Raw genomic sequence first — 85,086 nt, forward strand, 5'->3', positions numbered from 1 at the left:
CGACGTTCATGCTGAATTTGATCGAGGGCGGCGAGGTGATCCGGGATATGACGGCACGGGGGACGGACAGGGCCAGCCTGGACTTGTTGGATTGTTTGAACCAGACGGTGCGGGTGGAGCGGGGCGGTCAAGAGGTGGAAATTTCCGTGCGGGCGGTGGTGCCGGGGGACCATGTGCTGGTCTATCCGGGGGATCAGATTCCGGTGGATGGCTATCTCCTGCGGGGGACGGTGGTGGTGGACCAGTGCAAGCTCACTGGGGAATCGGTGCCGGTGCGCCGGGAGGTGGGGGATGAGGTGTTTGCCTCAACGATGGTGGTGGACGGGACGGCCTGTATTTTGACGGAGCGGACGGGGAATGAAACCCGGGCGGGGATGATTGTGTCCCTGATGGAATCGGCACCGGTGCATGACACCCGGGTGGAAAATTATGCGGCCTTGGTAGCGAATCAGGCGGTGGTGCCCACGTTGCTGATCGGCGGGGCGGTGTGGGGGTTCACCGGGGATACCCAGCGGGCGATTGCCTTGATTACCTTGGATTTTGGGACGGGGATTCGGGTGTCGGTGCCGACGGCGATTCTTTCGGCCTTGACCTATGCGGCACGCAATGGGGTCTTTATCCGCAGTGGGCGGGCGATTGAGATGTTGGCTCGGGTGGATGCGGTGGTGTTTGACAAAACCGGTACCTTGACCCGGGGACAGGCAACGGTGACGGAGGTACGGCTGGCTGACGGCTGTATGGACACGGTGGCGGGGGTGTTGGAGTTGGCGGCGACGGCGGAGCAGGGGTTGACCCATCCGGTGGCGGAAGCGATTGTGCGTCATGCCCGGGAAAAAGGCATTGAACCGGGGAGTTGCGAAAGTTGGGAATACCGGGTGGGCATGGGGGTGGTGGCGGTGATCCGGGAACGGGAAATCCTGGTGGGCAGTCACCGGCTGATGGCGCAGATGGGGGTGGCGGTGCAGAGTTTTGAGGAGGCACACCCGGAGATTAAAACCGGCAGTTATTCCCCCGTGTATGTAGCCGCTGATGGCATCCTGCTGGGGGTGATTTTGTACCGTGACCCCCTGCGCTCGGAAACCCCCTCGGTGATTCGGGAATTGAAAGCCCTGGGGATCACGCCCTATATGCTCAGCGGCGATGTGAAACGGGTCGCCTATGCGGTGGCGGCGGAGGTGGGGATTGCGCCAGGGCAGGTGTATGGGGAGGCGTTCCCGGAGCGGAAGGTGGAGGTGGTGAAAGACATCCATGACCAGGGACGGGTGGTGGCGTTCTGCGGGGATGGGATCAACGATTCGGCGGCTTTGGCCTATGCGGATGCGTCCATTTCCTTTGGGGGGGCGACGGATATTGCCCGGGAAACGGCGGATGTGGTCTTGATGGAAAATGACCTGCGGGGTTTGATCCAGGCGATCAAGGTGGCGCGGTACACGATGGAGGTGATCTGGCAAAATACCCTGATCGTGGCGGTTCCCAACCTGGGGGCATTGTTGGCGGGGATTTTCTTCGCCCTCGACCCGATTCTCGCCATCGTGATCAACAATGGTTCGGCGATCTTGGCGGAACTGAACGGTCTGCGCCCATTACTCGGGCCGGGGGAAGCATTGCCGGTGCTGTACAGCCACTTGGATCAAGAAGCCCTGATGATTGAGGAAGAGCATTTGCATCACCAACAGGAGTTGCACAGTTAAACCATACATAGCAGTCCTATTTGATTAGCGTTAGCTGGTGTGCCATAGGCATACAAAAACTCCGCAAATGAAGAGGCTTGCCTGTCTTGATGTTTTCCCTTTCCGGGTAGCGTCCCTCCACCAGGACGCAAGGGCAGTCAAGCTATAGCAATCCTACTTGATTTGCAAACAGAAATTCTCCAGAACCAAATACGGGGGCTACGCCCCTGCGACCCATTTTTAGAAGTGCCCTTAATTTGGTTGGCAATCTGGGAGATAGTTTCAATATAAAATTGACTCTAATTGTGATGATTTGCTAAGGTGATCGGGGGGATACACTGGTTCGGGAATCAGCATGACCCGCACTTTTGGTAAGGATGTTGTCAAATTTATGCCTGATTTTGCAAATGCTTTTAGCACTAATTCTGTACAGTACAATTCATCATCGCCGTTCCATAAAAACCTATAGTCAAATCCTTTGCCAATTTGCTGAAGGCTATACTCACGAATAACACGCCTAGCCTTATCATTAATGTTCTTTGCTCGATAAAATCCAACATCTTTTGCATTATCTTTGGCGGTAAATGTATCCAGTGGTTCAACAATTACCCCCCCAGCAGATTTACCATTTTGTGGCACTGCATGCACCACGACCAATTCCGATTTATTTCTAAGAATTATGCCAACGTGGGAAAATCTGGGTAAGTCTCCTTGCGAAAGCACCAAACGGCTAATCATATCTCGCCCAGTTCTAAATACGAGATCACCATCAGAAAGTTCCCCGGCAATCACTTTCCAATCAATAGTTTCCTGTTCAAAAGAACTACGGTAGGAATGCTGAACATAGTAAATTCCAAGAGTACAAAGAGTTAAACATACTATACTACTTCCAAGTATTTTACTTGCCTGCGGTAATTTTCCATTCACCATCTTCTTTTATTAGTTTTGTATTTTGAAAACTTGGTTCACAATCTCCATTAAAAGTTACCTTTGTAGTCCCAGAACGAATCTCTCCACTGCCTTCTAAGTTAACTTCAATTTTTTTAATTCCCCCACATTTTCTGATATTTTCTGACTCTTTCGATAAGGCAAGAGATAGCTTTCTGTCCCCCAATAAGCCCACTACCTGAACAGATACATATCCTTTTGCTTCAGATATTTTGCCTTTCTCGAGAGAACGGTAAAATTTCTCGACGGTTGACTCCTCAGAACGCCCACAACTAGCTAATAAAAAAACAGAAACCAGAAAAGCTACTGCCGTCAACCCCTTTTTATGCTTCATGGTATTCTTTCTCTTAATTCCATAAAAGAATCTTGCCTAGATTACTCACCAACTTTTACCTATTCTTTAGCACTACAAGTATAGCATAATTGCTCTCCTGAGTATTTAGTGATAAGCAGAGTTTATATGTAAGCCCGATGAGGGTCTCAACTTCCTTGGAGACCAAGAAGTGTGTTCTCCCATACAGTTGCAACTGTAAATCGAGGAGAGCCGGATGCTGTCAAATTTATACCTGTTTTTGCAAATGCCTTTAGTAAAATTTTTCTCACAAATTAAGTGGGATGACTATGGTAAGGCGATGAAAACTAAGGTGAGGTGGTATCCTACAACCCTTGACTTTCTGAGTATAAAATTTTTCCTCACAATTCAGGGCAAATCTATAAATTCAAAGTTAACGTTCGCAGGAGGGCACCCCGCCCTTGGTTCTGGGTAAGATGAGCATTCCCAGGATGGGATTGATGATTGGTTCAAAAAATAAATAGAGGTTCCCTTCAGATGTGATTGCTATATTCGGTTTAATGTTGTATTTATTATTGATTAGGTTAGGATTTACGTTTTCATGGGTTGATGGGTGGGTTGAGGAGATGGATAGGGTTGCTTTTGGTTGTGGGATGGGTTATGCCCGCCCAGGCGACCGTCATCATGCGGGTTTTTTTGACCCAGACCGGGGGAACATTACCACTGGGCAGTTCCACCCCAGCGCAGGTGGTTGACCCCCAGGGGCGTTTGGTGGCCAGTCTTGCGCCTATGGAGCGGGTACAGAGCCAAGCCAGCGGCGGACAGGTGACTTTGGGGGGGTACAAAGCCCCTTTTTTGTGGCTCCAACCCAGTGCCGGGGGCTATGTTTATGTGGGCGATGGCTGGTATCGGGGGCGGGTGCTACTGTTGGCACGCAACGGGTTGAGTGTGATCAATTATGTGGACTTGGAGGAGTATCTGTACAGCGTCGTGGGGGCGGAAATGTACGCCCACTGGCCCGCATCGGCACTCCAGGCGCAGGCGGTGGCGGCTCGTTCCTATGCGGTGACCAAACGGATTCGGCCGGTGGATAGGTATTACGATCTGGGGACGACCGAACGGCATCAGGTTTACAAAGGGGTGCGTTCCGAACAGCCCACCACCCGAGCGGCGGTCAATGCGACCCGGGGGCAAATACTCACCTACAAGGGCGGCGTGGTCTTGACCCAGTATGCGGCGAATGACAATATCGTTCGGGATGTATTTGGCGGGCGGGGGATGAGTCAGCAGAGGGCGTATGAACTGGCAAAACAGCAGTACAATTACCTGCAAATTTTGGGGTATTTTTATCCCGGCACCCGGTTGGGGCGGATTCATGGGTATTAGGGGGGAACTTTTCGCTATGATCAAAGGTGATGTTATGAGGATGAAAGCTGATGGCCGCAGAAATTTTTAGCCATGCGGGGGTAATCTTTGGCATGGTATTGGTGGGGGTCGCTACGGGGTTTGTATTGATTAAACTCACCGGGGAATCCTCGGCGGGACGGTTGTTCAAAATTACCGGTAAGGAAGAATAATTGTCGCTAAAGGAGGGGAGTGAAAGCTCGCAGTTTCTTCCTGATTGGAAAATGCTAATTTGGGAATATAGCAATCCTCCCTGAATTTTCAACAACGGTTGCAGAGGTAGCGGGCGTAGTTTTTCTGAAAGTTCACGCATCCAGCGGGTAGGATGGTTATCGGTAACGGCGAAATTACGTCATTTCACGGAAGCTTCATCGCTTCCTGGTGTTTAAGGTAAGAATCAAGCCATATGATTTGATTGACCTATTCCCACAGTTCCTATGACTGACCTATCCCCGGATGAAATTACGGCCTACTTTCGGGCAGAAGTGCCGGGATTATTGGCGGAATTGGAAACTGGGTTACGCAGGTTGCGACAGGATCATTCCGTCCCAGCCTACTATCGGTTACTGCGGGCGGCGCATTCTCTCAAGGGCGGGGCGGCCAGTGTTTCCATGTACGGGATTCAAACCTTGGCGCAATGTTTAGAGGATGTGTTTCAAACCCTATTAACTCAGCCGGATCGGGATATTGAGTCCATCGAAGATTTGTTATTGCAAGGATTTGATTGTTTACGTCTGCCCTTGTCCCAATGGTTAAAAACGGGGGTGTGTGACTCAGATTTTGCCCTGCGGCGAGCGAAGACCATTTATAAGCAATTGACAGATATATTAGGGCCGGTGCCAGCCACAATTAAGCCAGTAACTTCCACAGATTTAGAAGTGAATGTCGAGCAGGCTATTTTTGATAATGATATTGCCCCCAAAATTGCAGAAATTGAAGGGTTATTATCCCAATCTGACCCCGCTTTGTTGTGTGGAGAATTGCGGGCACAGTTTGATGTATTAGTTGGCTTGGGGGAGATGTTAAATTTCCCAGGATTAACCCGGATTGGTCAGGTGGTGGTGCAGGCATTGATTCATCATCCCAGCCATGCCGCTGAGATTGCCCGGTTGGCGATCCGGGATTTACAAGCAGTGATGGGCGGTCAGCATCAGGGGGGAGAACCCAGTCCCGAATTACTGGCTTGGACAAAACCATCTGAGGATGGGGAAAATCAATTGATTACGCAGGAAGAAGCCATCCCTAATTGGGGGGAAATGGGGATGGAAACGTTTGATGACCCAGTAGGGAATGAAAGCTCTGTAGCGAATGATTTGTTCTGGGATGAAATCGGTGAAGTGAACCAGCCCCAGGTTGATTCTCTGACAGCCGATAATTTAGAAAAATCCAACGAGATGTCCATACCAGATGAGTCTAATTTTTGGGGAGACGCAGGTGCAGATGTCCAACCACTAGAACCACCAACATTATCATTTTGGGAGGAGGTTAACAATGCTATTACCCCCCCATCAAACGAAACAGAACCAGCAAATTCTACTAATTCTTTGTGGGAAGAAATAGGTGAACTTAGCCAAACGGAACCCCAAGATTTGCCAGAATCTAGTTCGTTTTGGGAGGAGCTTAACAATGCTATTACCCCGCAAGTAAATGAAACAGAACCAGTAAATTCTACGGATTCATTTTGGGAAGAAATAGGGGAACTTAGCCAAACGGAACCCCAAGATTTGCCAGAATCTAGCTCGTTTTGGGAGGAGGTTAACAATGCTATTACCCCGCAAGTAAATGAAACAGAACCAGCAAATTCTACGGATTCATTTTGGGAAGAAATAGGGGAACTTAGCCAAACGGAACCCCAAGATTTGCCAGAATCTAGTTCGTTTTGGGAGGAGGTTAACAATATAGAAACAACTCAAGTAAACGGTGCAGAACCAGCAAATCCTACCAATTCATTTTGGGAAGAAATAGGAGAGCTTAGCCAAACCGAACCTCAAAATTTACCAGAATCTAGCTCATTTTGGGAAGAAAACTATCCAGAATCAGAACAAAACCCATCTACTCCCCTGTGGACGGGGCCAGCGTTACCCCCTACCACTGAAATCAATTCAGAAGCTCTGGAATTTTTTGCCCAGGAAGCCCAGGATTTATTACAGGAATTGGAATCGGGACTCTTAACCCTCCGACAAAACCATGACATTCCCCATATCCATGCCCTGATGCGGGCGGCACATTCCCTCAAAGGGGGAGCGGCTACCGTCGGGTTGGCGGTGATTCAGGTGATCGCCCATCGCTTGGAAAATGCCCTGCAAAAACTTTACCAATGGCCCGGGACGCTGGATGTTCCCCTGGAAGAAGCCCTTTTGCGTGCTTTTGACACCCTGCGCCAGCCCCTGCAATCCCAGTTGACCAACGGGCATCTTGACCCCGACACCGTACTGCATAATGCCGAACAAGCCTTTTTACTTTTAGAGGAAATCCTCGGACCCACCGAACCCACCGGGGCGGATGCCTATATGCCCTCAGCGCAGGATTTGGGGGTGGATATGACTGCCACCATTTTTGGGGGGGATATTCAGCAGGGGTTGACCCAGTTGAGCGGTCTGCTGGCGCACCCGACGGGGGATTGGGTTGCCGAGGTCATCAGTCAGTTGGAAATTTTTACTAATTTGGGGGAATTGCTGAATCTACCGGGCTGGCGGGCAATTTGTCAGGCTGGCTTAACCGCTTTGACCCAACACCCGGATCAGGCAACTGCCATTGCCCAGGTACTCCTGCGGGATTTGCGCCAGGGTTACGACCAGGTGATGGCGGGCGACCGGGAACATGGGGGCAGGGTTAGCCCAGAATTGCAAGCCTTTTTAGTAGAAAATTTGCAACAGGTGTCATTGCCTGTGGAATCCCCGGTGCCAGAGCCGCAAACCGAGATTTTAACCGCAGATAATATCAATACATTATTTACACAATTGCCCCCGGCGATGGATGTGGCTGAACCCCCAGCGGCTACCCCCAAGGTTCCTTCTGCTCAACCCCAACCAACCCGGGGTGCGGTGGTGCGGGTGGAAGTCAGTCGGCTGGAGCGGTTGAATAATTTGATTGGGGAATTGGTGATTCAGGAAAACGGTTCCCTATTGCATCAACAACAGTTGCAAAACCTGGTGCAGACCTTTGGGCAACGGTTAAATAAATTTGAAATGCTCAGTCGGATGTTGCAAGATGCCGCCGACCAACTCACCGTAACTGCCCATGCAGAAACTACGCCTAAGAGTGAAGCACATAGTGAATTTGACCCCCTGCAAATGGATTCCTACAATCAAATTTACACCTGGGTACAAACGGTGATTGAAGAAATTGCCCAGGTAGGGGAAGTCCTGCGGGATATGGGTTTGATTACCCAGCAATCCCAGGAAAGTTTGCGGAAAAAACAACAAACCCTCAAGCAAATTCGGGGGGATTTACTCTGGATTCGGATGGTGCCTTTGCAGGAAATTTTACAGCGATTTCCCCGCATGGTACGGGATTTGTGTGTTCAGCACCATAAGCAAGTGGAAGTTAAGTTAATCGGAGCCAATACCCTCGTAGATAAAGCGGTTTTAGAAAAACTCACTGACCCCTTGGTGCATTTAGTCCGTAATGCTTTTGATCATGGGATTGAACCCCCCCAAACCCGCATTCAACGGGGTAAAAATCCTCAGGGTACGATTGAAATTCAAGCCTACTACCGGGGGAATCAAACCTATATTACCGTTGGGGATGATGGGCAGGGGATTGATTTAGAACGGGTGCGCCAAAAAGCCATTGAAAAGCAAATTTTCACCCCAGAACAGGCGGCGAATGCCAGTAAAGCTGACCTTTTGAATTGTCTATTTGCACCGGGATTTTCAACGGCGGCGACGGTGAGTGACCTGTCCGGGCGGGGGGTCGGTTTAGACGTGGTGCGCTTGCAAATTCAAGAACTCAAAGGCTCGATTCAAATTCATACGGAACCGGGGCAGGGAACCACGTTTACCATTCGTTTACCCTTGACGTTAACCATTACTAAGCTCCTGGTTTTCAGTTTAGACCAGCGGCGGTTTGCCCTAGCGGTGGACAGTTTGGCGGCGATTGTGACCGTGACGGATGCGGCGTTGGTGACCATGCAGGGGCGGCAGTTGTACCGGTGGCAGGGGCGGTTGGTCCCCCTGATTCCCCCCTCGGTGTTGGAGTATCGTTACCCGGTGCGGTGGGGGGCTGGGGAAGGAGCCGGGTTCACCTTACCCGCTGGGCAGGGACGACCCCTCCTGCTGTTGAGTGTGGACAATGAGGTTTACGGTCTGGAAATTGACCAGATTTTGTTAGAACAAGACCTGGTGATTAAGCCCTTCAGTGGTCTGTTGCGCCTCCCCGCCTATGTGTATGGCTGTACGATTTTGGGGGATGGGCGGTTGGTGCCGGTGCTGGATGGGGCAGGGTTGGTCAACCATTGGTTACGCACGCCGGACGTGGGAGTGGTGGTGCCCAAGACCCCGGTGCGTACCCTCGCGCAAACGGAAATTTTGGTGGTAGATGATTCCCTGACGATTCGGGGAACTTTGAGCAAAATGCTGACCAAACATGGCTATCGGGTACATACCGCCGCCGATGGTCGGGAAGCCCTGGAATTATTAGCCCAAAATCCCCACATCCAAGCGGTATTTTCTGATGTGGAAATGCCCCGTATGAATGGGTTTGAATTTCTCAGTGCCTGCCGCCAAGACGAGCGTTATCAAACCTTGCCGATTATTATGCTCACGTCCCGGGCGGGGGAAAAACATCGAAAACTGGCACAGAAGTTAGGTTGTAATGCCTATTTGACCAAGCCCTATTTGGAACCGGATGTGCTGAAAACCCTGAAGGAACTTTTGCCTTCCTCCGAAGTTAGTTAGCCAGCCCCAATAGTCTAGGGGTCGCAGGGGCACCGCCCCCGTTTTTGGTTCTAGGTAACCTGGGCATTCCAACGATGAGATTTATGGTTAGCTCAAATAAATAGAGATGCCCACCAAGTGATCCCAAACGATTATGAATAAATTTACGTCACCGCATAGGGCAAAGGGTCGGGAATCCCCGCTTGCCGAAACCCCTCCCGGCGCAAAATACAGCTATCACACACCCCACAGGCGAGTTCTTCCCCCCGGTAGCACGACCAAGTGAGTTCCCAGGGCACCCCCAATTCCTGCCCCAACTGGATAATTTCTTTCTTATGCAAATGCAGTAACGGTGCCGTCAACGTAATCAGTTGACCCTCCCGCCCCCGTTTGGTGCCCAGGGTATAGACCGTCTGCATCGCCGCCAGATAATCCTCCCGGCAGTCTGGATACCCCGAATAATCCAGGGCATTGGCACCCAGGTAAACCCGGTCTGCTCCCAACACCTCCGCCCACGCCAGCGCCACACTCAGGAAAATCGTATTCCGAGCCGGAACATAGGTCACGGGAATCCCCTGCGCCATTTCCGCCGGGAGCCGGTGACCGGGCACCTCCATATCCCGTTGGGTCAACGCCGACCCCCCCCAACGCCCCAAATCCAGGGGAATGACCTCATGCCCGTGAACCGCCGCACTTTGGGCCACCGCCTGAGCCGAGCGCAGTTCCCGCCGGTGCCGTTGGTGATAATCAAACGAGAGGGCATAGCAGGCATAACCCAGCGACTGAGCGTAATACAAAACCGTCGCCGAATCCAACCCCCCAGATAAAAGGACAACCGCCCGCTGATTCATGGTTCACTGGTGCAAAACTATTGTTAGAATGATCACCATGTTAGAAAATATGAAAAACCTGTGGGCAGTCAACCAGGTTTTTTGTTCGTAGCTGTTTCGCGTAAGGAGACCGCCGATGCTACACCGCAAGCTTTACCAAATCTGTTGCGACGGTCGGGAAGTGTGGATTTACCTCAAGGATCAACAGCGGATGATCGAGCGGGCGCGCATCATAGACATTGAGGGGGACTTGGTGACCTTGCGTTACGAAACGGAAGAGGAAGACGAAACCTGCGCCTGGGAAGAATTGATCCGCATGGAAAGCATTGGTGCCATCACCCAAAAACTAGCCTCCGTGCCCCGGGGCGACCTGGAGCCATTGGTGTCCGACGACTGCCCCGAAGCGGAGCAAATTCGGGACGATTAAGCCCGCAGTGCCCGCAGTAACCGCCCCAAGCCCCGCCAAAAATTTTCACCTGTGGGTTGGGGGTTGAGGGTTGCCGTGACCGTCTCCCCATCGGGATGCTGGGGAAATTCCCCCGCCAAAACGTACATCCCCGTCGGTTCTTCCCGCCAAACTTGCCAGGGCTGGGGGTAGATTCTCAGCACCGCCCCCCCCTCCACCGGGCGCAAATGGTACGCCGTCACCAGGGTTTGCAAAAATTCCTGCCGCAGTCGCCGTCCCGCATAGCCAATCCCCACCGTGCCCGCATCCTCCAAGCGGGGGTTGAGCAGAATCACCGGACAAACCGCCGTTTCCACCAACGCCCGTACCTGAGCCACCTCCGCCGGGTCAGGGGCAACCAGCACCACTCCCTGATCCCCCGATTGATGGGGTTCCCGCAGGGTTTCCACCCGCCAGGGCACCACCCCCCAGTCCCGCCGCGCCAGCGCCGCCCCCCCCGCATCACTAAACACCACCCGTCCCGCCGTTCCCCACCCCACAAAGGCTTGCAAAAATTCCCGCACCAGGGGCATGGGTTTCACCTCCGGCAACCACAACTCCACCAGCAGACGGGTTTCCCCCTGGGCAATTGCCTCTTGGGTCGCATTTTGGGCCTGGGCAATCGCTTCCGGCAGGGTTTGGGGTAAAGACATAACTGGCAAAACAATTGGAGATTATTTATATTATGGGAAAATTATTGTCCCCAAAAATGATGCCCTTCCTTTTGGGTCTATTGGTGGGGCTGGTTGCACTCTGGTTGTACCGCCGCCGCCAACGGCATTCCCTAGCTTATTGGAAAAAACGTCTATCCCAAGCGCAAGAAAATTATCACGAGCTTGACCAACGACATGAACAGATTACCCAAGAGTATCAAAAAATACAGCAACAATTGCGGGAATTAGCACAAGAAAATCAACACCTGCACCAGCAACTAATCACCTTACAGCAGGAGAATGCGGTTTTAATCCAGCAACAGACCGAATCCACCCAGGAACAATTGCGGGAATTAGAACGAGAAAATCAACACCTGCACCAGCAATTAGCTAACCTACAGCAGGAGAATACTACTTTACTTGAACAGCAGACAGAACCTACGCAAACCCATCAGGAAAAAGCACAAGAATTACAACAACAAATAGCAAAATTACAACAAGAAAATCAAACCCTAACATCATTTTGTAACTATTTTGAAAAATGCGCTATTTCCACCGAAGAAAAACATATCTCGCTTCAAGAACAATACGATTCGCTCCAGCAAGCGTATCTTCACTTGCAAGCCCAGTTGAATCATAGTAGATATAACAACTACACCACTTCAGCACCTACACCCGGAACCAATAACCACCATGCCATCACGTTTTATAGCAATGAAACTGACTTTTACCAGGATGAAACTTATGAATTAATTTTGCGTCTCATCGAGGAAGAATTGAATCGTCTCCCTAATAATTGTTACAAACGCCGCCGTGACTTATTAAGATCGCTTTTAGAGTGTAACCCTTCCCAGGAGTATTCCAAGCAAATCCGCACCCAAATCAAAGAGTTATTCTCTGATTATAAGGGCATGACGAGACGCTTGGAAACAAGACTTAAGCAACTAGGTTTTTCTCTTACTGAAGGGAATCACTATAAAATTACTTGGCAAGATGATAATCGGTACACATTTTCTTTTGCTAAAACCCCCAGTGACTACCGAGCGGATAATAACATTGCCCGTGACCTGATTCATTTGTTATTTTAATTTAAGGGCACCTCTATTTATTGCCACCACTGGAAGATTATTTTGCTAAAATGCCCATATTACCGAGAACCAAAAACGGGGGCGGTGCCCCTGCGACCCATTTTTAGAAGTGCCCTTAAATATAAAATATATTAATAGTTAATGAACGAACTCTTTTGTACCAGTACGGGGTTACCCATCCCCACCTTGACCCCGGAGCAAGTGACCCTCTGGTGGGAAGGGGTGGCTACAGCCGGTTTGCCACCGGAAGTCTGGGTAGAAACTGCCGGTCGCAGTAGTGCCATGCTCACCCTCGGCTGGCTAGGGCAGGACTGGCAAGTGGGACGGGTGGTGGTGCTGGTGGGCAGTGGGACGGTTGGGGCGGTGGCATTGAGTGCCGCTCGTCATTTGGCAAACCGTTGTATGAATGTGCGGGTCTGGTTGAATCCCGAAATTGCCCCCAATTTATGCTTACAAAATCAATATAATTTGTATCAAAAAACCGGTGCCCAAACCGTTGATCTTAGTGAATTAACTGGCGAAAAAGTGGCGGTGGTTTTGGTAGGCAGTGATACCCCCCTCCTCCCGGAAATATGGGCATGGGTGGCGCAGTCGGGGGCAGAAGTATTGCGGATTGGGGCAACGGTGGACGGGGTGGCGGTGGCGACCTTGGTTTTGGGTTTGCCGGTGATGGGAGCACCCTATGCGGGTCAGCTTTACCTGGCGGATGTGGGCATTCCCCTGGCGGTGTATGAGCAGTTGGGCTTGTACCATCGGTTTGTGTTTGGCAATCAATATATTATTCCGATTTATCAACGGGTGGCGGCTTTGGATATGGAAATATAACAATCCTAACTAAGTTTAGAACAGGGGTCGCAGGGGCATCGCCCCCGTATTTGGTTCTGGAGAATTTTTATATGCTTACGGTACGCAAGCTAATGTAAATCAAGTAGGATTGCTATAGTAATCCTAACTAAGTTTAGAACAGGGGTCGCAGGGGCATCGCCCCCGTACTTGGTTCTGAAGAATTTTTGTATGCTTACGGCACGCAAGCTAATGTAAATCAAGTAGGATTGCTATAGTTATTTTGGATAGGGATGAGACAACTTTTAGGTATTCTTAATAGTGCTCCGGTAATCGCTGGTAATCGCTCATTATGTAATTTATAAAAGTGCCCTATATCCCTACAAATCCATGCCATTTTACTGGCAAAATTGTTGGTAAGTAGTCCGAGCTTCTGCACTGCCTAAATTAGCCGCAGTTCGTAAATCGCCACAGCCCCCCACCCCATCGCCCAAACCTATTTTTGCCACCCCCCGCACAAAATAATTATCGGAATTGGTGGGATTGATTTGCATCGCCCGATTCGCATCTTCTAATGCGCCCCGAAAATCCTGAGTAAAGACCCTGGCGGTACTGCGAGCCGTGTAGGCAATCGCATTATTCCCATCTAACGTGACCGCCTGGTTGGCATCAACAATCGCACCCGCAAAGTCCTGTAAGGCGGTTTTTGCCAGGGCACGGATAGCATAACTACTCGCTTCTTTAGGATTAAGTTGAATCGCTCGGGTGACATCTTCTAACGCCCCTTTGGGATTATCCAAATACACCTTCGCTGTCGCTCGCATCAACCAGGCATCCGCCAAATTGGGATTTAGTTCTACCGCTCGACTCGCATCCGCCAAAGCCCCGGGATAATCATTCATTTGACTTCTGACAAATCCCCGTAAAACGTAGGCTTTATCATAATTTGCCCGCAGGCGAATCGCTTGATCCGCATCCGCAGTTGCCCCAGGAAAATCCCGCAATAGGGTTTTCAAAAAGGCACGATTGCCGTAAATATCGGCATTTTTGGGGTCAAGTTGGAGGGCTTGATTGTAATCCGCTAATGCCCCCTGATAATCCTGTTGATTTAGGGCTTTCAAAATGCCACGGCTCATGTATGCTAAAGCCGAATTGGGTTCGAGTTTAATCAATTGATTGAGGTCATTTAACGCCCCCTGAATATCCCCCGCTTCGTACTTCCGTTCCGCCAAAATATATAATTCTTGAGCGGTGGTGCCGGTGTTATTAACTCTAATTGGTTGCCGATTCACCCAAGCGGTGTAGGTGCGAATGGGAACGGCTAAATTGAAGCCGGATTTCAGGGCAATGGTTCCCTGTTTGGTGGATTGATAACTCCCTTCCGCTCGCCCATGAATCCCCACCAATTCCGCCCGTTCATTCAATACCGGTCCCCCACTCATCCCTGGCAAGGTGTTGTTCGTATAAGTGAGGGAATACCCATCCTGTAAAATGTTTTCTGAACTTGCCGTCACATCCCCACTGGTGAATTGTAAGACTGGTTTGGTAATTGCTTGCCCCGGTAAAGGAAAGCCCGCCACATACACACTCATCCCCCGTTTAACAGCCAGATCATTCCCCAATTTCACCTGGGGATAATTTCCTGAACTGCGAAATTCCACCACCGCCAAATCCACCTGGGGTAGGTTTTGAATCCGACGGAAATCTAAGGGATAAACCTTACCATCGTGGGTGGTAATATCCGCCTCTTCGCCGGGTTTAATACTCTCAATCACGTGTTTGGCGGTTAAGACCTGATAGACCTCCCCATTCCTAGCAATAATCGTGCCAGAACCATGCCCCGCCGGGGTTTGGATCAAAACCGTGATTTTTTCTGCGACTTCGGCAATTTGACGTTTACTCAAGGTTGCCTGTGCGATTACTGGTTTCATAAGGAAGGGTACGGGGGCGAGCCTAATTCCCCCACCACTCAACCCCAAAACTAGCAATGCCACAAAGGTTTTGACCCGCATTTGACTTGTTACCCATTCACCCGTGATGCCAAGCCAATTCTAACAAAGCCCGGGGGCGAATTTGTCCCTGTACCAACTGCCACAACCGCCCGACTTCCGCAAAATGTAAACGGTCATCTTCGGTTAAAGCCAAAATTAATTGGTTGCGTAAAAACTGTCCTTCTGAGGAGAATAAATAGCTCAACGCTGGCCCCAAAACCGGTTGTAAATCCACCCCATCCCCGCCTTGGGTCACGGACAACAAACTTTCTAGGCGTTGCCACTGGAACCGATTGTCTTTGAATAAAACCTCCAGCAGGCGTTGGCGAAATTGTGGGGTTTCTCCGGTTAATAATCGCTGTGCTACATAGGGATAAGCCGCATCCACAATCTTGAAATTTGGGTCTAAACTCATGGCAATCCCTTCCTGGGTCACTAGGGAGCGGATAATTAAGGCAAAATGGGCGGGGACTCGAAATGGATAGCGATACATCAAATCGGAAAATTGATCCGTCGCCTGTTTGAATCGAAAATCCCGTAACTGGCTCCCCACCGCCTCCTGCCAGAGTAATTCCAGTGCCGGGACAATCGGCTCAATATCTGTGTTCGGTGGTAAAAAACCCAACCGGATAAAGTCCCGTGCCAATTCCCGATAATCCTTATTCACCAAATGCACCAGGGCATCTACCAATTGTTCCTTGGCTTCTTGGGTGAGTTGGTCCATCATGCCAAAATCAATATAAGCCAGCCGCCCATCGGTGGTTAAAAATAGGTTGCCAGGGTGGGGATCGGCGTGGAAAAAGCCAAACTCCAGAAGCTGTTTTAGCCCAGCCCGCACCCCAATTTGCACAAATTCGTGCATGGCAATCCCGGCTTTTTGCACCGCTTCAGCATCGGTTAATTTGTAACCATTGATCCATTCTAAAGTCAGCACCCGATGACTGGTGAATGCCCAATAAATTTTAGGGACTTTTACCGTTGGGTCATTGCGAAAATTGTCAGCGAATTTTTCCGCATTGCAGGCTTCGTTTAAGTAGTCAATTTCCTCAAACAATTTGCGCCCAAATTCATCCACAATCAACCGCAAATCGTCCTGCATCTGGATGGGCAACCAGGGTTGGAGAAAATGCAACATCCCCCGCAGAATATACAAATCCAAGGTTAATACCGGAATTAGTCCCGGACGCTGTACCTTGACCGCCACCTCTTCCCCGGTCTGCAAACGCCCCCGATACACCTGCCCCAAACTGGCCGCCGCCACCGGTTCCGGGGACAATTCCCGATACAAGACATCCACCGGTTGCCCCAATTCCTGCCTAATTAAGTCATAGGCCACCGCATTGGAAAAGGAAGGCAGTTGATCCTGCAGGAGGGTTAATTCTTCTAAATAATCCCGCCGCACCAGGTCGGGCCGGGTGGACAGGGCTTGCCCCACCTTGATGAAGGTTGGCCCCATCGCCGTGATCAACCGCCGCAGTTGGGCCGCCCGCTGGGGACGATGGCGTTCCTCCCGACCGGTGACATGATCCCACCCCAAGGCGAGTAGAAACGCCAAAATCGCCCACCCCACCTGTAGGAGTCGCCCCACCACCCGCCCCGGTCGCCACCGGTAGTAGGCCGCAATCACGTCCGGGTCATACCGCCGCATCTGCTCCAATCGCCCCGCTCTCGCCATGAATCCTTTACTCCAACGCTTTTATTAAGTTCTTTGATTAGGTTAATAAAAAAATGTTTTGATCCCCAACAAAATTTTATCGTTTCTTTACACTTAGCCGTCAATTTTGCCCAATTTGTCCCGCCGTTGTAGGTGACGCAACCACCAGCCTGCCCCCACCGCCACCGTCCAGCAGACCCAGCCCGCCAGGGGTTGCCAGAGCAGAAAGCCCCCCACCCCCAACATACTGCCAAAGAGCAAACCAATTCCCGCCAGGGTACGTTGCAGTTCCCAGCCCAAGTCCTGGAGCGGAGCCAAGCCGGTAGCCTGTTGTTGCTGTCGCCAGCCCGGGCCCCCCGGACGAATCCGCCGGTAAAATTCATTCAACGTGGCCTCGCTCTCCGGGGCAGTGCAGTACATGGCAGTCAGCCAGACCAGGGCGGTCACCCCCGTCGTCACCAGCAGCCGCCAGCCAAAATCCGGGATTTGGATCACCGGCACCACCGTCGTCCCCAGCCCGATCAGAAACCCAGCCACCATCGCCGTCCATTCCGCCACCGCATTGATCCGCCACCAGAACCAGCGCAGGATCAGCACCAGCCCCGGCCCCGTGCCGATGGCAATCACCAGGCGAAACACCGCCGTCACATCCTGGGCATAAAAAGCCGCCACCGCCCCCAACGCCGTGACCCCCACCGAGGCCAGCCGCCCTGCCATCACCAATTCCGCCTGACTGGCCTGGGGTCGCCAAAACCGCTGGTACAAATCCCGGGTCAGATAGGAAGCCCCCCAATTGATCAGAGTGGACATGGTACTCATAAACGCCGCCAGCAAAGAGGCCACCACCACCCCCAACAGCACCGGCGGCAAAAAATCCCGCATCAACTTGGGATAGCCCAACTCCGGGTCTGGCAAGTCCGGGTAAATCACCCGTGCCACCAAAGCCACCACCACCCAGGGCCAAGTACGGACAACGTAATTCAAAATGTTAAACCACCAGGCCGACCGCTCCGCCTCCCGCTCATCCTTCGCCGCCGCCAACCGCTGGATAAACTCTCCCCCCCCATCACTGCGCCGAAACGCCCACCACTGCACAAACACATAGGCAAACAACGTACTGGCAGACAACCCCACCTGCTGACCCCAAGGCCACAGCCGCAACATCTCCGTCCCCTGGAAATGCGCCACCACCCTGCCCATCCCCCCAACGTGATGCAGAGCGACTACCGCGACCAGCAGTGCCCCCCCCAACGCCAGGATGAATTGAAATAAATCCGTCACCACCACGCCCCACAACCCCGCCACCCCAGCGTAAATCAGCACCAACACACTCACCCCGACCACACTCCAGAGTTTGGCATTCGCCCCGGGGTCAATTCCCAAACTGCCCCAAATATCCAGGGCATCAATCACTTTCACCATCGCCAACAAAGCGTAGCCCATGCCAATACAATTAATCGGCACCGCAAATAAAAACGCCTTGGTTGCCCGTAAGAGTGCCGCTGGTTTGCCCCCATAACGCAGTTCGGTCAATTCCGCATCAGTGATAATTTCCGAGCGTCGCCACAGGCGGGCAAAAATATAAATCATCACCACATGGGTCAAGCCAAAACTCCACCATTCCCAATTCCCCGCCACCCCCCGCTGCGCCACCAACCCACACACATACAAAGGGGTATCAATCGAAAACGTCGTTGCCGCCATGCTCGTCCCCGCCAACCACCAGGGCAAGGAACGCCCCGACACAAAAAAATCCACCAAACTGCGGGCACCTCGGCGGGATAAATACAGCCCCAACAGCAGGCTCAATGCCAGATAAATCCCCACCACCGCCCAATCTAAAATCCCCATCTTGACCTCAAAAAGGGCTATTTCAGAACCATTAGCCCGCATTTGATCATACGTCAATGGGTTCTATTCTTAGACATCCCCATGAACTACAGTCTTTTAAGGGTATCTCTATATATTTGAGCCAACCCATAGCCTGCGTGGCATCGCCATAAATCTCATCGTTAGCATACCCATAGTACCCAGAACCAAGGGTGGGGGGTGCCCCCCTGCGACCGCTAACCTGGAATTGATCCAGGTGCCCTGCAGTGATTAGGCGATACAGTGAAACTCCACTTACCGTCGGTCAATCATTCTGAGGCTTTAGAACAATCAAAGGTTTTTGTATCCTTTGCAAGCATCACTAGAAATAGTTTTCAGGGTGACCATCCCTCGTCTTCGGTCTATGATGTTGCTCCGTAAACTATCGGAATATTCCCCAATTGGAGGAATGGGTATAGGGGCTAAAGCAAACTTCACCCTTTCGGCGGATCGGGAATATTGAGTGCCGCTTTTGCCTTTGCTAAAGCATCTCGATAGGCATAGGCAGCGGCTACAATTTTACCCCGTTGTTGGGCATTCACCGAACTGTAGGGTTTGGTCATAGTTTTACCAGGAATGGTAAATTCCATAATGGTTGTCATCACATTTTTATATGCTTGCTCAACCTCTGCCGTCACTGCCGGGTCAAGTTTGGATTTGTAAGGTTCAAATTGACTTTGAATCCCAATCCAGTTGTGCTTGAAAATTAAAATGCTTTGATCTGACCAGGTTTCTTCTTCACTGGAAATTTTTTTGGAAGGAACCTCCTCCGCCAAAGCTAACATTCCGGCATAATTTAGAGATGAATTGAAATTTTTAGGATCATTGAGTTTGGCAATCAGAGATTTCACGCTATCTACCAGTTTTTCACCGTAGGGCACTGCCGCCGCCAAGTTATTGTCCCGATAGATAAGGGCTTCGATCCGGTGAATACTGCGATAATTTTCTGAAGTTTCCCCACCTTCAATGGCATAGGGGCGAGCATCAATAGCTTCATCTTCCTCGGGAAAACTAGCCGCATAAACTTCAATTTCTTCATAGGGAGGACGAGCCTCTACATAAGCTTGCCGGGCACGATTAATATCCCCACTTTTTAGGGCAACCAGGAGATTTTCCGCTAACTTAAGCTGTTCATCCGCCCGTTTTTGAAAGTAGGCTAAACCCGCCATAACCTGCTGGGCATAGGGGTCATTCATGGGAGAACTTTGAGTGACAGATTCAGGATTATTTGAAGTTGAAGCTTGAAAAGTAGAGCAACTTACCAACATCAAACAAACTGAGATGGCAATTAAAAGAACAGACAGATACCGACGCATAAAAGGCTCCTTGCTTGACGACTAGGATTGACTGGGGTTATGGATGATAACTACAAATTTTTCCAGGGTAATATAACCTGCCCAAGTCCCTTGAAATGTGCAGTTACAAGTTCTGGAATCATCCACCCTCGACTGACCATGAGTCTGCCAAAGAAGAACGCTCCTTCATCAAATTCTGTGGTGGGCAGACCCTAACCTCACCAACAGCAGAGACTTTACTGGGTGGCATCGCTCAATAAAAACGTGTTCTTGACAGTCATTGATTATAAAGCTAATGAAAATTAGTGTCAACTAACTGATAATGTTTTTGCAACTGGCAGGGTTTGGCGAACTCCAATAAATCTGGAGCGTATCCGGGTAAAACTTCCAATAACAGGATTTCGAGCGGGGTCTAGTCCATGGTTTTAACGATCAATCAAACCAAATGTGTTAGTACAAACTACTTTGTTTTGCACCTGTTTGTTACTGAAAACTGACTGGCAATGCCAAAGATGAGAATTTAGCTACCAGCAAGTTTGAGACATTTCTGTCAACCTTTGCACCTGTCTTCAGATAGTCAGACAGGAATTAAAAGTGCCCCAAAAGAGTCTTATTTCTATCTTAAAAGTCTATGGCAATTCTACTTGATTAACGAACACAAACTCCCCAGAACCAAATACAGGGGCGGTGTCTTTGCAACCCTTGATTTTTGAGTATAATAAAAAGATTATGGGCACCTCTATTTGTCTGGCTCGAATGCCCATAATATCGAGAACCTAAAACGGGAGCTACACCCCTGCGACCCATTTTTAAAAGTGCCCTTAAGGATGAAGTTTCTACTGATAATTTAGAGGCGATGACCTATTTCATTTCCTACTTTTGAAATTGACCAAATTGCAATTCATAGACCGTTTCTTCCTGCTCCGTTTCCAAAGTAATGGCTGAGCGGGGATAGGCGACACACAACAGAGCGAACCCCTGGGTGACCAAGGCGGGACTCAACCCCATCGCATCCGGTTGATCCACCGTACCACTGAGCAAACGGGCGGCACAGGTCGTACAGATACCCGCTGTACAGGAAGAGGGTAAATTCAACCCAGCGGCAACGGCACTGGCGAGGATGGTTTGGTCTGCCGGAGCCATAATGGTGGTTACTTGCCCCTGATGGCGGATTTCAACGGGAAAAGAAGCGGTCATAGGGTAATGTTGGAGTTCCAACTGTGTATTCTAACCCCTGCGTTCCCCCGGCTCCCACGCTAGGATCGAAACCAGCTGACCTGTGACTGTAGGATGCGTGACATTCGCCAAGAAACCCTAGAACTGCTGGAATGGCCCCGTTTGTGTGAACATTTAGCCACCTTTGCCCAGACTAAACCGGGAAAAAGGTTGGCGCAGGCTTGGCAACCCGCCCCCACACGCCCCCAGGCGGAATATCTGCTGGCGGAAACCCAGGCGGTGGATACCCTCGCCGAACGGGGGATCACATTTGATTTGACCCTCGTTACGGATGTGGAAGCGAGTATTGAACGGGCGGAACGGGGGGGGATTCTAAGTGGGTTGGCGTTGCTGTCTGTGGCGCATGTGTGTCACACGGCTCGGCAGGTGCGGCGGCAAATCGAAGCCCACCGGGAGACTACTGTACTGCATGAACTGGTGCAAAATTGGCGCACCCAACCGGAATTATCGCAACAAATTTACCACTGCATTGATGACGATGGGGAAGTGACCGACCGCGCCAGTCCCGCCCTAGCCCAGGCTCGCCAACAGTGCCGGGACATCGAGCAAACCCTGCGCCAAACCCTCCAGCATCTTTGCCAAAAATATGCCCAAGCCCTGCAGGAGGTGCTGATCACCCAGCGCAATGAACGTTATGTCCTGCCGGTGAAGGCGACCCATAAGGATATGATTCCGGGCATAGTTCACGATACCTCCGCTTCTGGTGCTACCTATTACATCGAACCCCAGGGCGTGGTGCCCTTGAATAACCAGCGGCGAATTTACCAGAAACAGGCGCAGGAGTTGGCGGAAGCGGTGCGGCAGGAGTTGAGCCTCCAGGTGGGTCTAGTGGCGGCGGAGTTGCGCCATCTTGCCGACGGGTTGACCCGTTTGGATGTGGCTTGTGCCCGGTGTCATTACAGCCGTTGGTTGCACGCCCATCCCCCCCAGTTTGTGCCCTCGGTGCAGTTGCGCCAGGTACGGCACCCCCTGCTGGTCTGGCACGCCCAGGTTGAACCGGAGCGGACGGTGGTACCCATTGACCTGGTGATTCCCGCCGATGTGCGGGTGGTGACCATTACCGGACCCAATACGGGGGGCAAAACCGTGACCCTGAAAACCCTGGGGTTAATGGTGCTGATGGCTCAGGCGGGGTTGTACCTGCCGACGGCGGCACCAGCCCAGTTGCCCTGGTTTGACCAGGTGTTGGCGGACATTGGGGATGACCAATCCCTGAGCCAGAATTTATCGACTTTTTCGGGGCATATCACCCGCATTCACCGGATACTCCAGGCGGCGACCCCCCAATCCCTGATTCTGCTCGATGAAGTCGGGGCGGGCACAGACCCCACGGAGGGCACGGCTCTGGCACGGGCGATTTTGGAAACCTGTGCGAACCAAGCCCAACTCACTTTAGCCACCTCCCACTACGGCGAACTGAAAACCCTCAAGTACCAGGATGCCCGGTTTGAAAATGCCTCGGTCGCCTTTGATGAAACCACCCTTGCCCCCACCTATCGCCTGCTGTGGGGGATTCCTGGGCGTTCCCAAGCCCTGCACATTGCCCAGCGGTTGGGGTTTGACCCGGCGATTATCCAGCGAGCCGCCACCTACCTCCAGGGGCAACACCTGGAACTCAACGACCTGATTCGCCAGATGGAACAGCAACGCCAGGAGCAAACCCAGAAAAACCAAGCCGCCACGGAACTTTTAGCGCAGGCGGAACACCTGTACCAACAAATCCAACAGCAAGCCCAGGCATTGCACCAGCAAAAGCAAGCCCTGGCGGAACGGGAAACCCAAGCGGTGGAAACCGCTATTGCACAAGCGAAACAGGAAATTGCCCAGGTGATCCAAACCCTGAAAAGCCCGCAGGTGAACGCCAAGGATGCTCACGCCGCCAGTGCCGCCTTGACCGCCATTCAAAAACGACATCAACCCCGTCCTCGTCCCCAACCCCAGGGCTTTACCCCCCAAATCGGGCAGAGGGTGCGGGTGCTGGGTCAGGTGGGAGAGGTGCTGAGCCTGCCGGATGGGGATGGGAAAATGAACGTGCGCTTGGGGCAATTGCGGGTCAGTGCGCCGGTGCGGGACATTACCTCCCTGGATGGGCAACCCGTGGCGTTACCGCCGCCGCCGTTGGTACAAACTCCTGCCAATACCATTGATCTCAGGGGCTTGCGGGTGGATCAGGTCGCAGACCGCCTGGATGCCCATTTACATCCGGGGGAACGGGCGTGGTGGATTGTGCATGGACAGGGGACGGGGCGGCTGAGGCAGGCGGTGCAGGAGTACCTCGACCGGCATCCCCACATTCACCACTGGGAATGCCCGGAACCCAGCATCACCATTGCCCATTGGCACGGGGCATGACCCAACGGGTACGGCGGCACGTCCAAGCCTTCCTGCGCCAGTCCAACTACCTACCCCCGGCAACCCGCCTCTTGGTGGCGGTCTCTGGCGGTCAGGATTCCCTGTGTTTGTTGGATGTCCTCCATCACCTGCGCCCCCGCTGGGGTTGGGATTTGGGGATTGCCCACTGTGACCACGGGTGGCGCCCCGATAGCCGGGAGAATGCCCATTACATCCAACAGCTTGCCCAACGGTACGGTTATCCCTACCACCTGGTTCAGGCGGAACATTTACCCCCCCAGGAATCTGCCGCCCGGCAATGGCGCTATCAAGCCCTGGTAAAAATCGCTTTACAATATAATTACAAAATTATTACCACTGGGCATACGGCGAGCGACCGGGTGGAAACGTTTTTATTGAATCTTTGGCGGGGCAGTGGGTTGGCGGGGTTGGTGGCGCTTGCCCCAGAGCGGGGGTTGACCGATAGGGTGCGACTGGTGCGACCCTTGTGGACGGTGACCCGCTCGGAGACGGCGACCTATTGCCAGGAACAGGGGTTGGGGGTTTGGCTGGATGGGACGAATGACAATCGGGATTACCGCCGCAACCGGATTCGCCAGGAACTTCTGCCCTACCTGCGCCAGCATTTTAACCCGCAAGTGGAACTGCAATTGTTACAAACCCTGGAGATTTTGACGGCGGAACAGGGGTTTTGGCAAGGGTGGGTGGCTCGGGTTTGGTCGCAGGTGTACGACCCCCAAGTTCAGGGCTTAAATCGCCGCCGGTTAGCCCAGTTTCCCCTGGCTTTGCAACGCCATGTCCTGCGCTTTTTTTTACAACGTCATCTCCGGCGGGCGGTGAGGTTCCAGCATATTGAACAGGCACGGCGGTTACTCACCCAGGGGTCTGGAGCCAGTACGGCACCGTTGCCGGGGGGTCAGCGGGCGATGGTGCGGGGGAATTGGTTGACCCTTAGCCCTGTATTGCCTGGCTCACCAACCCCAAGAGTTCCTCCACCACCGCCGTTTGCCCCTGACTTGCCCCCTGGGTGATCTGGTGGTAGCAGTGCCAGGTTTGGTCGAGCCGGTCTTGCTGGGGTTGCAGGAGTTCCTGGAGGCAGTGGAGCCGCCCCCAGAGTTGGTCGAGCCGCTGTTGGGTCTGGTCGAGTTCCTGTTGCTGTTGCTCCAGGGTGTGGCGTTGTTCGGCGCAGGCTGACCGCTCCTGGCTGAGGGTTTCCTGGCAGTGCCGCAACTGGGCTTGCCGTTCCTGCAACATTTGCGCCTGGGTTTGCCGTTCCTGCTGGAGCCGTTGGTACTGCTGTTCTGCCAAGCGGAGGATGGGTTCTAAATCTGAGCTTTTGGTTTCCGGGACACTGCGACCCTGGCGTTGGTCGAGGATTTCCCGGTAGGCACGGGCGATGGCTTCCCGTTCGGCGAGGGTTTGCCGCTGACCCTGGAGGGAGGCTTCTAAAAATTGGTAATTTTGCTGTTCGCTTTCCAATTCATTTTCCAGGTCAATCCGCTCGTAGTCGTTTGCCTGTTGGATACGCGCCTGGATTTCATCAATGGCTTCCTGTTGCATCCTGAGTTCTTCTTCTTGCTCATTCACATATTTTTGAAACTTGTGCAGGGATTCTTCTTTTTCGGCGACTTCCCGCTCCAAATCCTCTAGGTTCATCGCCAGCAGGGCAGCTTTGTCCACCAGGGCGGCGGCACCCACCAGGGGTTTAAGTTGGTGGCAGGTCTGTTCCTGAATATGGAGTGCCTGTTCCAGTTCCCGCAGTCGGTTCTGCAACTGGTCGCAGTCTGTTTGGTAATGCGCCGCCAACCGTTCCTGCGCCACCGATTGGGCTTCCCGTTCCTGGAGTTGTTGCCATTGGGCGAGGAGGGACTGCCGGTGTTGCTGGACTTGCTCCTGCAACCCCTGGGCTTCCTGCCGCCCTTGCGCTAACTGGTGCCATTGGCTGGCGAGAAATTCCTGTTCCTGGGTCAAAAGGTACTGCCATTGGCTGAGGCTGTCCCCCGCCGGTTGGGATTGGCGCAACCGTTCCAGGCAATCCATCATCTGCCCCGCCATTTCCCGGGTCAAGACCCCTACCCGGTTGGCTTCCAGTTGCGAACGTTCCTGTTCCAGTTGTGCCCACGCCTGTTGCAGTTCCGTTTCCTTCCGTTGAATTTCCGCTTGCAGGGCTTCAATTTCCGCCTGAAATACCTGCAGTTGCCGCTGTTGCTCTTCCAGTCCCGCCATCGCCTCTTCGGCTTGCTCCACCTGCGCTAGGCGGTCTTCCAATTCCATTTGACGGCGATGAAATTCCTGCGCCTGCATCATCAGGGACTGTTGCATTTCTGCCGATTCCCGCTCCACTTCTTGCAGTTTTTCCTGCAATTGAGCCAATTGGCGCATGATCCCCATCACGTGGGGTTTGGCATCCTGTATCTGCTGGACTTGGTTGTTGGCGTTGGTTTCGATCAGCACCAAAGCCCCATTCCCGTAGGCATCAATCCGTTTGTCATCCACCTGGAGATTGGCGGTGGTAGCGACCCAGAGTTCTCCCCGTTGGACAGCCAGGACATTCACGTCACTGGACATCATGGTGCTACCCAAAAAGCCGGTCTTTTGCCGCCGTTGAATCTCTGCTAGATACTTCACGATATTCGCCCTAAGATGCTGGTTCTGAGGAAAATTACATTAACTAAACTGTACCCTCTTCATGAGAACATCCCAGTGTATGATCAACAGGGAGGTCATGAAGCGGGATGCGGTGGCGTTTGCACTGCCAGTATAACAGGTTTGCTACCCTATTTTGAGATTGTCAGGATTGAGTGTACAATTAGTTTAGTCTAACCATTCCATATTGCAAAGGGAAGGTTCATGGCGACGGTTTTGTTGGTGGAAGACCAGCGGACACAGCGGGAACTGATGGCAGCAACCCTGAGCCAGGATGGGTTAAAGGTGATTACCGCCGCCGATGGGCGGGAAGCCCTCCAAAAGCTACAGGAAACCCGCCCGGATGTGGTTGTCCTGGATGTGGTGATGCCGAATATGAATGGCTATGAATTTCTGCGGGAAATCCGCAAACAGCCCGATTTAGCCAAACTGCCGGTGGTGGTGTGTAGTGTCAAGGGGGAGCAATTTGACAAGCACTGGGCGGAGCGGCTGGGTTCCAATGCCTATGTGGTAAAACCTTTTGAACCCCAGGTTTTGGTGGGAACGGTGCGGAGTTTACTGCGGGGGGTCAGCCGTTAATTTTAATCTCGCTTCGCCACGGGGGTTATTATCTAGGGCAATATCGGTGTAATATAATCAGTAATTCATATTGCGGTTCCCCATGAGTACGGTTTTAGTGGTTGAAGATAGCGCCCCCCAGCGGGAAATGATCATCGGTTTACTCCAGGAAAAGGGGCTGACGGTGTTGGCGGCAACCAACGGCAATGAGGCGCTGGAATGTGTGAAGCAGGCGGTGCCCCACTTGGTGATTACGGATGTGGTGATGCCCGTGATGAATGGTTATGAATTGATCCGGGAGTTACGCAAGCCCAATGCCAGTACGGTGAATGTGCCGATTTTGGTTTGCTCTTCCAAGGGGGAAGCCTTCGATGAACAATGGGCAAAACGGCAAGGGGCAACGGATTATATCGTCAAGCCCTTTGAACCTGAACAGTTGATTGAGAAGGTGACGGCACTGTTAAAACGCTAGATTACGCCAAGTATTTTTAGACTCCTCTTGGTTCTGCTTCAGAGCAGGATAGCCATACCAGATCATCTATGGGAAAAATTATGTGAAATTAATGTGAAAATAATAGGAAAATAGGGTTACATTGCTACGCCACCCAAGCTATTAGAACCAACACGGGGCGGTGCCCTGCGACCCTTAGTTTTTTTTAAGCATGAAAACTCATTATTCAGATGATTGTCAATGATTGTCAAAATGTCCTTAAATTTTTAAATTTTTGAGCGTTCTTGTCTGGCATTGTTCTTCCACCCAGGCGATTACCTTGTGTCCCAACTGGGTGCCGTTGAGCCGGTCAATTTCCCGAATGCCGGTGGGGCTGGTGACATTCACTTCCGTGAGATACCCGCCGATCACATCAATCCCGACAAAATACAATCCAGCACTTTGGAGTAGGGGCTTTAACCGGGCGGCAATTTCCCGATCCCGTTCGGTAATATCACAGGGAACCGCCTGCCCCCCCACCGCCATATTGCCCCGAAACTCGTGCCCCTTGGGTACCCGGTTTACCGCCCCAATCGGTTCCCCCGCCAGCAAAATCACCCGTTTGTCCCCCTGGACAACCTGCGGTAAATACATCTGCACCATCACCGGCAAATGCCCCTGGGTGCTGAGTTCGATCAGGGAATTGAGGTTGCGATCCGCCGGGTCAAGATACAAAATCCCTTCCCCCGCCTTGCCCCCCAAGGGCTTCAGCACCCCCGGTCCATAGCGGGTGATAAATTCCCGAATTTCCCCTACATCCCGGCTCACCAGGGTTGGGGGCAATAACTCAGGAACTTGCAGGGCGAACATTTTTTCATTGGCGGATCGGAGTGCCGCCGGTTGATTCACCACTAACGTTGGCGGGGGGACATAATCCAGTAAGTACGTTGCCCATAAATAGGCAGTATTCACCGGCGGGTCTTGGCGCATGAATACCCCCTGCATTTCCCCCAACGGTCGCCGGGTGGGTTCCCCCAACTGGTACCAGGGTTGGGGAATGTCGTAGCGCCCCTGTTTGAGGCTCACGGGTTGCAGTTGCACCGGCGTGAGGTTCGCCCAAGTTTGCCCGGAGCGCACGCTGAGTTGGTCAATCCGAGTGACCCACACCCCATGCCCCCGTTCCTGAGCCGCTTCCATCATCGCCACCGTCGAGTCATGCCCAGGGTCGAGCCGCTCGATGGGGTCAATGATAAAGGCAAAATTCATGCCTGCAAGAGCCGTTCCAATTCGCCAGATCGTTCTAAATTGTACAGGTCATCACAGCCGCCAATATGCTGACCGTTGATGAAAATTTGGGGCACCGACCGCCGCCCCCCCGCCCGTTCCGCCATCTTAGTGCGGGCTGTCTCGTCCCCGTCAATGGCGTATTCCGTAAAGGGCACACCCTTGCGGTTCAGCAGTGCCTTTGCCCGGATGCAAAAGGGGCAGGTGCGCCAGGTGTAAATTTCCACGTTCATCGCTTCACCTGTTCCGGGGCAGGCGGATTGGGGTTGAGAAACAGGGGGATAAACCGCTCGATAAATTTCTGCGGGTCTCTCTGCCACGCCCGTTGCATGATGTCAATCCGGGAGCGTTGCAAATCGGGCGCCAGTAGGGCTGACGGGAGCCGCTCCATCAGATAGCCGGGGCGTTCCCACACGGGCAGGGTGCGGGCAATCGCCACCAACCGTTCCACCCGCCGCAGTTCCGCTCCCAGGGTAATGTCCATGCCGGATTCAAAGGCGGCTTGCTCGATGGCACTGTACCGTTGCTTGGCTTGATTCACCAGTTGTTCATGCCGGGGGCTTTTGCGGGCGAGATGCGCCAGCCAGCGGTTGCCCCAGCGCACATGGGCGGCTTCTTCGGGGAAAATCCGTTCAATCGTCTCCCGAATTGCCACATTTTCTTCAGTTTGGGGAGCCTGTTTCAATGCGTAGATATGGGCGGAAAAATACTCGCAACCCCGCTTTTCGGTGACATTAATTGCCGCCAGGGAAGCAATCAAAAATTCATCACTGCCGGGGGTGTAGGTTTCGCTGTCCAAAAGGGTTTCAAACTGTTCAATGTAACTGGTGCCCGGCGGTTTGCCCACGGGTGCGCCCAAGTCGCAGAGCAAATCCGTCAACCACATGGCATGGCGGGCTTCATCGCTGATGTGGCGGGACAGGTCCCGGATCAGTTCCGGGGGTTGACCGTCGAGTTGTTCCACGAGGTTGGTTAAATCTTTACAACTGCGTTGCTCGCTGAACCGATAGCGGTTGAGGGTGATCAGGTGAATTTCCCGCTGTTGTACCACTTGGTGCAAAATGGCACGGGCATTCCAGGCTCCAAACTTACGGGGGTAGGCGACGGTCATAGGGTTACGGCTCGTGAATCAAATGGTTGCGTTTTGTAAATCTCCTGTATCCTACCCTTTTTTATTTGGGAGCGACAATGGGTAGGGTTTTCCGCCCCCAACCAGCGGTGCTCAAGGGTTTTATAGTGGAATATAGATGCGTATGATCCCAAAGTTTTCCTAAAGGTATGGCGATAAAAAAATCTCCCCAGCTTCCTGGCCCCCGTGCCATTGGCAACATTCTGTTTCTGGTCGGACTGGGCTTTCTGGTGTTGAATTTGTTTTTACCGGGGTTGTTGGGGCCCCAGATTCCCCAGGTGCCCTACAGCCTGTTTATCCATCAGGTGGATGAGGGGGAGGTGGCGCGGGCTTCCGTCGGTCAAAATCAAATTCGTTACCAACTGCGCCCGGAGTTTGGGGGACAGGTGTTGGCGACCACGCCCATTTTTGATTTGGGTTTGCCCCAGCGGTTGGAGGATCACGGGGTGGAGTTTGCCGCCGTGCCGCCCCCCCGCAATGGTTGGTTTGGCAGTTTGTTGAGTTGGGTTTTGCCCCCCTTGATTTTCGTCGCCATTTGGCAGTTTTTCCTCAATCGGGGTGGGGGTGGCCCCCAGGGTGCCCTCTCCATCAGCAAGAGCCGTGCCAAGGTCTATGTGGAGGGGGAAACGGGCAAAGTCACCTTTGCGGACGTGGCGGGTTGTGACGAGGCGAAGGCGGAACTGGTGGAAATTGTGGATTTCCTGAAAAGCCCGGAACGCTACATCAAAATCGGTGCCAAAATCCCCAAGGGGGTACTGCTGGTCGGGCCGCCGGGGACGGGGAAAACCCTGCTGGCCAAGGCGGTGGCAGGGGAGGCGAAAGTCCCGTTTTTCAGCATCTCCGGTTCCGAGTTTGTGGAATTGTTTGTGGGGGTCGGTTCGGCTCGGGTGCGGGATTTATTTGAGCAGGCGAAAAAGCAAGCCCCCTGCATTATCTTTATTGACGAATTGGATGCGATTGGCAAATCCCGGAGCAGTAGCGGCTTCTACGGCGGTAATGACGAGCGGGAGCAAACCCTGAACCAGTTGTTGACGGAGATGGATGGGTTCCAGGCTTCCGGGGCGACGGTGATTGTGTTGGCCGCCACCAACCGTCCCGAAACCCTTGACCCGGCTTTACTGCGGCCCGGGCGGTTTGACCGGCAGGTGTTGGTGGACCGTCCCGATTTGATTGGCCGGGAAGCCATCCTCAAAATCCATGCGGCCAAGGTGAAACTTGCTCCCGAGGTGGATTTGCACAAAATTGCCGCCCGTACCCCAGGGTTTGCCGGAGCGGATTTGGCGAACTTGGTGAATGAAGCGGCTCTCTTGGCGGCCCGCAATCAGCGTACCGAAGTGACCATGGCCGATTTTGCCGAAGCGGTGGAGCGGGTGGTGGCCGGTTTGGAGAAGAAAAGCCGGGTCTTGAATGAGAATGAAAAACGCATCGTCGCCTACCATGAGGTGGGTCATGCCCTAGTGGGTACCCTGATGCCGGGTTCGGGGAAGGTGGAGAAAATTTCTATCATCCCCCGGGGGATGGCCGCCCTGGGCTACACCCTGCAACTGCCGACGGAGGATCGGTTTTTGCAGAGTGAGGAGGAACTGCGGGGGCAGATTGCTACCCTGTTGGGGGGCCGCTCCGCCGAGGAAATTGTGTTTGGGCAAGTGACCACCGGTGCCAGCAACGACCTGCAGAGGGCGACGGATTTGGCGGAACGGATGGTGACCACCTTTGGCATGAGCAAGGTGCTTGGTCCCCTGGCCTACCAACAGGCCCAACCCAATATGTTCCTGGGCAATCCGATGGAGATGCGGCGGGCGGTGAGTGAGGAAACAGCGCAGGCGATTGACCGGGAGGTGAAGGAGATTGTGGAACAGGCGCACCAGCAAGCCCTGGACATTCTGCGCCACAACCGGGAACTGCTGGAAACCATCGCCCAGGAAATTCTGGAAACGGAAGTGATTGAGGGGGAAAAATTGCACCACTGGCTCAGTCAAGTGCAGGCTCCCCCCAGTCTGTCCCATACCCCAACTCCGGTACCTGCCTAGGCGGTGTGATCTTAGACCTTGCCCCTGCGACATTTCCTCGTGGGGGTTTACTCAAAATATTGATCTAGAAAGGGGCTTTTGCCACGGGCTGAAATTTGGTGGTGACGTTGCCCGATAGTTCTATATTATCTGGATCAAGGGTTAACACCGGTGCGCCAGGGTTTACATTGAGTTGATCCAGATCAATCCAGACCACATTGGGGCTATTGCTTAACTCAAAAAAGTAACGCCGATGGGTGAGGTCCATAGCGGTGCGGTATTCCGTATTGTACAGAGAGCCGGGGATATGATTCGGCGCCCCAAAGGGGACTGAAACATTGCGGGCAATCGCCAGGATACCGGCAATCGCTTCCCGCTCGGTTTTGGGTTCTGGCAACATCATTTGGTAATAGGTGGCTCGGACAAAACGGTCTTTTGGATCGACATTGCCAGGGAGAGGAGTTTGGCGGGTGGCATTGGTAAAATCCCAATTTTTGAGGAAGGCTAACTGTTCCTCATAGGGGGGGTCGTTGGTCATAATCCGATACTCAGCACCGTGATGGATGGTTAACTCGCCATTCACATATTCCAAAATCGCTGAATCCCCCTGAGCATCCTCAATGGCTAAATGAACCGTTGCTTTCATGCCAGCCAATTCGACCATGACCGGCTGAATTTCATCCATCAAGGCAATCGCTTCCGCAACTGTGGCGGCATGATCCAGCAAATACTGTCCCCACAGCCCCGCTTGGACTCCTGGTTTACTGACATCCCGTGCCCCAAAATCCGTAGTGTGCAGATAGAGCATATGCATTCCCAAGCCCTGCTCATTCAAGCCATCCGCCGTGCCTACACCATAGACCGTTGTCACCAAACTGCCATATTTGGATGTCCATTGCGCCGGGTTTTCAAGTACAACGAGCGTGTCCCCCAAAAGCCCGCCGTTGCGTTTCATGCCCCGGGGAAAGACCGTCAAAATCGGTTCTGTGGATTCCGGCCAGTCCATAGTTCGCCCCACCACGACAGCAAATTGGTTGTTGTTCCATAAAATGCGGGTACAGGCTTGAGCTACTGGTGGCCAAAATCCTGCCCAGATGACCCCTACCAAAAGTCCAACCCAAAGGGTATTTGCCAGAAATTCAGGCTGGATGTTCATGGGGAAAAGTCCTAACAATGTGGGCAATAGGAATGCCGGGATAACCAAAATATCATACCTGATCTTACTATATCGCTACATCGCCTGCATTGTGAGTAAAAATTTTGGGCACCTCCATCAATTCAAAGTTAGCGGTCGCAGCGTCCTTGGTTCTGCACGCAAGTTAACGTTAATCAAGTAGGATGGCTATACTCACCTTTTATCTGGCTGGGATACCTGCCATGCGTCTGGGAATTATTGACTACGACATGGGCAATCTGCATTCTGTGGCCAAAGCCCTGGCTCATTTGGGGGTACAGGCAGAGGTGATTCAGGAAATTTCTGATGAATATGATGGGCTGATTCTCCCTGGGGTAGGGGCGTTTGACCCGGCCATGCGCCAACTCCAGCAACGCCATTTAATCACGCCAATTCGCAGATGGATTACCCAAAATAAACCATTTCTAGGTATATGTTTGGGCTTGCAATTATTATTTACCGCCAGTGAGGAGGGTCAGGAACCGGGCTTGGGCATTATCCCCGGCGTGGTGCGGCAAATAGAGCCATTACCGGGCTATCCCATCCCCCACATGGGTTGGAATCAACTGCAGTTCACGCAACCTGCCTGTCCCCTCTGGCGCAACTTGCCCCCGGAAGCCTGGGTGTATTTTGTCCATTCCTACCACGGGGTACCAGCGGCACCGGAAATCATTGCGGCTACGGTGTCCTACGGGTCACATACCCTGACGGCGGCGCTTGCCCAGGGCAATTGTTTCGCCACCCAGTTTCACCCGGAAAAGTCCGGGTCGGTGGGGCTGAGTATCTTAAAGAATTGGCTGACGGTGTGCCGGTCAGGGCTGGCGGTGATGTGAATTTTCAGGTTTCTCTGGGAGCGGCCATTTTTGGTGCGCCCGGCTATAGGTGCGGGTGAGGGTGGCAAGTTTTTCCGCCAAATCCGGGGTTAAGGCCTCCGCCCGGTACCGCCATTCCCAATTGCCCGTCCCTTCGCCGGGGGCATTCATCCGCCCCTCCGCCCCCAACCCCAGCACATCCTGGAGCGGCACCAGGCACCAGCGGGCCACGGAAGCCATCCCTAGGCGCAGTAAATCCCAGTGGATGCCCTGGGCACTCAGATAACCCAGATAACGGATCACCCGATGTTGGGCAGATTCATCCAGGTTTTGGTACCAGGCGACCGTGGTGGTGTTGTCGTGGGTGCCGGTATAGACCACGCAGTTCTGGGTGAAATTGCAGGGCAGGTAGGGGTTGTCCGGGTTCTCATCAAACCCAAATTGCAGAACCTTGGTGCCCGGTAGCCCCAACCCATCCCGCAGGGCTTCCACCTCCGGCGTAATCACCCCCAAATCCTCCACAAGGATCGGCAATTCCCCCAATTCCCGGCGCAGGGTGTGAAACAGCGCCTCTCCGGGCGCAGTCACCCATTCCCCATTGATGGCGGTTTCCTCCCCCTGGGGCACCTGCCAATAGGACTCAAAGCCCCGGAAGTGGTCAATGCGGATGATGTCCACCAGTTGCAATAGATGCCGCAGTCGTTGCACCCACCAGGCAAAATCCGTCTGCGCCAAGGCTTCCCAGTCATACACCGGGTTGCCCCACAACTGCCCCGTCGCACTGAAGTAATCCGGGGGTACCCCCGCCATCAACGCCACCGCCCCCGTTTCCCGGTCCAGGGCAAACAGGTCAGGATGCGCCCAAACATCGGCACTATCGTGGGCAACATAGATGGGCAAATCCCCAATGATCCGCACCTGCCGTTCCTGGGCATAGGCGTGCAGGGCTTGCCACTGTTCCCAAAACAGGTACTGCAAAAAGCTGTGAAATTCCTGGTCCGGGTACACCCGCTCCCGCCATTGCGCTAAAGCATTTCCATCCCGCCACGCCAACCCTGACTCCCATTCATACCAGGGCTGACCCCCGTGGGCATCCTTCAAAGCCATAAACAAACTAAAGTCCGGCAACCAATGCGCCTGTTGGGTTTGAAATTCCCGCAGGGCCGCCATGCTGGTCTGGTCACGCTGAAATTCAACCCAAGCCTGACGGAGCAGGGGTAATTTATGCTGGTACACCCCGTCGTAATCCACCCGGTGGGCGGGCAAGGGGGGATGGGGCACATCCGACGGCAAAAACCCCTGGGCTTGTAGAGGTTCCAGGCTGATCAACAGGGGATTACCCGCCATCGCCGAGTAGGACAGGTAAGGGGAATTGCCGTAACCCGTCGGCCCCAGGGGTAAAATCTGCCAGAGCCGCTGTTCCGCCTGCGCCAAAAAATCCACCCAAGCCCTACTGCCAGAGCCTAAATCCCCAATCCCCCAAGCTCCCGGCAGAGACGTGGGATGCAGTAAAATGCCACTACAACGGGGCCAGGGCATGGGTGACAAAGTGTAACGAACATTCCGATTTTACCCCGCCTGCCCCAGATTTCCTGGCAAAATAGAGACATTCCCACTTATTTTTTCTCCCCCATGACCACGACCACCACCCCCACGACCAGTTTGGAAACCATGCGGAAATTCGCTGAAACCTATGCCCAGCGGACGGATACCTATTTTTGCGTGGATTTGGGGGTGACGGCGACTGTAATCCAGGGTCTCGCCAAACATAAGGACGAATTGGGTGCCCCCCTGTGCCCCTGCCGCCATTACGAAGATAAGGAAGCGGAAGCCAAGCAGGGTTTTTGGAACTGCCCCTGTGTCCCCATGCGGGAGCGCAAGGAATGTCACTGTATGCTCTTTCTCACCCCGGAACACGACTTCGCCGGGACGGAACAGACCATTGACCCAGAGTTCTTAGCGAATTACACTTAGGTCTTGGTGCCCCCTGGGGAAAAATTGCCAAAAAATTACCCATATTTGAGGAAATCCGGTATGGCTCAGCTTGGTGGTGGTCTGAAGTCCAGCGCAATGGCGATCATGCTTTCAATGGCAGTATGGGTTGGGTCGGTACCGGGAGCCAGGTCGCAAGGGAATTGGACAGTTTTCAACCCCAGTGCTGGTCAATTTCAGGTGGAAATGCCCCTCCCACCCACCGCTTCCCAGGTGCAGGATGCTTCCCCGGTCGGTACCGTGACCACCTACATTTTTACCGCTAAGGAGGGGGACGGGTCGTTTTCCGTGAGTTATTCGGACTTACCCGCCCTGGCGATTCAATTTGTGGGTGCGGAGGGGCTGATGGGACAGGCGAAGGCTTCCCTGCTTCGGGATCAACAGAATGTCCGGGAAATTTCCTTTGACCCGGCGACGATTAACGGTCTATCGGGGAAACGGTTGGTTTATGCGACCACAAGTAACGGGGTTCAACGCACCGGCGAAGCATTTTTTATGTTAAATGGTTCTCGTCTTTATGTTTTGGATGTGTCAGTGCCTACAGGTTCGGAAGCCCTAGCGCAAAAGTTTTTTCAGAGTTTTCGCCTGAATAATTAATGGGCACTTCTAAAAATGGGTCGCAGGGGCGTAGCCCCCGTATTTGGTTCTCAATAGTATTAGAGCGCACTTTGATTCATTCACAGCAATGTAGGGGAGCGATGCCCTAAAAATTTTAGCTCTCTAAAGTGTAAATTTTCTGCTCAAATTCTGCTGAATAAGGAGGTGAGGTGGTTATGTTATCGGCAATTTTATCCCTTTGGAATAATAGACGCTTGGTTAAATCATACGACTTAATTGGAATTAGTTGGAACTAATCCGGGTTTGAAATTGCAGTGATGCCTGAAGTGGGTCATCCTGTTGCAGACATGCACATAAAAAAACTAAATCTAAATCCGGTAATAAGCCACTTTTTTCCCGCATTTCATAGTTACCTGCTACTAGGGAATAAACCCTAATCTGACCATCCTGCCAAAACCATACTTCCGGCACCCCCCGCAGTTGATACTTGCGTAATTTATCCATATGACTATTGGTAATCACCACCTCAATACAGAGGTCAGGGATGTCTTTATCCTGATCAAAACTGTAGGAAAGGTCGGACTGGTATTCCGTAATACCCTCAAGGATTTGGGAATAGGCACCACTGGGAAAAAACCGGATGCGTTGATGCACAAAATAAGTAATTAACAAGTAGTTGAGGAAATGACAAATAAATTCATGAACTTTTCCCAGGAGCATAATTTCTAACACTCCCTCACAATAGGTCAGGCGAATCCCCGGTAGATCAGCAAACGCCTGTTGGATATGGATAAACTGCTCCCAACTAATCCCACTGCGGGTGATGGGTTGTTCTAAACTATCGGTTCTGACTTCAGTTTTGACCATAGTTAATTTGAGCTAATTTGAGCTAATTTGAGTTTGAAATTGCAGTGATGCCTGAAGTGGGTCATCCTGTTGCAGACATGCACACAAAAAAACCAAGTCTAAATCGGGTAATAAGCCACTTTTTTCTCGTAATTGATAGTTGCCTTCTACTAAGGAATAAACTTTAATCTGACCATCCTGCCAAAACCATACTTCCGGCACCCCCCGCAGTTGATACTTGCGTAATTTATCCATACGACTATTGGTAATCACCACCTCAATACAGAGGTCAGGGATGTCTTTATCCTGATCAAAACTGTAGGAAAGATCGGACTGGTATTCCGTGACACCCTCAAGGATTTGCGAATAAGCACCACTGGGGAAAAACCGGATGCGTTGATGAATAAAATAAAGCCCCAATAAAATTCCCAGCAAATGGCAAATAAATTCGTGCTGTTTGCTCAGAGGCATAATTTCTAACACTCCCTCACAATAGGTCAGGCGAATCCCCGGTAGATCAGCAAACGCCTGTTGGATATGGATAAACTGCTCCCAACTAATCCCACTGCGGGTGATGGGTTGTTCTAAAATATGGGCTTTTACTTCAGTTTTTGCCATAGTTGATTTCAGGTAATTTTTTGCCCCTAAGTTTTGATTATAACTAATGCACAGGACTGATCAAATGTGATTACAAAAGTGGGGAATCCCCAATGATCGCTCTGACCAGCCGGGGCACTGACCCAACCCCACCCCGCAAAACGAAGTAGGAATGAGTTTGCTTTAGGTTATAATGATGGTATATTAACCAAAATTTAATTTAACAACGCAGGCAATCAGGCGATGACCACCAATGTCCCAGGGGTACGTTCATTAGAAGCCGCCATTCAACGGTGTCAGGCGATGGGAATGCGTCTAAGTCGGCAGAGGCGTTCGATTTTAGAACTGCTTTGGCAAAGTGGGGAGCATTTATCGGCGCGGGAAATTTACCATCGTTTGAATGAGCAGGGGCAAGCCATCGGTCATACATCCGTGTATCAGAACCTGGATGCCCTGACTTCCCAGGGGGTGATTGAGTGTGTGGAGCGGGCGAATGGGCGGTTATACGGCAGTGTGAGTGAAATCCACAGCCATGTCAATTGTCTGGATACCCAGCAGATTCTGGATGTGTGGGTGGAATTGCCCCCGGAGGTGATTGCTCAGGTGGAGCAGGAAACCGGTACCAAAGTGACTGCCTATCGGGTGGAATTTTTTGCCTATCGTCAGCCGGAGTCCCTGGCGTGCGGGAGTTGAGGTTATTTTCCCCAACACAGGCAAAACACCAAATACTTCTCTAAAAACTCAAAACATTGCAGAACTGATCCCCAGGGGTTATCCTTACGGGTGAGAGCTTGTCCAGTATTTTTTTCCCAGGAACTCTGTTGACAATAAACACGTCCTGCCCCTTAACCTGTGAGGAGTGAAACTGTCTATGAATCGAACCCTGCATCCTAGTCAATTTTTGCCCATCCTCGGCGGTGCCATCGCCTTTAGCACCTGGGTATCCTTGGTGACCCCCACAGTTGCCACCCCCCCAGAGCGTACATTGACCACCCCGACAGCCGATACCAACCCCGTCATGCTGGACTTTTCGGAAGCGGAAAGCGACCTGTGTGTGGCTCTGTATGGGTGTGACTGCCACGGTTGTTTGAATGCGATTCGGGAATTGCGGGGTTTGCCGCCCTTACCTTTGTAAGTTGGTTTGTAGATATTTATGAAATACTGGTGGTTGACTGGCAGTCTGTGGTTAAGTTTGGTCGCACCTCTAGGGGCGCAATCCTTGCCCAGGTTGCAAACGGGGATGCCCTATGCCACTGCTCGGCTGGCTCTTTTGGAAAAGGGTTGGCGACCGGTGAGTCACCTGCGGTGGTTTCAGGCACGACCTTTGGCCCCCGTGATGGTCTATCTCTATGGCTTGGGCTATTTGGAGGTCGCCGGATGTAACTCGGAGGGCTGGTGTGGCATGGAGTTTACCCACCCTAAGGGGCAGAGATTGACGGTGATCACCCGGGGCAATGACCCGGACAATGATGCGGGACCTTTGCTAGCAGATTGGTATGTGGGGGATGAGAAAAAAAGTGAAAGTCAATAACTAATAAAAATAAAGGGCACTTCTAAAAATGGGTCGCAGGGCACCGCCCCGTTTTGGTTCTGGTTGTGCACCGAGACCGTTTGAGATGATAGTAAATTACGGTTAAAAAATCATACTCAAAAAAGTAAGAGTCGCAGGGCATCGCCCCGTTTTGGTTCTGCACCGACACTGTTTGAGATGATAGTAAATTACGATTAAAAATCATACTCAAAAAAGTAAGAGTCGCAGGGCATCGCCCCGTTTTGGTTCTGGTTATGCGCCGAGACTGCTTGAGATGATAGTAAATTACGGTTAAAAAATCACACTCAAAAAAGTAAGGGGTCGCAGGGCACCGCCCCGTTTTGGTTCCGCACTGAGACTGTTTGAGATGATAGTAAATTACGATTAAAAAATCATACTCAAAAAAGCAAGGGGTCGCAGGGCATCGCCCCGTTTTGGTTCTGCACCGAGACCGTTTGAGATTATGGTAAATTACAATAAAATAGATGAAATATAGGTAAAGTTATGCGGATGTCAACACCAGAATCCCGGCTGAGACCCTGGTTAAACCGGCTGGGACGGTTATTTTTATCAGCCATTTTTATCCGCTCCGCCATTACCAAAATCCTTGCCCCCCAGGCTACCCAAGCCTACATGGCACAATTTCAAGTGCCTGGCTGGTTGTTGATTCCCACGATTTTGGTGTTACTACTGGGGGGTTTATCAGTGCTCGTGGGGTACAAAACCCGATGGGGAGCGGCTTTTTTGATTGGTTTTTTGATTCCTGCCACCCTGATTTTTCATACGGACTTTAGCAAAAATATTGAGGCGATTCAGTTTTGGAAAAATCTTGCCCTGATCGGGGGGCTTTTGCTGGTGATCGCCGATGACTCCGGGGGTAGAGCAGGTCGCCCTGACGCTTCCGAACCTTAAGCACCTCAGGGAAAAAAATGCGTTACTATTGGGATTAACATAAGAATAAAATAAAATTTTCTGTCACCGAGCGTGTTACAGCCTCTTGCGATTCCCAGTTTACTGCGTCTGCCGGAGCGAAAATTGTGCATCACGGTGCGGGAACAACTGCCGGATTTGCCCCTACTAACGCCAGTGCAGGGGGAAATTGAAATTCAACACCAAGGAACCTGTCTCCAGGTCAGTGCCCGGGTGAACATGATTGTGACTTTAACCTGTCGCCGCTGTTTATGTAAGTACAATGACCGTCTGCCCCTCGAGGTGTCGGAGGTGATTTGGCTGGATGCGACCAAGAGTGACCCCAGGGCGTGGCCGTTGGAGCAAGAAGTCTCCTTTGCCGATTTGATGGAGTATTTGCCCCCGGATGGCTGGTTGGATGTGGGGCAGTGGTTGTATGAACAAATTTCCCTGGCATTGCCCAGTCATCCCCTGTGCCGTCCCGATTGTCGCCTGGACTGGGAGCCGGAGGAGGTGCCCCCCGTTGACCCCCGTTGGGCGGGTTTAACCCAGTTCAAACCCTGGGGATAGCATGGATTTTGCCCAGGAGTTGGGGGTACTGATCCGGGCACGTTACCCGTTTATCTATGTGCCCACGGCGGAGGAGGAGCGGGCGGAGGCGGTTTTGGTGCGGGTCGCCAAGGATTTGGGGCAGTGGGGGGTTTATTCCTGGGATTTTGTGGAGGGCATCCAGGGCAATCCCAATGACCAGGGGTTCGCCCGTCGGAATCCTCTACAGGCGTTGGAATTTTTGGATAAATTGCCCCCACAGGTGCCTGCCCTGTTGATCCTGCGGGACTACAGCCGGTTTTTGGAGGATGTGGCGGTGGGGCGCAAGTTGCGAAATCTGAACCGCACCCTCAAGGGGCAACCCAAAAGTGTGATTTTTCTCACGCCGGAAGTGCGTCTGCCCCTGGAATTGCAGGAAATGGTCACTGTCTTGCCCTTTGGTTTGCCGACGGCGGCGGAATTGCGCCAGGAACTCCAGCAGATACTCCAGGGGCTGAACCAGTCCTTGCCCCCACAGGTCTTGGAAGAATTGGTGCGTTCCTGTCAGGGGTTATCCTTGGAGCGGATGCAACGGGTGGTGGGGCGGGCGTTGGCATTGCGGGGCACCCTGACGGCGGAGGATGTGGATTTGGTACTGACGGAAAAACGGCAGATTATCCAGCAGACGCAAATTTTGGAGTTTTGCCCCCCGACGGTTACCCTGGCGGATATTGGCGGGTTGGATAATTTGAAACTTTGGTTGCAACGACGGCAAGGGGCGTTTGGTGAGGCGGCACGGGAATATGGCTTGCCCTATCCCCGGGGGTTACTGCTGGCGGGGTTGCAGGGGACGGGGAAATCCCTGACCGCCAAGGCGATTGCCCATTTTTGGCATTTGCCCCTCCTGCGGTTGGATGTGGGGCGGTTGTTTGCCGGGTTGGTGGGGGAATCGGAGAGCCGCACCCGCCAGATGATTCAACTCACGGAAGCCCTAGCGCCCTGTGTGCTGTGGATTGATGAGATTGACAAAGCCTTTAGTGCGATGGACAGCCGGGGGGATAGCGGCACCACCAATCGGGTGTTTGGCACGATCTTGACCTGGTTGGCGGAAAAAAATTCCCCGGTGTTTGTGGTGGCAACGGCGAATCAAATTCAACTGCTTCCCCCGGAACTCCTACGCAAAGGGCGATTTGATGAGATTTTTTTTGTTGGCTTGCCCACCTGGGAGGAACGGCAAAGTATTCTCCAGGTGCATCTGTCCCGCCTGCGACCGCACACCTGGTCAAACTATGATTTAGCACGGCTGGCGTGGGAAACCCCCGATTTTTCCGGGGCGGAACTGGAACAGGCGATCATCGAAGCCATGCACACCGGGTTTAGTCAGGGGCGGGAATTTACCACAGACGATATATTAGAAGCAGCCAGCCAGATGGTGCCCTTGGCACGCACCGCCCAGGAACAGGTGCAACTTTTGCAACAATGGGCGAGCACCGGCAAGATTCGCTCCGCTTCCCGTCACACCAGTCTCAGCCGCCGTATGGAACAACTTGAGGAACAGGATGATGGCGAGTCGTCTGCGTGAATCTGCCTCCCCTTGGACATGGGTCTTGGGTTTAATTTTGGCAACGACCCTCCCCATGACTGCTAGTTTTATCCTGGTACGTTTGGGTTTGAATCATTGGTATCGGGTAACGCAACCCCCATCGCCTGCCAGCCCCGTCGCCCCGCCCCAGGCGGATGTGATTCCAGCGGGCACCCGGATGCAGGTCACCGCCCCCGAAGGTTTGTTGGTGCGGGCGCAACCCCAGGCGGGGAGTCCGGTGGTGGGCACAGCGGCTTATCAACAGACCATTGAACGGCTGGCAATGAGTGCCGACCAGCAGTGGGAACAGGTGCGATTACCGGCGCAACAGGTGGTGGGTTGGGTGAAAGCGGGCAATCTGCAAGCCCCGAACCCGGTTCATCCCCCGCCCGTCCCACCCCAGGGGAATGTCTGGGTCACGGCTGAGGATGGGTTAATTCTGCGCCAGGAACCGAGTACCTCTGCGCCCGTGATTACCGGGTTAGCCTATGCCCAGGAATTGATTTTCTTAGCACACAATGGGGATGCCAGTTGGACGCAGGTGCAAATCCCCGCCACCCAGACCACTGGCTGGGTCAAATCCGAATACGTCCGCAGTACACCACCAGGGGAACGGGAAGGGCGGCAGGTGCAGGTCAACTCCCCCACCGGTTTGGTACTGCGTCAATCACCCAACGGTGTCCCCCTGACCACCCTGGCGGATCGGGAAAAATTACTGGTGCTGGATACCAGTAGCGATGGGCAATGGTTAAAAGTGTCTGTCCTGGCTACCCAACAGGAAGGCTGGGTCAACGCCCAATACACCCAACCCCTTTAACTTTTTTAACTTTTCAGAATGCTGGAGCCAGGGGGAGGCGGTGCCGCCGTTTTCCCATCAGCGGGTGGGGGCGATGCCACTTTTGCCAATCCCTGCACCATGTGTCCCAACTCCATCGGGAACAGCACCACCGTGTTGGAAGGACTCGCCGCCAGACCATCAATGGTTTGTAGCGTCCGCAGTTCCAGGGCAATCGGGTTTGCCTGCATCAATTTCGCCGCTTCCGCCAAGTTCTGTGCCGCTAGGCGATCCCCTTCCGCTTTGGTAATGGTCGCCCGTTTTTCCCGTTCTGCCGAGGCTTGCCGGGACATGACCTTTTGCAAATCCTCCGGCAAATCAAAATCCTGCAACTGAATCGCCTCCACTTTCAAACCCCAATCCCGCACCTTTTCCCCGACGATAGCCGCCACCTGTTCCTGAATTTTTTCCCGCTCCGAAAGCAGGTCATCTAAGGAAGAAGAACCCACCACATCCCGCAGAGCCGATTGGGCATATTGGGAGGTGGCAAAACGGTAATTTTGTACCTTGGTAATCGCATAACCGGGGTTTCTCACACTCAAAAATAGGGCACCATCAATCACCACCGGCACATTATCTTTTGTAATCGCCCGTTGGCGGGGAATATTCAATACCTGCACCCGGGTATCAACAAATTGGACACTTTCTAGTACCGGCATTACATAAAAAACGCCGGAACCCCGGATTTCTGAGAACTTGCCCAGGGTCAAAATCACCCCTTTTTCCCACTCAGCCGCCACCCGCACCCCATTAACCACTTGACTCCAGAGCGCCAAAACCACCCCTGCCCCCACCCACAAAGGGAGACGCTCTTGCAATTTTCTGCCAATATCTAGGGAGGGCGAGCCATAGGCTAAAAGTACAATAGGCAATGCTACCAGCCAGTACACCACCGCCCGAATTGGTCCTCCTAGGGAGACGTGTTGCACATCGGGACTGGCATACAACCGTGCCCCTTCCCGCTGTTGGGTAATCGTCTGCCCATTGCTAGTCATTACAGGTACCTCCTGGTAATAAAATATTGTTATTTATGAATAATATAGACCATCATAATTCCCAATAAAAATTAAAGAGCGGTTAAACAAAGGTTAAGTACCTAAGCAAAGAGGTGTGCCCCAATTTCCCACTTTGAAGTAATCTGTTTCTCTTTAATTTAATCAATCTACTACCGCAATCCTAACTGAGTATGGCTACGCCACGCAGACTATAGCAAACCTATCAGAAATTAGAACAGTAATCGCATAAGGGCATCTCTATTTATTTGAACCAAGCAAAAATTTCATCGTTGGCATACCCATATTACCCAGAACCAAGGGCGGGGGTGCCCCTGCGACCTATTTTTAGAAGTGCCCTTTCGATTAACTATTATTATCTTTTGGCAGTGAATTCCGTTCCCAAATTAAGATAGCTAACATGGCGACCGCTGTACCGATGGAAGATTCGGCAAAACGCAGGCCAGCATTGACCGCAGGGGATAAATGGGGACTGTTTCCCGCCACAACCATGACAATGGCGACCGTTAGGGAAGCGAGGCGGGCGTGGTCGGGAATCCGCACCAGATGGCACAGCAAAACAGTTACAAAAATACACAATCCCATTCCCCAGGGACTAAAGGGCAAGACGGAAAGATAGAGAGCACTGACCAGGGAGCCAATCCCTGACCCCAAAATCCGCAGGGTTGCCATAGCAAAGGTTTCCCGGCGGCTGGCTTGCAGGACAACAATACCGGAGATGGCTGCCCACAATCCCCCGAGACTGGCATTGGCCGCATCCGGGGTGTTGGTGGTATAAAATCCGATCAAATACGAAACCAGGGCGGTCAAAGAAATTTGTAGGGCAATAAGAATGCTGTTGCGTTTGAGGGAAAAATTCATCCTGTAGATGCCCCCTTATCAATCTTTGCTAATTTCAGATGAGCGACGGCACACAGGTGTACCCTTTCCCCAAATTTCTCAATGCTTAGAGTTCCATCCATAGGAGAGTGGCTGGGATGCTACCGTTTTCCCCTTGAGTGTATCAATTTTTTTAACAATTTTATTAATAATTTTATTTTTTCAACGGTGCAGAACCTTCAAGACCACAGGGCTTCCCAATCGGGGCAGGTTTCTAACCCCACGCCGTAGGGGTGCATGGCGCAGACAAAAATCTGGTCATTGTACACCTGACCGTGGTAGTGCTTACAGCCCACACAGGCGGGTTGCTCCATCACCAGGGGGTCGAGGGTTTGGGTCAAGGGTTGCACCAGAGCCATGAGGGTGCCTTCAACCCAAGCCGCCGTTTCCGCCAGGGGCACCTCCCATTCCAGCAGGGTTTGCTCCAATTGTTCATCCCATTGATCGAACATTTGCGACCATTCCTGTTCGTAGTCATCCCAGGAAAGGATCGTCTCGACCAGCAAGCCATTGAGTTGTTTCCACCAGTCATTCATGGGCGCCCCCCACCGCTTAGTGCCATTTTACTCCGGAAAAACCCGACGTTAATCCGTAAGGGCTTGCCCCACGATCAGGGTACGGGTTTGCCCCGCCCGGGTCAGCACCACTTCCTGTTCCCGCACTTCCTTGACCTGCCAACCGCTCTGCCCCACCTGACCGCCCACATTGACCTGCTGGGTGGTGTCCCCAACCTGGAACATGGCGATGGAACCGGCTCCCATTTGCAATAACCCGATCAGGGTCAGGGTCGGACGGGGGGATGGTTTCGCCACAGGGGCGGTGGGCTGAGCGGGGAGACTGGCGGGGGCAGTGATCACCGGAGCCTGGGGAATGGGCATGACCGTCACCGGGGGCGGCGGGGGTACGGCAGGAGGCTCCGGGGGTTTAGGGTTGGTGGCTGGGGAAGGCTGGGGCGTACTACGCTCGGGAATCCGGGCTAACGCTCGCTCCAAATAAGTAACAAACTCCTGATGCGGTGGTTCGGCGGGGGCAGGGGTGCGTGCCGCTTGCCAATACTGTCGCCCGTACCAGGTGCCCAACATCACCAGGGTGCCCAAGCCCAGCCATACCCACCAGGGGGTCGGTCGCTCCGCTGGAGTATCCACAAACGCCGCCGTTAAAATCGTCTCCGGGTGGTAGGGCGGTTGACGAACTGGCATCAACGGGGCGGGGTTGTACGCCAAAACCACCATTGCCCCTGGCTCGGGGACGGATCGTACTAGGGCTAAGGGCTGACCGGCAGGGGGGAGACACCGGGAGGGCAGGGGTTCCTCCAGGCGGCTAAAAACATCGTCCAACAGGGCTTCTACCTCAGCTTCCAGTTGGGGTTCGGGCAGGCAATGGCTCATGCGGACATCCGGTGGTGAAGTTCGAGATAAATGAGCAAGGCTTGAATATCTGCGGGATTGACACCGCCAATGCGGGCGGCTTGACCAAGGGTTAAGGGGCGAACGTGGGTTAATTTTTCCCGTGCTTCCATTGATAGCGTAGTAATGCGATTGTAGTCAATATCCGGGGGCAACCGCCGCTGGGCATATTTCTGCGCCTGCTCGATCTGCTGGTTTTGGCGTTGTAAATACCCCGCATATTTCAAACGAATTTCCACACTTTCCCACACGGAACGCTCTAAATCCGGGGCACCCAACCCCCAATTCACCAAATGCTCGTAGTGCAACCCCGGACGGGTGAGCAATTCCGCCAAGGTCACGGCGGTTCGCACCGGCTCCCCCATCGCCTGCAATTCCGCCACCACCGGGTCATGGGGTTTGATCCGCACCTGGCGCAACCGCTCCTGTTCGGCGGCAATCTGCTGTTGTTTCTCCTGGTACAGTTGCCAGCGCCGGTCATCAATCAAGCCAATGTCCCGCCCCAAGGGGGTCAGCCGCTCATCCGCATTGTCCGAACGCAAATGCAGGCGGTATTCCGAACGGGACGTGAGCATTCGGTAGGGTTCCCGCAAATCCCGGGTACATAGGTCGTCAATCAGGGTGCCAAGGTAACTTTGCTCCCGGGGAAAAATAATTAGTTCTTTTTGCGCCACAAAGCGAGCCGCATTGATCCCCGCCACGATTCCCTGCGCCGCCGCCTCTTCATACCCCGTTGTCCCATTGATCTGCCCCGCACAAAATAGCCCTTGAATTTTTTTGGTCATCAAGGTTGGCTGGCATTGGGTCGCAGGCAGGTAATCGTATTCCACCGCATAGGCAGGGCGCAACATGACGCACTGTTCCAACCCCGGCAAGGTTCGCAGTAACGCCAGTTGTAATGCTTCCGGCAAGCCCGTCGAAAAGCCCTGCACATACAGTTCCGGGATGTCCCGCCCCTCCGGTTCCAGGAAAATTTGGTGGGACTCCTTATCGGCAAACCGGACGATTTTATCCTCAATGCTGGGGCAATAACGGGGGCCTTTGGCATCCACCCAACCCCCATACACGGGCGAGAGATGCAAATGTTCCCGAATCAGACGGTGGGTTTCGCTGGTCGTGCGGGTGAGATAGCAGGGCAATTGCTCCCGTTCCTGCCACACCTGGGGGTCAAAACTAAACCACCGCACCACCTCATCCCCCGGTTGCGGCTCCAAATGGGTCGTATCCACCGTGCGTCTATCCACCCGGGCGGGGGTTCCCGTTTTCAAACGCCCCACCTCAAACCCCAAGCGTTGCAGGTTGGCGGTCAACCCCTCGGCGGCAAATTCCCCAGCCCGTCCCGCAGACATAGACTGATTCCCCACCCAAATCCGCCCACCCAGGAACGTCCCGGTCGTGAGGATCACCGCCTGAGCGGCAAAATTCACCCCGAAATAGGTACGCACACCAATGACTTCATCATGCCGCCCTAGGAGTAAATCCGTCACCATGCCTTCCCGCACCCACAAATTGGGCTGGTTCTCCACCACTTGGCGCATCACACGGGCATACTCCCGTTTATCCGTTTGCGCCCGCAACGCCCACACCGCCGGTCCCCGGGAATGGTTCAGCAGACGCTTTTGCAGATAGGTGCGGTCGGTCATTTTGCCAATTTCGCCCCCCAGGGCATCCACCTCATGCACCAACTGGGATTTGGCGGGTCCCCCCACCGCCGGATTACAGGGTTGCCAAGCAATGCGGTCTAAATTCAAAGTCAACAGCAGGGTGCGACAGCCCAACCGGGCGGATGCCAACGCCGCTTCACAGCCCGCATGACCGGCTCCCACCACAATTACATCAAAGGTGTCGAGAAAATCGGGCATCATCAATTAACTCAGGGGCAACTATTCATTATTTTTAGCATAGACAGGTTGGGAGTGCAGGAACACAACCAATGATGGGCACAATAGAGGGGTTCAAAATCCGATTTGTAAAAAGTTCATTTCAGTCTCAGGTTATGGAATTTCCCAAGTGATCAAGGTTTCCAATAATTGACAACCTTTAATTAGTAAGTATGCTTTACTCTACTTCTAAGTTTGGGAGTTGAGGGCTTGACTAAGATGCGTCTCTAGTCGTTTTAAGCTCCGCCAATATGCGAATAAAACATTAAGGTTCACTAAAGCTAGACATAAAAGCAATGGCATATCGTAGCTATAGCAGTCCTAAATGAGATATGGAACAGGGGTCGCAGGGGCACCGCCCCCGTATTTGGTTCTGGAACATTTTTATTTGCAAATCAAGTAGGATTGCTATATCGGTTGCAACAGCACTACAGCCTGTTCACAAATTAAAGGATACAAAGAATCCTATTTCCAAGGTTTAGTTCCTTAGAGCCGGTAGGTTTACCGCCCTATCCCGTAACCACTTAAAAGGCTGTATATTTCCCGGGCACCTCCATAAATTCAAAGTTAGCGGTCGCAGGGGGCACCCCCGCCCTTGGTTCTGGGTAATATGGGTATGCCCAGTAGTGTTGAATGTTAACGAAAGGGTGGAAAAGGGAGACTAAAAATGGTATTTTAGATTGGTAGAAACCACGAGTAACAGTATTTTTATGAGACGACAAATTCAGGGACTTATCAAGCCCTTGCTGAACCTTCTTCCCAAAAACGACTATCCAGTCTTGGATACTCGCTTGTTTGTACTCATATGGATGCACTTCATTTTAGATGCAAGAGTCGCCACCATGCGGGGCTTATTCTTCCTCTTGAATCATCTCAATTTTAAAGTTGACATATCAACGTTTTCTAAGGCGTGTAAACATCGTAGCACCGAGCCGTTTCAAGTGATCCTAAGAGAACTGCAAAAACGGCTTAAACATCATCAAGGTGAATTTAAGCACTTATTCCCATTAGATTCTACCATTATCACCCTGACCAGCAAATTATTCTGGCACTACAAGCAGGTAAAATTGACGCTTGGCCTGGATATAAATGAGGGCAATATCGGTGACGAATCAATTATATTTGGAAAGACTAATGACCATAAAATTGGGCATCTTGTGATTGGGACGATACCTGAGAATGCCGTTGGTATCATGGATAGGGGTTTTGCTTCCTGGAAATTAATGGACGAAATGTGTAAACGAAATACATTGTTTATTGTGCGGATTAGAAATAATATGAAGTTGCAACCTGACAATCCGGATATTCGGGTAATTCAATTTTTTAATGAAGAGGAAAACACAGAATATAGGCTAGCGACTAACGTGACTTCGATGACGGATGAAGAGATTTGTTCAGCCTATCGTTTGCGCTGGCGAATTGAGTTGCTTTGGAAGGCACTAAAGATGCACTTGAAATTGGATAGAATCATTACCAAGAATGAGAATGGTGTGCGGCTACAGATTTATGCCGTATTGATTGGTTATCTAATTTTAAGATTGCTGGAGATAGGTCACAATAAGACCTATGAATTGATTGACAAGTTGCGATATTTACAAATAGAAATAGGCCGACACTGTAGCTTCATGGAACTCGTAGGGGTAGAGCCGCTCGTAGGATAACCCTGACCCCTTATGTTAAGTTTTATTACGGACATTCAACACTACTGGGGTATGCCAACGAATTGGTTCAAATAAATAGAGGTGACCTGATTAGAAAAAATTATCCCCTTAAATCCAGGAGAGACCATTTTCTGTAATACTTATATCCACATCAATCCCTAGCGAATATACTAGAGTTAATGATTTTGGGAGGAACCCCTGATGGCGCCACGGTGGACCGATGAAATGTTAGATAAAATGGCGGAGGAAAACGCCCATGCCTTTCGAGAATTGCGGGAAGCCATCAGTCGCCTCGAAACCCAAGTTTCTGCCAATACCCAAGCCATTGCCGCCAATAATCAAGCGATTCATGAACTGCGGGAGGGTCAGGCAATGATGATGCAAATTATCATGCAACAACAGACCAACATCGAGGAATTACGCCAAGATACCCGCCGGATTTTGGATGCCCTCATCAACCCCCCGCCCATGAACGGACATCGCTAATTCTGATGAGGAAATTTAAAATTTTTTGGGAGTAAACATATTCCCATCAATCCCTATCAAATACACTAGAGCAATCCTAAATGAGAATGGAACAGGGGTCGCAGGGGCACCGCCCCCGTTTTGGTTCTGAAAAATTTTTGTATGCCTACGGCACGCAAGCTAATCCAAATCAAGTAGGATTGCTATAGGATTAATAATTTTGGGAGGAACCCCCGATGGCGCCACGGTGGACTGATGAAATGTTAGATAAAATGGCGGAGGAAAACGCCCATGCCTTTCGAGAATTGCGGGAAGCCATCAGTCGCCTGGAAACCCAAGTTTCTGCTAATACCCAAGCCATTGCCGCCAATAATCAAGCGATTCATGAACTGCGGGAGGGTCAGGCGATGATGATGCAAATTATCATGCAACAACAGACCAACATCGAGGAATTACGCCAAGATACCCGCCGGATTTTGGATGCCCTGATCAACCCCCCACCCATGAACGGACATCGTTAATTCTGATGGGGGAATTTAACATTTTTGGGAGTAAATATATCCACATCAATCTCTATCGAATACACTAGAGTTAATGATTTTGGGAGGAACCCCCGATGGCGCAACGGTGGACCGATGAAATGTTAGATAAAATGGCGGAGGAAAACGCCCATGCCTTTCGAGAATTGCGGGAAGCCATCAGTCGCCTCGAAACCCAAGTTTCTGCCAATACCCAAGCGATTCATGAACTGCGGGAGGGGCAGGCGATGATGATGCAAATTATCATGCAACAACAGACCAACATCGAGGAATTGCGCCAAGATACCCGCCGGATTTTGGATGACCTGATCAACCCCCCACCCATGAACGGACATCGCTAATTCGTTAATTCAATGGTGCCAAGCTACATTAAAATTACCCTAATATAAGGGCACTCCCGCCATCACCTGTCCAGTGGCATTATAAAATAAAAAATAAAGCGGTCATTATGGTGTTCCCTGTGGATTCCCCCCTGATTGTCGTCATTGATAACTACGACAGCTTTACCTACAATTTGGTGCAGTATTTGGCGGCGTTGGGGGCAGAGGTGAAGGTCTTTCGTAATGACCACATCACCATCCCCGAAATCCAGACACTCCAACCCGATGGCTTGGTGATTTCCCCTGGTCCAGGTCGCCCGGAAGACGCGGGGATTTCCCTGGCGTTGATTGCGGAAATCGGGAGTACTGTCCCCCTGTTGGGAGTCTGTTTGGGACATCAAAGTATCGGTCAGGTTTTTGGGGGTAAAATTGTGTCTGCCCCTACCCTGATGCACGGCAAAACTTCGGAAATTTATCACCAGGGCATTGGGGTTTTTCAAGGTCTGCCCATGCCCTTTACTGCCACCCGTTATCATAGCCTGGTGATTGACAAAAATTCCTGCCCCGAGGTGCTGGAAATCACCGCTTGGACAGAGGATGGAACCATCATGGGGGTCAGACATCGGCAGTATCCCCACCTGCAAGGGGTGCAGTTTCATCCCGAAAGTATTTTGACTGCTGTGGGACCAGCACTGTTAAGGAATTTCTTAAGCAGTATTCCCCCACGCCAGGGGTAAAATATACCTAGAAGCCTGTGAGGTTCATCTATGCAGATTTGGGTAAATGAACAACTTGACCCCGGCGGTTTGGTTCACGCTTGCCTAGCAACCTGTGATGAAACGGTCGCCCGTCAATGCCACGTTAATTTTGAAAACAACCTCACCCCAGAACAGCGTGCCCAGGGGTGGCAAGCCCGTCTGCGAGCGGTGGAATCCTGGGATCAGGTGCCCGTGACCGCCCTCAAACTGAGTTAAAATCATAGAACAAATTGGGGGTTTACTACCTGGTTTTGCGATGGCGACCGTCCCGTTAACGCCCAGCCAACAGCGTATCCTCAAACTTTTGCAGGGACAATCCCAGGCACTCTCTGCCCAAGCGATTTATTTGCGCCTCAAGCAACAACAGCAAGGGGTGGGGCTAGCAACGGTGTACCGGGCGTTGGAAGTGTTGAAAAAAACCGGGGCGATCCAAGCCCGACTCCTCCCCAGCGGCGAAGCGGTGTACAGCGGTTTACCGGACGACCGGCACCATCTCACCTGCCTGCGGTGTAACTCCTCGATTCCCCTAGAAGACTGCCCGGTGCAAGACCTGGAACAGCACCTGCGGCTGGCACACAAGTTTCAAGTGTACTACCACACCCTGGAATTTTTTGGGCTTTGCCAGAACTGCCAAGACCCCGCCTAAGCACCCACCGCTTCCTTGGCGGCATACATAACTTCGACGCTGATGGTGGTCAACCCCTGTTCCCGGGCGAATTTTTCCGTATTGCGTTTGACTTTTCCCCGCACAAAACCGGGCACTTTGTTCAACTCCTTTTGTGCCTCCGGTGTCCAGGACAAATCCGTAGCCGCCGAAAGGGTTTTGGTAATCACTTCCTTGGTATCGTGACCGCCGAAAATTTCCAACAGGTGGTCTTCCATCCCCAATGTAAAGGAGTTGTACACCAAATCGGCAATTTGATTGGTGCCTTCGTAACCGAGAAACGGGCGGTACCCCAAGGGGAAATTTTGGATATGCACCGGGGCGGAAATCACCCCACAGGGAATGTGCAGGCGTTTCCCCACATGGCGTTCCATCTGGGTGCCAAAGATCGCCGCTGGTTCCGCCTGGGCAATGGCATCCCCAATCCGGGTGTGGTCATCGGTAATGATTACGTCATCACAATAGGGGGATACCTGCGCCCGGAACCAATCCCCATCATAGGTGCAATAGGTGCCCGCCCAAACCACATGGATGCCCATTTCCCTAGCTAAAATTTGGGTCATGGCGGCGGCGTGGGTATTGTCCCCAAAAACGACCGCTTTTTTACCCGTCAAATTTTGGCAATCAATCGAACGGGAAAACCAAGCCGCCTGGGAAACAAACCGGGTTTGCTCATCAATATAGGATTCATAATTTACCGCCTGTCCTTGGGTATTTAAGACCTGTTGAATTTCTCGAATACATTGCGCCGTTGCCATCACTCCCATTGGCGTTGTCTGTACCATAGGCAGACCAAATTCCGCTTGCAGATATTGGGCAGAAAGCAAGCCAATTTCTCGGTAGGGGACGAGATTAAACCAGGCTTGGGGGAGCAGGGCAATTTGGTCAACGGTAGCTCCCTCCGGCAGAACCACATTCACTTGAATCCCCAGTTCGCCCATTAATTTTTTTAATTCTTTTAGGTCGTGTTGGTTGTGAAATCCCAGGGTCGTTATTCCCAGGATATTCACCGAAGGTTGGGCGGTTTTTTGGGTATTTAATGTGCCTTTTTTTGCCGCTTTTTGCAGATAAAAACGAATGATTTGTTCAAGGGTGCGGTCGGCGGCTTGGAGTTCATTCACCCGGTAATGGTTCACATCCGCCAAAAGTACATCACAGCGGGTTTGTTCCGTCGCCCGTTCCACAAAATTCTGCAAATCCTCCTGCAAAATACTGGAGGTACAGGTGGGGGTGACCACGATCAAATCGGGATGTTCCTCCGCATCCTTGCGGGTGATATTGTCCACCACCTTTTCCTGGGAACCCTGCGCCAGCACATGGCGGTCCACAATGCTCGCCGTGACGGGGGTAAAATGGCGCTCCCGCTCCAGCATCGAACGCATGACATTGAAATAATCATCCCCCAAGGGGGCGTGCATGATGGCGTGTACCCGGCGAAAGGAACTCGCCACCCGGAGCGTACCAATGTGGGCGGGTCCAGCATACATCCAATAGGCTAATTTCATGGGCGTTCCCCGCTATTTGGTGACTTTGTTCAGCTTAAAGGGAACAGGTGACATCCACCGACAAGATGCAAGGATTTTTAATGTTTTATGCTTGTTGGGCAAACGCCAGTGCCACCTGGAGGTCAGCGGTCACCTGGGGGTAGTTCATCGCTGGACGTTGGATTAAATGCAGTCCCACCCCCAATTCCTGCGCCAATTGCTGTTTCACATCCTCGCCACCGGGACGACCGGAAGCCTTGGCAATCACCTGGGTAATGCCCCAATGTTGCCAAATTGCCCGTTCTAAATCCCGACCCACCGGCGGCCAGAGGGCGATGATCTGTTGGGGTAAAAAACCCGTTTCTAAGGCGGTCGCTAAGGCAATTTGATCCGGGATAATCCGCACAAACCAAGTATGTTCCTCCCAAAAGTTTTTCAGAATAGGTAATTGCCGATAGCCCAGGGTGACTAAAATCCGCTCTTGATGAAATTTAGCTTGGGTCAAGAGTTCGGTTAAATTCGCCCAGGTATAACAACCAGAATCATTAGTAACTAGAGCGGGACGTTCATAGCGGAGATAGGGCAAATCGTATTGCTGAGAACATTGAATCGCTAGTTGGGAAATTGCCGCCGCATGGGGATGGGAAACATCCAGGATTTTACTAATGTGATAATGCTGGATAAAAGCGCCGATATTCTCCAGCGTCAAACGGGTCACCAATACGGGGCAGGGGGTGTGGGCGTAAAGCTGTTTTGCCCGTGCTGTGGTTACGGTAATGACGCAATTGGGATGCTCCCCTAATGCGGTTGCCAATTGGGCGCTTTCTTGGGTGCCGCCGATCAACCACAGGGTCACGGTTTGGGGGATGGACTCGCTTTCGGGGTCGGCTTTTGGGCTGGGGCTTGCCATTCCTGCAATTCCCGATTCACCGCATTTTGTAAATCAATCGGCACCAGGGCAATTTGTCTGGTAGTTCCCTCAGCGGGTGGGTCAATTTCGGCGTACAATGCCGTGCCACTAAAATCCGTATTTCCCAAGATTAAACGGTGATTGTTGCCATTTTCTAAGGTGACTTGAATGGTGGCACTGGGCACGGCTAAACCAAATTTCGCCTGATCCTGTACCGGAATCGTGATGTCCTTGTCCTGCACCCGTTCTACATTGGTCAATTGCCCTAATAAAAATGCAATCGGGGCATCATTGGCTGGTTTTTTTTGCGGGGCGACCATGCGCCATTCCCCCACCTTGACCCGTTCAAATTTCAACGTTTCCTTCGGCTTGGTAATGGTAATGGCTGTGACCTCTTTTTCCGTAAAATTAAATAATTTCGCTTGTTTTGTTTGCTTGGCTTCCTGCTGGGGTTTGCCCACGAATTCCCAATAGCTGACCCCCCCTGCCAAACCAATTGCCAGACCGAGAATGATCAATGTACTTGGGGCAAGTTTCATGGTTTAACGACCGTATTGTTCCAAACAGCGGATAAATAATTCTACCCCCAAACTGAGTACCGCTTCATCAAAATCAAACCGGGGATGGTGGTGGGGAAAATCCAACCCTTTGCTGGGATTCGCCGACCCCAAAAAGAAATAGCACCCCGGCACTTCCTGGAGAAAAAAGCTCATGTCCTCGCCCCCCAGGGTTTGACAATCGGGCAGAACGCCCAATCCCGGTTCCACCACCTGTTGCGCCACGGTACGCACCAATTCGGTCATGGCTGGGTCATTCACCAAGGGCGGGTAAAGGTATTCGTAATCCCAGCGGTAGGTGGCACCATAGGCGTGACAAATTCCCTGGATGATGCTCTCCAGCTTTTGGGGGATCACCTTGGCTAAATCTGGGTTGAAGTAGCGCACCGTCCCCCCCAGGGTCGCCTGGTCGGCAATGACATTCCGGGCATGACCGCTGTGGAATTCCCCCACCGTCACCACCGCCGGTTCCAGGGGGCTGATTTGCCGGGCCACCACACTTTGCAGAGCCACCACCACCTGCGCCGCCACCACCAGGGCATCCACGGTCTGTTGGGGTTTAGCGCCATGCCCCCCCCGTCCCTGAATCTGGCACCGAAAAAAGTCAGAAGCGGCCATCAACGGCCCGGAGCGCACCCCCACCGACCCCGCAGGCAGGTCATTCCACAGGTGCAGACCAAACATGGCTTCCACCCGGGGATTTTCCAACACCCCCGCCTCGATCATCGGTTTCGCACCGCCAGGCCCTTCCTCCGCCGGTTGAAAGATGAGCTTCACCGTGCCCCGCAGGTGTTCCCGGTGGTGAGCCAGATAATGCGCCACCCCCAGCAAAATCGCCGTATGTCCGTCATGGCCGCAGGCGTGCATCACCCCATCAATCTGGGAACGGTAGGGCACCGTGTTTAATTCCTGAATGGGCAGGGCATCCATATCCGCCCGCAGTCCCATCACCGGCCCTGGTCTCGACCCAGAAATCACCGCCACTACCCCGGTTTGGGCAATACCCGTCTGCGGTTGATACCCCCATTGGCGGAGCAATTCCACCACCCGTGCCGCCGTTTCCACCTCCCGAAACCCCAATTCCGGGCGTTGGTGCAATGTCCTGCGCCATTGGACAAGCTGGGGTTGCAGAGCCTGAATCGCAGGGCGAATGGGGATCGACGAGGTCGCCAGGGTCAAGGTTCCTGCCCCTCCATACAAGGATTTTTCATCTTAATTTTACAATTTTAGAATAGACGGGGGGTTCGCTTCGTTGGCACCTAACGAGCCACCAAATCCAATTCCGGCAACACCACCTGGGTCGGCACCGGCCGCCCTGCCACCCACCAGCACACCAAGGCCGGGATCACCCCCAACCCCACCCCCAAACCGATGGGAATCCAGTAGGAACCAGCCAACAACCCCAGGGTAATCACCGCCCCAAACAGAAAATTCACCAGGTAGATCACCAACGGTAAGGTCAGACTCCGCCGGTCTAGGTTCAACCGCTGTGCCTTCATCACCCCCCACCCCAGGGCGGCTACGGTCATAAACACCACCCCGGTTCCCACCCAACCGGCCAAATTCCGATAGGGCATCCCAAAAAATGCCCCCACCTCCTGAAACTCCCAAAAGGGCACCGGCGTTTGACTCATCGCTGGGTCAAGGGCTAAATCCCACGCCATCAACAAAATTGCCCCCAACCCGACCGCCCCCGCCAACCGTAACCCCTCCCGTTGCAACCGCCCCAACCCGCCGTAAGCCAGCAAAAAACACACCAAACCCATGTAAAACCAGGACAGGGGGATGGTAAAGGGCACCAACCCGGCAATTTTATACCCCAAGCCGTCCAAATAACCATAATGCCCAAACGGAAACCCAGTGCTGGTACCAAGCAATTCACTCGCCAAAGACAAGCCCACCGCCGGGACGAAAAACCCCCACAACAACCGGGCACCCAACACCCGCACCCCGTAGAGAATCACCGCCAGCGCCCCTAACAAAATATAGACAATGCCGCCCCCCGCCATACTCCAGGCGAACAGCCGTTGACCCACCGCCGGTAACGCCAGCACCCAAGCGGGATGGGGTAACACCAGTACCAAACCCGCCACGCCAAACACCATCGCCACAATATGCGCCGCTACCGCCAGCCGTTCCATCCGTATTCCGTGGGTCATAACACCATCCCAGTCACCAAATTACCTCTGCCTTTAATAGTTTACAAATCTTTAAGAGTTTTTCTCAGGGAATCCCCCAAAATCTTTTAGACTTACCCATTTTTTTATTTATCTGTTCACCCCACCGGCTTCACATCGTCCCCCGGAACAAGCCTTGGGGTCGCACCAACAGCACCAGCATCATCACCACCAACGCCACCCCCAGTTTGTACTCACTCGGCAACCAGTAGGTACTCACCTCCTGCGCCACCCCCACGATCACCGCCCCCAGGATTGCCCCGTAGGGATTGCCAATCCCCCCCAAAATCACCGCCGCAAACATCGGCAGGAGCAAAAACCAACCCATATTCGGGCGCACCGCCGTAATCAGTCCATACATCGCCCCGCCCAGTGCCGTTACCCCCCCCGCCACCACCCACGTCCACAGGATCACCCGCTGGACATTCACCCCCGCCACCTTTGCCAATTCCGGATTGTCCGCCACCGCCCGCATCTGCCGCCCCACCGCAGTTTTTTGTAATAATAAATGTAGGACAATAACCGCTAAAATTGCCAATCCCAGCACCACGATCCGATTGGTTGTCACCTGCACCATCCCCAGGCGCACCGCCCCAAACACCGGCAGATTATAGTTTTGGTTCTGACCGCCCCAGATCAAAATCAAACCATTGCGGATGAATAATGCCAACCCAATGGACATGATCATCATGGTGGTGGGAGACGTTCGCCGACGCCGCACTGGTGCCCAGAGGATGGTTTCTGTCAGGACAAACGCACCGATGGTCAAACCGCATCCTGCCACCATCGCCAGGGGCAGGGGGAATCCCCAACTATTGACCAGGAGGGTTGCATAGGCTCCCAGGGTCAAAAAATCCCCGTGGGCAAAATTAGACAGGCGCAAAATGCCATACACCAGGGTCAAGCCCACCGACCCCAGGGCGATGATCCCCCCCAAAGCCAAGCCATTGATCAGCAGTTGCGCCAGTTCCACATTGATCATGGTTCAAACTATAGCAATCCCCATTGAATTTAAGCAGGTTTTGGGAATTTCCGCATCTTGGCAAGAGAATTTTTTGCCGCTTCAAAGAACGAAAATCGTGATGTGCTGGCAGGGGAACCTCTATTTATTACTTGAATTCCTTGAACCAATCATAAATCCCATCATGGGAATGCCCATATTCGCCAGAACCAAGGGCACTGCGACCGCTAACTTTGAATTGATAGAGGTGCACAGGAAATAGAGCGATTACAAATACCTAAAAAATATCGCATTCTAAATCGAAATGACTATATATACTTCACACCATAAACCCAGGAGAGCATCCCACTTCAGCCCAAACATGGTTCCTAACAGGCAGTGGTCAGTGGAGCACTGTCTCCTGGAATTCCACCTATCATCGGTATTTCCAGCTATGGGCAGAGCGAGAATCGAACTCGCAAGGTATTGCTACCGGCAGATTTTGAGTCTGCTGCGTCTACCAGTTCCGCCATCCGCCCAGGGATCAACTAATATACCACAAGGGCAACCCTATCGGTTGTGTGGGCAATTCTTTACCCAGAAGTTACCCTAAGTGGGGGTGTATTGGGGGGGGCGATGCAATTCACGATCCTGAGCCATGCGGGACTACTGGTGCAACACGCAGGCGTATCTCTGGTGACCGACCCTTGGCTGTGGGGTTCCTGCTATTGGCGGAGTTGGTGGAATTTCCCAGAGGCTCCCCCCGAGTTGATGAATGAATTACAACCTGATTACATTTATATTACCCATTTGCACTGGGATCATTTTCACGGCCCATCCCTACGCCATTTTCATCGGGAAACGCCCATCTTAGTCCCCCTGGTGCATACCCGCCGCATGGTCAAGGATTTGCAGAGTTTAGGGTTTAGAAATATCATCGAAATTCCCCACGGTGGCAAAATTAAGTTAGGTGAACATTTGTTTTTACATTCCTTTCAATTTGGGATTACGGTTGATTCAGCAGTGGTGATCACGAATGGGGAAATCACCCTATTGAATGCCAATGATTGTAAATTGTTTGGGTTGCCACTCCAGCATATTCAAAAGCAGTTTCCACAGATAGATTTTGTCCTGCGAAGTTTTTCGAGCGCCTCGGCAATTCCCTATTGTATTGAAGATTATCAACAACGGTTTGGGGAGTTCCGTTCTACGGCACAATATATGCAGGAATTTACGGAATTTAGTTTAACCGTTGGGGCAAAGTATGCCATCCCGTTTGCCAGTAATCATTGCTTTTTACATCGAGAAACCCAAGAGTTTAATGCTACGGCAGTTTCTCCAGAAGCCTTAGCGACCTATTGCAATCAAGTCAGTCAGGAACGGGGGCTAAAAACCCAATGCGTCCTCATGCCACCGGGTAGTTCTTGGTCAGAGGCAGGGGGGTTCCAACTGCGGGAATTTGACTATCAAAAAGCCGATGAATATATCACTTATTTGCATCAGAAATATCAAAATACTTTGGAAAAACAATATGCCAAAGAAGCCCAGGTTAAACCGGATTATCCAGCCTTTGAGCGATATTTCCGGGAATTGTTGAACGCTCTGCCTCCGAAATTGCCGAGAATTTCTAAAATGACCGTTTTATTCCATATTCATCAGCAGGAACATTACTATTGGTTATTGGATTTTCGCAGTCGCAGGATTACGGTTTTGACTGAACCGATCACCGCCACCTTAACCATTCAAGTGACAGCACTAGTGATCAATGACTGTTGCCGCAAACGGATGTTTTCCACTTGGGGACCCTCCAAACGATTGCGGATTCGCTTAGCTCCAGAGGCATCTTGGGTGGATGTGCGGGTGTTTTTATCCCTTTTAGATGCGTGGGAAAATGAGTATTTACCGATTTGGAATCATTTACGACCCCGTTATTTGGGAATTTGGCTACGTCGCTGGCGGGAATTTGTGGAAGCGGGACGTTTGGCGTGGCGATTACGCCGGGGAAAATTGGCGGTGGATGCGTTGTATCGTTCCCCATCTGCTCCGAGTGCAACCGGTAAACTTGTGAATGAATAGGCAAATGGTTCGCTGATGAATGCGCTTACTTGGACGGAATTGATGGATTTAGATCATTGGTCGCTTGACCGGGTGAATGGGGCGACGAATGCTCAGGCTCGTCTGCGCTTATTTGGGCAAAGTGAAGAGGTGGTGCGGGTGACGTTGTACCGGGATCATCATGCCTGGTGCCCCTATTGCCAGAAGGTATGGCTGTGGTTGGAGGAAAAACGGATTCCTTATCGCATCGCTAAGGTGACGATGTTTTGCTATGGACAAAAGGAGGTTTGGTACACCCAAAAAGTGCGTTCGGGGATGTTACCAGCGGTGGAATTGGATGGGCGGCTGATTACCGAAAGTGATGATATTTTAATTGCTTTGGAACGAACGTTTGGTCCTTTGGGAATTAGTTTGCAGGCACCCGAGGCTATCCCTTTGCGCCAGTTGGAACGGTTGCTGTTTCGGGCGTGGTGTAACTGGTTATGTCAACCGAGCATTTCATCCCGACAGGAACAGGTGAATCAACAGCATTTTCAACGGGTGCTTGACCAGGTAGAAGCGGCATTAACTCGCACACCTGGGGCGTATTTTTTGGATGATTTTAGTGTGATTGATGTGATTTTTACCCCCTATGTGGAACGGATGCACGCCAGTCTTTACTATTACAAAGGGTATGGATTGCGGGAGCAAAATCCGACTTTGTCCGCCTGGTTTGATGCCATGGAACGCCGGTCAACCTATCGGGGTACCCAGGGTGATTTTCACACCCATGTCCATGATTTGCCTCCGCAGATGGGTGGGTGTTGGGCGAATGATACGCCAGTGACCAAAGCCAACCAAATCCGGGTGGATCAGGGACCTTGGTGGGATTTGCCTGATGCCCGTTACCCGGAACCGGAAACCAGTCGCCAAGAAGCGTTGCATCGGGTGCTAAAACACCGGGGCAATATCATCCGGGTCAATCCCGCCCCCCCTGACCTGATGGATGAGGCATTGCGGTGTGCCCTGACCCATTTGGTGACGGGGAACCTGTGTCAGCCTCCCAAGGGTGCCGATGCGGCTCTGCGTTACCTGCGGGACCGGATCAGTGTGCCGAGGGATATGAGTATTTATGCGGCGAAGCGACTGCGAACCTCCCTGGAAGCAACGGCGGCACTGGCGGGGGATCGGCAGGGGATACCAATTCCGACCCAACACCGACGGGATCAGGACCCGGCTCAATTTGCGATGGTGGGGGAATTGCCTGGTTAGTTATCAATTACAAATAAAAAATGAGAGTTTCGCTTTACTAATGTTGGCATGGGACATAATCTTAGCAAACCTCTCTCCCTGAAAGGATTTTGGGCGTTGATCACTATACGACATCATTACTTACTTGGAACTCTCATTATTGAGAAGACCTCCAAACTCCTATGTTCTGTCTGACTGCCATAAAATTACCCTCAGAAGCGATTGAAGGAGCGTTGCGAATTGGGCTGAGGAAATTTACAACCGATGCTGAAGTGGAGCAAGCGGCAGATATTTTAATTTCAGAAACTCAAAAAATTCAGCTAATGCTAACAGGTTATGCTTAAAAATATTAGGCATTTTAATGCGTAAATATTTCACTGGATTCATAAACATATTTTTTTGAAAAACCAAGTGTAAAGATACTACTGCAACTCTTTTTGAGTATTTAATAACTCAATATGGAATGGTTACATATTGTGGGATATTGCCAATTTTTTGGTAAATATAGTAAGATAGCATTGCAAGCTTAGATAGAATCCTAATGATTGATGAAAAAGTAGTATCATATTTAGATTTGGTAATCCGTGCTCGGTATCCTCTGTTGTTAATTGTTAGTGCTGAGGAGGAACCGGTTGAGGAAGCTATTGTACAAACAGCAAGCATTATCAAACCCACCCGTGAGGTATTGTTTTGGGATTTGGTCGGTGGTTGGGAAGATAATGGGCAGTGTAAAGGGCAGGTGATGTCGGCACTGCAACGGATTGTGAGTTTTCCTGCCGAAAAGCCCGCTATTTTTGTTCTGAAGGATATGCTTCCGATTTTACAAAATTCACAGCGGAGTGAAAATTATCCGGTGATTAGACAGTTAAAAAGATTGGTGCGGGAGGGACGCAGTTCTCGAAAAACCATAATTCTCTTAAGCTATGTTGCTGTGGTACCGGCAGAATTAAAGGAAGAAATGGTGATTATTGATTTTCCATTGCCAGGTTTGGCGGAAATACAGGAGTTGATTAGAACCACAGTCCCGCCAGATCGATTAAAAATACAAGGGTTGGGTCAAGAGCAATTGATTCGGGCTTGTCAGGGTTTGACCCGTCAACGGATTCAGCGTATTTTGGCGAGAGCGTTAGCCCAAAAGAATCAGGTAACAGAGAAAGATATTGATTTAGTATTAGAGGAGAAAAAACAATATATTCGGCAAACAGAAATTTTAGAGTTTTATCCCGCTTCTACGACCATGAGTAGTGTGGGGGGATTAGAGAACCTGAAGGAGTGGGTAAGGCAACGGCGGAATAGCTTTGGGGAGCAAGCGGCAACATATGGTTTGCCTACACCGAAGGGGGTGCTTTTAGTGGGTATTCAAGGTACGGGTAAGTCCCTATCTGCCAAAACCATTGCTCAAGAGTGGCGTATGCCGCTTTTACGTTTGGATGCGGGTCGTTTGTTTGGGGGTATTGTGGGGGAGAGTGAAGGCAGAACCCGTCAGATGATCCAAATTGCCGAGGCAATGGCTCCCTGTGTTTTATGGTTAGATGAAATTGACAAAGCCTTTGGGGGTGTGGGCGGTGAATATTCTGGGGATTCTGGCACCAGTAAGCGAGTTTTTGGTGGTTTAATTACTTGGATGCAAGAGAAGACCAAGCCCGTTTTTATTGTGGCAACTGCAAATAATGTCCAGGTTTTACCCGCTGAATTGTTACGCAAAGGGCGGTTTGATGAAATTTTCTTCCTGAATTTACCGACGGAGCCAGAGCGGCGGGAGATATGGCGAGTCCATTTAGAGCGAGTACGACCCAGCCGCATTCGGGATTTTCAATTAGATGAACTAGCGCATTACAGTGAAGATTTTAGCGGTGCGGAGATTGAGCAATGTGTTTATGATGCAATGCATCGGGCGTTTAATGAACAGCCGCCACGGGAATTCCAGCAAGGGGATATTCTGCACAGCATCAACCAAACGGTTCCTTTAGCCAGTATTGCTAAACCCCAAATTGAGGCTTTGAAACGGTGGGCAGCCGAGTCAGGGGCAAGGGTGGCTTCTCGGGATGAGCATCTGGTTGCAGAACTGAATAACTTGGTTCAGAAACGCGGTCTGCATCCCATTGAAGTAGATACCTATGAGTAATAACCATCCAATCAACTACGACCCGGTAATTGGTGGGCAGGAAATTAGTTTAAGCCCTGTTCTCGGTGGTATAGAAGTTATTAAATCTGCCTTGAGAAGTAATGACTATGAGGTGCGGATTAGGGCATTAGGGGATGCGCTCAAGTATGGAGAGGATGGAGCTAATCTTCTCATGACCGTGATGCAGGAGGACAAAGATTGGCGAGTCCAGTATTGGGCATGGAAGATTTTGTTAGAGAGTGGCAATACAAGGGTTAAGGATTTTCAGATTCCCTGTAGAAAAATTGACAATATCAGGGCAAGGTACAAAGCTGGTGAGCGAGATTTCCGTTGGGCTGACCTGCGTGAGGCAAAGCTACGTTGGGCAGACCTGAGTGAAGCTGACTTGAGTGGGGCAAACCTGTATCGGGCAAGACTGTATGAAGCGGATTTGAGCGAGACGAACCTGACTGGGGCAGACCTGCCTGGGGCAAACCTGGGTAGGGCGAATCTGACGTGGGCGAACCTGACGTGGGCGAACCTAAGTGGGGCGAATCTGAGCCAGGCGGACCTGCGCAGGGCGAACCTGACGTGGGCGAATCTGAACCAAGTGGACTTGAGTAGGGCAAACCTGAGTGGGGCGAATCTGAACCAAGCGGACTTAAGTGGGGCATACTTATATGGCGTAATTGTTGATGAAAGCACCCAGATCGATCCCAAGTGGCGCTTAGTTTGCGAAATTTTTAATCAAGATGGTTACCAGAAAAATCTGAGGAACATTGACCTAAGTGGAGCAAATCTGAGCGAGGCAAACCTGGAGGGAACTGACCTGACTGGGGCAAACCTGAGTAGGACGAATCTGCGTGGGGCAAACTTGAGTGGGGCGAATCTCAACCAAGCGGACTTGAGCGGGGCATACTTATATGGCGTAATTGTTGATGAAAGCACCCAGATCGATCCCAAGTGGCGCTTAGTTTGCGAAATTTTTAATCAAGATGGTTACCAGAAAAATCTGAGGAACATTGACCTAAGTGGAGCAAATCTGAGCGAGGCAAACCTGGAGGAAACTGACCTGACTGGGGCAAACCTGAGTGGGACGAACCTGCGTGGAGCAAACTTGAGCGGGGCGAATCTGAACCAGGCGAACCTGCGTGATGCTGACCTGCGTGGGGCCAACTTGAGTGGGGCGAATCTGAACCAAGCGGACTTGAAGGGGGCAAACGTACGGGGAGTAAAATTGGAGGGTGCTGACTCAAGGGAAGCCAATTGTACCAATGCAAAAATGTCGTGGTCTTTTGTTCTTTCTTACTGGCTTGTTAAAGGGGTTTATTTACTTTTTTATTCACTTCGTATGCTTTGGGGCTTTTTGGTCGTTCTGGTTGATGCCTTAAAAACAGTTCTACTGGAGAGTCTCCGGAAATACTGAATCATAGAAGTTGGGATAGCGTAATGAGTGCTTGACAGCCTTGTTTATCATTAAAAGATACTAAAATTTTTAGGATGCGTAAATTCTTTTCGTTATTATACCTGTAAGTAGTATTATCCATTTTCTACTTATGTCTCATTTTACAAGGATTCGTGTCGAGCTTAAAAATCTGGCTTTACTGCAAGAGGTATTGGAGTCACAAGGGCATCGGGTAAAAATGAACGCCCAAGTACGAGGTTTTGCTGGCAACAGAACGACCGCCGATTTGCTTGTTGTCCGTCCAAATGGCTATGACATTGGTTTTTGCAAGCGGGGTGACACGGTAGAAATGGTTGCAGATTTTTGGGGGACAGAAGTTACTGCTGAAGGATTTTTAGCACCGATTAGGAGAGAATACAGTCGCAGGCAGATATTAGCGACAGCGGCAGAGAAGGGATTTACTGTCGAGTCGGAAACCATTGATGAGAAGGGTGAAATTAAGATAGTGCTGGGGAGGTGGGTCTAATGACACAGACCAGTTATGATCCAGTCATTGGTGGGCAGGAAATTAATTTAGGTCCCGTTATTGGTGGTATAGAAGCCATTAAGTATGCCTTGCAAAGTGATAACTCTGAGGTGCGAATGAGAGCGCTGGAGGATGCATTGAATTATGGTGATGATGGAGCTAATTTAGCTATTACTGTGATGAAGGAGGATAAAGATTGGAGAGTGCAATATTGGGCATGGAAGATTTTATTAGAAAGTAACAATACAAGCATTAAGGATTTTCAGATTCCCTATAGAAAAATTGATGATATTAGGGCAAGGTACGAAACTGGTGAGCGGGATTTTCGTTGGGCTGACCTGCACAAAGCCAACCTGAACCGAGTCGATCTAAGGGAAGCTGACCTAAGCTTTGCCGACCTGAGGGGTGCCAACCTGAGCAGTGTCAACCTGAGGGAAGCCGACCTGAGCTTTGCTGACCTGAGGGGAACCAAGCTGAGCGGTGTCAACCTGCGCTTTGCCAACCTGCGCTTTGCTGACCTAAGAGATGCCAACCTGCGGGGTGCCAACCTAAGTGACACCAACCTGAGTGGTGCTAGCTTGCGCGGTGCTGATTTGAGCGGTGTCGACCTGAGGGGTTCAGTCATATCTTGCGATACTCAGATAGACCCCAAATGGCGTCTGGTTTGGGAAATTGTCAACGGCTATGCCAATGTCAACAACCTGAGCGGCACTGACCTGAGCCGTGCTAGCCTGAGCGGTGCTGACCTGAGTGGTGCTGACCTAAGCTTTGCCAACCTGAGCTTTGCCAATCTGAGGGGTGCTAACCTGAGGGAAGCCAAGTTAGATGGGGCTAATTTGAAGGGCACCAACTTAGAAGGTGCTAAAATGCTTGAGGTTACTAAAATGCCAGGACTTTGGTAACCTTTATGGAAATTTTTTGCTTGAATTCTTCCGAATGCTAGGGGTTGAGTCATGGCAGAGTATCAACAGGTTGAGTACACGATTGATAAAGACGGCAACATCACCGAGAAGGTGTTAAACGCCACTGGTGCCAGTTGTCTTGACCTCACCGCAGAAGTCGAGGCGGCCTTGGGAGTTGTTGAGCAAAGAGAATTACTGCCCAGTTATTACGAAACTCCGTCTGCAACTGAAGAAACCACAAATGAACAAGTTTCCCAAATTCAATCATCATGAGACACGACAACAATTCTGATAAAGGATCACTTTTGAGTTCTACCCTTCTCAAGTGGTGGAATTCCATCATTAATTGGTGGCGTTCTTTTGATCCTAATGCTATGAAAAGCCACGACTCTCTACTTAAAAACTACATGAAGCCTGTGGGCTTGACCACTTGGAAACAACTGCGTGACCATGTCAAAATCAGCCGCTCTACACTGCACTACTTACGCACAGGGCAGGCAGACCATCTCCCCATTCATACACTGAAGGCGATTGCTCAACACCTAAACACAGACTGGACGAAGTTATTACAAGATTTTAGTAACATAACATTCCCAAATTTAGGAGAGCAGTATTACCAAGAATGTCAACGATTACAAGAACAATTAGACACTCAAGCAATTCAACTCACCCGTCAGACTCAGGAACAAACATTTCAGAAAATTACACCCTTGTTGGTACAATACCCCACACTGCAACAAGTGGTTCAGCAAAAGCGACCCGATTTACCTGCGACTACCGTCTTAAACCTGTTAAAAAGTTTAGAAAATCTGCTCCAAGATTGGGGCATCGAACCTATTGGTACTCCTTGGCAAAATGTTACCTTTGACCCAGAACTACACCAACCTGATACAGAGGACATTTATCCTGGCGAAGCGGTTTATATCCGTTTCATTGGCTACCGCAGTCCCACCCAAATCCTTGTTCGTGCCAAAGTCAGCCGTACCCTACCAGAATTATGACCGTTCTAGCCATTGATTTTGGTACTTCCAATACAGTTGTGTGTCTGCATAATCTAGTGCATGGTCAACCCGAAACGCTAGATTTAGGCTCGCTTTCTTTTCGTTATGATCAAGCATCACCTCTAATTCCTTCATTAATTCATATTGATTCCCGTGACCAAGTAACAATTGGAAACAAAGTGCCAAAGTATGATTGCTCTCGTATTCTTAAAGGATTTAAGCGTGAGTTGTGTCAAGCCTTTCAACCGGCACCCACCTATATTAATCAACGACCTTACACCCCGAAAGATGCCGCTACTCTATTTCTGAAAGAATTACTTAAATCCATCGAAGAAATTGCAAAAATTAAGCCGACAGAATTCATTTTTTCCACACCAGTAGGAGCTTATGAAAGCTATTATCATTGCTTACAAGATATTGCCAGTGAAGCAGGGTATAAGCAGGTGCGATTTATTGATGAATCCACTGCCGCCGCTCTGGGTTACGGGGTAAAAAATCCAGGGAAAATTATTTTAGTTATTGATTTGGGCGGTGGCACTTTAGATTTATCTTTAACTAAAATTGTCAAGCCTGAAACAAATCAAAGTATCTACCAGGGCGAAGTGTTGGTTAAAACCGACCGAGCTTATGGTTGTGGCGGTTTAGATATTGACCGATGGATTGCTGAAGATTGCTTAAAAAAGCATGGGCGTACATACAAAGATATTGGCGAATCGGCATGGCAGAATTTATTAATGATTAGTGAAAAGGTAAAAATCCGATTATCTCAATATGAACTTGCTGAGGAAAGCTTTCTGGATGAAAATACATTTGAAACCTGGAAAATTAGCTTAAAGCGTCAAGAATTAGAAGATATTTTGGAAAGGCAGGGATTTTTGCGACTTTTACGAGAAGCGGTTGATGAGGTATTGGAAATAGGCTACAGCAAGGGTATCAGTAAAAGGGAAATACATCATGTTCTGCTTGTGGGTGGGTCGAGTCTGATTCCGGCAGTACAATCCCAAGTTTTCTCCTTATTTGGTCGGGAGCGAGTTCATTGTGATAAACCATTTGAAGCAGTCGCTCATGGTGCCTTGTCGCTCATTCAGTTTCAAGGAATCAATGACTATCTACGACACACTTACGCGCTACGTCATTACAATCCCTTTACCAAAGCCAATGAATACTATCCCCTTTTCCAAAGTGGAAGCTCCTATCCATGTATTGCACCTGCTCTCTATCTGCAAGCCAACCATACGGGACAGCAACAAATTCAATTAATCGTTGGTGAATATACCCCTTCCGGAGCGACAGAAGTGTACTATGATGAGCAGGGAATGTTGCAAATCCGTAGCAGTGATGCTGATTCTAGCTTCCGCCCATTGGGTTCGCAAAATACGGTTCAATTTCCCTTAAATCCACCGGGAGTCAAAGGGGAAGACCGTCTGAGTGTCAATTTCTTTATTGACCCAGGGCGCACCCTGAAAGTAGATGTTTTCGATATGAAAAATCAAACATTTATTCTGAAACAGCAGGCAGTGGGACGCTTGCAGTAATTCCCTATAAACCCGAGACATTTTCCTTTTAGCTTATGGGTGCTTCTAAAAATAGGTCGCAGGGGCACTGCCCCCGTCCTTGGTTCTAAGTAATTCCCATTCGTTAATTAAGTAGGATTGCTCAGTATAGCTAAGTACGGTTAGGTTGTCGCCTCAAAAATTCATGGCTACGCCACGCAAGCTATGGAGAACCAGTGCGTGGCTACGCCCTGCGACCCATATCTATGTCAACCTTTGCGTGTTTAGCTATAGTGTTGAACCCTGGAATAAAAGTTCATAAATTCGAGTCAGGCAAAACACTTAATGAGAAGATTTTTCGTTATAAATGAGAATTTGGCTCCCAAATGACAATGTTTTGTATCATCAGGTTAAATGCACATTTTGGCACAAACCCTCAAAATCTTAAGATTCAACACTTCTGAGGATTGCTATATGGCTACATTAGATTTGGTGTACTAATGGGGCAAATCCTGTAATGCTTGTAGAATCGGTGTATTTGGCTTATTTATTGGGATGGGCGGTACTGGGATCGAACCAGTGGCATCCTGCTTGTAAGGCAGGCGCTCTACCGCTGAGCTAACCGCCCCTAACCCTTTACCACCATACCAATTTTGGGCACAGATAATACGGATACCCGGAAGCGGCTCTCGCTCCAGTACCATAGGAAGCGGGCAGATTGATGAGGATGTGCATGAGCCAATCCCTATTGCTGGTGGAGCAAGTGTATGCCGGTTATGTGCCGGGTTTGGACATTTTACAGGGAGCCAGTATCGAAATTCATCAGGGGGAATTGGTCACGCTGATTGGTCCCAACGGTGCCGGTAAATCCACCCTGCTCAAAGCCATTTTTAACCTACTCCCCCAGCGGCGGGGACGCATTGAATTTCAAGGACAAGAAACCAAGGACATTCCTACCCATGAATTGGTCGCTAAAGGTATGGGTTATGTGCCGCAACTTGCCAATGTCTTTCCCTCACTTACTGTGGCGGAAAACCTCAGCATTGGGGCGGCGGCTGTGCAGGGCAAAATTGTGAAAAACCGTATCGAAGAATTGACTGCTTTGTTTCCTATTCTCCGGGAACGGTACTCCCAACGGGCAGGCACCCTATCCGGCGGCGAACGGCAATTATTAGCAATGGCACGGGCACTGATGGGACAACCCCAGCTACTCCTCTTGGATGAACCTTCGGCGGCACTGGCTCCCAAATTGGTGGGGGAAGTCATGCACCAGATTCAAGCAATTAACCGCCTGGGCGTAACTATTTTATTGGTGGAACAAAACGCCCGCCAAGCCCTGAAAATTTCCCATCGGGGCTATGTGTTAGAAAATGGTCGGGAATGCTACAGCGGTGCGGGACAGGAACTCCTGCATGACCCCATCATCGGCGAACTCTACCTGGGAATCAAAGCCCCCCTCGAAGCCAACGCCTAGGAAACCGGGGTGCCGTGGGTCAAAGGTTCCACCTGGGGCTTGGGGTCAAGCTGGGGATGCACCGGCGAACTGTGACCGGCACGCACAAAGGGTAGAGGCTGATGTTGTACCAACGCCATCACATTGGCATCCATGACCGTACGGGGTTGCAGACCCACCGCATCCCCCACTAGATGATTCTCCCGGTCGAGGAAAATAAAACGGGGCACCCCATCCACCTCGTACTGCAGTAACTCAGGAATCCAGCGGGGATTGTCCACGTTCAGAAAGACAAAATTCATTTTCTGCCTGTAGCCCGCTTCCAAACTTTGCAAGTCCTTCGCCATTTGCTGACAGGTCTGACACCAATCCGCATAAAACTCAATCATGGTCGGACGGTCATTCGCCAAAGCCACTTCCAGGGGCACCGACTGCGCCGCCAAACTGGCTAAGGAAACCGCACTTTGTTGTGCCCGCACGCCCAAAAACAGGGCTACCGCCAGCACCATTGCTCCCACCGCCAAGACCCAACGTTGCATGGGACACCCCCCCGACATACAACTTCACTATATCAAGAAATGTAACGCTCGCTGGCAACTGGCGCACAACAGTAGCATACTGGGCAAAGGAAAGACTCGTAGAAACACCTATGGTTGCCACGCCCTCGGAAGCCCCGTTTACAGAATTGCGCCCCGGTATCAAAGCTCCGGCGAAGGAAACCATCCTAACGCCCCGGTTCTACACCACGGATTTTGAAGCGATGGCGGCGATGGACATCCGGGCCAATGAGGAAGAACTGCGGGCAATCTTGAAGGAATTTCAAGCAGACTACAACCGGCATCACTTCGTCCGGGATGAGGATTTTAACCGCTCCTGGGATCATATTGATGGGGAAACCCGCCGGTTATTTATTGAATTTTTGGAACGGTCCTGTACGGCTGAGTTTTCCGGGTTTTTGCTTTATAAAGAATTGTCCCGCAAACTTAAGGGGAAAAACCCCATCTTGGCGGAATGTTTCTCCCTGATGTCCCGGGATGAAGCCCGTCATGCGGGATTTTTGAATAAGGCGATGGCGGATTTTGGGTTGAGTTTGGATTTGGGATTTTTGACCAGCCACCGGAGCTACACGTTTTTTGCCCCTAAGTTTATCTTCTACGCCACCTATCTTTCAGAAAAAATTGGCTATTGGCGGTATATCACGATTTACCGGCACCTGGAAAAACATCCCGAAGACCGGATTTATCCGATTTTCAAGTTTTTTGAAAACTGGTGCCAGGATGAAAACCGGCATGGGGACTTTTTTGATGCGATTTTGCGTGCCAATCCCCAGTTTTTGAACGATTGGAAAGCCCGGTTGTGGTGTCGGTTTTTCCTGCTGTCGGTGTTTGCCACCATGTACCTGAATGACTTGCAACGGGCGAAATTTTATGCCGCCATTGGCTTGGAAGCCCGGAGCTACGATTTGGAGGTGATCCGCAAGACCAACTGGACGGCGGGGCGGGTGTTTCCGGTGATTTTGAATGTGGATCATCCCCAGTTTGAACGTTTGTTGGATGCCTGTGCCGCTCGGTATTTACAGATCATTCGCATTGGGGAAAGTCAAGGGGCAAAACTCTGGAAACGCCTGCGGCAAATTCCCCATGCCCTGGGGATTGGGGTGAACCTCCTGCGACTGTACCTGATGCGTCCAGTGCGAGTCGTGCCGGGGCAGGTCTGCTAGGCTTAACCCAGGTTGTATAATAGGGGCAATGGTCACTGGGGGATAAATCAATGGGCTTGTTCGACCGCTTAAGTCGCCTGTTCCGTGCCAATCTGAACGCCGCCATTAGTGCCGCTGAAGACCCGGAAAAGATTCTGGATCAGGCGTTGATGGATATGCAGGAAGACCAGGTGCAACTGCGACAGGCGGTGGCGCAGGCGATGGCGACCCACAAGCGGGTGGAACAGCAGTACAGCCAAAATCTCGCCCTGTCGGAGGAATGGTACCGCAAAGCCCAACTTGCCCTGCAAAAGGGGGATGAGGAACTGGCGAAGCAAGCCCTGTCCCGGCGCAAGGGGTATGCGGATACGGCGGCGGCTTTGAAAACCCAACTCGACCAGCAATCGGCGCAATTGGAAAACCTGCGTCGGCAGATGACCGCCCTGGAAGGCAAAATTGCTGAAGCCAAGACCAAGAAGGATATGCTCAAGGCACGTCTGCGGGCGGCGAAAGCGACGGAGCAGGTGAATCAAGCCCTGGGGAAGGTGGGTACCAGCAGTGCGATGGCGGCTTTTGAGCGGATGGAAGACAAGGTGCTGACCCAGGAAGCCAAAGCCCAAGCGACGGTCGAACTCTCCGGCGACAAGTTGGAAGAGCAATTTAAGTTACTAGAAGGGAATACGGATTTAGATGCGGAATTGTTAGCGATGAAAGCCCAGATGGGGATACTTTCCCCTGCGGAGGCTGCCCCCCCGCCTTTACCTTTGTCCATGAAGCAGGGAGAATTGGAGCAATCCTAGGGTATTCGCATTGGTTTCGCCCATCAATCCCACAGACCCCGCCGCCGTCCAGGCACTCTTTAACCAAATCGCCCCCCACTACGATACCCTCAACCATTGGCTGAGTTGGGGACAGCACCACATTTGGAAGCGGATGGTGGTGGGTTGGGTGAACCCGCAATCGGGGGAGGTGGCGGTGGATTTGTGCTGTGGGACGGGGGATTTGACGGGTCTCTTGGCGGCTAGAATTGGCACCACTGGGCAGGTGTGGGGGGTAGATTTTTCGGAACCGATGCTGGCGATTGCCCGCCGTCGGTATGCCCATCGCCCCATTCGTTGGTACGCTGGGGATGTGCTACAGCTACCCTTCCCTGACCAAAGTGTGGATGTGGTGACGATGGGGTATGGTCTGCGGAATGTCAGCGACCGCCACCACTGCCTGCGGGAAATTCAGCGGGTCTTGCGTCCGGGGGGACGGGGAGCGATTCTGGATTTTCATCAACCCCATGACCCCTGGCTACGGGCTTGGCAGGAATGGTATCTGCAACAGGTGGTGGTGCCGGTGGCACGGCGGTTGGGTTTGGGGGCGGAGTATGAGTATCTCTGGGCGAGTTTGCAAACCTTTCCCCCGGGGGCACAACAGGTGCAATGGGCGCAGGACTGCGGGTTGAATGCCTGTCATTATCCGATTGCCAATGGTTTAATGGGGGTATTGGTTCTGCACCAGCCCTGATGGAACGCATCGCCTATTTTGACTGTCCCACCGGCGTGGCGGGGGATATGTGTCTGGGAGCTTTGCTGGATGCGGGTTTGCCTGTGGCGGCACTCCAGGGGCAATTGCAGGGGTTGGGCAGTGAGTTGGAATTTACCCTGACCGTGCAGACGGTGCAACGCCAGGGGCAACGGGCGACCCAGGTGCAGGTACACCCCCAGGGGGAACAGCCCCATCACCGCCATTGGGGGGAGATTCGCACCCTTTTGGAACGAGCCACCCTACCGCCCCAGGTACGGCAGTGGAGTCAGGCGATTTTTGAGCGGTTGGCAGTTGCCGAAGGGACGGTGCATGGCATTCCCCCGGAAGCGGTGGGGTTCCACGAGGTGGGGGCAGTGGATGCCATCGTGGATATTGTGGGCACTTGCATTGGTTTGCATTACTTTAACATTACCCATCTTTATTGCTCCCCTTTGCCTTTGGGGTCAGGGATGGTGAAAACCGCCCACGGCATGATGCCTGTCCCCACCCCAGCCGTATTGCAATTATGTGTACAAAAACAGGTGCCTGTTTACGACAATGGGATTGCCCAGGAACTGGTCACACCGACGGGAGCGGCGATTGTCACCACCCTTGCCCAGGGGTTTGGTCGTCCCCCTGCCTTCAAGCTGGAGCGGGTGGGTTGGGGTGCCGGGGGGTGGGAGTTGCCCATTGCCAATATCCTGCGCCTGTGGTTGGGAAGTCGCCAGTCCGCCCCGCTTACCGAGCCGGTGGTGTTGCTGGAAACCCAGGTGGATGACCTGTCCCCCCAGGGGTTGGCTTATGCCTGTGAACGCTTGTTGGCGGCGGGGGCGTGGGATGTGTGGACGCAGGCGATCACGATGAAAAAGGGGCGAAACGGGGTGTTGGTGCGGGTGCTGTGTGCCCCGGAACTGGTCGCTGGTTGCGAAGAAATTTTGTTTCAGGAAACCACCACCCTGGGGGTGCGCAGGTGTTGGCAGGAACGGCGGATTTTGCCCCGGCGGCTGGTGACGGTGAAAACCGAGTGGGGTGACGTGGCGGTGAAGGTGGCGGAACAGGGGGAACGCCTGGTGAATGTCCAGCCGGAATACGAGGACTGTGCCCGCATTGCCCGCCAGCATGGACTACCCTGGAAGCAGGTGCATCAGCAGATCCTATACCAGTTTTGGCAGGATTGGGGACGGGGGAATGATTAAAACCCTGGTTAATATCGGGATCGGGTTGGCGACCTTTGCCGGGGTGGTCGGCTTACAGATGCAACGGCAGGATTTCCTGACCACCCAACAGGTTAACAATCTGCCCCTTTGGCAACAGCAGGAGGCGATCACCAGCACCCAACTGCGTCTGTGGCGGGATATGCCCAGCTTTGGGTTTGATAATATGATCGCCGATTTTTGGTTGATCCAATTCAACATTTATTTGGGGGATGATGACGCCAGGGAGGTCTTGGGGTATGAATTGACCCCGGATTTTTTCCGGGTGATCCTGGGGCAAGACCCCCGCTTTATTCGGGCTTATTTAATCCTATCCACCATCGGTTCCCTCTACGCTGGCGAGCCGGAAGAGAGTATCCAGATTGCCGCCCAGGCGATGACCCACCTCACGCCCCAGGTGCCCAATTCCTACTTCCCCTGGCTGTATCGGGGGACGGATGAAATGCTGTTTTTGGGGGATGGAAAGGCGGCGCTGAAGTCGTTTCAAATGGCGGCGGCTTGGGCGAAACCCTGGAACACCCCAGAGAGTGAGGCGGTGGTGCAACGGGCGGAGAGTTTGGTGGCTTCCCTGCGGGAAAACCCGGATAGCCGGGTCGCCAAGACCATTGGTTGGCTGAGCATTTTGGGCTATGCCACCACACCCCGGGTGCAAGCCATTGCCATTCAAAAAATCCTGGAGGGCGGCGGACGGGTAGAACGGTTGCCCAATGGTCGCCGGGTCATTATTCTCCCCCGGGAAGTGCAGGAGCGTTTGGGGGGGAAGTCCTAACTCAAGCCCCACTGGGACAGGTATTTTCCCAGGTGACTTCCACCATCACCGCCTGGAGCGTTTCTGCGGCTTCCTCGGTAAAGTCATGGGTCATCACCGCCTGCCGTGCCTGCTGGTTGAGGGTTGCATAGCCCGCCGAACGGAGCAATTCCGGGGTGCCCTCGATTTGCCCCTGGGGATTAACCACCACCCCCAAGACCGCCGGTCCCGCTTGCGTCCAAGGACAGCCCCGGGGAGGCAGAGTACGGGTCAGGCGCAGGAGTTTGGGAGAGCGGGTGAGTTCCGGTTGCAGGCTGGCGATCCACCGGCTGAGATTGCCCAAACCATCCGCAGTGCTGGTGTTGGTGGGGTCAAAGGCTTCCTGCGGGAGAGTGGGGGTATCCACCGGCGGCGGCAGAGGGAGCGGGGGGGGTGCCGCTGGGGGAGTAGGAGTCACCTCTGTGCGGGGTTTTGGTCGGGGGGGTGGCGGGGTGGGAACCGGCTTAGCAAACTCCGGCGGCGGCGGTAGAGGCGGCAGGTTGGCGACCGGGGGCACATTCCCCACCGGGGGCGGGGGCGGCAAGGGGTTACCCAAAGGTGGGGGGGGCGGCGGATTGTTACGAATTGGGACAGCAGGCGCCGGTTCTACAAAAGTCACCTCAATCGGCGCAGGCAACGGCACCGGAGGTTCCGGCAGGGGGTCAAGCCAGCGCAACCCATACCACAAACCCGTATGGGCTAACCCGGACGCCAGGAAGCACCACAGCAGGGGAGCCGTCAACCGACTGCGCAGGGACGGGGGTAAAAAACCTTTCTGGAACATGACAGCGGGTCAAAGTAACCCCAAGACGCACCCACACCGCCCATTGTGGCATACCCAACCGCACCTTGAGATTTTCTGTAATCTAGCGGTAAATCTCCCCACCTGGTTTAGGCTAATGCCAGCGCATCGGGGCTAAATTATGGTTTCTCTACGGGAAAATCCACTGCGGGTCGGGCTACAGCAGGAACGCCTACCGGAACCGTTTACGATTGTCATTTTTGGGGCATCCGGGGACCTGACCCAACGGAAATTGGTACCCGCATTGTACAAACTGCGCTTGCAGCGACGTTTAGCCCCAGAAACCACCATCATCGGGTTTGCCCGTCGTCCCTGGAGCCATGATTACTTCCGGGAACAGATGCGGGAGGGGGTGGAGCAATTCGGGGGCGGCATTGATACCCCTGCCCTCTGGGAAGAGTTTGCCCAGGGCTTGTTCTACCACGCTGGGGACATGGACAATCCCGCCAGCTACCAGGCATTGGCGCAGTTGATCCAGGAATTAGAAACCCAACGCCCCACCCGTGGCAATCAAGCCTACTATTTAGCCGTGTCCCCCAATTTCTTCCCAGAGGCGATCCGCCAGTTGGGGCAAGCAGGTCTGTTGCAAAACCCCCGCAAACAACGGCTGGTGATCGAAAAACCCTTTGGGCGCAACCTGGCAACGGCGCAGGCACTCAACCGGGTGGTACAGGAGGTGTGCCACGAGGAGCAAGTTTATCGGATTGACCATTATCTGGGCAAAGAAACGGTACAAAATCTGTTGGTTTTTCGCTTTGCCAATGCCATTTTTGAACCCCTGTGGAACCGGCAATTTGTGGATCACGTGCAGATTACCGTAGCCGAAACCGTGGGTTTAGAAGACCGGGCAGGCTATTACGAAAGTGCCGGTGCCCTGCGGGATATGGTGCAAAACCATGTGATGCAATTGTTATGCTTGACTACGATGGAACCCCCCAGTTCCCTGACTGCCGATAGCATTCGCAACGAAAAGGTGAAGGTTCTCCAGGCGACCCGCTTGGCTTATCAAGGGTTCAATCTGTCTAAAGCCGCCGTCCGGGCGCAGTACAGTGCGGGGTGGATGCGGGGCAAACCGGTGGTGGGCTATCTCCAGGAACCCAAGGTGAATCCCCAGTCCGTGACCCCGACCTACGTGGCGATGCACCTGCAGGTGGACAACTGGCGCTGGCAGGGGGTGCCCTTTTTCCTGCGTACCGGCAAACGGATGCCCAAAAAGGTGACGGAAATTGCCATCCAGTTTCGGGAGCCGCCCTTGAGTATTTTTCCTTCCGTGGCGCAACAGGCGAACCCCAATGTGCTCACCCTGCGGATTCAGCCGGATGAGGGGATTTCCCTGCGGTTTGAGGCGAAGATGCCAGGGCCAGATTTACGGGCACGCTCGGTGGATATGGATTTTCAGTACGGTAAAACCTTTGGGATGGCCAGTTCCGAAGCCTACGAGCGGTTGTTGTTGGATTGTTTGCTCGGTGACCAAACCCTATTTACCCGGGCGGATGAGGTGGAGGAGGCGTGGCGGGTAGTCACCCCGGCGTTGAATATCTGGGATGCCCCCCCGGATGGGCGCACTATTCCCCAGTACGAGGCAGGCACTTGGGGACCTTTGGAAGCGGAGCAAATGCTGACGGATTTAGGACGACACTGGCGGCGACCTTAGGGGTTTTATCTAAACGTCGCCATGCTGATAATTGTAAATATGTCTGCATTGTTTTGAAATTGTTGAAATAGGCGCAGAGTCATTGTCCCGCTGGGATAATTTGTTCTCTCTTGAATCATTATCAACGCAACAATGACGAGGAAAAATTCAGTAGAGTAATCTCCATATTGGTTCAGCCCATTAAATGCTTGAGAATGGCTTAATGTAAAAACTTGTAATACTGGCGGAAACTGAGATACCGGCGTAACCTTCTGTATGATATTGTTAATAATATGACTGACAAAGGCGTGACAAAGTTGTGGATTCCCTGCTCGTTTAGCAAAAAGGTCAACTATTAAATGGATGTGCTTGGGGGTTCTTTGTCTTTTACCTAATTCTCTATTATATAGCAATCCTACTTGATTAACAAACAGCAATTCTCCAGAACCAAGTACGGGGGCGGCGCCCCTGCGACCCCTGTTCCATTCTCATTTAGGACTACTATATTACGATAAAATCCCAAGCTGATTTAGAACCAGGTTTTAGATAAATTTCAACTTGATTGTGTGTTGTATGCAACAGCATAAATTGTCTCACGTAGCAGAAACCTCAAAAAAGTATTCAGTGTAGATTGGTGGAATTACTAATTGGGAGAATAATTAATAACTAACAATTCACTGATTTTGCCACGGCGTTCAGCGTTAGAATTGATGGCACGGGATGCCTTTAATTCAATGCAGTGGAAATTCTGATAAAGGTTTATGACTGATTCTGACCAGGAATTACTCAACATCAATTTACATCCACGGTCATTTAATATGTAAAACACTTCTGCTAACTCTCTTTGTTGCTCCTGTCCGAATGGGTATTTTGTGTAGCTGGTAAAACTTGCCGTTTTTGAGAGGGGAACATAGGGTGGATCAAAGTAAATAAAATCACCGGGTTCCGCCCAATTTAATACAGCTTGGAAGCTGGCACATATAATATCTGCACCCTGGAGAGCATCGTGATTTCTTTGCAACTGTTCAGCAGAAAAAATCTTGGGGTCTTGATAGCTACCGATGGGTACATTAAACTTACCAGAGCGATTGACGCGGTATAAGCCATTATAACAAGTTTTATTGAGGTAAATAAATCGCGCGGCCCGCTGTACTGGACTTAAATTGAGCGGATTCAATCCCCGGATTTTATAATAATTTTCTCGACTGTGACTTGCTTTTAGCAGATTTAATTCATCTATCAAAGCCCCTAAATTACTGCGAACGTGAATATAGCAATTAATCAATTCTTCATTAATATCTGATAACCTCACTCCATCAAACAAAATAGTCCCTTTTTCTTTGAGACTAAATAAATACCAATACACTGCTGCGCCCCCCAAGAAGGGTTCATGGTAACAATTAAACTTTTTGGGAAACAGCGGCAATAATTGTGCTAGAAGCTGAGACTTTCCCCCGGCCCACTTCAGAAATGGCTGTGGTGGTGGCTCCAGACCAATAGATTCGTTAAGTTGTAGTGCTAACTGAGTCGCTAACGTGGTCATAACCATAAACAGGGGTATAGTAATTATTGCATACCCTTAGTCCAAAACAGAATAGAGTTTCAAGAACACCATAGCAGTCCTACCTGAATTGTGAATAAAAAGTTCATGCTTTAAGGGTTATACGGCATCGCCCCGCACTGGCTCTCAGTATCGTTGCCACGGATTAGAGTGAGACTTTTTGACTATCAACTCCCCCTGCCGCTTTTGGGAAAAGGGTAAGATGTCGAGTGTAAAAAGTTTAAGTGGTGTGTGTCATCATGTCCCATATTTATCTAGCGGCTCCCTTATTTAGTCTGGCAGAACGAAATTTTAATCAATCACTTATAGACTATCTAACTGAGCGAGGATTACAAGTCTTTTCACCATACCAAGAATGTGATGGACTGGTGGGTATTGATATTTATAAAACCTGTCTTAGGGGAGTCTCAACCGCTTCTATCTTAGTGGCTATTTTAGATGGAGCTGATGCCGATAGTGGCACCTGTTGGGAATGCGGTTATGCTTCAGCAAAAGGTATCCCCATCGTAGCAGTGCGTACTGATTTTAGAGGCACTGGTGATACTAATGGTTTTAATGCCATGCTTTACTACAGTGCTACCGTTGTTGTGGAAGGTACCGATAATCTGTTTGCAAGAATCTTCCAAGCTGTAGAACAATTGCGACATCCTAGTTAGTATTCAAAAACACTTAAACCAAATCCAAAACTAAATCTAATGCTTAAATTTAATCTTTAATTTATGATGTACTACTGACTTGTGGAGTATTTTTGATCCCAACAGTATCAAGAATTGTTACAACCCAATGCGGTTTAATTGATCCATTAGTAACTTATAATCATAGGTGCGAAAAATTAGTCGCTAGAAGCTCTTGCCAATTTCATTTGAGTATAGTATGAATTTACTGATCAGAAAGTTATTAGCCAGATTTACTTTATGGACAGGTAACTTGACCAGATTTGCATCATGGACGGATAATAAGCCTCTCTGGTTGGTTTTATTATTATCTGTGCCCTTTACCGCCGGACTGACTTTAATTACAGCCATGATCCCTGGATTGCCAACCAGAGAAATTTACAAAACATATTATGTCCATATGCTCCCGAGAGTACAGACGGTTGATTTCAATATGCTGTTTCATACGTTACCTGCCGCCTTGTCAAATGCGATGGCAGGACACCATGTTGAAAAAATAAAGAATAATCCATCTCAACACAATCAAATTTCACAGAGTATCCAAAATATACTTGATAGCAATTATGGGGTTTTTTACCTTTTAGTGACTCACGAAAATATTAAGCCTAGTGACATTGAGAGTGGTAGAGATGAACATATTTTATATGAAACTAAAAATCAAGGACTGACGGATATTTTGGATAGGGGTTATATTGTCCATTCGGATTTGATTTTATATCCACAGCCTGCCTGTAGCACCGTAAGTTATCCTGATCCCAAAGCTGAACGTCCAGAAGTCAATAGGGAATGTCAAGCTAAAATTGAGAAAGCTATTGCTGAGGGACGAGCTAAGGTACTCGGCAGAGTTCACTACGTTAAAGGTAAAACGCCCACTTTTGGGAAAATTGCTCAAAATTTTATCAAAGACCCCTTTAGTGAGGACAGTGGTTATCATTTCATCCGCAGTTATTTGGGTTTTATGCTCATTATCATTTGGTTGTTTTGTCTGGTCGTCTATTCTTTCTTGAAGTATATAGCAACACAACATAAGTTAAACGAAGCCATCAACAGATCTTTGGAAAATGAGCTAGTAGCCACTGACTTTGCAAAACGACTGGCTGAAGAATCTGGCAAGCGTAGATTGGCGGAGGAACAAAATCGAAGAATTGAAGCAGAAAACAGACTCTTAAGACTCATGGAATTTGATCAAGTTTTTCGTCAACAGATTGATGCAATTTTTACATCTGAAGTTGGCAATACATTACAGAGGATAAATACTGAATACCTTGCCATATTTAGGCGTTTGGAAACAGATGTTCAAAATATCACGCATGACATTCGTAAAGCTCCTCTACTCTGTTCATTAGATGTAATTAAAGAGGCACTTGAAAGAATTAGGCGAACAGATTCAAGGGATGAAAAAATAGATTTACTCATTGAAATAATCACAAGAATTGATAACAGCATTCAAATCATCAATCAGGTAATTAATAACCTAGATGAAATGATTTCTTTAGAAAAAAGAACATATAAGCTAAGTGATTTACTCGACGAATTTGAAAGAAATTTACCCAATAACGTTAGAGATATACCACTATCTTTTATTCGTGAAAACTGTGACTACTGCATCAATATCAACCGTTGGCATTTCAGAAGTATATTAAAAAATATTCTATACAACTCTCGTAAGGAATTAATCAGACTGAAGATAAGGAGAGTACGGATTGGTGAAAGTTTCCAACCTCAAATAAAGGTTTATTGTTCCGTAATTAAAGATAAAAATGAAGCTCAGATTGTCATTGAGGATAATGGGGGTGGTATTCCTGAACAATATTTAGATAAACTTTATCAAACACCGGAACGGTTAAATCAGTCAAATGGTAGGGCAAGTGGCAATGGAAGTATGATTGTTTTTGCCTATTTATCCTTTCATAATGGGAAAGCAAAAGTTGAGAATCTTAAAGAGGGTGATGATGATAATGCTAGAACTATTGGTGCAAGAGTGACGATTTCTTTTCCAATTGTTGAATGTCCAACCGAATGTCTGAATGAGAAACGTTGTTCACAGTTGAATGAAGGAGGTACACATCATGGCTCACTTTCTTCTTGTTGAAGATAGACTTGATATTTGCGAAATTTGGCGCAATTGGCTCCTTGAAGAAGGTCACACGTGTCAGTGTGCTAACACGTATGAAGATGCTGTTCAAAAAATTTGGGTAAGTGAGCAAAACGATGGAGAACCGTTTGATATGATTTTGCTAGATCATGAATTAGACGGAGGTCTTTTCGGAATTAATGTTTTGAATGAAATTTCTGAAGAAATAGGTCAGGATTACAAAGAACATCGCTTTGTTGTTATTACTGCTTCTCATGACATGGGACTGGTTAGCATTTACAGCCAAAGAGGAGCTTTAGGTTATTTAATCAAACCTATTTCAAGAGAATCATTCTTTGCCACAATTATTAATGCTTTAGAACGCAGACGGATTTATGTTGAAAACAAGGAGGATTGGGAAGCCGCAGTTAGGGTGCTTGAGGACTTAGAGTTACTGCCTAAAATTGAGCAAATGCAGAGGGATTTAGAGGCATTTCAAGCCTTAAAGGAAATCCATAATAAATTATTGGAAGACTTAAGAAAAGCCGGAGGGAATGAAGCTAAAATACGAGAAAGTTATGCCTATGCCTACCAAGCAATTACGAATAATACTGCCACAATAGAATCTATAATACCCTGTTTGCAACCATTTTTTATTACTGAATCTTTTTGGGAAGATATTGAGTACCAGTAGTGTTGAATGTTAACGAAAGGGTGGAAAAGGGAGACTAAAAATGGTATTTTAGATTGGTAGAAACCACGAGTAACAGTATTTTTATGAGACGACAAATTCAGGGACTTATCAAGCCCTTGCTGAACCTTCTTCCCAAAAACGACTATCCAGTCTTGGATACTCGCTTGTTTGTACTCATATGGATGCACTTCATTTTAGATGCAAGAGTCGCCACCATGCGGGGCTTATTCTTCCTCTTGAATCATCTCAATTTTAAAGTTGACATATCAACGTTTTCTAAGGCGTGTAAACATCGTAGCACCGAGCCGTTTCAAGTGATCCTAAGAGAACTGCAAAAACGGCTTAAACATCATCAAGGTGAATTTAAGCACTTATTCCCATTAGATTCTACCATTATCACCCTGACCAGCAAATTATTCTGGCACTACAAGCAGGTAAAATTGACGCTTGGCCTGGATATAAATGAGGGCAATATCGGTGACGAATCAATTATATTTGGAAAGACTAATGACCATAAAATTGGGCATCTTGTGATTGGGACGATACCTGAGAATGCCGTTGGTATCATGGATAGGGGTTTTGCTTCCTGGAAATTAATGGACGAAATGTGTAAACGAAATACATTGTTTATTGTGCGGATTAGAAATAATATGAAGTTGCAACCTGACAATCCGGATATTCGGGTAATTCAATTTTTTAATGAAGAGGAAAACACAGAATATAGGCTAGCGACTAACGTGACTTCGATGACGGATGAAGAGATTTGTTCAGCCTATCGTTTGCGCTGGCGAATTGAGTTGCTTTGGAAGGCACTAAAGATGCACTTGAAATTGGATAGAATCATTACCAAGAATGAGAATGGTGTGCGGCTACAGATTTATGCCGTATTGATTGGTTATCTAATTTTAAGATTGCTGGAGATAGGTCACAATAAGACCTATGAATTGATTGACAAGTTGCGATATTTACAAATAGAAATAGGCCGACACTGTAGCTTCATGGAACTCGTAGGGGTAGAGCCGCTCGTAGGATAACCCTGACCCCTTATGTTAAGTTTTATTACGGACATTCAACACTACTGATTGAGTACACCTTCCATCATGAACGCTTAAAATTTTATGGTTTACAGTCCTACCTATTGAGAATTGGGAGCGATCCCAACGCTTACCGGATCAAGCATTTAAGTGGTGATGCCCCCGGTCACTACGAATATCGAACAGGCATAACCCATCGTCTTTATTTTCGGCGGCAAGACGGTCATATTGTTTTAGAACGATTTGGTCACAAGAGTAAACAAAAAGAGATATTGCATTTTTTACATGAGACAGGGGGAGGGAAGGCTGACAAAATCCATGAAATAGCCAGTAAACTTGAATAACTTTGAGATATTCGCCCTTACGCTCAACTCTTGTCCCAGAAATGGGGAGAGGAGTTAAAAGCGAATTAGGAGGGAAATAGCTTAACCTGTAAAAAACAGAGATTTAATCAAAAATAGGATAGAACCAAAAAATAAAATATGGTTCATCCAATCATCAAATGTCCAACCCCGAAACCACTTTTTCAGCATGGGATTTAGGTACTAAAGGACTTACCGCAACCACAGGTTTGCACCGCATTGGGATTGGTGAATTGAAAACCACCCCCAATCAGGGCATCGCTGTAATCTAACGCCAAACCGTAGATGTAGAGTAAACTGCGGGGGTCGCACACGATCTTAAATCCATCCTGGTCAAATACATGGTCATCGGGGCGGATATTCTCTGGGCGTTCAAAATCCATCATGTAAGACATCCCGGAACAGCCCCCT

Annotated in this window: 83 protein-coding genes and 2 tRNA genes (2 of these 85 running past the window's edge); 50 read left to right on the forward strand and 35 right to left on the reverse strand. The window is 51.0% G+C overall.

All coding sequences use genetic code 11. From position 1 onward, the window contains the following. Positions 1-1,691, forward strand: partial view of a heavy metal translocating P-type ATPase gene (locus MLD66_RS11780; RefSeq protein ID WP_247218114.1) — the 3' portion only. The gene continues 214 nt to the left of window position 1, outside the view; only the last 1,691 of its 1,905 coding nucleotides appear in the window; the start codon falls outside the window, past its left edge; its stop codon occupies positions 1,689-1,691. Positions 1,692-1,952: 261 nt separating this feature from the next. On the opposite strand, the gene MLD66_RS11785 is transcribed toward MLD66_RS11780, so the two are convergent. Continuing rightward, entirely contained in the window at positions 1,953-2,600 is a 648-nt protein-coding gene (locus MLD66_RS11785; protein ID WP_247218117.1) for a YiiX/YebB-like N1pC/P60 family cysteine hydrolase, read from the reverse strand. Then, positions 2,569-2,952 (reverse strand): DUF4878 domain-containing protein, encoded by a 384-nt coding sequence (locus MLD66_RS11790; RefSeq protein ID WP_247218119.1) that lies wholly within the window; start codon positions 2,950-2,952, stop codon positions 2,569-2,571. The genes MLD66_RS11785 and MLD66_RS11790 overlap by 32 nt, the downstream gene beginning before the upstream one ends. A gap of 618 nt (positions 2,953-3,570) precedes the next feature. Here MLD66_RS11790 and MLD66_RS11795 point away from each other — a divergent pair. The 3 genes from MLD66_RS11795 (at position 3,571) to MLD66_RS11805 (ending at position 9,212) form a co-directional block, all read left to right on the forward strand. Next, positions 3,571-4,296, forward strand: coding sequence for a SpoIID/LytB domain-containing protein (locus MLD66_RS11795; RefSeq protein WP_247218121.1), 726 nt, complete (start codon positions 3,571-3,573; stop codon positions 4,294-4,296). A 50-nt stretch (positions 4,297-4,346) separates the two neighbouring features. Continuing rightward, positions 4,347-4,487: a PetM family cytochrome b6-f complex subunit 7 gene (locus MLD66_RS11800; protein WP_247218122.1), complete on the forward strand. Its 141-nt coding sequence runs from the start codon at positions 4,347-4,349 to the stop codon at positions 4,485-4,487. A 264-nt stretch (positions 4,488-4,751) separates the two neighbouring features. Continuing rightward, complete coding sequence (locus MLD66_RS11805) at positions 4,752-9,212, forward strand: Hpt domain-containing protein (protein ID WP_247218124.1); 4,461 nt, start codon at positions 4,752-4,754, stop codon at positions 9,210-9,212. A gap of 143 nt (positions 9,213-9,355) precedes the next feature. Here MLD66_RS11805 and queC read toward each other — a convergent pair whose 3' ends face one another. Next, on the reverse strand, positions 9,356-10,042 hold the full coding sequence (gene queC, locus MLD66_RS11810; protein ID WP_247218126.1) for a 7-cyano-7-deazaguanine synthase QueC: 687 nt from the start codon (positions 10,040-10,042) through the stop codon (positions 9,356-9,358). A 115-nt stretch (positions 10,043-10,157) separates the two neighbouring features. Between queC and MLD66_RS11815 the strand changes: the two genes are divergently transcribed. Beyond that, positions 10,158-10,448 (forward strand): DUF6679 family protein, encoded by a 291-nt coding sequence (locus MLD66_RS11815; protein ID WP_247218128.1) that lies wholly within the window; start codon positions 10,158-10,160, stop codon positions 10,446-10,448. On the opposite strand, the gene MLD66_RS11820 is transcribed toward MLD66_RS11815, so the two are convergent. Beyond that, positions 10,445-11,119, reverse strand: coding sequence for a DUF1995 family protein (locus tag MLD66_RS11820; protein ID WP_247218130.1), 675 nt, complete (start codon positions 11,117-11,119; stop codon positions 10,445-10,447). The two genes, MLD66_RS11815 and MLD66_RS11820, sit on opposite strands and share 4 nt — an antisense overlap. A gap of 56 nt (positions 11,120-11,175) precedes the next feature. Between MLD66_RS11820 and MLD66_RS11825 the strand changes: the two genes are divergently transcribed. Together MLD66_RS11825 and MLD66_RS11830 are read left to right on the forward strand one after the other, a co-directional pair. Next, positions 11,176-12,207, forward strand: coding sequence for a hypothetical protein (locus MLD66_RS11825; protein WP_247218132.1), 1,032 nt, complete (start codon positions 11,176-11,178; stop codon positions 12,205-12,207). Positions 12,208-12,348: 141 nt separating this feature from the next. After that, positions 12,349-13,032 carry an NAD(P)H-hydrate epimerase gene (locus MLD66_RS11830; RefSeq protein WP_247218134.1) on the forward strand — a complete coding sequence of 228 codons (684 nt, stop codon included), beginning with the start codon at positions 12,349-12,351 and terminating at the stop codon, positions 13,030-13,032. A 356-nt stretch (positions 13,033-13,388) separates the two neighbouring features. On the opposite strand, the gene MLD66_RS11835 is transcribed toward MLD66_RS11830, so the two are convergent. From MLD66_RS11835 to MLD66_RS11855, 5 genes are all read right to left on the reverse strand, one after another. Further along, the gene (locus tag MLD66_RS11835) at positions 13,389-14,921 is read right to left on the reverse strand and encodes a serine protease (protein WP_247218136.1); all 1,533 of its coding nucleotides are present in this window, start codon (positions 14,919-14,921) and stop codon (positions 13,389-13,391) included. A 97-nt stretch (positions 14,922-15,018) separates the two neighbouring features. After that, the gene (locus tag MLD66_RS11840; protein ID WP_247218138.1) at positions 15,019-16,656 is read right to left on the reverse strand and encodes an AarF/ABC1/UbiB kinase family protein; all 1,638 of its coding nucleotides are present in this window, start codon (positions 16,654-16,656) and stop codon (positions 15,019-15,021) included. Between the two features lie 93 nt (positions 16,657-16,749). Continuing rightward, positions 16,750-18,486, reverse strand: a complete 1,737-nt coding sequence (locus tag MLD66_RS11845) for a sodium:solute symporter family protein (protein WP_247218140.1) — start codon at positions 18,484-18,486, stop codon at positions 16,750-16,752. A gap of 452 nt (positions 18,487-18,938) precedes the next feature. Then, the gene (locus tag MLD66_RS11850) at positions 18,939-19,700 is read right to left on the reverse strand and encodes an EfeM/EfeO family lipoprotein (protein WP_247218142.1); all 762 of its coding nucleotides are present in this window, start codon (positions 19,698-19,700) and stop codon (positions 18,939-18,941) included. Between the two features lie 972 nt (positions 19,701-20,672). Next, complete coding sequence (locus MLD66_RS11855; RefSeq protein WP_247218143.1) at positions 20,673-20,996, reverse strand: 2Fe-2S iron-sulfur cluster-binding protein; 324 nt, start codon at positions 20,994-20,996, stop codon at positions 20,673-20,675. A gap of 93 nt (positions 20,997-21,089) precedes the next feature. Here MLD66_RS11855 and MLD66_RS11860 point away from each other — a divergent pair, with 93 nt between their 5' ends. Together MLD66_RS11860 and tilS are read left to right on the forward strand one after the other, a co-directional pair. Beyond that, the gene (locus MLD66_RS11860) at positions 21,090-23,387 is read left to right on the forward strand and encodes an endonuclease MutS2 (protein WP_247218145.1); all 2,298 of its coding nucleotides are present in this window, start codon (positions 21,090-21,092) and stop codon (positions 23,385-23,387) included. Beyond that, positions 23,342-24,418 carry a tRNA lysidine(34) synthetase TilS gene (gene tilS, locus MLD66_RS11865; protein ID WP_247218147.1) on the forward strand — a complete coding sequence of 359 codons (1,077 nt, stop codon included), beginning with the start codon at positions 23,342-23,344 and terminating at the stop codon, positions 24,416-24,418. The genes MLD66_RS11860 and tilS overlap by 46 nt, the downstream gene beginning before the upstream one ends. Here the strand turns inward: tilS and hmpF are convergent. Continuing rightward, the gene (gene hmpF / locus MLD66_RS11870; protein WP_247218149.1) at positions 24,339-26,015 is read right to left on the reverse strand and encodes a pilus motility taxis protein HmpF; all 1,677 of its coding nucleotides are present in this window, start codon (positions 26,013-26,015) and stop codon (positions 24,339-24,341) included. The two genes, tilS and hmpF, sit on opposite strands and share 80 nt — an antisense overlap. Before the next feature lie 222 nt (positions 26,016-26,237). Between hmpF and MLD66_RS11875 the strand changes: the two genes are divergently transcribed. Both MLD66_RS11875 and MLD66_RS11880 read left to right on the forward strand, forming a co-directional pair. Beyond that, entirely contained in the window at positions 26,238-26,612 is a 375-nt protein-coding gene (locus MLD66_RS11875; RefSeq protein WP_247218151.1) for a response regulator, read from the forward strand. An 82-nt stretch (positions 26,613-26,694) separates the two neighbouring features. Then, a complete protein-coding gene (locus MLD66_RS11880) occupies positions 26,695-27,063 on the forward strand; it encodes a response regulator (protein ID WP_247218153.1) in 369 nt (122 codons plus the stop codon). A 237-nt stretch (positions 27,064-27,300) separates the two neighbouring features. Here the strand turns inward: MLD66_RS11880 and gshB are convergent, their stop codons facing one another. Genes gshB through MLD66_RS11895 form a run of 3 tightly spaced genes read right to left on the reverse strand, consistent with a single transcriptional unit; the run spans position 27,301 to position 29,416 of the window. Further along, positions 27,301-28,287 (reverse strand): glutathione synthase, encoded by a 987-nt coding sequence (gene gshB, locus MLD66_RS11885; protein ID WP_247218155.1) that lies wholly within the window; start codon positions 28,285-28,287, stop codon positions 27,301-27,303. Further along, positions 28,284-28,538, reverse strand: coding sequence for a glutaredoxin 3 (gene grxC, locus MLD66_RS11890; protein ID WP_247218156.1), 255 nt, complete (start codon positions 28,536-28,538; stop codon positions 28,284-28,286). Before grxC ends, gshB begins: the two co-directional genes overlap by 4 nt. After that, a complete protein-coding gene (locus tag MLD66_RS11895) occupies positions 28,535-29,416 on the reverse strand; it encodes a ferritin-like domain-containing protein (protein WP_247218158.1) in 882 nt (293 codons plus the stop codon). Before MLD66_RS11895 ends, grxC begins: the two co-directional genes overlap by 4 nt. Before the next feature lie 167 nt (positions 29,417-29,583). Between MLD66_RS11895 and ftsH4 the strand changes: the two genes are divergently transcribed. Further along, positions 29,584-31,464: an ATP-dependent zinc metalloprotease FtsH4 gene (gene ftsH4 / locus MLD66_RS11900; protein WP_247218160.1), complete on the forward strand. Its 1,881-nt coding sequence runs from the start codon at positions 29,584-29,586 to the stop codon at positions 31,462-31,464. A 64-nt stretch (positions 31,465-31,528) separates the two neighbouring features. Here ftsH4 and MLD66_RS11905 read toward each other — a convergent pair whose 3' ends face one another. Continuing rightward, the gene (locus MLD66_RS11905) at positions 31,529-32,599 is read right to left on the reverse strand and encodes a linear amide C-N hydrolase (RefSeq protein WP_247218162.1); all 1,071 of its coding nucleotides are present in this window, start codon (positions 32,597-32,599) and stop codon (positions 31,529-31,531) included. A gap of 221 nt (positions 32,600-32,820) precedes the next feature. Here MLD66_RS11905 and hisH point away from each other — a divergent pair, with 221 nt between their 5' ends. Continuing rightward, the gene (gene hisH / locus MLD66_RS11910) at positions 32,821-33,450 is read left to right on the forward strand and encodes an imidazole glycerol phosphate synthase subunit HisH (RefSeq protein WP_247218164.1); all 630 of its coding nucleotides are present in this window, start codon (positions 32,821-32,823) and stop codon (positions 33,448-33,450) included. Here the strand turns inward: hisH and malQ are convergent. Continuing rightward, positions 33,430-34,968 (reverse strand): 4-alpha-glucanotransferase, encoded by a 1,539-nt coding sequence (gene malQ / locus MLD66_RS11915; protein WP_247218166.1) that lies wholly within the window; start codon positions 34,966-34,968, stop codon positions 33,430-33,432. The two genes, hisH and malQ, sit on opposite strands and share 21 nt — an antisense overlap. Before the next feature lie 93 nt (positions 34,969-35,061). Here malQ and MLD66_RS11920 point away from each other — a divergent pair, with 93 nt between their 5' ends. Continuing rightward, on the forward strand, positions 35,062-35,403 hold the full coding sequence (locus MLD66_RS11920; RefSeq protein WP_247218168.1) for a ferredoxin-thioredoxin reductase catalytic domain-containing protein: 342 nt from the start codon (positions 35,062-35,064) through the stop codon (positions 35,401-35,403). Positions 35,404-35,517: 114 nt separating this feature from the next. Beyond that, complete coding sequence (locus tag MLD66_RS11925; RefSeq protein WP_247218169.1) at positions 35,518-36,018, forward strand: hypothetical protein; 501 nt, start codon at positions 35,518-35,520, stop codon at positions 36,016-36,018. Positions 36,019-36,261: 243 nt separating this feature from the next. Here the strand turns inward: MLD66_RS11925 and MLD66_RS11930 are convergent, their stop codons facing one another. Both MLD66_RS11930 and MLD66_RS11935 read right to left on the reverse strand, forming a co-directional pair. Next, a complete protein-coding gene (locus tag MLD66_RS11930; protein WP_247218171.1) occupies positions 36,262-36,846 on the reverse strand; it encodes a Uma2 family endonuclease in 585 nt (194 codons plus the stop codon). A gap of 12 nt (positions 36,847-36,858) precedes the next feature. Beyond that, positions 36,859-37,443: a Uma2 family endonuclease gene (locus MLD66_RS11935; protein WP_247218172.1), complete on the reverse strand. Its 585-nt coding sequence runs from the start codon at positions 37,441-37,443 to the stop codon at positions 36,859-36,861. Between the two features lie 222 nt (positions 37,444-37,665). On the opposite strand from MLD66_RS11935, the gene MLD66_RS11940 reads away from it, so the two are divergent. The 7 genes from MLD66_RS11940 to MLD66_RS11970 all read left to right on the forward strand — a co-directional run bounded on the left by MLD66_RS11940 (position 37,666) and on the right by MLD66_RS11970 (position 42,789). After that, the gene (locus MLD66_RS11940) at positions 37,666-38,115 is read left to right on the forward strand and encodes a Fur family transcriptional regulator (protein ID WP_247218174.1); all 450 of its coding nucleotides are present in this window, start codon (positions 37,666-37,668) and stop codon (positions 38,113-38,115) included. Positions 38,116-38,293: 178 nt separating this feature from the next. Then, positions 38,294-38,557 carry a hypothetical protein gene (locus MLD66_RS11945; RefSeq protein ID WP_247218176.1) on the forward strand — a complete coding sequence of 88 codons (264 nt, stop codon included), beginning with the start codon at positions 38,294-38,296 and terminating at the stop codon, positions 38,555-38,557. Positions 38,558-38,575: 18 nt separating this feature from the next. Next, positions 38,576-38,953, forward strand: a complete 378-nt coding sequence (locus MLD66_RS11950; protein WP_247218178.1) for a hypothetical protein — start codon at positions 38,576-38,578, stop codon at positions 38,951-38,953. Between the two features lie 510 nt (positions 38,954-39,463). Next, complete coding sequence (locus tag MLD66_RS11955) at positions 39,464-39,865, forward strand: DoxX family protein (protein ID WP_247218179.1); 402 nt, start codon at positions 39,464-39,466, stop codon at positions 39,863-39,865. A gap of 72 nt (positions 39,866-39,937) precedes the next feature. After that, the gene (locus tag MLD66_RS11960) at positions 39,938-40,432 is read left to right on the forward strand and encodes a YceD family protein (RefSeq protein ID WP_247218181.1); all 495 of its coding nucleotides are present in this window, start codon (positions 39,938-39,940) and stop codon (positions 40,430-40,432) included. Position 40,433: 1 nt separating this feature from the next. After that, positions 40,434-41,972, forward strand: a complete 1,539-nt coding sequence (locus tag MLD66_RS11965; RefSeq protein ID WP_247218183.1) for an AAA family ATPase — start codon at positions 40,434-40,436, stop codon at positions 41,970-41,972. Continuing rightward, positions 41,950-42,789, forward strand: coding sequence for an SH3 domain-containing protein (locus tag MLD66_RS11970; protein ID WP_247218185.1), 840 nt, complete (start codon positions 41,950-41,952; stop codon positions 42,787-42,789). The genes MLD66_RS11965 and MLD66_RS11970 overlap by 23 nt, the downstream gene beginning before the upstream one ends. 5 nt (positions 42,790-42,794) lie before the next feature. On the opposite strand, the gene MLD66_RS11975 is transcribed toward MLD66_RS11970, so the two are convergent. The 5 genes from MLD66_RS11975 to mnmG all read right to left on the reverse strand — a co-directional run bounded on the left by MLD66_RS11975 (position 42,795) and on the right by mnmG (position 47,970). Then, complete coding sequence (locus MLD66_RS11975) at positions 42,795-43,802, reverse strand: slipin family protein (RefSeq protein WP_247218187.1); 1,008 nt, start codon at positions 43,800-43,802, stop codon at positions 42,795-42,797. Between the two features lie 363 nt (positions 43,803-44,165). Then, positions 44,166-44,681 carry an FUSC family protein gene (locus tag MLD66_RS11980; protein ID WP_247218189.1) on the reverse strand — a complete coding sequence of 172 codons (516 nt, stop codon included), beginning with the start codon at positions 44,679-44,681 and terminating at the stop codon, positions 44,166-44,168. Positions 44,682-44,878: 197 nt separating this feature from the next. Then, on the reverse strand, positions 44,879-45,235 hold the full coding sequence (locus MLD66_RS11985; protein ID WP_247218190.1) for a hypothetical protein: 357 nt from the start codon (positions 45,233-45,235) through the stop codon (positions 44,879-44,881). Positions 45,236-45,283: 48 nt separating this feature from the next. Continuing rightward, positions 45,284-46,087 carry a hypothetical protein gene (locus MLD66_RS11990; protein WP_247218192.1) on the reverse strand — a complete coding sequence of 268 codons (804 nt, stop codon included), beginning with the start codon at positions 46,085-46,087 and terminating at the stop codon, positions 45,284-45,286. Further along, positions 46,084-47,970 carry a tRNA uridine-5-carboxymethylaminomethyl(34) synthesis enzyme MnmG gene (gene mnmG / locus MLD66_RS11995; protein ID WP_247218194.1) on the reverse strand — a complete coding sequence of 629 codons (1,887 nt, stop codon included), beginning with the start codon at positions 47,968-47,970 and terminating at the stop codon, positions 46,084-46,086. The genes MLD66_RS11990 and mnmG overlap by 4 nt, the downstream gene beginning before the upstream one ends. A gap of 725 nt (positions 47,971-48,695) precedes the next feature. On the opposite strand from mnmG, the gene MLD66_RS12000 reads away from it, so the two are divergent. The 7 genes from MLD66_RS12000 (at position 48,696) to MLD66_RS12030 (ending at position 52,374) form a co-directional block, all read left to right on the forward strand. Then, a complete protein-coding gene (locus tag MLD66_RS12000; protein WP_247214935.1) occupies positions 48,696-49,646 on the forward strand; it encodes a transposase in 951 nt (316 codons plus the stop codon). A 201-nt stretch (positions 49,647-49,847) separates the two neighbouring features. Beyond that, positions 49,848-50,132 (forward strand): hypothetical protein, encoded by a 285-nt coding sequence (locus MLD66_RS12005; RefSeq protein WP_247218196.1) that lies wholly within the window; start codon positions 49,848-49,850, stop codon positions 50,130-50,132. A 215-nt stretch (positions 50,133-50,347) separates the two neighbouring features. Continuing rightward, complete coding sequence (locus MLD66_RS12010) at positions 50,348-50,632, forward strand: hypothetical protein (RefSeq protein WP_247218196.1); 285 nt, start codon at positions 50,348-50,350, stop codon at positions 50,630-50,632. A gap of 95 nt (positions 50,633-50,727) precedes the next feature. Then, positions 50,728-50,991 (forward strand): hypothetical protein, encoded by a 264-nt coding sequence (locus MLD66_RS12015; RefSeq protein WP_247218198.1) that lies wholly within the window; start codon positions 50,728-50,730, stop codon positions 50,989-50,991. 131 nt (positions 50,992-51,122) lie between these two features. Further along, a complete protein-coding gene (locus MLD66_RS12020; RefSeq protein ID WP_247219110.1) occupies positions 51,123-51,707 on the forward strand; it encodes an aminodeoxychorismate/anthranilate synthase component II in 585 nt (194 codons plus the stop codon). 30 nt (positions 51,708-51,737) lie between these two features. Beyond that, positions 51,738-51,944 carry a glycogen debranching protein gene (locus MLD66_RS12025; protein WP_247218200.1) on the forward strand — a complete coding sequence of 69 codons (207 nt, stop codon included), beginning with the start codon at positions 51,738-51,740 and terminating at the stop codon, positions 51,942-51,944. A 40-nt stretch (positions 51,945-51,984) separates the two neighbouring features. Next, complete coding sequence (locus MLD66_RS12030) at positions 51,985-52,374, forward strand: Fur family transcriptional regulator (protein WP_247218203.1); 390 nt, start codon at positions 51,985-51,987, stop codon at positions 52,372-52,374. Here MLD66_RS12030 and bchB read toward each other — a convergent pair. The 7 genes from bchB to MLD66_RS12065 all read right to left on the reverse strand — a co-directional run bounded on the left by bchB (position 52,371) and on the right by MLD66_RS12065 (position 58,999). Continuing rightward, the gene (gene bchB / locus MLD66_RS12035; RefSeq protein ID WP_247218205.1) at positions 52,371-53,897 is read right to left on the reverse strand and encodes a ferredoxin:protochlorophyllide reductase (ATP-dependent) subunit B; all 1,527 of its coding nucleotides are present in this window, start codon (positions 53,895-53,897) and stop codon (positions 52,371-52,373) included. The two genes, MLD66_RS12030 and bchB, sit on opposite strands and share 4 nt — an antisense overlap. A gap of 85 nt (positions 53,898-53,982) precedes the next feature. Beyond that, complete coding sequence (cobK, locus tag MLD66_RS12040; RefSeq protein ID WP_247218207.1) at positions 53,983-54,786, reverse strand: precorrin-6A reductase; 804 nt, start codon at positions 54,784-54,786, stop codon at positions 53,983-53,985. Further along, a complete protein-coding gene (locus MLD66_RS12045) occupies positions 54,729-55,325 on the reverse strand; it encodes a DUF4340 domain-containing protein (protein WP_247218209.1) in 597 nt (198 codons plus the stop codon). The genes cobK and MLD66_RS12045 overlap by 58 nt, the downstream gene beginning before the upstream one ends. Before the next feature lie 3 nt (positions 55,326-55,328). Further along, positions 55,329-56,522 (reverse strand): amidohydrolase, encoded by a 1,194-nt coding sequence (locus MLD66_RS12050; RefSeq protein WP_247218211.1) that lies wholly within the window; start codon positions 56,520-56,522, stop codon positions 55,329-55,331. Positions 56,523-56,602: 80 nt separating this feature from the next. After that, on the reverse strand, positions 56,603-57,502 hold the full coding sequence (gene cruF, locus MLD66_RS12055) for a gamma-carotene 1'-hydroxylase CruF (RefSeq protein ID WP_247218213.1): 900 nt from the start codon (positions 57,500-57,502) through the stop codon (positions 56,603-56,605). Positions 57,503-57,632: 130 nt separating this feature from the next. After that, complete coding sequence (locus MLD66_RS12060) at positions 57,633-58,493, reverse strand: branched-chain amino acid ABC transporter permease (protein WP_247219112.1); 861 nt, start codon at positions 58,491-58,493, stop codon at positions 57,633-57,635. A 422-nt stretch (positions 58,494-58,915) separates the two neighbouring features. Next, positions 58,916-58,999: transfer RNA gene (locus tag MLD66_RS12065), tRNA-Leu, on the reverse strand. Between the two features lie 97 nt (positions 59,000-59,096). On the opposite strand from MLD66_RS12065, the gene MLD66_RS12070 reads away from it, so the two are divergent. The 10 genes from MLD66_RS12070 to MLD66_RS12115 all read left to right on the forward strand — a co-directional run bounded on the left by MLD66_RS12070 (position 59,097) and on the right by MLD66_RS12115 (position 69,218). After that, the gene (locus MLD66_RS12070) at positions 59,097-60,536 is read left to right on the forward strand and encodes an MBL fold metallo-hydrolase (protein WP_247218214.1); all 1,440 of its coding nucleotides are present in this window, start codon (positions 59,097-59,099) and stop codon (positions 60,534-60,536) included. A 15-nt stretch (positions 60,537-60,551) separates the two neighbouring features. Then, complete coding sequence (locus MLD66_RS12075) at positions 60,552-61,766, forward strand: glutathione S-transferase family protein (protein WP_247218216.1); 1,215 nt, start codon at positions 60,552-60,554, stop codon at positions 61,764-61,766. Between the two features lie 161 nt (positions 61,767-61,927). Beyond that, on the forward strand, positions 61,928-62,089 hold the full coding sequence (locus MLD66_RS12080) for a hypothetical protein (protein ID WP_247218218.1): 162 nt from the start codon (positions 61,928-61,930) through the stop codon (positions 62,087-62,089). Between the two features lie 197 nt (positions 62,090-62,286). Next, on the forward strand, positions 62,287-63,870 hold the full coding sequence (locus tag MLD66_RS12085) for an AAA family ATPase (RefSeq protein ID WP_247218220.1): 1,584 nt from the start codon (positions 62,287-62,289) through the stop codon (positions 63,868-63,870). Then, the gene (locus MLD66_RS12090) at positions 63,863-65,275 is read left to right on the forward strand and encodes a pentapeptide repeat-containing protein (RefSeq protein ID WP_247218222.1); all 1,413 of its coding nucleotides are present in this window, start codon (positions 63,863-63,865) and stop codon (positions 65,273-65,275) included. The genes MLD66_RS12085 and MLD66_RS12090 overlap by 8 nt, the downstream gene beginning before the upstream one ends. A 130-nt stretch (positions 65,276-65,405) precedes the next feature. Then, the gene (locus MLD66_RS12095; RefSeq protein ID WP_247218225.1) at positions 65,406-65,780 is read left to right on the forward strand and encodes a DUF1257 domain-containing protein; all 375 of its coding nucleotides are present in this window, start codon (positions 65,406-65,408) and stop codon (positions 65,778-65,780) included. Beyond that, complete coding sequence (locus MLD66_RS12100; protein WP_247218227.1) at positions 65,780-66,682, forward strand: pentapeptide repeat-containing protein; 903 nt, start codon at positions 65,780-65,782, stop codon at positions 66,680-66,682. The genes MLD66_RS12095 and MLD66_RS12100 overlap by 1 nt, the downstream gene beginning before the upstream one ends. A 51-nt stretch (positions 66,683-66,733) precedes the next feature. After that, on the forward strand, positions 66,734-66,955 hold the full coding sequence (locus MLD66_RS12105; protein WP_247218229.1) for a DUF2997 domain-containing protein: 222 nt from the start codon (positions 66,734-66,736) through the stop codon (positions 66,953-66,955). Next, a complete protein-coding gene (locus MLD66_RS12110; RefSeq protein ID WP_247218231.1) occupies positions 66,952-67,683 on the forward strand; it encodes a helix-turn-helix domain-containing protein in 732 nt (243 codons plus the stop codon). The genes MLD66_RS12105 and MLD66_RS12110 overlap by 4 nt, the downstream gene beginning before the upstream one ends. Further along, a complete protein-coding gene (locus MLD66_RS12115) occupies positions 67,680-69,218 on the forward strand; it encodes an Hsp70 family protein (RefSeq protein ID WP_247218233.1) in 1,539 nt (512 codons plus the stop codon). Before MLD66_RS12110 ends, MLD66_RS12115 begins: the two co-directional genes overlap by 4 nt. A 514-nt stretch (positions 69,219-69,732) precedes the next feature. On the opposite strand, the gene MLD66_RS12120 is transcribed toward MLD66_RS12115, so the two are convergent. Then, positions 69,733-69,804, reverse strand: a tRNA-Val gene (locus tag MLD66_RS12120). Positions 69,805-69,909: 105 nt separating this feature from the next. Here MLD66_RS12120 and MLD66_RS12125 point away from each other — a divergent pair. After that, a complete protein-coding gene (locus MLD66_RS12125) occupies positions 69,910-70,650 on the forward strand; it encodes an ABC transporter ATP-binding protein (protein WP_247218235.1) in 741 nt (246 codons plus the stop codon). On the opposite strand, the gene MLD66_RS12130 is transcribed toward MLD66_RS12125, so the two are convergent. Then, a complete protein-coding gene (locus MLD66_RS12130; protein ID WP_247218237.1) occupies positions 70,647-71,168 on the reverse strand; it encodes a thioredoxin domain-containing protein in 522 nt (173 codons plus the stop codon). The genes MLD66_RS12125 and MLD66_RS12130 overlap by 4 nt on opposite strands. 110 nt (positions 71,169-71,278) lie before the next feature. Here MLD66_RS12130 and acsF point away from each other — a divergent pair, with 110 nt between their 5' ends. From acsF to MLD66_RS12155, 5 genes are read left to right on the forward strand one after another with little or no spacing between them, the layout of a single operon-like run. Further along, the gene (acsF, locus tag MLD66_RS12135) at positions 71,279-72,349 is read left to right on the forward strand and encodes a magnesium-protoporphyrin IX monomethyl ester (oxidative) cyclase (RefSeq protein ID WP_247218239.1); all 1,071 of its coding nucleotides are present in this window, start codon (positions 71,279-71,281) and stop codon (positions 72,347-72,349) included. A 50-nt stretch (positions 72,350-72,399) separates the two neighbouring features. Then, on the forward strand, positions 72,400-73,128 hold the full coding sequence (locus MLD66_RS12140; RefSeq protein WP_247218241.1) for a PspA/IM30 family protein: 729 nt from the start codon (positions 72,400-72,402) through the stop codon (positions 73,126-73,128). 22 nt (positions 73,129-73,150) lie between these two features. Then, on the forward strand, positions 73,151-73,840 hold the full coding sequence (gene ubiE / locus MLD66_RS12145) for a bifunctional demethylmenaquinone methyltransferase/2-methoxy-6-polyprenyl-1,4-benzoquinol methylase UbiE (protein WP_339397043.1): 690 nt from the start codon (positions 73,151-73,153) through the stop codon (positions 73,838-73,840). Further along, positions 73,840-75,036 carry a nickel pincer cofactor biosynthesis protein LarC gene (larC, locus tag MLD66_RS12150; protein ID WP_247218245.1) on the forward strand — a complete coding sequence of 399 codons (1,197 nt, stop codon included), beginning with the start codon at positions 73,840-73,842 and terminating at the stop codon, positions 75,034-75,036. Before ubiE ends, larC begins: the two co-directional genes overlap by 1 nt. Then, the gene (locus MLD66_RS12155; protein ID WP_247218247.1) at positions 75,029-75,823 is read left to right on the forward strand and encodes a hypothetical protein; all 795 of its coding nucleotides are present in this window, start codon (positions 75,029-75,031) and stop codon (positions 75,821-75,823) included. Before larC ends, MLD66_RS12155 begins: the two co-directional genes overlap by 8 nt. 1 nt (position 75,824) lies before the next feature. On the opposite strand, the gene MLD66_RS12160 is transcribed toward MLD66_RS12155, so the two are convergent. Continuing rightward, a complete protein-coding gene (locus tag MLD66_RS12160; RefSeq protein ID WP_247218249.1) occupies positions 75,825-76,625 on the reverse strand; it encodes a hypothetical protein in 801 nt (266 codons plus the stop codon). A 139-nt stretch (positions 76,626-76,764) separates the two neighbouring features. Between MLD66_RS12160 and zwf the strand changes: the two genes are divergently transcribed. Next, positions 76,765-78,297 carry a glucose-6-phosphate dehydrogenase gene (gene zwf, locus MLD66_RS12165; RefSeq protein ID WP_247218251.1) on the forward strand — a complete coding sequence of 511 codons (1,533 nt, stop codon included), beginning with the start codon at positions 76,765-76,767 and terminating at the stop codon, positions 78,295-78,297. Between the two features lie 5 nt (positions 78,298-78,302). Here the strand turns inward: zwf and MLD66_RS12170 are convergent, their stop codons facing one another. After that, positions 78,303-78,713, reverse strand: coding sequence for a hypothetical protein (locus MLD66_RS12170; RefSeq protein WP_247218253.1), 411 nt, complete (start codon positions 78,711-78,713; stop codon positions 78,303-78,305). A gap of 206 nt (positions 78,714-78,919) precedes the next feature. Beyond that, positions 78,920-79,819, reverse strand: a complete 900-nt coding sequence (locus tag MLD66_RS12175; RefSeq protein ID WP_247218255.1) for a DNA adenine methylase — start codon at positions 79,817-79,819, stop codon at positions 78,920-78,922. Positions 79,820-80,076: 257 nt separating this feature from the next. Between MLD66_RS12175 and MLD66_RS12180 the strand changes: the two genes are divergently transcribed. The 4 genes from MLD66_RS12180 (at position 80,077) to MLD66_RS12195 (ending at position 84,313) form a co-directional block, all read left to right on the forward strand. Then, on the forward strand, positions 80,077-80,493 hold the full coding sequence (locus MLD66_RS12180) for a nucleoside 2-deoxyribosyltransferase (protein ID WP_247218257.1): 417 nt from the start codon (positions 80,077-80,079) through the stop codon (positions 80,491-80,493). A 217-nt stretch (positions 80,494-80,710) separates the two neighbouring features. Further along, on the forward strand, positions 80,711-82,603 hold the full coding sequence (locus tag MLD66_RS12185; RefSeq protein ID WP_247218259.1) for a HAMP domain-containing sensor histidine kinase: 1,893 nt from the start codon (positions 80,711-80,713) through the stop codon (positions 82,601-82,603). Next, the gene (locus MLD66_RS12190) at positions 82,581-83,279 is read left to right on the forward strand and encodes a response regulator (RefSeq protein ID WP_247218261.1); all 699 of its coding nucleotides are present in this window, start codon (positions 82,581-82,583) and stop codon (positions 83,277-83,279) included. Before MLD66_RS12185 ends, MLD66_RS12190 begins: the two co-directional genes overlap by 23 nt. Before the next feature lie 83 nt (positions 83,280-83,362). Beyond that, on the forward strand, positions 83,363-84,313 hold the full coding sequence (locus MLD66_RS12195; protein WP_247214935.1) for a transposase: 951 nt from the start codon (positions 83,363-83,365) through the stop codon (positions 84,311-84,313). Positions 84,314-84,851: 538 nt separating this feature from the next. On the opposite strand, the gene MLD66_RS12200 is transcribed toward MLD66_RS12195, so the two are convergent. Beyond that, positions 84,852-85,086: the 3' portion of an iron-sulfur cluster assembly accessory protein gene (locus tag MLD66_RS12200; RefSeq protein ID WP_247218262.1), read on the reverse strand. 116 nt of this gene lie beyond the right edge of the window; the window shows 235 of its 351 coding nt (coding positions 117-351); its start codon lies beyond the right edge, outside the window — the gene reads right to left on this strand; the stop codon is at positions 84,852-84,854.

Source organism: Synechococcus sp. C9 (assembly GCF_022984075.1).
Taxonomy (GTDB): domain Bacteria; phylum Cyanobacteriota; class Cyanobacteriia; order Gloeomargaritales; family Gloeomargaritaceae; genus Gloeomargarita.

Coding starts and splice junctions, on each gene's coding strand:
- MLD66_RS11785 (WP_247218117.1), bottom strand. CDS start 2,600: ATGGTGAATGGAAAATTACCGCAGGCAAGTAAAATACTTGGAAGTAGT.
- MLD66_RS11790 (WP_247218119.1), bottom strand. CDS start 2,952: ATGAAGCATAAAAAGGGGTTGACGGCAGTAGCTTTTCTGGTTTCTGTT.
- MLD66_RS11795 (WP_247218121.1), top strand. CDS start 3,571: ATGCCCGCCCAGGCGACCGTCATCATGCGGGTTTTTTTGACCCAGACC.
- MLD66_RS11800 (WP_247218122.1), top strand. CDS start 4,347: ATGGCCGCAGAAATTTTTAGCCATGCGGGGGTAATCTTTGGCATGGTA.
- MLD66_RS11805 (WP_247218124.1), top strand. CDS start 4,752: ATGACTGACCTATCCCCGGATGAAATTACGGCCTACTTTCGGGCAGAA.
- queC (WP_247218126.1), bottom strand. CDS start 10,042: ATGAATCAGCGGGCGGTTGTCCTTTTATCTGGGGGGTTGGATTCGGCG.
- MLD66_RS11815 (WP_247218128.1), top strand. CDS start 10,158: ATGCTACACCGCAAGCTTTACCAAATCTGTTGCGACGGTCGGGAAGTG.
- MLD66_RS11820 (WP_247218130.1), bottom strand. CDS start 11,119: ATGTCTTTACCCCAAACCCTGCCGGAAGCGATTGCCCAGGCCCAAAAT.
- MLD66_RS11825 (WP_247218132.1), top strand. CDS start 11,176: ATGATGCCCTTCCTTTTGGGTCTATTGGTGGGGCTGGTTGCACTCTGG.
- MLD66_RS11830 (WP_247218134.1), top strand. CDS start 12,349: ATGAACGAACTCTTTTGTACCAGTACGGGGTTACCCATCCCCACCTTG.
- MLD66_RS11835 (WP_247218136.1), bottom strand. CDS start 14,921: ATGAAACCAGTAATCGCACAGGCAACCTTGAGTAAACGTCAAATTGCC.
- MLD66_RS11840 (WP_247218138.1), bottom strand. CDS start 16,656: ATGGCGAGAGCGGGGCGATTGGAGCAGATGCGGCGGTATGACCCGGAC.
- MLD66_RS11845 (WP_247218140.1), bottom strand. CDS start 18,486: ATGGGGATTTTAGATTGGGCGGTGGTGGGGATTTATCTGGCATTGAGC.
- MLD66_RS11850 (WP_247218142.1), bottom strand. CDS start 19,700: ATGAATGACCCCTATGCCCAGCAGGTTATGGCGGGTTTAGCCTACTTT.
- MLD66_RS11855 (WP_247218143.1), bottom strand. CDS start 20,996: ATGACCGCTTCTTTTCCCGTTGAAATCCGCCATCAGGGGCAAGTAACC.
- MLD66_RS11860 (WP_247218145.1), top strand. CDS start 21,090: ATGCGTGACATTCGCCAAGAAACCCTAGAACTGCTGGAATGGCCCCGT.
- tilS (WP_247218147.1), top strand. CDS start 23,342: ATGCCCGGAACCCAGCATCACCATTGCCCATTGGCACGGGGCATGACC.
- MLD66_RS11875 (WP_247218151.1), top strand. CDS start 26,238: ATGGCGACGGTTTTGTTGGTGGAAGACCAGCGGACACAGCGGGAACTG.
- MLD66_RS11880 (WP_247218153.1), top strand. CDS start 26,695: ATGAGTACGGTTTTAGTGGTTGAAGATAGCGCCCCCCAGCGGGAAATG.
- gshB (WP_247218155.1), bottom strand. CDS start 28,287: ATGAATTTTGCCTTTATCATTGACCCCATCGAGCGGCTCGACCCTGGG.
- grxC (WP_247218156.1), bottom strand. CDS start 28,538: ATGAACGTGGAAATTTACACCTGGCGCACCTGCCCCTTTTGCATCCGG.
- MLD66_RS11895 (WP_247218158.1), bottom strand. CDS start 29,416: ATGACCGTCGCCTACCCCCGTAAGTTTGGAGCCTGGAATGCCCGTGCC.
- ftsH4 (WP_247218160.1), top strand. CDS start 29,584: ATGGCGATAAAAAAATCTCCCCAGCTTCCTGGCCCCCGTGCCATTGGC.
- MLD66_RS11905 (WP_247218162.1), bottom strand. CDS start 32,599: ATGAACATCCAGCCTGAATTTCTGGCAAATACCCTTTGGGTTGGACTT.
- hisH (WP_247218164.1), top strand. CDS start 32,821: ATGCGTCTGGGAATTATTGACTACGACATGGGCAATCTGCATTCTGTG.
- malQ (WP_247218166.1), bottom strand. CDS start 34,968: ATGCCCTGGCCCCGTTGTAGTGGCATTTTACTGCATCCCACGTCTCTG.
- MLD66_RS11920 (WP_247218168.1), top strand. CDS start 35,062: ATGACCACGACCACCACCCCCACGACCAGTTTGGAAACCATGCGGAAA.
- MLD66_RS11925 (WP_247218169.1), top strand. CDS start 35,518: ATGGCAGTATGGGTTGGGTCGGTACCGGGAGCCAGGTCGCAAGGGAAT.
- MLD66_RS11930 (WP_247218171.1), bottom strand. CDS start 36,846: ATGGTCAAAACTGAAGTCAGAACCGATAGTTTAGAACAACCCATCACC.
- MLD66_RS11935 (WP_247218172.1), bottom strand. CDS start 37,443: ATGGCAAAAACTGAAGTAAAAGCCCATATTTTAGAACAACCCATCACC.
- MLD66_RS11940 (WP_247218174.1), top strand. CDS start 37,666: ATGACCACCAATGTCCCAGGGGTACGTTCATTAGAAGCCGCCATTCAA.
- MLD66_RS11945 (WP_247218176.1), top strand. CDS start 38,294: ATGAATCGAACCCTGCATCCTAGTCAATTTTTGCCCATCCTCGGCGGT.
- MLD66_RS11950 (WP_247218178.1), top strand. CDS start 38,576: ATGAAATACTGGTGGTTGACTGGCAGTCTGTGGTTAAGTTTGGTCGCA.
- MLD66_RS11955 (WP_247218179.1), top strand. CDS start 39,464: ATGTCAACACCAGAATCCCGGCTGAGACCCTGGTTAAACCGGCTGGGA.
- MLD66_RS11965 (WP_247218183.1), top strand. CDS start 40,434: ATGGATTTTGCCCAGGAGTTGGGGGTACTGATCCGGGCACGTTACCCG.
- MLD66_RS11970 (WP_247218185.1), top strand. CDS start 41,950: ATGATGGCGAGTCGTCTGCGTGAATCTGCCTCCCCTTGGACATGGGTC.
- MLD66_RS11975 (WP_247218187.1), bottom strand. CDS start 43,802: ATGACTAGCAATGGGCAGACGATTACCCAACAGCGGGAAGGGGCACGG.
- MLD66_RS11980 (WP_247218189.1), bottom strand. CDS start 44,681: ATGAATTTTTCCCTCAAACGCAACAGCATTCTTATTGCCCTACAAATT.
- MLD66_RS11985 (WP_247218190.1), bottom strand. CDS start 45,235: ATGAATGACTGGTGGAAACAACTCAATGGCTTGCTGGTCGAGACGATC.
- MLD66_RS11990 (WP_247218192.1), bottom strand. CDS start 46,087: ATGAGCCATTGCCTGCCCGAACCCCAACTGGAAGCTGAGGTAGAAGCC.
- mnmG (WP_247218194.1), bottom strand. CDS start 47,970: ATGATGCCCGATTTTCTCGACACCTTTGATGTAATTGTGGTGGGAGCC.
- MLD66_RS12000 (WP_247214935.1), top strand. CDS start 48,696: ATGAGACGACAAATTCAGGGACTTATCAAGCCCTTGCTGAACCTTCTT.
- MLD66_RS12005 (WP_247218196.1), top strand. CDS start 49,848: ATGGCGCCACGGTGGACCGATGAAATGTTAGATAAAATGGCGGAGGAA.
- MLD66_RS12010 (WP_247218196.1), top strand. CDS start 50,348: ATGGCGCCACGGTGGACTGATGAAATGTTAGATAAAATGGCGGAGGAA.
- MLD66_RS12015 (WP_247218198.1), top strand. CDS start 50,728: ATGGCGCAACGGTGGACCGATGAAATGTTAGATAAAATGGCGGAGGAA.
- MLD66_RS12025 (WP_247218200.1), top strand. CDS start 51,738: ATGCAGATTTGGGTAAATGAACAACTTGACCCCGGCGGTTTGGTTCAC.
- MLD66_RS12030 (WP_247218203.1), top strand. CDS start 51,985: ATGGCGACCGTCCCGTTAACGCCCAGCCAACAGCGTATCCTCAAACTT.
- bchB (WP_247218205.1), bottom strand. CDS start 53,897: ATGAAATTAGCCTATTGGATGTATGCTGGACCCGCCCACATTGGTACG.
- cobK (WP_247218207.1), bottom strand. CDS start 54,786: ATGGCAAGCCCCAGCCCAAAAGCCGACCCCGAAAGCGAGTCCATCCCC.
- MLD66_RS12045 (WP_247218209.1), bottom strand. CDS start 55,325: ATGAAACTTGCCCCAAGTACATTGATCATTCTCGGTCTGGCAATTGGT.
- cruF (WP_247218213.1), bottom strand. CDS start 57,502: ATGACCCACGGAATACGGATGGAACGGCTGGCGGTAGCGGCGCATATT.
- MLD66_RS12070 (WP_247218214.1), top strand. CDS start 59,097: ATGCAATTCACGATCCTGAGCCATGCGGGACTACTGGTGCAACACGCA.
- MLD66_RS12075 (WP_247218216.1), top strand. CDS start 60,552: ATGAATGCGCTTACTTGGACGGAATTGATGGATTTAGATCATTGGTCG.
- MLD66_RS12080 (WP_247218218.1), top strand. CDS start 61,928: ATGTTCTGTCTGACTGCCATAAAATTACCCTCAGAAGCGATTGAAGGA.
- MLD66_RS12085 (WP_247218220.1), top strand. CDS start 62,287: ATGATTGATGAAAAAGTAGTATCATATTTAGATTTGGTAATCCGTGCT.
- MLD66_RS12090 (WP_247218222.1), top strand. CDS start 63,863: ATGAGTAATAACCATCCAATCAACTACGACCCGGTAATTGGTGGGCAG.
- MLD66_RS12095 (WP_247218225.1), top strand. CDS start 65,406: ATGTCTCATTTTACAAGGATTCGTGTCGAGCTTAAAAATCTGGCTTTA.
- MLD66_RS12100 (WP_247218227.1), top strand. CDS start 65,780: ATGACACAGACCAGTTATGATCCAGTCATTGGTGGGCAGGAAATTAAT.
- MLD66_RS12105 (WP_247218229.1), top strand. CDS start 66,734: ATGGCAGAGTATCAACAGGTTGAGTACACGATTGATAAAGACGGCAAC.
- MLD66_RS12110 (WP_247218231.1), top strand. CDS start 66,952: ATGAGACACGACAACAATTCTGATAAAGGATCACTTTTGAGTTCTACC.
- MLD66_RS12115 (WP_247218233.1), top strand. CDS start 67,680: ATGACCGTTCTAGCCATTGATTTTGGTACTTCCAATACAGTTGTGTGT.
- MLD66_RS12125 (WP_247218235.1), top strand. CDS start 69,910: ATGAGCCAATCCCTATTGCTGGTGGAGCAAGTGTATGCCGGTTATGTG.
- MLD66_RS12130 (WP_247218237.1), bottom strand. CDS start 71,168: ATGCAACGTTGGGTCTTGGCGGTGGGAGCAATGGTGCTGGCGGTAGCC.
- acsF (WP_247218239.1), top strand. CDS start 71,279: ATGGTTGCCACGCCCTCGGAAGCCCCGTTTACAGAATTGCGCCCCGGT.
- MLD66_RS12140 (WP_247218241.1), top strand. CDS start 72,400: ATGGGCTTGTTCGACCGCTTAAGTCGCCTGTTCCGTGCCAATCTGAAC.
- larC (WP_247218245.1), top strand. CDS start 73,840: ATGGAACGCATCGCCTATTTTGACTGTCCCACCGGCGTGGCGGGGGAT.
- MLD66_RS12155 (WP_247218247.1), top strand. CDS start 75,029: ATGATTAAAACCCTGGTTAATATCGGGATCGGGTTGGCGACCTTTGCC.
- MLD66_RS12160 (WP_247218249.1), bottom strand. CDS start 76,625: ATGTTCCAGAAAGGTTTTTTACCCCCGTCCCTGCGCAGTCGGTTGACG.
- zwf (WP_247218251.1), top strand. CDS start 76,765: ATGGTTTCTCTACGGGAAAATCCACTGCGGGTCGGGCTACAGCAGGAA.
- MLD66_RS12175 (WP_247218255.1), bottom strand. CDS start 79,819: ATGACCACGTTAGCGACTCAGTTAGCACTACAACTTAACGAATCTATT.
- MLD66_RS12180 (WP_247218257.1), top strand. CDS start 80,077: ATGTCCCATATTTATCTAGCGGCTCCCTTATTTAGTCTGGCAGAACGA.
- MLD66_RS12185 (WP_247218259.1), top strand. CDS start 80,711: ATGAATTTACTGATCAGAAAGTTATTAGCCAGATTTACTTTATGGACA.
- MLD66_RS12190 (WP_247218261.1), top strand. CDS start 82,581: ATGGCTCACTTTCTTCTTGTTGAAGATAGACTTGATATTTGCGAAATT.
- MLD66_RS12195 (WP_247214935.1), top strand. CDS start 83,363: ATGAGACGACAAATTCAGGGACTTATCAAGCCCTTGCTGAACCTTCTT.